This is a genomic window from Pantoea sp. LS15 (assembly GCF_012241585.1).
GTDB lineage: Bacteria > Pseudomonadota > Gammaproteobacteria > Enterobacterales > Enterobacteriaceae > Enterobacter.
Window position 1 is genome coordinate 116154 of record NZ_JAAVXA010000008.1, and the last position, 113799, is coordinate 229952.

Below are 113799 nucleotides of genomic sequence, written 5' to 3' on the forward strand. Positions count from 1 at the left end.
AAAAGACTCTCATGGCTCAAGGCACGCTTTATATTGTTTCTGCCCCTAGTGGCGCGGGTAAATCCAGCCTTATTCAGGCACTGTTAAAAACCCAACCGTTGTACGACACACAGGTTTCTGTTTCTCACACCACGCGAGCGCCGCGTCCGGGTGAAGTGCACGGTGAACACTATTTCTTTGTGAATCACGACGAATTCAGAGCGATGATTGGCAGAGACGCGTTTCTTGAACACGCAGAAGTGTTCGGTAACTACTATGGCACCTCGCGTGAAACCATTGAGCAGGTTCTGGCAACAGGCGTAAATGTGTTCCTGGATATCGACTGGCAGGGCGCACAACAGATTCGCAAGAAGATGCCGGACTCACGCAGCATCTTTATTTTACCGCCATCGAAAGATGAGCTGGATCGCCGCCTGCGCGGTCGTGGCCAGGACAGCGAAGAAGTGATCGCCAAGCGTATGGAACAGGCAGTTGCAGAAATGAGCCATTACGCGGAATATGATTACCTTATTGTGAATGATGATTTTGATGCCGCGCTAAGCGATCTCAAAACCATTCTTCGCGCAGAACGTCTGCGTATGAGCCGCCAGAAGCAGCGACATGACGCATTAATCACCAAACTGTTGGCAGACTGAACCCACTTTCAGTATCATGCCCAGTCATTTCTTCACCTGTGGAGCATTTTAAGTATGGCACGCGTAACTGTTCAGGACGCTGTAGAGAAAATTGGTAACCGTTTTGACCTGGTGCTGGTCGCCGCGCGTCGCGCTCGTCAGATGCAGGTAGGCGGTAAAGATCCGCTGGTACCGGAAGAAAACGATAAAACTACCGTTATCGCACTTCGCGAAATCGAAGAAGGTCTGATTAACAACCAGATCCTCGACGTGCGTGAGCGCCAGGAGCAGCAAGAGCAGGAAGCCGCAGAACTGCAGGCCGTAACCGCTATTGCTGAAGGTCGTCGTTAATTAAACCTGCGGGTCGCCCTTGTATCTGTTTGAAAGCCTGAATCAACTGATTCAAACCTACCTGCCTGAAGACCAGATTAAGCGTCTTCAGCAGGCGTATCTCGTTGCACGTGACGCTCACGAGGGCCAGACACGTTCAAGCGGTGAACCCTATATCACGCACCCGGTAGCGGTAGCCTGTATTCTGGCCGAGATGAAACTCGACTATGAAACACTGATGGCCGCTCTGCTGCACGACGTGATTGAAGATACCCCTGCCACTTACCAGGACATGGAACAGCTGTTTGGCAAAAGCGTTGCCGAACTGGTGGAAGGGGTCTCTAAGCTTGATAAGCTGAATTTCCGCGACAAGAAAGAGGCGCAAGCCGAAAACTTCCGCAAGATGATTATGGCGATGGTGCAGGATATCCGCGTCATTCTCATCAAACTCGCTGACCGTACCCACAATATGCGCACGCTGGGCTCACTTCGCCCGGATAAACGTCGCCGCATTGCCCGTGAAACCCTCGAAATCTACAGTCCACTGGCGCACCGTTTAGGTATCCATCACATTAAAACCGAGCTGGAAGAGCTGGGTTTTGAAGCGTTGTACCCGAACCGCTATCGTGTGATTAAAGAGGTGGTGAAAGCCGCACGCGGTAACCGTAAAGAGATGATTCAAAAGATCCTCTCGGAAATTGAAGGACGTTTACAGGAAGCGGGAATTCCGTGCCGCGTCAGCGGTCGTGAAAAACATCTGTACTCCATCTACTGCAAAATGGTGCTCAAAGAGCAGCGTTTTCACTCGATTATGGATATCTACGCGTTCCGCGTGATCGTCCACGACTCTGATACCTGCTATCGCGTGCTGGGGCAGATGCACAGCCTCTACAAACCGCGTCCGGGGCGCATGAAAGATTACATCGCCATTCCAAAAGCGAACGGCTATCAATCTTTGCATACCTCGATGATCGGTCCACACGGTGTACCTGTCGAAGTGCAGATCCGCACCGAAGATATGGACCAGATGGCAGAAATGGGTGTGGCCGCACACTGGGCGTATAAAGAGCACGGCGGTGAAAGCAGCACGACCGCTCAAATCCGCGCCCAGCGCTGGATGCAGAGCCTGCTGGAACTTCAGCAGAGTGCGGGCAGCTCGTTTGAATTTATCGAGAGCGTTAAATCCGATCTCTTCCCGGATGAGATTTACGTTTTCACCCCAGAAGGTCGCATTGTCGAACTGCCTGCTGGGGCAACACCGGTCGACTTCGCTTACGCAGTGCATACCGATATCGGGCACGCCTGCGTGGGTGCACGCGTCGACAGACAGCCTTACCCGCTGTCTCAGCCGCTCTCCAGTGGCCAGACGGTGGAAATTATTACCGCGCCGGGTGCACGTCCGAACGCGGCCTGGCTGAACTTTGTCGTGAGTTCTAAAGCACGCGCCAAAATTCGTCAGTTACTGAAAAACCTCAAGCGCGATGATTCCGTCAGTCTGGGACGTCGTCTGCTCAACCACGCATTGGGTGGCAGTCGTAAGCTGGCTGAGATCCCGCAAGAGAACATTCAGCGTGAGCTGGAGCGCATGAAACTCGCCTCGCTTGATGACCTGCTGGCAGAGATCGGCCTCGGTAACGCCATGAGTGTAGTGGTAGCGAAAAACCTGCAACAGGGGGATGCCTCAGTTGCGCAGCCTGCCACGCAAAGCCACGGTCATTTGCCTATCAAAGGCGCAGACGGCGTGCTTATCACTTTCGCAAAATGTTGCCGTCCAATCCCTGGCGACCCGATTATTGCGCACGTCAGCCCAGGTAAAGGGCTGGTGATCCACCATGAATCCTGTCGAAACATCCGCGGCTATCAAAAAGAAGCGGAGAAGTTTATGGCGGTCGAGTGGGATAAAGAGACCGCGCAGGAATTTATCACCGAAATTAAGGTGGATATGTTCAACCACCAGGGTGCCCTGGCGAACCTGACGGCAGCGATTAACACGGCCTCTTCCAACATTCAGAGCCTGAACACGGAAGAAAAAGATGGCCGCGTCTACAGCGCCTTTATTCGTCTGACCGCCCGCGATCGCGTGCATCTGGCGAATATTATGCGCAAGATCCGCGTCATGCCGGACGTGATTAAAGTCACCCGAAACAGAAACTAGTTTTATGAATGCACAACGTTATGCACGTATCTGCGAGATGCTCGCCAGGCGTCAGCCAGACCTGACGGTCTGCATGGAGCAGGTCCATAAACCCCATAACGTTTCTGCCATTGTCCGTACTGCAGACGCCGTCGGCGTGCATGAAGTGCACGCTGTCTGGCCGGGCTCCCGCATGCGAACCATGGTATCTGCCGCTGCAGGCAGTAACAGCTGGGTTTCTGTCAAACACCACCAGACCATAGGCGAAGCCGTAACCCACCTGAAAGGGCGCGGTATGCAGGTACTTGCCACTAACCTGTCCGCTAAGGCCGTAGATTTCCGCGAGATCGACTACACCCGTCCGACCTGTATTTTGATGGGTCAGGAGAAAACCGGGATCACTCAGGAAGCCCTGGATCTGGCGGATCAGGACATTATCATTCCGATGACCGGTATGGTTCAGTCCCTCAATGTTTCAGTGGCCTCCGCGCTTATTCTTTATGAAGCGCAGCGCCAGCGTCAGAATGCCGGGATGTACAAACGCAGCAACAGTATGCTGCCGGAAGATGAACAGCAGCGCCTGCTGTTCGAAGGTGGTTATCCGGTGCTGGCTCGCGTTGCGAAGCAGAAAAAATTGCCTTACCCCCACGTCAACGCGCAGGGCGAAATTGAAGCCGATGCCGAGTGGTGGGCCACCATGCAGTACGCCGGTTAACCGATGAAAGGCCGCCTGCTGGATGCTATCCCGCTCAATAGCCTGACGGGCGTGGGCGCGGCGCAAAGCAGTAAACTGGCTAAAATAGGCCTGCACACGGTGCAGGATCTCCTGCTCCACCTCCCTCTGCGTTACGAAGACCGCACCCAGTTGTACAAAATTGGTGATCTGCTCCCTGCCATTTATGCCACCGTTGAAGGTGAAGTCCTGAACTGCAATATCACCTTTGGTGGACGCCGGATGATGACCTGTCAGATCAGCGACGGCACCGGCATTCTCACCATGCGCTTTTTCAACTTCAGCGCGGCAATGAAAAACAGCCTGGCGACAGGTCGCAGAGTGCTGGCCTATGGCGAAGCCAAACGCGGAAAATACGGCGCAGAGATGATCCACCCGGAATACCGCGTACAGGGCGATCTCAGCACACCGGAGATGCAGGAAACACTTACCCCGGTTTACCCGACCACCGAAGGCATCAAGCAGGCGACGCTGCGTAAACTCACCGATCAGGCTCTGGAACTGCTGGATACCTGCGCCATTACCGAGCTTCTGCCGCCAGAACTGGCGCAGGGTATGATGAGCCTGTCCGAAGCACTGCGAACCCTTCACCGTCCACCGCCATCGCTACAGCTCAGCGATTTAGAAAGTGGCAAACACCCCGCCCAACGGCGTCTTATCCTTGAGGAATTACTGGCACATAACCTGAGCATGCTGGCGCTTCGCGCGGGTGCGCAACGTTTCCATGCCCAGCCCTTAAGCCTGCGTGATGAGCTCAAAGATAAGCTGCTGGCCTCGCTGCCGTTTAAACCCACCGGTGCGCAGGCGCGCGTCACCGCCGAGATCGAACGGGATATGGCGCTTGATGTGCCGATGATGCGCCTGGTGCAGGGTGATGTAGGTTCCGGTAAAACACTGGTTGCCGCCCTGGCAGCCCTGCGTGCCATTGCCCACGGCAAACAGGTGGCGCTGATGGCACCGACGGAACTGCTGGCCGAACAGCACGCCAACAATTTCCGCGCCTGGTTTGCGCCGCTGGGCATTGAGGTGGGCTGGCTTGCCGGGAAGCAAAAAGGCAAAGCCCGCCTTGCACAACAGGATGCAATTGCCAGCGGTCAGGTACAAATGATTGTTGGCACACATGCCATCTTCCAGGAACAGGTACAGTTTAACGGCCTGGCGCTGGTGATTATCGACGAGCAGCACCGCTTTGGTGTGCATCAGCGTCTGGCGCTGTGGGAAAAAGGGCTGCAACAGGGCTTCCACCCGCATCAGCTGATCATGACCGCGACACCGATCCCCCGCACCCTGGCGATGACCGCCTACGCCGATCTGGATACCTCCACCATCGACGAGTTGCCGCCGGGTCGTACGCCAGTCACAACGGTCGCCATTCCTGACACGCGTCGCAGCGATATTATTGACCGCGTACGCAACGCCTGCACTCACGAAGGGCGTCAGGCGTACTGGGTCTGCACGTTGATTGAAGAGTCTGAACTGCTGGAAGCGCAGGCTGCAGAAGCGACGTGGGAAGAGCTGAAACTGGCACTGCCAGAGTTAAACGTTGGTCTGGTTCACGGACGGATGAAACCCGCGGAGAAACAGGCGGTGATGCAGTCGTTCAAACAGGGGGAGCTGCATTTACTGGTTGCTACGACGGTCATTGAAGTAGGCGTCGATGTGCCAAACTCCAGCCTGATGATCATCGAAAACCCGGAGCGTCTGGGGCTTGCCCAACTCCACCAGTTGCGCGGACGTGTTGGTCGTGGTGCGGTGGCGTCCCACTGCGTACTGCTCTACAAAGCACCGCTCTCGAAAACTGCACAGATGCGTTTGCAGGTGCTGCGCGACAGCAACGACGGTTTTGTAATTGCGCAAAAAGACCTTGAGATACGTGGCCCGGGGGAACTTTTGGGCACACGGCAGACAGGGAATGCTGAATTCAAAGTGGCGGATTTGTTGCGCGATCAGGCTATGATCCCCGAAGTTCAACGCCTGGCCCGCCATATTCATGAACGCTACCCCGAACAGGCGGCAGCGTTAATAGAGCGCTGGATGCCGGAAACCGAACGTTATTCCAACGCCTGACCTTAGGCAAACATCGGCAGCATCAGGTACAGCTTAATCACCAGCGCGTTGACGATATCAATAAAGAACGCACCGACCATTGGTACCACCAGAAACGCCATATGCGATGGGCCAAACCGTTCAGTGATCGCCTGCATGTTGGCAATAGCCGTTGGGGTTGCCCCCAGACCAAACCCGCAGTGACCCGCTGCCAGCACCGCCGCATCGTAGTTTTTGCCCATCATGCGCCAGGTGACAAACATCGCATACAACGCCATAAACAGTGCCTGCACTGCCAGAATGGCTACCATCGGCAGCGCCAGCGAGGCCAGTTCCCACAGTTTGAGGCTCATCAGCGCCATCGCGAGGAACAGCGACAGACAGACGTTGCCCAGCACTGAAACTGCACGTTCGAACACACGATAAAACCCCATCAGCGCCAGACCGTTGCTCAGGATCACCCCGATAAACAGCACACAGACAAACGTCGGCAGTTCAAACGCGGAACCTGCCAGCCATTGCGCAACCACCTTGCCCACCGTCAGGCAGATGGCAATCATCGCGATGGTCTCAATCAGCACCAGTGAAGTAATGCTGCGCCCGACATCCGGTTTTTCGAACGCAGTAGGCACCAACTCATCGTCCGGTCTGCCGTCTGGTGTGGTGGAATGCTTTACCAGATAACGCGCCACCGGGCCGCCAATCAGGCCACCCAGCACCAGGCCAAAGGTCGCACAGGCCATCGCCACTTCAGTGGCATTTTCAAAGCCATAGCGCTCGATAAACAGCTTGCTCCACGCCGCACCGGTACCGTGCCCCCCGGACAACGTAATTGACCCGGCCAGCAACCCCATCAGCGGATCCAGGCCCAGCAGTGTTGCCATCCCGATGCCGATGGCGTTTTGCATCAGCAACAACCCCACCACCACTATCAGAAATACGCCGAGCACTTTACCGCCCGCCCGCAGGCTCGCGAGGTTGGCATTCAGGCCGATGGTGGCAAAAAAAGCCAGCATCAGAGGTTCTTTCAGAGACATATCAAAATCAATTTCCCAGCCCATGCTTTTTTTCAGCACCAGCAGGGCCAGCGCCACCAGCAGGCCACCGGCGACAGGTTCGGGAATGGTGTATTTCTTCAGAAGGGAAACACTGTGTACCAGCTTACGGCCAAGCAGTAAGACCAGCGTTGCGGCAACAAGGGTCGACAACGTATCGAGATGAATCATAGAAGGCTCCTGTATTGCGCGTGTTCCATACACACGCGGCGTTATCCTGGGCCGGTTTGCGCTCTTCATGAGCCACCGGCGCAAAAAGTGTAATTTTTTTTCCCGATACGTTGTAGAAAACCTGCTCAAAGCGGCAGATTTTCTTCCTTTTTTTTGTTGGCAATCGTTTGCTTTTACCAGACGGTCAGATAAAATGCCCGCTTTTCCACCGTGGGATTGCCGCCGATGTCCGTTAACACCATAGAGTCGCCTGATGCGCAACCGATTGCGCAGAAGCAAAATAGCGAACTGATTTACCGCCTTGAAGACCGCCCGCCTCTTCCTCAGACGCTTTTCGCCGCCTGCCAGCATCTTCTGGCCATGTTTGTGGCGGTGATCACCCCGGCGTTACTGATCTGCCAGGCGCTCGGTTTACCGGCTCAGGACACTCAGCACATCATCAGCATGTCTCTCTTTGCCTCTGGCGTGGCCTCGATTATTCAAATTAAAGCGTGGGGTCCGGTGGGGTCGGGTTTATTGTCGATTCAGGGCACCAGTTTTAACTTCGTGGCGCCACTGATCATGGGTGGTACAGCACTGAAAACCGGTGGCGCGGATGTCCCGACCATGATGGCGGCGCTATTCGGCACGCTGATGCTGGCAAGCTGCACGGAAATGGTCATCTCCCGCGTACTGCACCTGGCGCGCCGCGTCATCACCCCGCTGGTATCCGGCGTGGTGGTGATGATTATCGGCCTGTCTCTGATTCAGGTTGGCCTGACTTCCATCGGCGGCGGTTATGGCGCAATGGCCGACCACACCTTCGGCGCACCGAAAAACCTGCTGCTGGCGGGTGTCGTGCTGGCGATCATTATTCTGCTTAACCGTCAGCGCAACCCGTATCTGCGCGTCGCATCGCTGGTGATTGCCATGGCGGCGGGTTATCTGCTGGCATGGGCGCTGGGCATGCTGCCAGAGAACACCGCGCCAACCAACAGCGCGCTGATCACCGTTCCAACACCACTCTACTACGGCCTGGGCATTGACTGGGGTCTGCTCCTGCCGCTGATGCTGGTCTTTATGATCACCTCTCTGGAGACCATCGGCGATATCACTGCCACTTCAGACGTCTCCGAGCAGCCGGTTTCCGGCCCGCTGTACATGAAGCGCCTTAAAGGCGGCGTGCTGGCGAACGGCCTGAACTCGTTTGTTTCTGCGGTATTCAATACCTTCCCGAACTCCTGCTTCGGCCAGAACAACGGCGTGATCCAGTTGACTGGCGTTGCCAGCCGCTACGTCGGTTTTGTGGTGGCGCTGATGCTGATTGTTCTCGGTCTGTTCCCGGCGGTAAGCGGCTTTGTGCAGCACATTCCGGAGCCGGTACTGGGCGGCGCAACACTGGTGATGTTTGGCACAATTGCCGCTTCCGGCGTACGCATCGTTTCCCGCGAGCCGTTGAACCGCCGCGCGATTATGATTATCGCTCTGTCGCTGGCCGTGGGTCTGGGTGTGTCTCAGCAGCCGCTGATCCTGCAGTTTGCCCCGGACTGGGTGAAAAACCTGCTCTCTTCCGGCATTGCCGCGGGCGGTATCACCGCTATCGTGCTGAACCTCGTATTCCCGCCTGAGAAAAATTGATCTCTCTCACGGCAGGCAGTCAATGCCTGCCGTGACATCTAATTACACCATTCCCGCCTTGAGGATTGCGCATAAATCGTGCATAACTCCTTTATGTGCGTTTTGCGGGATGGAAGACCATGAAATTTATTGGAAAGCTACTCGTCTATCTTCTGGTAGCCGTGCTGATTGTGGTGCTGGCGCTCTATATCCTGCTCCAGACCCGCTGGGGAGCGAGTCAGGTCAGCAACTGGGTGACGGTAAATACCGACTACGAGCTCAGTTTCGACAAGATGAATCACCGCTTTTCGTCGCCTTCCCACATCATTCTGGAAAACGTCACCTTTGGCCGGGATGGCAAGCCCGCCACGCTGGTTGCGAAAAAAGTCGATATTGGCCTCAGTAGCCGACAGTTCACCGATCCGCTGCATATGGATACCATCTCCCTGTTCGATGGCACGCTGAATCTTTCTCCTCAGACTGCGCCGCTGCCTTTCCAGTCAGACCGTCTGCAACTGAACAACATGGCCTTTAACAGCCCCAATACGGAGTGGGATTTAAGTGCCCAGAAAGTCACGGGGGGTGTTAGCCCCTGGCAACCAGAAGCAGGCAACGTGCTGGGTAAGAATGCGCAAATCCAGATGAGCGCAGGCTCGCTCACCCTGAACGGCATGCCGGCCACCAATGTGTTGATCGAGGGTCAGTTGAACGGCAAGGAAGTGGTGTTGAACACCATCGGTGCCGATATTGCACGCGGTTCACTCACCGGCTCCGCCCTGCGTAACGCTGACGGAAGCTGGATCATCGACACCCTGCGTCTGAACGAGATCCGCCTGCAGAGCGATAAAACGCTGATGGATTTCTTCGCACCGCTGACCACCATCCCCTCTCTGCAGATTGGCCGCCTGGATGTAACCGATGCCCGCCTGCAGGGCCCGGACTGGGCAGTCACTGACCTTGATTTAAGCCTGCGCAACCTGACACTGAGTAAAGGCGACTGGCAGAGCCAGGAAGGGCGTTTATCCATGAACGCCAGCGAATTCATCTACGGTTCGCTGCATCTGTTTGACCCAATCCTGAATGCGGAATTCTCTCCGCAGGGCGTGGCATTGCGCCAGCTCACCTCCCGCTGGGAAGGCGGCATGGTGCGCACCTCTGGCAACTGGCAGCGCGACGGCAAAGCGCTGGTGCTGGACGATGTCGCCATCGCCGGGCTGGAGTATACCCTGCCGCAGAACTGGAAAACGCTGTGGATGGAGCCTCTGCCGGAATGGCTCAACAGCGTGACACTGCAAAAATTCGGTCTGAGCCGCAACCTGGTGATCGACATCGATCCGACCTTCCCGTGGCAGATCACCTCTCTTGATGGCTATGGCGCGAACCTGCAACTGGTGAAAGATCGCCAGTGGGGCGTCTGGGGCGGTAGCGCAACCCTGAACGGCGCGGCGGCAACCTTTAACCGCGTGGATGTACGTCGCCCGTCACTGGCACTGAATGCCAATGCTGCCACGGTGAATATTACTGACCTGAGCGCGTTTACTGAGAAAGGCATTCTGGAAGCCACGGCGACGGTTTCACAACTGCCGCAACGGCAAACCACTATTAGCCTGAACGGGCGCGGTGTGCCGCTGAACGTGATCGAGCACTGGGGTTGGCCAGCGCTGCCGATTGCGGGCGACGGCAACATTCAGCTCACCGCCAGCGGCAGCGTGCAGGACAAGGCCCCGCTGAAGCCAACCGTTAACGGGAAACTGAATGCAGTGAATATGGATAAGCAGCAAGTCGAGCAGACAATGGTCGGTGGAGTGGTGTCGACGATTCAGGCGGCACAATAAATAAGCCGGGTGGCGGCTACGAGGTTTTGTTCCCTCTCCCTGTGGGAGAGGGCCAGGGTGAGGGCATCAGACCGCACAATTCCTGATGAATCAAAGATGAACCACTACCTCATCCCCCTCGGATTTCACCCCCACACCCCACTCGCTGCCTGCGTGTGAGCCGCCCTTCACGCCGCTCACCTTCTGCACGTTGCGCAAACACACCGACCAGTCTTGTGCCTCATCATCACCTGTAATGGTCACCGTATCGCCGTCGTCCAGGTTAAACAACTGGAAGACTATGCCCTCGTTCTACGCATAGTCTGGCTTCTGTTTATTGTATTTTGTGATCGCGGTAAATGTCGGGGAGTACGAAGCGCTAACATGAGGATTTTCTTAGGAATTAACTGAAATGACCCGGTACAGGTCAAAAGAGAGGTGAAAAAAGTGTGTAGGGGTATGTGGTAAATGCCTGAAAGTAGCTATAATGCGCCCCGCCTCCATGTAGCAATCGAGGCGCGGAAGATCGTCATCTCCGGTGAGGTGGCTGGACTTCAAATCCAGTTGGGGACGCCAGCGTTCCCGGGCAGGTTCGACTCCTGTGATCTTCCGCCAAAAGTTCATTTCTTTTTATACAAAGTTTCGAGTGCTGCTAATAGGTCCCGTAATCCAGTATTGAAATCTTTTCTAAAATCCGCGTATTTTTTTGTTTTTAATAATTCAGGTATTTTGCAATCCTTTAAAAGCAAAGGAAGCACATGAATACGATCATGTTGAATTTCATTCCAATATTTTGTTTGCCATTCTCTTTCTACCCATTTTGATGAAACAGCATTTTCTGAAAGGATAACAATTACAAAATCAGCTTCTTCTAATCCGTCAGAGATTCGTTCGGGAATGCTTTCCCCTACTTTTATGTCCCATTCATCCAACCAAGGAACATATCCATTCGCTTCAAGGTCCATACATAACATCTTTGCAAATGGTTTATCCAATGATGAATGAGAGATGAAAACTTTTGCCCCGCTAGGTTTACTCATATATCGCTGCTCCACAATTTGATCCAGAAGAGTAGTTTCAATGTAATGTAATTCTGAAAAATAACTGCACAATTTCTTATAAGATATTTTATTGTATGGGGAGCATAGTTTAGTAAGTTCAGTTTTACGAATTACTAAATCGTGCATTGATGCATATTCTAAATCATCATAAGAGATATTATAATGCTCAGTCGCTAGAGAAAAATGACCAAAATATACTATAGCAACATGGATTACACCTTCTATTGTTTCATCACCATTTTCTTCATCCCATTCATGGTTTTCTGGAAAAAGAGAATCATCATCATCGTAATAACCAATACGTCCTTTAAATTTTCCAGATATTACTTTAACGGTACCATATCGATTCATTTCTTTAGGCATGGCTGAATCCTATATTCATAATATTAACCCTTAGGTTCAATTTTCCTTAATCGCAACGCCTCCCTCACCAGCTCCTTCAACCAGCTGGCGAGACTCACCCCTTCCTCAGCAGCCACAGCATCCAACTGTTCTTTCAATGCCGGATCCATACGCATCTTAAACTGCGGAGACTGCCCGCCACCTTTTGGTTTTTTTTCGCGCGATATGATTGACATGAGGCCACCTAACCCCCTTTTATTTGCAACGCCCCGTTGTGCGGGAACACAACCGGAGCGTCTAACCTCACCAACTATCAAGGAGTTGATTATGGCTGATTCGCATTCTACCCCAGACACCGACCAATCCGGAACCGAGCGTTCGTTAATTGTGGGATATCGCCCGAAGGTTCACGACAAATCCACCCCCAATATTATTCTTTCCGGCAAGTGGCTGCGCGCAGCGGGATTTGAAACCGGACATCAGGTCACGGTGAAAGTCATGAAAGGCTGCATCGTGTTGATGGCGTATAGCGAGAACGAGCAGAAGTTGCTGGACGATTACAAACACGCGCAAGCAAAGTTAACCGAAATACAGGGTGCATTGGCTCATTAGTTTTTCCAGAAACCTGGATAACAAAACAGGCGGGTAAGCCTGGAGGCAACAAAATGAAGACGTTAAATGAAGCGATTGCATCCCGTCCACCGGAAAGCCAGCTGCGAGTTAAAGAGATGGCAGAGGAAATGAGCTATGCAATCGTTCTGCAACTGGATCAGGAAGAGGAAAAGCTGTCGCAAGCAACTTGTAAGTCGGACTTACAAGTTCCACCAGGGGTTAAGAACTCATAATAAGCATCATTATTCATGTTCGGTGACGTCGTCCTCGCTCCCCAAGGGAGAGAGGACGTCCGTGCAGACATTTTTTGAGGGGAGTTCCTGAGCCCCAGCGGGGTAAATATTATTCTCCCAACCGCATATGCAACAACGGAAACGGATTCCCCTGCCCATCCAGTTCAGAGCGCCCGATCTGCTCAAACCCCATATGGTGATAAAATTCCACCCCCTGCGGGTTTTGCTCGTTCACATCCACTTCATTCACGCCAAACTCTGCAATGGCGTGTTGTAGCAGTAATTTCCCGACGCCCTTCCCCCGGCTCGCATCATCAACAAACAACATTTCAATGCGATTTTCATCAACGCCTAAAAAACCGTGAATAACACCTGCGTTATCTTCAGCAATAACAACCTTGAGGTTAGGTAAATACGCATTGAGCAATAACGGGCGCAGCGCCGCAATATCGCTTTCCTGTAAAAAGTGGTGGGTGGCGCGGACGGAAGATTCCCAGATCGCGACCAGACGTTCGAAGTGTGCGGGGAGTGCGGTTTCTATTTTCATGGGGGGATCATTATAGGGCGCGGCGATTAAATCAAGTATCCAGAAGCATGGAGGCAATAAACTGAAGACCTTAAATGAATCGTACCTGTGAAAGTCGAAAGCGTATCAAGGAAATGGCCCATAAGTTTGTTCAGGAGACTGGGCAGCAGATAGAGCATAAAAAGCAAGAGTCCCCAACAGACATTGAGAATAAAGAAACCAGTTAATCCTTCATGGCAGTTGTTCGGGTAAACCGAACAACTGAAGAACGGTAAATATTGTAGCGCCCTGTCCACCCTCACCCTAGCCCTCTCCCGAAGGGAGAGGGAACTGGCCGTGCGGTTTGTCATCCCCCACCCTGATTTCCATCACCGCATATACCCCATCCTTCGGCACCACAACGGTGACGTTTTCCACCGGCACACCCGCTGCAATATGAATATCCTGCAACTGTTGCAGTGTCCTTGGGTAAATATCCTCCCAGCCAATACCCCGCAGCACAAAATCAATCTGCGGGCTGCTGGTCAGCATGTTCGACACAATCACCGCGCCGCCGGGCTTGACCAGCCGCAGCACGCGCTGGAGAAAAATCACCGCATCGGCATCATTGAAGTATTCGAAAATCCCCAGCGCATCGACCAGTTCTGCCTGGTGCTCACCCAGCTCCAGCAGTAAGTCCTCGTTACGCACCAGCGTGTGCAACAAGTTGCGTCTGAGCAGGGTCAGCTGTTCACCCACAACAATACCTTCCTGCGCCGCCATGGTTTCGGCCCAGCTCAGCGCCACAGGGTCTTTGTCCACCAGCGTGAGATAAACCTGCTGACCGTCGAGCCTGGCCTCGCGCAGCGCCTCCAGCACCGGAATAGCGGCCCCACTCGCCAGGCTGACCCAGTTGTTCTCACTTTCGTTATGAATGTACTTTTCCACCAGCGCGGCCAGAACTCTGGCACGGGAGCGCACGCCAACCGCATCGTTAGCGTGGATAAACCACTGGCGGCTGTCGCTGTCCATTTTTGTTCCGTCAGGCAGGCGGTCTTCCAGCGGGTTTTGCACTACAAACAACGCCAGCGCGGAGGGCACCAGCCGGGTTCGCCACGCGGTAAGCGCCGGGCGGTTACGAAAAGCCTGTTCGGAATAACGGTTTTGAGGGACAAGCACGGCCTGCCCGCCTTCTTCGTATTCAATCAACGGAGGCCGGAGCGCTGGCTCGGCTTTCAGCGCCCGGTCAAGCGTAGTGATCTCACGGACAGCATCGTCTTTCATCGGCCACTGGTCGCTGACATCGGGAAATGACGCACTGAAAATCGTCATATTTTCCGGCGCGTCGCCGCGAAAAGGCTGCCAGTTCATCTCGTTGTCTCCCGTTACGCTGATAACAAAAGTCTATCCAGGCAGGCCAGTAATACCCTACGAAGAAAGCACGATCTTCACTGCTTCACCCACACCCGCGGAGCAATCCCAGAACCCAAACGGCACACTTTTCGGTGCTTCATCCCGTCCGGGAAAATTCGTAGTATATTGAGAATATTCCTCCACTCTGGACACGAGCATGGCTTACTCCATCGGCGAATTCGCCAGACTCAGCGGCATCACCGCTACCACGTTGCGTGCGTGGCAGCGTCGCTATGGTTTACTCAAGCCACAGCGCACGGATGGCGGTCACCGCCAGTACAGTGATGAAGACGTCCAGCAGGCGCTAAAAATCCTCGACTGGGTAAAAAAAGGCGTCCCTATTGGCCAGGTCAAACCCCTGCTGGAACGCCCGACACCGGGTAGGACCAATAACTGGCAAACCCTGCAACAGAACATGCTGCAACGCCTGCAGGAAGGCAAAATCGAGTCCCTGCGCCAGATGATTTACGACGCCGGACGCGAATACCCTCGGCCAGAACTGGTCACGAACGTACTACGCCCCTTGCGTAGCCAGGTCTCCGCTAACGTCGCCGCTGCCATGACCCTGCGCGCAATCCTCGATGGCATCATCATCGCCTATACCTCCTTCTGCCTCGAAGGTGATAAAAAAGCGCCGGGCGATAATATTCTGCTCAGTGGCTGGCATCTGAACGACGCATGCGAGATCTGGCTCGAAGCCTTAACGCGCACCGGCCAGGGCCACCGGATCGACATTCTGCCCTCGCCTCCTGCCACGCTGGCACCTGAAATATTCCCGGATCGTAAATGGCTTCTGGTGACCAGCGGGAAACTCACCGCCGCAGGCAAAAAACAGCTTGAACAGTGGCAGCAGCACGTCTCCATTGAGGTTATCACCCTCAAATAAAATCCATTTAAATTCAATATCAACACAAAACACCCCCACCAAAACTTGGACAAATAATCAATATTGTGTAAGTTTTAAGTATTGGATCTGGAGGTGTTCACCATGACAAAAAAACCTGTGCTGGGTATTAGCGGATGTTTGACCGGTTCCGCCGTTCGCTTTGACGGCGGGCATAAACGTATGGGTTTTGTCATGGACGAGCTGGCCCAGTGGGTCAGCTTCAAACCGGTCTGCCCTGAAATGGCGATTGGCCTGCCTACCCCACGTCCTGCCATACGTTTAACGCTGACAGAAAACGGTGAAACGCAACTGCGTTTCAGCAAGCCACCCCATGAGAACATCACGCAAAAAATGGTCGACTTTGCGGCGGATTATCTGCCTAAAATCGGCGATCTGGCGGGGTTCATTGTCTGCGCAAAATCCCCAAGCTGCGGCATGGAACGCGTGCGGCTGTATGACGAAAACGGCAACCGGGGCCGCAAGGAGGGTGTCGGGCTGTTCACCGCCGCGCTCCTTGAAACCTGGCCGTGGCTGCCCGTGGAAGAAGACGGACGCCTGCACGATCCGGTTCTGCGGGAAAACTTTATCGAGCGCGTTTTTGCCCTGCATGAGCTGAACACCCTGCGAGCCAACGGCCTGACGCGCCGCGCGCTGCTGGATTTCCACAGCCGCTATAAGCTCCAGCTGCTGGCGCACCATCAGGCGGGTTATCGCGAAATCGGCCCGTTCGTTGCGTCGCTGCACGAGTGGGAAGACCTGGACGCCTTCTTCGTGGCGTACCGGGAAAAGCTGATGACGATCCTGAAAAAACCCGCCTCGCGGAAGAATCACACCAACGTGTTGATGCATATTCAGGGGTATTTCCGTAACCAGCTGAACACCCGCCAGCGTGGCGAACTGCGCGATGTGATCCTGCACTATCGTAACGGGCAGTTGCCCATCCTTGCGCCGCTGACTCTGCTCAAACACTACATGGCCGAATACCCTGACCAGTATCTGATGACGCAAAACTACTTTGATCCCTATCCTGATGATTTGGGTCTGCGTCTGGCAGTCAAGTGATCACAAAAATGCGAAGGCCCCATTGACCCGTAGAGGCCCAAAGCAGTACCCCGTTTAGACGACATCCTCACTGTCGTCTCTTTTTTGCATTTAACCTCAAAGACTGTGATTATATACAGGCTTATTCTGCAAAAAGGGGCCTACCCGTGATCAACACCCTGCACATTCAAAACTACCGCTCAATTCGCGATACATCACTGGAGCTGGAACAGCTCAACATTGTCTTCGGCCCAAACGGCACCGGGAAATCGAATATTTATAAGGCGATTTACCTGATGCACAGCGCGGCTCAGGGGCAGTTTTCCCAGGCACTGGCGAATGAAGGTGGGATTTTGAAAGTGTTCTGGGCAGGGAAAACCCGCAGCGACCAGTTGCGGCGCATGAACCTGGCGGTAGAAACCGAAACCTACGAATACGAATTGCAGGTGGGTTTTGTCGAAAAGCTGCCTTATCCGTCGCAGTTTCAGCTCGACCCGGTGATCAAAGAAGAGTCCATCTGGCTCAGCGGCCAGCACCGTCGTCCGTCGTCACAGCTGATGAAGCGCAAGAATCAGGCTGTGTTTCTGAACAACGTGCATCACGAAAAAGTGACCCACAGCGGCACGCTGTATGAGAACGAATCGGTGTTCGGGCAGCTCGGCGAACCGCATCTTTACCCGGAAGTGTCACAGATGCGCGAATCTCTGCGTAACTGGCGTTTCTATCACGAGTTTTCCGTCTCATCCGGCTCGGCAATGCGGGCTCCACAGGTCGGTTTCCGCTCCCCGGTGCTCGCCAGCGATGGCTCAAATCTGGCGGCAGCGTTTCAGACCATCGTCGAGATTGGCGACGAGCTGCTGCTGATGCGCATTCTCGACCAGGCATTTCCTGGCTGCGTGTTTTACAGCGACAACACCGGCGGGCGTTTCCGCATGATGATGCAGCGAGAAGGTCTGAGCAGGCCGCTGGAACCGGCGGAGTTTTCCGACGGCACCCTGCGTTTCCTGTGCCTGGCGGTGGCGCTGTTAAGCCCGCGCCCGCCAGCGTTTATCGCGTTGAACGAGCCGGAAAACAGTCTGCACCCGCAGATGCTGCCTGCCCTGGCAAGCTTAATTGCTGAGGCCAGCCGCTATTCACAAATCTGGCTTACCAGCCACTCTCCGGAGCTGGCGAATTTGATTGAGAAGCAGAGGTCGTTTTCGCTGTATCAGCTAAAGATGGTAGAGGGGGAGACGAGGGTGGAGCGGCTGGGGTAGGTTTTATTCTCTCACCTTCCTTACCTTAAATAACCACACATCAGGACGGGTCTTATAGGAAAGAGTACAATGCCATCAATATCTTAATGCGCATTTATTATTCCTGGAGACACATCATGAAAAGCATTCTGACCGCATCCCTGTTCGCCCTTTCTGCCTCTGTCTTTGCAGGAGCGACCCCGCACTGGACATATGAAGGTAAGGCCGGTCCGAATAACTGGGGAGAGCTCAGCGACGAGTTTGTCACCTGCAAGACCGGGAAATTTCAGTCGCCGATTGATATCCGTCAGCCCTTTGATGCCGCACTGCCGCCGCTGGAACTGAATTTCCATACTGCCGCCGAAAAGATGATTAACAATGGTCACACCCTGCAGGTGACCGCCAGCGATGAAGATGAGTTCCGCCTGGATGACCAGACCTTCATCCTGCGCCAGTACCATTTCCACACTCCGAGCGAAAACCGGATCAACGGTAAATCCTTCCCGCTGGAAGCGCATTTTGTTCATGCCAGTAAAGAGGGCGACATCGCGGTGCTCGCCGTTATGTTTGAGGTAGGCCCTGAGAACAGCGCGTTGACTCCACTGCTGGCACACCTTCCGAAGGAAAAGGACCATGAAGTGTCGATTGATAAACGCCTCGATCTTCGTCCGTTGTTCCCGGCTGACCTGCACTACTATCGCTTCAGCGGTTCGCTGACCACCCCACCGTGCACCGAAGGGCTGCGCTGGCTGGTGATGAAAAACACCGTGACCTTGTCAGAAAAGCAGCTGGAGATGTTTAAGCAGGCGCTTGAGCACAGCAACAACCGTCCGCTTCAACCGCTGAACGGCCGTGTGATTGTTCAGTAACACCGTGTGACGCATAAAAATCCCGCCGTGCGGGCGGGATAACCACAGATTACTTTCTGCAGTGATGTATCTTCGGCACGTTCAGTTCGCAATACAATTTTCAATTTATGGTTGCCAGTTAATGCTGGCAGGATAATCTGTAAGTGTTGGTTATCAGATGAGAAAATCAAAATGGATATTGCACTTTTCCCTGGTCAAAATGCCCGAGCTTGGGCTGAAACAATGATTAACCTCGAAGCACGGAGGCTTATCAATACTGCGAATATGGTTGGTGGGCAGCATCTCAGCGACGGACTCGCACGCATTAAATTTATGGACGATATCCGGCAATTTGTAATGCAACAATTTAGCGCAACCCGGGCGGCCAAAACTGAAGAAGAGTGTATGGTGTGCCTGAAAAACATCCGAGCTGAGAACGAAAGTCTTCTTGACCAAAGTAGAATGATTCGCTCTCGTACCGCCCAGCTATTTGCTCAGATTGAACTGGTTAAAGAAAATAACAAGGTCGTCGGTTACGTTATCTCGTCGATTAAGGTTGTGCTTTCAGGGTTACAGATTGTTGCAGGTGTTGGTGCAATGATGACAATGAATCCCGTGGGTGTACTTGCCGGAGCGATTCTGGTTATGGATGGTGCAAATGCCATTTCAAAAGAAATTAACAGAACGCTACAACACCAACCAAACTCCGAAGGTATGCTGGCCGATGGCGTAATGGATATCGCTCAGTTTATGGGGTTTAAACGTGAATCAGCTCTGGGGATATTCAATAGCGTAAGCCTGGCAGCAAGTGTCTATACGGTATTTGGTGCAATACGAAAACCCGAATCATGGCGTCTATTTCGCTATCTCCCGCTGGATTTCTACCGCAAGGTCGATGGAATGAATCGCGCAGTGCTCACCATGAAAATTGTCGGCTGGGGTGTCTCTGCAAAAGTCTCATTTGATTTAATATCTAATGCGTCTGGCCAGAACTAATGTATTTCTTCCTGTAACGCCAGGCTTTATAGGTAATGAGCGGGGGTTGAAAAAACCAGACAATCATCAATACGATGAATAGAGAAATGCCCCCGGAAACAATGTTGTACTGCTCAGCGAAAAAAAGAAGCGCCAGGAAAATCAGAGCCACAGCAGCAGTAATACACAGAACCATGATAAATCGCTTACCTAAGTCAAGCACGACCTCAAGCAGAGATGAACCATAACGGTTAATGTTTCGGTTCAGATACGCTAATTCTTTTACGGTGAAACCTGCTTCAAGTAACTGCGTTTCAATATTGGCCATGCCACTACCTTTTCTTCTGGAAAGTAACGTGGAATATCTTAACCGGAAGAGATGCGTCTTGTAACCAGTCTGATACATCAGCATTAAACAGCAAAAAAATCAGGTTAGGGGGTGTAATGCGCGTTCGTCAGGATCGTTCTTAATCGTGAGGCGTAAAAGGTCTCCCACGCCATTTATTCCATCGAGACAGAATTATTTTTAGCTGAAGATGGCTGAATTCGGAACGTTTTGCGCCATTCTGCCGGGCTGACCCCAAAACGCGCTTTAAACTGCTGGCGATATGTCACCGCCGACACAAATCCCACCTGCTCTGCCACGCGTTCAATCGGTATATTTCCGGCTTCAAGCAGGATCTGGCTGCGCCGCAGGCGTTCGGCGGTAAGCCAGTCGGCGACGCTCATACCCGTGGCTTTAACAAAATGGCGAGTCAGGGTGCGGCGGCTCATGGAAACCACTTCCGCCAGCGCGTCCAGATTATGCGGCTCGTTAATGTGTTGCTGGAGATAATCAATCAGACAGTTAATCCGCGCATCGCGGGTATCTTTTGGTACAGGCTGGGCAATAAACTGCGCCTGCCCACCCTCACGGTGGGGGGGAACAATCATCCGCCGGGCAATCTGGTTCGCGACCACGCTGCCAAAGCGCTGGCGGATAATATACAAACAGCAATCCAGCGCAGCGGCGGTGCCCGCTGAGGTGATGATGTTGTCGTCATCGACGTAGAGGGCGTTGATATCCAGCTGGACGTTCGGGAAAAGCGACTGGAACTGGTGCTCAAACTCCCAGTGCGTGGCTGCGCGTTTGCCATCGAGAATACCCGCGTAGCCCAGCACAAACGAACCCAGGCACAGCCCGACCATTTCCGCACCGTTGTCTCTTGCCTGCACCAGGCTATCGAGCAGCATCTGCGGCGGGCGTTCCAGAACGTGCTGCCAGTAAGGCACCACCACGATATCAGCCTGCGCAATTGCGGAATAATCCTGCGTGGCATTAAGCGCAAAGCCGTCTCTGGAGGTCAGTAATCCCGGTTTTTCGGCACAGATCGTGACATTAAAGCGCTTTTCCCCAGATACCGTATCACCAAACAGAATACAGGGAACGGAGTAGTGGAACGGGCTAAACCCGTCCACTGCAACAATCGCGACGTTTACTGGTGGCATTTGTCTCTCCTTTCCCCTTTGAACACTCAGAATATAACGCTTTCGCCATCCTGTGGAATGCTCAGCACATCACTGAACTGGTTGGCTTCGGCGTACTCACGCAGTGCGTGGCGGGTTAACAGGCAGTGGTTGATCGCCTCCATATGGACCGCCACAATCTGTGCCTGCGGCAGCAGGAAATGGACGTTCAGAACATCCTGCTCGCCCATAATAATCGGCCCGAAACCCAGCACATGTGCGTAACCAGCATTAAGTACCACCACATCCGGCTGGTGTTTTTGCAGATCGGCCGCCACCTCTTCGCGCCAGATGGTATCTCCTGCAATGTACAGTGTCTTCTCATCAGGATGACGCAACACCACACCGCAGGCTTCCCCCAGACGCTCCGCCAGCTCTGGCACCGCATAAGCACGATCGGTACCGTGCTGGCCGCCGTGGGTTTTCGCGATGCGGATATCGCCAAAACGAGTCTCATCTGTCATCACCGTCAGGTTGCTAAACCCCTGGCTGCGCAGCAGTGCAGCGTCACTGTCGTTTTGCACGTAGACAGGTTTGTCTTTGGCGATCAGCTCAATGGCCGTTTGATCCCAGTGATCGTTATGGGTGTGGGTGACAATCACCGCATCGGCATCCAGCAATGTTTTTACGTCAACGGGCAGTTCAACCATCGGGTTGCGAATATCTGCGCGCGCCGTGCCAGGAAAACCCGGATACGCGCCTTTTGGAGCCAGCATCGGGTCGATTAAAAAACGTTTTCCGGCGTAGGTTATCAGCTGAGTGGCATTGCGAATTTGGGTGATGTTCATGGGTTATCCTCCGGTTAGTGTGAGAAAGAGAATAGCCAGAGGGGCAGTTTTGCGATGTGGGTTAAAGGGCGATGATCGATGGAATCGGGCCAATGTGAAAAGGCGGGTTTCCCCGCCAGCATGCTTACCAGCCAGGCACTGCGCCGCCGTTAAAGATAGCCTCTGCCGCTTTCGCCACCTCAGGTGACTGATACGACTGAATAAACTCCTTCACGTTCTCTGCGTCTTTGTTGTCTTCACGCGTCACCACAATGTTCACGTACGGCGAATCTTTGTCTTCGATAAATACCCCGTCATGCACCGGCGACAACCCGGTTTGCTGGAGATAGGTGGTGCTGATGATGGCGACATCGACTTTCGGGTCATCCAGCACGCGCGGCAGTTGCGCCCCTTCCAGCTCCATAATTTTCAGGTTTTTAGGATTTGCCGTGATATCCAGCGCCGTCGGCAGCAGGCCAGTGTCTGGCTTGAGGGTAATCAGCTTCTCTTTTTGCAGCAGCAACAGCGCGCGGCCGAGGTTGGTTGGGTCGTTCGGAATAGCAATGGTTGCGCCATCTTTCAGGTCAGACACGGATTTGATCTTGCGGGAATACCCGGCCATCGGGAAGACGAAGGTATTGGCAACGGCGACCAGTTTGTAGCCGTGTGCTTTGTTATCTTCTGCGAGGAACGGGCGATGCTGGAAGACGTTGGCATCCAGTTCCCCCTGGTTGGTGGCATCGTTTGGCAACAGCGAGCCGCTAAAGCCCACCAGCTCGACATCCAGGCCATATTTCTCTTTCGCCACCTTTTTGGCGACTTCCGCCACGTCCTGTTCAGCGCCATTGATGACGCCCACTTTAATGTGTTTGGCATCGCTGCCACTTTGATCGCACCCTGCCAGCAGCAGGCCAGCAAGTACCAGAGCACCCAATCGACGTTTCACAAGACAGTTCCTTTTGCTGAATGTTTTAGTGACTATATCGACAACGAGGCGGTGAAATAAAAACCGAAAAAGAATCAATAAGAAGGATAAGTTATATGCGGTCTATTGCCGGGCTTACCCTGCCTACAGATTCAGGACTTAAAGCGCTTTTGCCAGGTAATGTCGCTGCATGCCCGGATAAGGATAATCCTGCAAAGACATCTGAAGCTGGTACCCCTGTTTTTCATAGAACGGGCGCGCCTGGAAGCTGGCGGTATCGACCAGCGCGTGCTTGCAGCCCTGGCGTCTGGCTTCGTCTTCAGCCGTTTTGATAATCCGACCGCCGACGCCGGAACCGCGCACGCTATCGCTGACCCACAGAAAATCAATATTCAGCCAGTCGCCTTTACGCACCCCAATTAGCCCACCGAGCATGATGCCTTTTTCGTCCCGCACGTAAACGCCAATATCCCCACTGAAGCTCGCCAGATCTAAAAACTGCCCGTTATAGGCTCTCAGCCCCGTCAGTAACTCTTCTTTTTCTTCAGGCGTAACTTTTTTAGTGATGCTCAAATGCATATTGCTCTCCTTATTTTCAGCGCAATCTGAATATCTCACAGCTTAACCTTCATAAAAACTCCTTATTTCCTCCATTGTTTAATCCAGGAAACATTCATTCAATATGTAAATAAAAAAAGCCTTTCCAATACGCACCCGAAACGTATACTGAGAACGATCATTCTCACTTTTACACGGTAGCCGACGATGAGTACGAAACTGGAAGAAAGACAAAAACAACGTCAGGACGAGATCATCATCGCCGCGCGCCGCTGCTTTCGCGCCAGCGGATTTCACGCTGCCAGCATGTCGCAGATTGCCAGCGAAGCGAAGCTTAGCGTCGGGCAAATTTACCGTTATTTCAGCAACAAAGACGCGATTATCGAAGAGATGATCCGCCGAATCATCGACTCGCGCATTGAGGAGATGCAGGGGAAAACCCTGGTGGAAGGGATGCCGCAGGCGCTCGCCTGGCGACAGACCCTCAACGAAGATGACGATGCTCTGATGCTGGAAATGTCCGCTGAGGCCACGCGCAATCCGCAGGTGGCGACGATGCTGATAGAAGCCGAATCGCGCATGTTCGCCAACGCCTGCGAGCACCTGAAAAAGCAGTTTCCCCACCTGAGCGACAAGCATATTCGCTGCTGCGTGGAGATTACCGCTGTGATGATCGAAGGAACTATTTATCGTCGACTCACGCCATTAAAAGTACCGTCAGAACAATTAGAACCCCTTTATCAGGATATTTTAAATATGCTTTTCTCTGCGAAGTAATCGCATATGAATAATTAGCGGGAATAAATAATCCCCCTTTTTTACATTTCTGGCTCAACCAGAGATACGGTATCGCTGTGCCTTTAAATAGCCCTCCTCCCTGTTAAGCGATTAACGGGCAGGTATCGTTCACCCTGGAAAAAGATTATGAAAACCATAACAACCTCCATCGCGGCATTGCTCCTCCTGACAGGGTGCGATAATGCGCAAATATCTGCTCCCCAACGTCCTCTTCCGGAAGTGGGGATTGTCACCCTCATGAGCCAGCCTGTTTCCGTCGTCAGTGAGTTGACGGGCCGCACCACCGCAGCCATGAGCGCCGAAGTGCGCCCGCAGGTAGGCGGCATTATTCAAAAGCGGCTGTTCACCGAAGGCGATACCGTTAAAGCCGGACAGGCGCTGTATCAAATTGACCCTTCCAGCTATCGCGCGGCGTTTGATGAAGCCGCCGCAGCACTAAAACAGGCCCAGGCGCTGGTAGCGGCCGACTGCCAGAAAGCCCAGCGCTATGCACAGTTGGTGAAAGACGACGGCGTGTCACGTCAGGATGCGGAAGACGCGAAATCTACATGCGCGCAGGACAAGGCCAGCGTCGAGTCAAAGAAGGCCGCGCAGGAGAGCGCTCGTATTAACCTCAACTGGACCACCGTGGCCGCACCGATTACCGGACGCATCGGCATCTCCTCCGTCACCCCCGGCGCCCTGGTGACCGCCCAGCAGGATACCGCGCTGGCGACCATTCGCGGTCTGGACAGCATGTACGTCGATTTGACGCGCTCCAGCGCCGATCTGCTGCGCTTACGTAAACAAACCCTCGCCACCAACAGCGACACGCTGAGCGTGTCGTTAATCCTGGAAGACGGCAGTACCTACAGCGAAAAAGGTCACCTGGCGCTGACAGAAGTCGCGGTGGATGAATCTACTGGCTCGGTTACGCTGCGCGCCGTCTTCCCTAACCCGCAGCATCAGCTGCTGCCGGGGATGTTCGTGCGCGCCAGAGTGGATGAAGGCATCATGAACGAGGCGATCCTCGCGCCACAGCAGGGCATTACCCGCGATGCCAAAGGCAATGCCACCGCGCTGGTCGTTGATGCCAGCAACAAAGTGGAACAGCGTCAGCTGGAAACGGGCGAGACATACGGTGACAAATGGCTGGTGCTGAGCGGCCTGAAAGCAGGCGATAAGCTGATTGTTGAGGGCACCGACAAAGTCACCACCGGCCAGGAAGTGAAAGCCGAAGAGATGAAAACAAACGGAGGAAACGCCTGATGTTTTCCCGTTTCTTTGTGCGTCGCCCGGTATTTGCCTGGGTGATCGCTATTCTGATTATGCTCGCGGGTATGCTGGCGATCCGCACACTGCCGGTTGCGCAGTACCCGGACGTCGCCCCGCCATCGATCAAGATTTCCGCCACCTACACGGGTGCGTCGGCGCAGACGCTGGAAAACAGCGTCACCCAGGTCATTGAGCAACAGCTGACCGGGTTGGATAACCTGCTCTACTTCACCTCCACCAGCAGTTCGGACGGCTCGGTCAGCATTAACGTGACCTTCGAACAGGGAACCGACCCGGACACCGCGCAGGTTCAGGTGCAGAACAAAGTCCAGCAGGCAGAATCACGCCTACCAACCGAAGTACAGCAGTCGGGGATCACGGTCGAAAAATCGCAGAGTAACTTCCTGCTGATCGCGGGCGTGTACGATAAGACCGACAAATCCAGCAGTTCCGATATTGCCGACTGGATGGTCAGTAACGTGCAAGATCCGCTGGCACGTGTTGAAGGCGTGGGTAGCTTGCAGGTGTTTGGTGCTGAATACGCTATGCGCATCTGGCTCGACCCGGCGAAGCTGGCCTCTTACGCGCTGATGCCGTCCGACGTTCAAAGCGCGATTGAAGCGCAGAACGTGCAGGTTTCTGCTGGTAAAATCGGTGCGCTGCCGTCATCAAACGCACAACAGCTGACCGCCACCGTGCGCGCCCAGTCGCGCCTGCAAACGGTCGATCAGTTCAAAAATATCATCATCAAAAGCAAGACCAACGGCTCAGTCGTCCACATCAGCGATGTCGCGCGTGTAGAGATGGGCAGTGAAGATTACACCGCGACCGCGAAGCTGAACGGCCACCCGGCTGCGGGTATGGCTGTGATGCTTTCCCCGGGTGCTAACGCGCTGGATACCGCCACGGCGGTGAAGAACAAAATCGCTGAATTTAAACGTGCGATGCCGGAAGGCTACGACGTTGCCTACCCGAAAGACAGCACCGAGTTCATCAAGATCTCGGTTGAGGATGTGATCCAGACGCTGTTCGAAGCCATTATCCTCGTGGTGGTGGTGATGTACCTGTTCCTGCAAAACATCCGCGCCACGCTTATCCCGGCGCTGGCCGTGCCGGTGGTGCTGCTGGGTACGTTTGGTGTCCTGGCGCTGTTCGGGTATTCCATCAACACCCTGACACTGTTTGCGATGGTGCTGGCGATAGGGCTGCTGGTAGATGACGCCATCGTGGTGGTGGAAAACGTCGAGCGTATTATGCGCGACGAAGGGCTGCCCGCCCGCGAAGCGACCGAAAAATCGATGGGTGAAATCTCCGGCGCGCTGGTCGCCATTGCTCTGGTGCTTTCCGCGGTGTTCCTGCCGATGGCGTTTTTCGGCGGCTCCACCGGAGTTATCTATCGTCAGTTCTCGGTAACCATTATTTCGGCGATGACCCTCTCGGTCGTGGTGGCGCTGACCCTGACTCCGGCGCTTTGCGGCTCGGTACTGAGCCACACCCCACCGCACAAAAAAGGCTTCTTCGGTGCATTTAACCGCTTCTACAGCAAAACCGAACACGGCTATCAGAACAAGGTACTGCGCGCACTGCGCCGCTCCGGCGGGATGCTGGTCATCTACGCCCTGCTCTGCGGCGCAATGGGGCTGGCGATGTTGAAACTGCCGGGCAGCTTCCTTCCAACGGAAGACCAGGGCGAAATCATGGTGCAGTACACCCTGCCAGCAGGGGCGACAGCAGTGCGTACCGCAGAGGTGAGCCGCCAGGTGCGCGAGTGGTTCCTCACCAAAGAGAAAGCCAATACCGACGTTATCTTTACCGTTGAGGGCTTTAGCTTCAGCGGCAGCGGCCAGAATGCCGGGATGGCGTTTGTCTCGCTGAAAAACTGGTCTGAGCGTAAAGGCACTGAGAACACCGCCCAGGCCATTGCCCTGCGTGCCACGCAGGAGCTGAGCACCATTAGTGATGCCACCATTTTTGCCATGACGCCACCTTCGGTCGACGGTCTGGGGCAAAGCAACGGTTTTACCTTCGAGCTGATGGCCGCCGGTAATACCGACCGTGAAACCCTGCTGAAAATGCGTAACCAGCTGATTGGCGAGGCGAATCAGGATAGCGACCTGCACACCGTACGTGCCAACGATCTGCCGCAGATGCCACAGTTGCAGGTGGATATTGATAACAACAAAGCCGTGTCTCTGGGGCTCTCCCTCAGCGATGTGACCGATACGCTCTCAAGCGCCTGGGGCGGAACCTACGTGAACGACTTTATCGATCGTGGTCGCGTGAAAAAGGTCTACATCCAGGGTGACAGCGATTACCGCGCCGTGCCGTCCGATCTGAACAAATGGTATGTACGCGGCAGCGACAGCACCATGACGCCGTTCTCTGCGTTCGCTACCACCCGCTGGGAATACGGCCCGGAAAGTCTGGTGCGTTACAACGGATCGGCAGCGTATGAGATTCAGGGCGAAAACGCCAGCGGCGCGAGCTCCGGTACGGCGATGAGCAAAATGGAGCAGCTGGCAAACAGCCTACCATCCGGCACCACATGGGCGTGGAGTGGTTTGTCGTTGCAGGAAAAACTGGCGAGCGGTCAGGCGATGAGCCTGTATGCCCTCTCCATTCTGGTGGTGTTCCTGTGCCTTGCCGCGCTGTATGAAAGCTGGTCGGTACCGATTTCGGTCATCATGGTGATCCCGCTTGGTGTACTGGGGGCAGCAGTGGCCGCCACCCTGCGCGGCCTGAACAACGACGTTTACTTCCAGGTGGCGCTGTTGACCACCATTGGCCTGTCGTCGAAAAACGCCATTCTGATTGTTGAATTCGCCGAGGCAAAAGTGGCTGAGGGGTATTCCCTGACCCGGGCCGCTATCCGCGCCGCTCAGACGCGTCTGCGCCCTATCATCATGACCTCGCTGGCGTTTATTGCGGGTGTGACACCGCTGGCCGTGGCAACAGGTGCAGGGGCCAACAGCCGCGTGGCGATCGGTACGGGCATCATCGGCGGTACGCTCGCCGCAACACTGCTGGCTATCTTCTTCGTCCCCCTATTCTTTGTACTGGTGAAACGTCTGTTCTCCGGTAAGCGCGCAAACCGGAGGTCATAATGTTTCGCGTCTCTGTTTTAGTGTTAGCTCTGTTGAGTGCGGGCTGTGTCTCGCTCGATCCAACCTATCAACGGCCTGATGCCCCCGTCCCGGCGACATTGCCGGGCGCGCACGGCGAAGCGACGACCGTGGTCAGCCAGTGGCAGCAGGTGATGAACGATGAGCGTCTGAAAAGCGTGGTGACAATGGCGCTCAACAGTAACCGCGATGTGCAAAAAGCGATTGCCGATATCGACGCCGCCCGCGCCCAGTACGGTGAAACCCGCTCGTCATTGTTCCCGACGGTGGACGCAGAACTGAGTCATACCCGCAGCCGCACGCTGGCAAGCAGTGTGACCACCAGCGATGAGGCAAATGGCGCTGTCTCCAGCTTCGAGCTGGATCTGTTCGGCCGTAACCAGAGCCTGTCCCGGGCGGCACGTGAAACCTGGCTTGCCAGCGAATTCACCGCCCAGAACACCCGCCTGACGATGGTCAGCGAGCTGACGACGGCCTGGGTTACTCTCGCCGCCGATAACAGTAACCTGGCGCTGGCGAAATCGACGATGGAGAGCGCCGTAAACTCGCTCAACATCGTGAAGCGTCAACAACAAGTTGGCGTCGCGGCGGCAACGGACGTCAGCTCAGCGATGGCGGTTTACCAGCAGGCGCGGGCCAGCGTGGCGAGTTATCAAACCCTGGTTATGCAGGACAAAAACGCCCTGAATCTGCTGGCGGGCGCGACCGTACCGGATAACCTGCTGCCCGGTACGCTGGAGAGTCTGAGCGATAACGCCATCACCCTGATCCCGGCAGGCGTCAGCTCCAGCACGCTGCTGCGCCGCCCGGATATTCAGGAAGCCGAACATAACCTGCTGAGTGCCAACGCCAATATCGGCGCCGCACGCGCCAACTTCTTCCCGACGATTTCGCTCACCGCCAGCGCAGGGGTGGGCAGCGATTCGCTGTCGTCCCTGTTCAGCCACGGTATGAAGGTCTGGTCGTTCGCACCATCCATCACCCTGCCGCTGTTTAGCGGCGGCAACAACATGGCGCAGCTGCGCTACGCTGAGGCAGAGAAAAAAGGGTTAATTGCCACCTACGAGAAAACCATCCAGAGCGCGTTCAAAGATGTAGCCGATGCGCTAGCGCGTCGCGAAACGCTGAGCGAACAGCTTGATGCCCAGCGTGAATACGTGGCCGCCGAGCAGAAAACGCTGGATGTGGCAACGCGCAGCTATCAGGCCGGCGCGGGAGATTATCTGACGGTACTGACCGCGCAGCGGTCGCTGTGGTCGGCGCAGGAATCGTTGATTGCGCTGCAGCAAACCGACCTGGAAAACCGCATCACACTGTGGCAGTCGCTGGGCGGCGGGATTCACTAACTTCATCGGTGGGCGATTCTCATGCGCAGAAAAGAGAAAATCATACTTTTGTCTGGAATCGCTACACTGAATGTAACGATATATTTCATGGGAAGCATGTGACGTTAACTGGAGGTTTCAATGAAAGCTGCGCACCTGGTCTGCCTGCTGGTTTGTCTGCTCTTCGCCGCGTTTGTCCATGCTCAGGAAAAGGAGGATCCGGCGAAAGAGGCGCAAATAAAGCAGCAGGTCCTTAAAGATATTAAGAAAACCTGTACGCCACAGAAAAAGCAGAGCGATAAAGCCTGGCAGGAGATGATTTTGTCGTCCGAGGCCAATCAACTGCTGATCAAAAACGCCATTACTGCCGTGAAGCGCGACAATCTGGACGCTTACTGGGCGGCGGTTGGTCAGGTGGATTGTATGGAAGATTATTAAGCACGCCGCTACGTTTCCCATGACGAGTCTGGTTTAGGGCTCCTGGCTGCACGCCACAGGCAATCGTCCCATGTTATGCTGGGAAAAAACCAACATAACAGGGGAGAACATGGGTTCCACACGCAAAGGGATGCTGAACGTCCTGATCGCCGCCGTTTTATGGGGAAGCTCAGGGGTTTGCGCGCAGTACATCATGGAGAAAAGCCATATTTCTTCGCCTTACCTGACTATGGTTCGCCTGCTGTTTACCGGTGTTATTCTGCTCACGCTTTCCTTCGTGCACGTCGACAAGATTTTCTCGGTCATCAAAAATCGCAAAGATGCCCTCAGCCTGCTGATTTTCTCGCTGGTTGGCGCGCTCACCGTGCAACTCACTTTCCTGCTGACGATTGAAAAATCTAACGCCGCCACCGCGACAGTGTTGCAGTTCCTCTCACCGACCATCATCGTGGCGTGGTTTGCGCTGGCGCGGAAAAAACGTCCTGGTGTGTTTGTGTTATCCGCGATAATGACGTCGCTTATCGGCACGTTCCTGCTGGTGACGCATGGCGATCCAACCTCACTCTCTATTTCGCCTGCGGCTCTGTTCTTCGGTATCGCCTCGGCGTTTGCAGCCGCGTTTTATACCACTTACCCATCAACGCTGATCGCCCGCTACGGCACGCTGCCGATTGTCGGCTGGAGTATGTTAATTGCCGGGTTAATGCTGACGCCGTTCTACGCCGGGCGCGGAACAACGTTTGTCATTGATGGCAGCCTGCTGCTGGCGTTCTTCTACCTGGTGGTGATCGGTACGGCGCTGACGTTCAGCCTGTACCTGAAAGGTGCACAGATGATTGGCGGGCCGAAGGCGAGCATTCTGAGCTGTGCCGAGCCGCTGAGCAGCGCGCTATTGTCGGTTATCCTGCTGGGTGTGGCGTTCACTCTGCCGGACTGGCTGGGCACGCTGCTGATTGTGTCGTCGGTGGTACTGATTTCGATGGATTCGAGAAGACGGGTTCAGACATCGGCGTAGCCAGATTCCCTCTCCCACGGGAGAGGGAGAAAACCACTACTTCGCTTTAACCTTACCCGCCACCAGCAGCGCCGTCAGCAGCATCAGCGTACCGGAAATCACCAGCGGTGACGTCAACCCCAGATGGTCGAGCGCAACACCGCCGATGGCTGCACCGCAGGTGTTCGCCAGCTGGATCACCGCCACCTGAATCGAACCGGCTTTTTCCGCCTGATCGGCCAGTGAGCGGGTGATCCACGTTGACCAGCCCACCGGCACCAGCGCAAAGGCAAAGCCCCAGATAATGGCAATCGCTGACGCCACCCATTTATCGCCACCCCACAGCACCAGCACTGTGGCACTGACAGCCAGCACCAGCGGTGCACCCGCCAGCGCCACTTTCAGGGAGCGTTTCAGGAACTGGGACGAAAGTGAGGTGCCCACAAAGCTGGCGATACCGAAGCTCAGGAGCACCAGCGTCAGGCCATCCACGTCAAATCCCGCCATGGTCATAAACACCGGACGGATGTATGTGAAGAAGGCAAACTGCCCGGCGAAAGACATAAAGATAGCAGTCATCCCCGCCAGCACACCCGGGCGCTTCAGCAGGCTGAACATGTTCTGTTTGTGATGCGACGCTTCACCCGGCAGGGACGGCAGTGCTTTCCACACCCAGATAATGCACAGAAAACCCATTACCGCCGCCGCGTTAAAGACGTTTCGCCAGCCGATAATCCCACCAAGGAAACTGCCCAGCGGCGCGGCGATCACCAGAGCAATAGAAACGGCACCAAAGATAACGGACAACGCTTTTGGCACCGTGCGCGCAGGTACAAGCCGCATGGTCAGTGAGGCGGACATTGCCCAGAAGCCGCCCAAGCCTAAGCCCAGACAGGCACGACCGAGCAGCAGCAACGTGAAGCTTTCAGCAAACGAGACCAGCAGGCAGGAGAGTGTCAGTAGCACGCTAAACAGAATAACCACTTTGCGGCGGTCAATGGTGCCAATCACCTGTGTGATAAACAGGCTGGCGAACATCGCCACAAAGGCGGTTACGGTAACAGACTGTCCCGCCACACCTTCGGAAATGCCCAGATCCTGCGCCATGGGCGTCAGCAGGCTGACCGGTAAAAACTCAACGGTAATCAAGCAGGCGACGCAGAATGCCACGGAGAAAACCGCCGACCAGTTCGGGCGTGAAACCTCTTTGGTCTGCGGTCTGGTCGTGGGCTGGATATGTTCGGTCATGGGCGTCACCTGGAGATAAAAACGTGCGGAAAAGTCGCGCAGTTTATCATCAAAAGTGTGACGAATTTAACGATTTGACAACTTTTCTTTCATCGCTGCATTCGCCAGGCCAACGATCCACTCCTGATGCCCGTTAATCATCGGGTTTGGCACGATACGCGCCAATTCCTGCGCCGGAACGCCTTTCTGCGACTCCTGAGTCAGAATGCGTACGCGGTTGGCGGGCAGGTCTTCAAACAGCCACGCGTGGATCACGTCCAGGCGTGAGTTCGCCTTCCCTTCCACCCAGCCGTGCCAGGCGATACGCGCGGCTTCACCGTCAACCGGTGGAACATATTCCGTCACCTGCGCCTCAACCGGGAAGCCAAAAGTGGTGAAGCGGAAGCGGGCGTTAGCACTCAGTTCAGGGCCGCTGCCGTCGTGGAAACGAATATCTTCGGCGTTGCTGTAATAACCCGGCCACAGGGTCGTGTCGTTGAGTTGCGCCCAAATCTCTTTGGCGCTCAGCCCGGCGACGATGATTTCGTTAGATGCAAAGTTATCGGTGGTGCCTGGCAGGTAGTCGTTCGGCCAGATAATCGCGGATTGTTTCATGGTTCACCTCGTCATGTTGTTGATGAGGTGATGTTGCGCTCACGAGTGGTATAAATCTAATGATGATACTTTATACTCTTCATCACGATTCGTGATATCAGTGCAGGTAAAACACGCCCTCTTGCGGCAAGAAGAGCTGATTGTAGCGTAGCTGGAAGGCATTAAGTTCCTGCAGATCGGGCTCGATCTCGCGCATAAAGCCGAGCGCGAGTCGGACTTGCGCATCGGTGATTGGCGCACCCAGGCGGGCTTTACGCAGCATGCGGTGCCAGGTGTGCAGGTTCTCTTCGCTACCATCGACGATGCAGACCTGCCAGATCAGCAACACTTGTGCCGCGTTTTGCAGGTGCGCCTCGTCCGGACGCTCAAGATAACGGATAAACTCATTCCCCGGCGTTTTGCCAAACTGGTCGATCATCGACTCAACGGGCATCGGGGTGATCCCCAGACGTTCGCTTAAGCGTTTGATGGCGCGTCGGGAATCCGAGGTCAGGATCCGAAATCCGACCACAAACACCACAGCAAGCGTTGCCAGCATTATCCAGACCATGCGTTCTCCTTAGAATAGCCGCTCATCATAGCGGGAAACGCAGGGCGTCAAAAGCGGGCAGAACCATAATAGTGAACTGAAAAGCGCTGGAAAAAGGGCAGGAAAGCCACTTTGGTTTTTATTGGGGCAATTGTATATCCACGGTGTATGGTCAATGCCTGGCGGTAACGAATAATCACTTCAGGGAAAGAGCGAACATGTCCATAACAATCAGTGTCCTGCTGGAGAATAACCGGTATCAATCACATCCATGCAATTTTCGGCGGTTTCCATCTTCGCTGTGCGTCACCGCATAAGCTCTGGGCAGTCAGGCAGTTTCTGCGCGGCCTACAGCTCGACAAAATAATGGGCTGCCATTGTACGGGTAAATGGGGCAATTTGTGGTTGCCCGGCACAGTCACCCCGTCAACAGGGGATATTTTTGTTTTGGGGTAGGTCTTAACCCAGTTAATAAAAAAGCCCGGCGGTCAGCCGGGCAAAGAAGTCACCTGCACACTCAGGCTGCTTTCAATTTTTGCTTCTGCGCACGATTCTCTCGGCGGATCTTACGTTCTTCCAGCACCGCGACCATCGCCATCAGGACGATACAGCCGATGGCTGCGGCATCCAGCGCGGCGAAGGTACCTGCCCAGCCGGTGAGGCCGAAAACTGGCGTGCCGTCGGCGATCATCCCCAGACCGAGCTTGGCGAAGCTGTCGCCGATCAGGTAGGCGAAGGTGCCCTTAATCCCATCGGCGGCACCGATCGCTTTTTTCGGTACAAAACCAACCGCCGCCACGCCGATCAGCAGCTGTGGACCAAACACCAGGAAGCCGAGCGCGAACAGGGATGCCAGATAAACGTACTGGTTGCTGGCATGCTGGTACACACCGAGGGTGGCGATAATCAGCGCCAGCGCAATGCAGGCCACCAGCGCACGACGTCCATTGGCAAGGTCAGAAAGCCAGCCCCACAGCAGCGTGCCAACCAGCGCGCCCACTTCGAACAGGGTAAAGCCCTGGATCGCGACTTCTTTAGAGAGCTTCAGCTCCTGGAAGGCATACACGGTTGACCACTGGTCGATACCGATACGCACCACGTACAGGAAGATGTTCGAGAAACATAACAGCCAGATCACTTTGTTTTTCAGCACGTACTCAACAAAGATCTGCCATTTGGTCATCTCGTTTTCTTCGGTTTCTTTGTCCTCTTCGCTGATCTCCTCGCCAAACAGCTCTTCAGCTTTGCCGAGGCCATAAGATTCCGGGGAATCACTACCAAAGCGCAGGCCGATAAAGCCGACAATCAGGGCGATAATCGACGGGAAGATAAACATGCCGATCACATGGCCGTCGAACAGATAGTTGGCACCGAACAGAGCCACGCCCGCCGCACCGGCACCACCGAGGTTGTGGGAGATGTTCCACATGCCAAGATACGACCCACGCTTACGGCGCGGCGTCCATTTGGTGATGGTGGAATAGCTGCACGACCCGCCGGTACTCTGGAAGAAACCGCTCAGGGCGTAGAAGGCAATCATCAGGAACAGGCTAACCGAGCCCGCGCCCATGCTGGCGCTAAAGCCGAGCATACAGATGGCAGAGAGGATCAGCATAAACGGCAGGAACTGCTTGGTATTTTTGCCGTCAGCGTAATAGGAAACCAGCGTTTTACCCACGCCGTAGGTGATGGAGAAGCCCAGGCCAATCATCCCCAACTGCGTCATGCTCAACCCATAGGTCGAGATCATGTCATTCTGCGCGATGTTAAAGTTTTTGCGGATCAAGTACATGGTCAGGTAGCCGATAAAGACTACCAGATAGGACTGCATGAACGGCTTGAACCACATTTTGCGCCGCACATCGAGCGGCAGATCCAGGGTCGGCTTGCGCACCTGGTTTAAGAAGGCCAGCATGGTTGGTTTACTCCTGAGCTGATTTTTACCGCATTGTAAAAATCAGCCGGGAGAGATGCCTGAGACAGCGTCCAGGTGAAACCGGGAATATTTCCTAGTTTTGCCCCTTTCGGGACGAAAAGGTGAGGCGTATCACGCTTCGCGCGGTGCCTGGGCGTGCAAAAACGGTAACAGCAGCAGAGCAGAAATCCCCGCCGCAATGGCAATCACCGCGAAGAAACCGCTCCAGTGCCAGATGTCGATGACCCGCGCCAGCGGCCAGCCGGAGAGCGATGCGCCGAGGTAGGCAAACAGCCCGACAAAGCCCGTTGCCGCGCCAGCCGCCTCTTTGTGCGAGCACTCTGCCGCCGCCATGCCGATCAGCATCTGTGGACCAAACACAAAGAAACCGGTGGTGAAGAAGCACGCCGCCTGCATGACGTAGCTGGCAAACGGCATCAGCCACAGTGAGCCTACCGAGAGCAAAATCCCGGCAGCAAAAATGAGGTTCATCGGGCCACGGTTGCCGTTGAACAGCTTGTCCGAACCCCAGCCCGCCACCAGCGCGCCGATAAACCCGCCCAGTTCAAACATGGTCACCGCCGAGTTGGCCGTCACCAGATCCACGCCGAGCGTCTCAGACATGTACAAATTACCCCAGTCATTGATCGCCGCGCGCACTACGTAGACCAGCACATAACAGAGCGACAGCAACCAGATATAGGGGTTCTTCAGCACGTATTTGGTGAGGATTTCTTTGCGGGTTAACCCTGCCCCTTCCTGCTGCTGGGCAATCTCCATTTCATCATGACGCCAGTCACCCACCGCAGGAAGACCTACGGTCTGCGGCCTGTCACGCAAACGCCAGCAGAGGAACAACCCGGCGATAATCGCTAACCCGCCCGCAATCATCATGCCTGCACGCCAGCCGTAATGCAGCGCTGCTGCGCCGACGACGATGGGGATCAGCGCGCCACCCACGTTATGCGCGGTGTTCCAGACTGCCCACCAGCCGCCACGCTCGTTGCGCGAGTACCAGGTAGTGAGCAGACGGGCACAAACCGGGGCTCCCCAGCCCTGGAAGAAGGCGTTCAGCGCCCACAGCAGCGCAAAGGCCCACAGTGAGGTGGAAAAACCAAACAGGATATTCACCACTCCCGTGGCAATCAGCCCAAAGCCCATAAAATAACGGGCGTTGGAGCGGTCACTGACGATGCCGGAGAAGAACTTCGACAGGCCATAGGTGATGTAAAACAGCGTCGCCAGCAGGCCGATGTCGGTGCGGGTCATCACGCCGCTGGCGAGGATCTCCGGCGCGGCGGCGTTGAAGCTTTTGCGGGTGAAGTAGAACAGCGCATAGCCGAGCCAGATGGTGATCAGGATATGGCGACGCCAGTAACGGTAACGGGCGTCAATTTCATTTTTATCGCTGATTGGGGCGGCAATAGCAGGGGTCTTAAACATGGTAACTCCTCAGCGGCAAACTGACGCTGACGCGCGTCCCGTGGGTGCAGGAGATGTTCAGCGTGCCGCCCAGCGCCTTCACGCGCTCGCGCATACCTGCCAGGCCAAATCCCTGCTGACCGGAGCCCGGCGGCAGGCCGCAGCCGTCATCTTCAATCACCAGCATCAGACGCTCGTCCTGCTGCCAGGCCTGCAACGTTACCGCGCTGGCATTGGCGTGCTTCACGATATTATTCAGCCCTTCCTGACACACCCGAAACAGTGTCACCCGCTGGCCTTCACTCAACAGCGACTCTTCAATCCGCCAGTCGAGATGGCTGACAATCCCGCGGCTTTCCAGCTCCATCTCGCGCATCAGGGAACGCACGGCCTGCTCAAGGGAAAGATCGTCCAGCTGGCGTGGACGTAACCTTCCGAGCAAACGCCTTACCGAGTCATACACACCCAGCGAGAGCTGTTCGATATGCGCTCCGCCCTGCTTCACACCGGCGTTTTCCGCCGCCAGACGCTGAACGATGCCCGCCTGCGTGCGGATGGCGGTAATGGTCTGGCCGATGTCATCGTGCAGCTCACGCGCCACCTCCTGTCGTACGCTCTCTTCGGTTTCCAGCAGGCGTTCCGCCAGACGACGGTTACGCGCCAGCTCGGTTTGCAACGACTGGTTCAGCTCACGCAGCCGTTGAATACCCGCCCCGAGCAGCAACCCGGTCAGGCTCTGGGCCAGCAGCGAGAGCAGTAAGTCTACCGGATGATCGTGCCAGGTCTGGCTGGCAATTAGCGCTATGGCGTTCATCAGGGTGGCGATAAGCGCCCCTTGCCAGCCGTAATGCCAGGCAAGCGCAATAATCGGCAGGGCCAGACAAAACGGCGTAAAGCGCGAGAGCTCAGCGGGCAGACCAAGCTGCAGCCACAGGCTTACCACAAACAGCAGCAGATACCAGATGAGGTGCCGTGCGCGCCAGTTCACGGGCTGCGAGACCAGTGCCGGACCGAGCGGCTGCCAGACGGTGCTGGTGAGGTAATGCCAGATCACCAGGCAGGTTGGCGCGAGCGTCAGGCCGCCGGTAAGGGTCAGTAGCAGCGCGTTGAGCATCTCTTTTTCGCCCACCCAGGGCAGAGACTGAAGCAGCGCGGCGGCAATCAGCGCCGCCCCCTGACGCAACAGCGTGCGCCAGTCGCGCTGGTGACGGTATCGGGAAATCAGCGCAACCGGGAAAAGCGTGAGCAGGCTTCCGGTCATCAATAAGGGCAGATGCGCGAGGGCGACTTCCTGCGCCAGCCAGACCAGCATCAGCCACTCTGCGCCCAGCAAAACAGGCCAGTAGCCACGCGGGCATTGCAGCATTAACCCCAGACGCAGGCCGAACGGGAACAGCAGTACTGCCAGTTCCGGGCGCTCCACCAGATGCAGGCTGATGCTCCACAGGCAAAACCAGGCTGCAGAGAAGATAAAAAAGCTGGCGACGACGGCGATCAGCCGCGAAAGCACGGGACTCATTGCCAGCTATCAAACATGCGGCGCGCCAGCTCGACATCGTTGCTGACGTTGAGTTTTTCCATCAGATTGGCGCGGTGAACGTGAACCGTTTTCGGCGACAGATCCAGCTCAGCGGCAATCTCTTTCACCGACATCCCCTGAGCGAGCTTCTCCGCCACCTGACGCTCGCGTTTGGTCAGCGGATCCTGGCGTCCGGCAGCCAGCTTGATGGCGATATCCGGTGTCAGATAGCAACCGCCGGTAGAGACGGTGCGCACGGCGGCGATCAGTTCGTCCGGGCTACAGCGTTTAGAGAGAAACCCACGCGCGCCCGCGTTAAGCGCCTGCTCCACCAGCGCCGGGCTGTCATGGACCGAAAGCATAATGATCGCCATTCCCTTCGGTAACTGAGTCAGCAGTTCCAGCCCGGAGAGATCAGGCATTGAGATGTCACAAATACAGACCTGCACCCCACGTCCGGGTAAACCCGCCAGCGCCTCGCGCCCGGAGCCAAACTCTGCGACGACCTCAAAATCAGGTTCAAGGTTCAAAAGCTGAGCAAATCCGGAGCGGACGATAAGGTGGTCGTCGATAAGAGCGATGGTCGTCATGGCGCGTTCCTGGCGAGCAGATAAAAAAACGCGCTTACCTTAACGATAAGCGCGTGGGTGTTCAAGCAATGAGCGATTTATTCGAAGAACACCGCAATTTTGTTAAACATGGTGGGATCGGACTGGTTGCGCGCCACTCTGGTGACATCTTCCAGCTTATCGATCTGCGCCATCATCTGTTCCAGACGCTGATCGTCGTTGACCAGCAGCCAGATGCGGCTGTGCTCGCTGCCCTGAATCGGCAGACAGAGAATGCCTTCGACGTTAAATGCACGGCGGGCGAATAGCCCACATACGTGCGTCATGACGCCAGGGTGGTTGCGGACGGTGAGTTCCAGAATGACGTTATCATGTTGTTTCTGCATGGCTTATTCCCCCACCATCTCAGTATTTGCCGCACCCGGCGGCACCATCGGATACACTTTTTGTTCAGGGTCGATACGCACGTGGATCAGCGCCGGGCCAGGGCGTGAAATCGCCGCTTGCAACGCCGCGTGGGCATCCTCTTCAGCGTTCAAATCGCAGGTATGCAGGCCAAATCCGGCGGCAATCTGCATAAAGTTGATCATACCGGGATAGGTCGCGGCAAACACGCCCTGCTTATAGAACAGGCTCTGCTGCTGATGCACCAGCCCCAGCGCTTCGTTGTTCATCAGGATGATTTTGACGTCTAACTGGTTTTCGGCCGCGGTCGCCATTTCCTGAATGTTCATCATCAGGCTGCCATCACCGGAGAAACAGATAACCTTGCGGTCCGGATTCGCCAGCGCCGCGCCCACAGCGGCAGGCAGGCCAAAGCCCATGGTACCCAGGCCGCCGGAAGTCAGCCACTGACGCGGACGGTTCAGCGGATAAGCCTGTGCGGTCCACATCTGATGCTGGCCTACGTCGGTGGTGATGATCGCGCTGTCGTCCACGCAGGCGGCAACGGCGTTAATCAGTCCGTAGTGGCTGAGCGGGTCGCCTTCCGTTGGGATGGCACCAGGGAATTCCTGTTGCAGGTCAGCCACCAGCTGACGCCACTCTTCACGCCCGGTCGCCTCCGTTTGCGGGATCAGCTGCGCCAGTACCTCAGCCACATCCCCCTGAATCGCGACGTGCGGCTGTTTGATTTTCCCAAGCTCGGCGCGATCGATATCCACGTGAATGATTTTGGCATTCGGACAGAACTGCTCGGTTTTACCAATCGCCCGGTCATCAAAACGTGCGCCGAGAACAATCAGCAAATCAGCCTCTTGCAGAATGTAGTTGGTGCTGCGCGCACCGTGCATCCCCAGCATCCCCAGTGACAGTGGATGCGCTTTCGGCAGCATGCCAAGCGCCATCAGCGTCATGGTGGTGGGCAGGTTGGCTTTCTCTGCCAGCTCACGCACCGCATCAGAGGCATTAATCGCCCCGCCGCCCAGGTAAAGCACCGGACGTTTGGCGGCGTTAATCATGGCTGCAGCATCACGTACGCTCTCTTCGCTAAATTCTGGTGCGGGGGCACGCTCGCCCGGCTCAGGCAGAACATCGATCTCGATCTCTGCGGTCTGGACATCCTTAGGAATGTCTATCCACACCGGGCCTGGACGGCCGGACTGTGCAATGCGAAACGCATCGCTGATAACTTGCGGAAGCTCGGCAATATCGCGAACTAAATAGTTATGTTTGGTGATGGGGATAGAGATGCCGTAGGTATCCACTTCCTGGAACGCATCAGTACCAATCATTGATGATGGCACCTGGCCGGTAATGCAGATCAGCGGGATGGAGTCGAGACGCGCATCGGCAATGGCGGTCACCAGGTTGGTCGCCCCGGGACCGCTACAGGCCATACAGACCGCCGGTTTGCCCTGCGTACGCGCCATGCCCTGGGCGATAAATCCCGCCCCCTGCTCGTGACGCGCCAGTACGTGGCGGATCTGTGTGCTTTGGCTTAACGCATCATACAGCGGCAGTACCGTCCCGCCAGGGATACCCGCAACCGTGGTGATGCCCTGTCGTTCCAGTAAATGAACGATTAACTGCGCGCCAGTAAAACGCGTCTTCGTGGATGTTGTGCCCGAACTTGCCATGCTCCAGTCCTTTTCTTCTGGGCCGACTTTCCGGGGAGGCTCTTAAACGAAAAACCCCGCCCGGTTTGCGCCGGCGGGGTTTTGGATTCGTGTGTTGATCCAGTCCCTACGGCGCATTGCCGACGACCACCACCACACGCACGACGACCACTGCGGCTGGTTGCGCAGTTTTTAGTAGGGTCGAAGTGAAGATGGATGAAGTCATTGGGGACCTGTGTTTGGAATCATTGATGGAATTTATACAAACACAGGTTTTCTGGCGTGACAATGGAAATATTTTCATCTGCGCAAAAATGCGTCAGGGATCACGTTTCGTTTGTTGGATGATGGCACTCAAAAAGCCGGTTTTAACTCACTCAATAAACAGAGCTGGTGATACCCCAAATCTGGCCGCCAGCTTTTTAATATGGTTCAGAGTAAGCTGTCTTTGACCATTCAGAACCCGTGAAACCATTGATTTACTGCCAATTTCATCCTGAAAATCCGATATCGTCAGGTTGTATTGATCCATTAAGGTTCTTAAAACCGCAATACCGACAGGAACAGACTCCATCTCCTTGCGTAATGCGACTATCTCAGGCCGATTGGCTTCGTAACGGCTAATCCTGGCGCACACAATATCCAACAAGGGGCTATCGGGCTCGTTCATGAGCAGATACTCAACCAGCTCAAGCGCATCTTTATAATCTTTCTCGCTCGGATGTTCACCCAGTAAAGGAACTGCCGTAACAAGGGCATGCGTAGCTTTCATTGCATCAGCGACGATCATCATTTCTTCCCCTTAGTGCGATGTTTCTCCGTAAAACGGTCATATTCCTTATGAGTAAAAACATGGCGCACATAAAACTTTTGGCTTTCAAAGAAAATGAGAGCCACTACTCTGAGATTGTTGTTTGCAATATCAATAACATAATGCTTATCCAGATACTTAAAGTTATCCAGCGTCGGAAACAGTTTTTTCAGCGCAGCAGGCGTCGGACAATGGCTCTTTTCGATGGTGCGGCCCAAAAAGAGAAGTTCTTCTTTGTGCTGCGGAAACTGAGTTACCGCATCCAAAATAGCTTTCATAGAGATTAAATGCATACTGCATGCCTGCCGCGTCCGTTGCCATTATGGCAACGATGACATTCATTGCCAATAAGTCAACAGGCATTTTTGGTGCGTAGCCCAGAAAACAAAAAACCCCGCCTAAGCGAGGTTTTTATCAGGGTTTTGCGGTTGGTCGCCGCAGAACACACTGTGTTACGTCAACGCAAAAAGTATACGCGATCGCAGGAGAACGCGCAATTCCGGCACGGATTTTGACGTTTTGAGTATGGATCGTCTTCCTAATTTTGTCCATAAATACTGTTCATACATACAGTATTTGTCTATACTGAGGGTGTTCGCAGTGCGCGAGGGGGCCGCTGTTTTACCGGCGCAATAAAGTCCTGGCTGAAACGGGTGGTGCCGTCAGTGCCTTAACCCCCGAAGTGAGCACACTGTGTTACGTCAATCCAGATGCTGGCAACAGGCGGCGGAAAGGTACGCCAGCATCGTGCTCCTTTTTACCAAAAGGAGACGCGTATGAGCGTAGTGGATATGGTGATACTTATCCTCAAACTCATTGTTGCTGTACTGCAACTGCTTGATGCTGTCCTGAAATACCTTCGGTGATTCAGGTTCAAGTCGCACCTGAGAGGGGCGGGCAACCGCCCCTCTTTAATAACGAGGGAATGCTATGTCGCGTCTGTTAATTGAGCCTGTCACACCGGATGAGCCGGGGTATATCGCCCTGAAGGCGGAAAGTATCGCATTGAATTTCAACATGCTGCGCAGGCTGGAAGAGAACTGGCAGCGGGGTGAGAACCGCTTTAACGCGCCGGGTGAAAAGCTACTGGGGGCGTTTCTCAACGGCAAACTGGTAGGCGTGTGCGGCCTCAACCGCGATCCCTTCAGCCAGCAGCCGCGTGCCGGGCGCATTCGCCACCTCTATGTCAGCGAGAAATGCCGTGGGATGGGCATTGGCAAACAGCTTTTGACCGTGGTGATGGCCGATGCCAGCATCTGGTTTGATTTTCTCAATACCCATGCGCCTGATACTGCGTACGGGTTCTATCGCCAGGCAGGTTTTACGCTGGTCTCGGACGAACCGCGGGTGACGCACCGCCTTTTTTGTGCGGTGTAACTGGCTGGCAGCATCAGGGTGTGAATGTTACAGTTGAGTGACAATTCATTAGCCGATACACCATGACCATCACCGTTTTCTGCATTTTGCTCTTCGCCGCACTGCTGCATGCCAGCTGGAACGCCATCGTCAAAGCCGGAACGGACAAGCTCTATTCCGCGATTAGCGTCAGCGGCTCCGCTGCGCTGATTGCCCTGGTACTGCTCCCCTTTTCTCCACAGCCATCCGCAGCAAGTTGGCCTTTTTTGATTGTCTCCTGTGCCTTACAGGTGGTGTATACCGTACTGGTGGCGAAGACGTATCAGGTCTCAGACATGAGCCAGACCTATCCATTAATGCGCGGGACAGCCCCGTTGCTGGTGGCGCTGATCAGCGTGCTGGTGCTCGGGGATAGCCTCTCATGGCTCGCATGGTCCGGCATCGGCGTGATTTGCCTGTCAATTCTTGCCATGGCGATGAATGGCCGTATGCGGTCGCGCAAAGGGATTTGGCTGGCGCTACTCAACGCATGTTTTATCGCCGGGTATACGCTGGTGGACGGAACGGGTGTACGTTTATCCGACACTGCACTGGGTTATACGCTCTGGACCTTCTTTATGAACGGCTTCTGTCTGCTGTGCTGGGCGATGGTAGCGCGACGACGCGAAGCCTCTCGTTACCTGGGTCTGCACTGGAAAAAAGGGCTGCTTGGCGGCGTCGGGACGATGGGATCGTATGGCCTGGCATTATGGGCGATGACTCAGGCTCCGCTGGCGGTTGTGGCCGCGCTACGTGAAACCTCAATTCTCTTCGGTGCGTTAATTGCTTTTGTGCTTTTGAAAGAGAAGGTTGCTGGTCTGCGCATCGCTGCTGCGCTGGGTATTGCCGGTGGGGCTATCCTGCTACGCCTGGCGTAATCCACTGGCAACATTAGTTGCCGATCTTGTTTACAAATCCTGCCTTTACCGGTTTTTTCATTCACCACAACAATGCTTAAATTGTCATCTCTCTGTGGTAGATTCCTCGCGCATTTATGGTAATGCGCAGTCACTTATTCTTCATTTTTCTCTTTTGGCAAAAGTATTCAGCGACATGAAAAAACAAAGGAACGTTAACTTATTGTTGATGCTGGTGTTACTGGTGGCCGTCGGTCAGATGGCACAAACCATCTACATTCCGGCGATTGCCGACATGGCAAAGGAACTTAACGTCCGTGAGGGCGCAGTACAAAGCGTGATGGCGGCCTACCTGCTGACCTATGGCGTTTCGCAGTTGTTCTATGGGCCGCTCTCCGACCGTATCGGCCGCCGCCCGGTGATTTTAGTCGGTATGTCTATTTTCATGGTCGCCACGGTGATCGCGATGACCACCCACAACCTGACCGTGTTGATTGCCGCCAGCGCCCTGCAGGGTGTCGGCACCGGCGTTGGCGGGGTGATGGCGCGTACCTTACCGCGGGATATGTATCAGGGCACTCAGCTTCGCCATGCTAACAGTTTGTTGAACATGGGGATTCTGGTCAGCCCGCTGCTGGCCCCGCTGATTGGTGGACTGCTGGATACCATGTGGTCCTGGCGTGCCTGTTACGCTTTCCTGCTGGTGCTGTGCATGATCGTCACTTTTAGCATGGCGCGCTGGATGCCGGAAACGCGCCCGCAAGACGCACCGCGTACGAAGCTTATCGCCAGCTATAAAACGCTGTTCGGCAACGGGGCGTTCACCTGTTACCTGTTGATGCTGATCGGTGGCCTGGCGGGTATTGCGGTGTTCGAAGCCTGCTCCGGTGTACTCCTGGGCGCAGGGCTTGGCCTGAGCAGCATGGTGGTCAGTATTCTGTTTATTCTGCCTATTCCTGCGGCGTTCTTCGGTGCCTGGTTTGCCGGACGTCCCAACAAACGTTTCTCGACGTTAATGTGGCAATCGGTCATTAGCTGCCTGCTGGCAGGCGTAATGATGTGGATCCCGGGGCTGTTCGGCGTGATGACCGTCTGGACGTTGCTGATCCCGGCGGCACTGTTCTTCTTCGGTGCGGGGATGCTGTTCCCGCTCGCCACCAGCGGCGCGATGGAGCCGTTCCCGTTCCTGGCAGGCACTGCGGGGGCGCTGGTGGGCGGTTTGCAGAATATCGGTTCCGGTGCGCTGGCCTGGCTCTCCGCTATGATGCCGCAGACCGGTCAGGCTAGTTTGGGTTTGCTGATGACGCTGATGGGACTGCTGATTTTACTGTGCTGGCTGCCGCTGGCGTCGCGTGTCCCGCATCACGAGCAACCGGTTTAACCGCATGATGGCCCGGCTTTTCGCCGGGCTTTTCACAGACAGGGGTGATCATCGCCTGCAGCAGCGGTTCTGGTGCGGGTCGCCAGGCCCCCTCTTCCCCGTCGTAAAACTGGAAATCCGCGTTGATCGCATAGGGGATTTTCGCCTTTTGCAGCTCACAGGCCATAAAGGTAGCAAAGGCCATTTGCGAAGCGGTTGGGGTGAAGTGGCTTGATTCCCCCACACCCCAACCCCCGACCCAGCTAACGTGTCCGGTTTTTTGTTGCCAGTGCAGCGCGGTAGTGATGCGATTATGAATCGCGGCTTTCTCCGCCGCCGTCCCGGACGTCCACGGATATTTACCGCTATTTTTCAGCGGCCCCCACGGGAAAATGTGCCACTCCGCCAGAAGGTAGTTTTGGCTGTGCGCAGGGAGCTTCAGGCTGGATAAATCTTCCGGTGCGGCACGCAGGCGGGGAGCGATAAAAATCATGCGATTAGCATCAATTGCATGAATGTCTTTGATTGTCTTCTCATACACACGGTTGAGCGATGCCGTATTGTGATTGAGCTTGTCCGCAGGTTCGTAGATCAGGTCAAAACCCAGCAGTGGCGAGCTTTGGCCGAAATAGTGCGCGACAGCAATCCACCAGTTGATCACCTCTTTCTCGTTATCCGCTTTCGGGTCATTTTTATATTCATCAGCCTGATAAGAGATAATCGGGATCACACCGTATTGCTCGCAGGCTTCCACCAGCTTGCGCAGATGAATCAACCGCGCTTCCGTCGGCTCATCGGCTACTCGGATGCGCACGTGGGTAATGCCCTTTGCGCGAAAATCGCGCACCACCAGCGGGTCGAATTCGCGGATCCCGCGTTCGGTACGCGCCCAGTCGACATCGAGACCCACACCCAGCAGCTGCGCATAGCGGGCAGCTGTCATCGGCGGCTCAGCAGCAATGGCCAAGCCGGAAGCGATCAGTAACGCAGAGGCAATAAAAGGCTTTAACACGGTTTACCCTGGATAAATCGAAAGCATTACCTGTATTTAGCACGCTTTTTCACATTTGGTGTAGAGCCAAAGCGTAATAATTCTTCAGCTTGCCAGTTCTCTCAGCCAGCCAATAAAGGCGTCTATTTTCGGCCACTGGCGACCAGAAAGCGTCGAGATATAGTAGTGCTGATGACATTTCAGTGTCTTTTCACCAAACGGGGCGATCAGCTCGCCCCGTTCGAGCCGTTTTTGCACCAGCCGCTTTCTGCCCATCGCGACGCCTACGTGGTTGATGGCCGCAATAATCGCTAAATCAGAACGATCGAAACCAATTCCAGATGATGGTGGCATATTCACTGCAAAATGCTGCGCCCAGCTCAACCATTCATCCGTACCGGAATCGTTGCTCCAGGCCTGACGGTCATGCAGCAGCGTGCAGTGACTGAGGTTATCGGCGTTTTTCAGCAGTTCATGCTCGCGGGCATACTGCGGTGAGCAGACAGGCAAAATCTCCTCATCCATCAAAAAGTGATGAGAAAGGTGATTTGGCGGCGTATCGTCAAAATACAGCGCAAGATCGACACCCGTTCGCTGCATGTTGACGTAATCATTGCCGGTCAGAATAGTGAGAGAAATAGACGGGTAGCGGCGGGTAAAATCCCCCAGCATGGGGACCAGCCAGCACTGGGCAATCGACGGTCGGGAATAAACCGTCAGCGTGCCGGACAGCGCCTGGTTTTTGATGTCCAGGATCTCCTGGTTCAGGGTGTCGAGTGAGGATTTGAGCGTCCAGTAAACGCGTTTTCCCTCCTGCGTCAGCTCCACTTTACGGTGCGAGCGGACAAACAGCTGAATACCCAACTCCTCTTCCAGCAGGTTGATGCGGTGACTCACTGCGCTGGGGCTGAGCGACAACTCTTCCGCAGCCAGCGCGAAGGACTCGTGCCGGGCAGCCACCTCAAAGGTGTACATTTTCGACAGCTGCCAGCCGTTTAACAGCCGATTTCGGGCTTCATTCACATCGTTCATCACAATTCCCACGCCTTATTTTCATGTTCAGCATACCGTTCAAAGGTGAATTTATGTGAACCTAATATGAATTTAGTGCGCTTTTTAGAGTTTAGTCACTCAGTTGATCCAATCTGGCTCATCTGAAAGCCAATTTATATCGTTTGTCAGCCCATGCCGTTTTTTCGTCCAATACCCGCAGATTACTTAAGGGTGAGGTGAGATATGGAATCTCAGGTCTGGGTTGTGGCCACGCTGCTCGTCAGCATCGTGTTGATTGTTTTAACCATCGTAAAACTGAAGTTTCACCCGTTCCTCGCACTGCTGCTGGCGAGCTTTTTCGTCGGTGCAATGATGGGGATGAGCCCGCTGGATATGGTGAACGCCATTGAGAACGGGATTGGCGGTACGCTGGGCTTCCTGGCGGCGGTCATCGGCCTTGGCACTATTCTTGGCAAAATGATGGAAGTCTCCGGGGCGGCAGAGCGCATCGGGATCACACTGCAGCGCTGCCGCTGGCTGTCAGCTGACGTGATTATGGTGCTCGTGGGGATGATTTGCGGGATCACGCTGTTTGTGGAAGTGGGCGTGGTGCTGCTGATACCGCTGGCATTTTCCATTGCCAAAAAGACCCACACCTCACTGCTCAAACTTGCCATTCCGCTCTGTACCGCATTGATGGCGGTGCACTGCGTGGTACCTCCCCATCCTGCGGCGCTGTTTGTCACCAATAAATTAGGTGCGGACGTCGGAACGGTTATCGTCTACGGTCTGCTGGTGGGCCTGATGGCCTCGCTGATAGGCGGCCCGCTGTTCCTGAAACTGCTCGGCAACCGTCTGCCGTTTAAACCGGTTCCGGCTGAATTTTCAGACCTGAAAGTTCGGGAGGAACACACGCTGCCATCGCTGGGTGCAACGCTGTTCACGGTACTGCTGCCGATTGCCCTGATGCTGGTGAAAACCATCGCTGAGTTAAATATGGCGAAAGAAGGTACGCTGTATACGCTGCTGGAGTTTATCGGTAACCCGATCACCGCGATGTTTATCGCCGTGTTTGTTGCCTATTACCTGCTGGGGATCCGCCAGCATATGAGCATGGGCGCAATGCTGACCCATACTGAGCACGGCTTTGGCTCTATCGCGAACATTTTGCTGATAATCGGCGCGGGCGGCGCGTTTAACGCCATCCTGAAAACCAGCGGGCTGGCGGACTCGCTGGCGCATATTCTCTCGAACCTGCACATGCACCCTATCCTGCTCGCCTGGCTGGTGGCGCTGGTACTGCATGCCGCCGTGGGTTCGGCCACGGTGGCGATGATGGGCGCCACGGCGATAGTCGCGCCGATGCTGCCGCTCTACCCGAACGTGAGCCCGGAGATCATCACCATTGCCATCGGTTCCGGCGCAATTGGCTGCACGATCGTGACCGATTCTCTGTTCTGGCTGGTGAAGCAGTACTGCGGCGCGACCCTGAATGAGACCTTCAAATACTATACGACGGCGACGTTTATCGCCTCGGTGCTTGCACTTGCCGGCACATTCCTGCTTTCTTTCATTATCTGAGCGCGAAGAGACGTATTATGGAAAACGCAACTATCACTACTTTAACCGCACAGTTTCCTCTGGTTGAGGATCTGATCGCCCTGAAAGAAACCACCTGGCTTAACCCGCGTACCACCACGCTGGCAGAAGGATTGCCTTACGTCGGGCTAACCAAAGCCGACGTGGACGACGCGCATGCTCGTCTCAACCGTTTCGCGCCGTATCTGGCGAAAGCATTCCCGGAAACGGCGGCGACCAATGGCATCATCGAATCTGAACTGGTTGCTATTCCGGCGATGCAAAAACGGCTGGAGAAGGAATTTGCTACAAACATTCCTGGCACCCTGCTGCTGAAAAAAGACAGCCATCTGCCGATCTCTGGCTCCATCAAAGCGCGCGGCGGCATCTATGAAGTACTGACCCATGCCGAAAAACTGGCGCTGGAAGCCGGATTGCTGAGCATTGAAGACGACTACAGCATCCTGCTGGAGCCGCGCTTTAAGGACTTCTTCAGTCAGTACAGTATCGCCGTGGGGTCGACCGGCAACCTGGGGATGTCCATCGGCATTATGAGTGCTCGCATCGGCTTTAAGGTGACGGTGCATATGTCTGCTGACGCCCGCGAGTGGAAGAAAGCCAAACTGCGCAGCCACGGCGTGATCGTCGTAGAGTATGAGCAGGATTATGGCGTGGCGGTGGAACAGGGGCGCAAAGCGGCAGAAAGCGATCCGAACTGCTTCTTCATTGACGATGAAAACTCCCGCACCCTGTTCCTGGGCTATGCGGTGGCAGGCGAGCGCCTGAAGGCACAGTTTGCCGCCCAGGGACGTGTAGTGGATGCAGAACATCCGCTGTATGTTTACCTGCCATGCGGCGTCGGCGGTGGTCCTGGCGGCGTGGCGTTTGGTCTGAAACTGGCCTTTGGCGATAACGTTCACTGCTTCTTCGCGGAGCCAACGCACTCGCCGTGCATGCTGCTGGGCGTCTACACCGGCCTGCACGATGAAATCGCGGTGCAGGATCTGGGCATCGATAACGTGACGGCCGCAGACGGTCTGGCCGTAGGACGGGCCTCCGGCTTCGTGGGCCGCGCGATGGAGCGTCTGCTTGATGGGTTCTATACGCTTTCCGATCAGAGCATGTACGACATGCTCGGCTGGCTGGCGCAGGAGGAAGGGATCCGCCTGGAACCGTCGGCACTGGCAGGCATGGCCGGGCCGGTCCGCGTTGATGCCTGTGAGAACGTCACCCACCTGGTCTGGGCAACCGGCGGCGGAATGGTACCGGAAGACGAGATGGCAAAATATCTGGCTAAAGGGAAAAAATAACCTGTAGGTGGGTTACCGCAAACAGCAGTGACAGGGACAGTACAGCCAGGGCGATCAGGAATTTATCCCGCACCGCCTTCGGCTGTACAAAATCGTCCTGCGACACATCCATCAGGTTACGGCTGCGGGTATAGCGCCATAAAATGAGTGCCACCAGCGCCAGCACAACCAGTGAGATCCAGAATGGCACCCCTGTACGGTGCCAGTTGTGCTTAATCGCCAGGGCAATCAGCGCGCCGTACCCCAGCAGCGTGCGCAGCCAGGCGAGTGATGTCCGCTCCGGCTGCAGGCCGGGGTCGGCTTCGCGTCGCGCTTTGCGGCTATCCACCATAGAACACCAGCACCATAATCACCCCCGCCACCGTCAGCAGGATCGTACTGATGATGAGTAACCCGCGCGTATAGGGCAGATCCTGCTTCAGACGCATCGCCTTCTCATTGCGCAACCAGCGCAGATAGCCGTAAATCGCCAATACACCCGCGAACAGGCACAGCAGCAACGCCAGCACCTCGCGAATCAGCGGTGTGGCAAAATCAGGTGCGAGTTGATCAAGACCCACCCCTGCGGCAAGAAAGCCCAGCGCTGTGCGGATCCACGCCAGAAATGTGCGTTCATTAGCCAGAGAGAAGCGATAATCCGGCGCTTCACCGAGGCGGGAAATTTTCATGAAGGTTCCTTGTCGTGCCAGAGACAGGCTTCAGCATAGCGTAAATCGACAAGGACAAGGAGACCGGCATCGGGCGATGCCGGTCGGAAAGGTTAATGCAGCTCTGGCCAGTAACCCTTGTTGGCCTCGATGAGGTCATCCAGGATGGCTTTCGCAACAGACGCGCTTGGCACGGTTTTCGACAGGGTAATCGCCTGCCACAGTTTCTGGTATGAGCGTTGTTCCCAGGCATCCACCACCAGTTTCTCCACCGCCACCTGCTGGCTCATCAATCCTTTCTGGAAATGCGGAATATCGCCCACGGTCAGTGGTTCCGGCCCGTTGTGGCCCACCAGACACGGAATTTCTACCATCGCGTCGGCATCAAAGTTATGGATAGCCCCATTATTCGGCACAATCAGCAACATGCGCTCCTGGGTGTTGAAGGCAATTGCGGTGGCCAGATCGACGATGTACGACGCATGTTCGTCAATTTCCAGCTCGCCGGCGGCGGATTTACCGGCTTCGATAATCGCCCGACAAGAGCTGAACACGTGTTTCTCGCGGTGATCCATAACTTCATTGGCGCGGGTCCGTTCCGGGTTGGAGTGCGCGACCACATAGTCCGGGAACAGGTAATACTTCAGATAGGTGTTTGGCATAGTGTCCGGATCCAGCGCCTGCACGTCTTTTGCTTTGGCAAAGGTATCGTTCCAGCTCGCTTCGGTATGCGCATCTTCTGAAGGTGGTACATAGCCATTTTTCGCCACATATTCGCGTAGTTTCGGCATCAGATCGTTGCCGTTAAGATCTTCAATCGACGTCCACCAGCCGAAGTGGTTCAGCCCGTAGTAGCGAACTCGCATCTCTTTGCGGTCCTTCAGGCCAACAATCTGTGCCATGCGCCCTTCAATGCCGATCGGCATATCGCAGATGTTGAGGATTTTGGCGTTCGGACGCAGACGGCGGGTGGCTTCCGCCACAATCGCCGCCGGGTTGGAGTAGTTCAGCATCCAGGCGTTCGGGGAGTACTGCTCCATATAATCCACCAGTTCCAGCACACCGCCGATAGAGCGCATGCCGTAAGAGATCCCACCCGGGCCGCAGGTTTCCTGACCCAGCACGCCATGACGCAATGGGATTTTCTCGTCTTTTTCACGCATTGGGTATTTGCCCACGCGGATATGCGCCATCACGAAATCGACATCGGTAAAGGCGGCTTTTGGATCGGTGGTGTAGCTGAATTCAATTTCCGGAGCCTGTTCCTTGAGGATAATTTTGCACGCCTCGGCGATGGTTTCCTGGCGTGCACCGTCGTTGTCATAGAACTTCAGCGCGCGCAGCGGGAAACGGTCACGGTTGGCTAACAGCATCAGGACGATACCAGGCGTGAAAGTGCTACCGCCGCCTGCAATGACAACTGAGAATTTTTTCATGATATAGCCTCTGTCAGGGTGGTTTGTTCATTCGTTAAAGGGGTTTTCATCAGTGATTCCAGCTGGTCACGCACCTGAGGAACATGCAGACCGACAATCACCTGAATACCGTTACCGCGCCGGACGACACCGTGTGCGCCCAGGGCTTTAAAGACGTCGTCGCTTTGGGTTTGCGCCATATCGACCAGCGCGATACGTAAGCGGGTGGCGCAGTTGTTGATGCTTTCGATATTGGCCGCGCCACCGAGTGCCTGTAAGAACCCGGCGGCTTGTCCAGCCTGCTGGCTGGCCGCCGCCGGGGCGGTGGTTTGCTCGCGTGCGGCCTTATAGTCAGCCTTGTTGTAGAGTTTGATTTCGCTCTCTTCCCGGCCAGGTGTTTTGAGGTTCAGACGCTCAATCAGCGTTTTGAAGACCACGAAGTAGATGCCGGTGAAGCAGACGCCGATACCGATTTGGGTGAACATCATTGAGGCGTGGTTATGGAACATTGGGATCCAGTTTTGCGGCAGGAACTGGTCCAGCATGCCGCCGCCCATATTGCCTACCACGCCAAAGATGTACATCACCGTCGCCATCGTCGCGGCCAGTACGGCGTGGACGGCAAACAGTAGCGGCGAAATAAACAGGAAGGTGAATTCGAGTGGCTCGGTAATCCCCACCAGTACGGCGGTGAGCGTAGCCGGGATCAGCAACCCAGCCACCTTGACGCGGTTTTCCGGCGACGCGGTGTACCACAGCGCCAGCGCAATCCCGACAGAGCCAAACACTTTGGAGTTACCGTGCAGCGCGAATCCGCCTTCCGGGAACAGGGTTTTCAGCGGCAGTGTACTCTGGCTAAATTCCTGCAGATGCTGCGCCCAGTAGACCTGAATCCCCCCTTCCACTGCCGCAGGGCCGAAGATAAACGGACCATAGACAAAGTGATGCAATCCGGTTGGGATCAGAATGCGTTCCAGGAAGGTATAAACCCAGACCCCCAATGCACCGGCAGAACGTAAGAAGGCCTGCAGAGATTCAATGCCCATTTGCACTTTCGGCCAGCCCAGTAGCGTCAGCCAGGCGCAGGGGATCATAACGAAGAATGCGAGGATAACGACGAACGACGTACCCTGGAAAATCCCCAGAAAAACCGGCAGCGGCTTGTCGAAATAGCGGTTATGGATCGCGGTGACGATGCCCGAAATCACAATCGCCCCAATAATGCTGGTATCCAGCGTTTTGATGCCCGCAATCATCGCCAGCCCGCTTCCGGCCGTCGGTTCGGCGGAGAAATCGACGCCAAAGAAATGACCCCAGGTCATCCCCATCGCATTGATGAAGTAGTTCCAGGTCAGGAAGCTAATCAGCACCGCCAGACAGGCACGGCCCTGCGCCTGCTTCGCCAGACCAATCGGCAGGCCGACGGCAAAAATCAGCGGCATATTGCGAAACACCGCCCAGCCACCCTCTTCAATGATGTGAACGACCTGCGCGAAAAGATTATCCGGAGCGGTTAAAGCCTCACCCACAAACAGCGGGTTGCGAAGCATGATGGCGATTCCCACCACGATCCCGGCGAACGGAAACAGCAACACCGGGGTAAACATGGCACCGCCAAAACGTTGTATTTGACTGAGCATTTTTAAATCCTCACGTAACAACCTGTAGGGGGTAGAGGCCTTTATGGTTTTTTGCTGGCCTGAGGTGAGCATAAGAACTTACTGATGCGCGAACATGGCGTGCCGCTGCGATTCGTGATCGCATTCATGGTTTTATTTTGACCAGTCAGGTCTACTTTTCGTTATAAATATGGACATGTCAGGACACAATCCACCTCCAGACAAAGGCAGAGAGGTCTACTGGTGATCTACAAATCTATTGCCGACAGATTGCGGCTGCGGCTGAATTCATCGGACTACAACATCGGCAGCCCGCTTCCTGGTGAAAAGTCGTTGGCGCAGGAATTCGGCGTGGCGCGGATGACCATTCGAAAGGCACTGGACTTGCTGGTCAGTTGGGGACTGGTGGAGCGGCGGCACGGCAGCGGGACGTTTGTATCGCGAAAAGATGTCCATCATGAAACCACTAATCTGACCGGGCTGGTGGAGGTGCTGCGTCAGCAGGGGAAAGAGGTGCAGAGCAAGGTGTTGCAGTTCGAAGTCATGCCCGCACCGCCCGCCATCGCCAGCCAGTTGCGGATACAGGTGGATGAACGGATCTACTTTTCGCGTCGCGTGCGTTTCGTGGATGGGAAACCCCTGATGCTGGAGGACAGCTTTATGCCCGTGAAGCTGTTTCGCAATCTGTCGCTGGCGCATCTTGAAGGGTCGAAGTTTGATTACATCGAGAAGGAGTGTGGGATCACTATCAGCGGTAATTACGAGAGCCTGACGCCAGTGCTGGCAGATAAACAGCTGGCCGGTTACCTGAACCTGCCGGAACAAACGCCGCTGCTGCGAATTACGTCTCTCTCTTACAGCGACAGCGGCGAGTTCCTCAATTATTCCGTGATGTTCCGTAATACCAGCGATTACCAGGTGGACTACCATCTGCGGCGCATCCACCCGGACGAATTGCTAGCTCATCCCCCAGAACAGCACCGCCAGTAGCTGCGGGGTGATGATGCGCAGGAACATGACCAGCGGGTAGACTGTCGCATAGGACAATGCTGCCGCACCGCTGGTGGCGTGCAGGTTATTGGCAAAAGCCAGCGCGGGTGGGTCCGTCATGGAACCAGCAAGCATGCCGCACAGCGTCAGATAGTTCATTTTTGCGAACATCCGCGCCAGAATGCCCACCGTCAGGAGCGGGATCGCCGTGATAAATATCCCGTAGCCGACCCAACTCATCCCTTCGCCCTTGACCAGAGTATCAACAAAATCCCCGCCGGATTTCAGGCCGACAACAGCCAGAAACAGCACGATGCCCAGCTCGCGCAACGCCAGGTTGGCGCTCGGTGGCATAAACCAGTAGAGCTTACCGATGCAGCCAATACGCCCAAGGATGAGCGCCATAATCAGCGGCCCACCCGCCAGTCCCAGCTTGAGCGCAACCGGGAAACCCGGCACGTACAGCGGAATGGAGCCCAGCAGCACGCCAAGCCCGATACCGATAAACACAGGCAACATCTGCACCTGCTGCAGTTTTTGCTGAGCATTACCCACCATATCCGCCACAGCATCAATCGAGGAAGGCCGCCCGACAAGGTTGAGGATATCCCCGAACTGCAGGCTCGCCTCCGGGCTGGCAACCAGCTCAACACCCGCACGGTTGAGACGGGAGATCACCACGTCATAGCGCTCTTTTACCTGCAGATCGCGTATTTTCTTGCCCAGAACGTGCTCGTTAGTCACCACTACGCGCTCCACGCGCATATCGGTGCCACGGGTTGAGAGCGACGTATCCACTTCCTGACCAATCACCAGCCGCGCGTTGTTTAAATCCCCGGGCTGGCCGACCAGATGCAGCAAATCGCCTTGCTGAATGACGGTACCGGGCGCGGGCACCATCAGCATATCGTCACGCTTAAGGCGGGAGCAGATAATATTGGCGCTATTCAGGATCGGTACATCCTGAATCGCCATATTGTTCAGATTGGGGTTATCAACCCGAATATTGATGGTTTTGATCGGCATATGGCCGTTAGTGAGGGTGGTTTCGTGGTCCTTCGCCTCTTTGTCAACGTTAATCCGGAACAGGACGCGTACCAGCCACATGGAGAGCAGAATGCCGCAAATCCCAAACGGATAGGCCATGGCATAGCTCATCCCCATCTGGTCGACAATGCCGGGTTCGATACCCAAATCGCGCAGAATTTGCTGCCCCGCACCGAGTGCCGGTGTGTTGGTCACCGCCCCGGAGAAAATACCCAACACCACAGGAAGCGGGATATCAAAGACTTTATGCAGAATAGCGGTAACCAGCCCACCCATCACCACAATGCCAAGAGCAAACAGGTTGAGCCGTAATCCGGAGACCCGAAGAGAGGCGAAAAAGCCCGGCCCCACCTGAATACCGATGGTATAAACGAAGAGGATCAGACCGAATTCCTGAATAAAGTGGAGCATTTCGGCACTGAGGACCAGCCCGAGTTTGTCGGCAAAGTGCCCGACAAAAATTCCGCCAAACAGAACCCCGCCAATCCCAAACCCGACGCCACGGATTTTGATATTACCTATCCACAGTCCAACTACAGCGACCAGGGCCAACACGCTAACCGTTAACGCGATATCACTCATGATCCACTTCCTGTGCATAACCTTAGTTATGACGAGGATTCTCTCAGAGCCAGAGGCGGTTGTATGGGCGATGGCGCACAAAAAAGCCCTGCCGTGGCAGGGCTTTGTGCTGTCTGTGAGTATTGTCGGGTGGCGGCTACGCCTTACCCGACCTACAGGATCGGCGGGCTTGTTAACTGTTTAACGCAGGCCGCTCGCTAATGGCGATACGCTGTGGCGCGATGGCTTCCGGCACATTACGGGTCAGGTCGATATGCAACAGCCCGTTGGTAAACGTGGCGCCAGAAACTTCCATATGATCGGCCAGGGTAAAGCTCAGGCTAAACGGCTGAGTGACCAACCCCTGATGTAACCATTTGGTCTCGGTTTCTGGTTTTTCCGGCGTACCCTTCACGGTCAGACGCGTGCCTTCAAGCTGGATATCCAGATCGTCCTGACGGAAACCGGCCAGCGCCAGGGTGATGCGATAGTGGTTATCATCGCTTTTTTCGATGTTGTACGGCGGAAATGTCTGTTGCTCGGTGGTGCTTTGCAGGGCGTTAGCCAGTTTGTCAAAACCAATCCACTGACGCAGCAGGGGGGATAAATCGTAGTTACGCATACTAAATCTCCTTCTGAGAAGCGAGTTCGGCACAGTTTAATTTTGTGCGCAGTTATTCCTGCAAATCCCGATGGATTCGCATATGCTCCCATTACGGCAAGCAATTCTGGATGGGCCGCTTAGGCGACCCGCATAATTAGTTAATTTCGATACGACGCGGCTTTTTCTCTTCCGGGATCACGCGTTCCAGTTCGATAAACAGCAGGCCGTTAACCAGGTTCGCGCCTTTAACGTGAATGTTCTCAGCTAACTGGAACTTACGTTCAAAGTTGCGCTCGGCAATGCCCTGGTAAAGGTAGGTACGTTCTTTCTGCTCGGCCGTATGGGAGCCTTTCACCACCAGCAGGTTGTCCTGGGCGGTGATCTCCAGTTCGTTTTCTGCAAAACCGGCGACAGCAATCGCGATGCGGTAGTGGTTTTCGTCAACCAGCTCAACATTGTATGGAGGGTAGCCGTTGCTCTGGCTTTGATTATTTTCTAAATGGTTAAACAGGCGGTCAAAACCAATTGCAGAACGGTATAGCGGAGAAAGATCGAAGTTACGCATAAATAAAACTCCTGAAATCAGCGAGAAAATGTAGCCTTCCACCATGGACAGGCCTTAGTACCCCGAACACCCATCAGGCGTGTTCGTTTTCGTGGTTACATTCTTAAAATGGGTCTGGAACCGGGCTTTTCAAGCACGACAGCTGCACTTTTTTTTGCACTTTCGTGCATCTCGCTTAGACTGGGACAACAGCACAAAGGGTTAAATTGCGATGGCTGCCACAGTGCGGGGTTATCGGGCTATCCATTTTGGTTAAGGCTCGCTATAAACCTGAGTTGCAGGTCTTTGCAGTGCCATTAATGATGACTGAGTGATGATGAAAAATGTTCTGATAAAGCTGACGACGTTCAGCGGGGTAGTTTTACTTTGCGGGTGTTCGAGCGTGATGTCTCACACCGGCGGTAAAGAAGGAACATATCCGGGGACGCGTGCCAGCGCGGCGATGATCTCCGATGACGATACAAACTGGGGCACCAAATCCCTGGTTATCCTGGATATGCCGTTTACGGCTGTGGCGGATACGCTTTTGCTGCCGTGGGATATGTTTCGTAAGGACAATTCCGTGCGCTCACGGGTAGAAAAAAGCGAGCAGGAGAATCTGGCGACAAACTCCGTCATTCCGCCCGCTGAATTGCCTCCACGCTAGTGTTGCGCGGTTTCTGTTAACCAAAGCTGACGGAAACCGCCTGTCTCTTCCATCCACGCAATAAAACGTCCGTCCGGGGAAAATACGACAGCATCTGCTGAAGGTGGGTTGCCGTGATCGGACGTCAAAAACGTCACCGCACCAGTCTGCGCATCGCAACAGGCGATCCGATTTTCAAGCACGAATCCCAGCATGTTCCCGGAAGGGTGCCAGTTAAACGCTGACTGGATACCACTCGCCGAATGGGTTAACTGGCGCGTCTCGCCACCCTCAGGTGAGATCAGCCACAACTGCACAATACCGTTATCATCGCGCATCAGAAACGCGACCTGAGTCCCTTGCGGATTACAGCGCACCCAGTGACGCGGCACGTTCACAAGCCCTGGATACGCCCTTTGATGCGTAAAGGTCAGACGACGCTGCTTAACCCCTGCTGGCGGGGCAGGCAGGGTTTCTGTCGTACCCTGCAGAGGCTCATCGCCCGAACGCTTCCAGCCCTGTTCGTCTTCAGGCAACTCAACAATAAACAGTTCTGGCACTTTCTCGCCCTGCACTGACAGGGTATCGCCAATAAACGCCAGCCGGTCATTACCCACCCAGCCCTCTTCATAGGCGCGGTTGATGTCATCGCTGCCAGGCTGAGGTGTTGGCGTCGTGCGGGTCACCAGCACGCACCAGTATGCACCGGCATATTCTCGCGGATGGTTCCCCTGTGGGTTCACCGGGCCAAATGGTGCAGCAACACCCACGTTACGTAAATCGAGTTTCGGATCGCGTTCGTGCAGGACGTGGTCGTTATAGGTAAAGCTAACGAGCTGCCCGTTCGGGCTGAAGACGTGTACGTGGCTGCCGCCGCGCAACGCGCCTGCGGTGTAAGGCGCGGTGATATCCATCGCATCCAGGTTGCTCGCCTGACCATGATGCGCAATCACTCCCTGGCGATGGTGAAAATCATAGTGCCAGTCTGCATCCGGGTTTTTCGGGCCATGGATAAACACATACTTATCTTCAGCGGGATGAACGGTCACCACGCCGACATGCGCGCCGTCAGTAGCACGATAAATCACCTCAACCTCACCCGTACTGACATTGACTCGCTCAATGGTTTCACCAGTGAACGATGCGCCCGACGGGCGTACATCAAAGACGAGCCACTGACTGTCCGGCGTCCAGGTATTGATATTGGTCAGCTGGTGATGGCAGGAAGCGAAGGTGATTTGTTTCATGGAGATACCCTGATGCGCAGTTGTCGCATCAGGGTATCGCAAGCAGGTTTTTAGTTCAGCACAAACTTCTCAATGGCATACGCCACGCCGTCTTCCAGGTTGGATTTAGTGACAAAATTGGCCACTTCTTTTACCGATGGGATCGCGTTGTCCATTGCCACCCCCATACCTGCGTATTCAAGCATCGCGATGTCGTTTTCCTGATCGCCCAGGGCCATAATCTCCTCAGGTTTGATTCCCAGTGCATCGGCCAGTGATTTAACACCGGTACCTTTATTCACGCGTTTATCGAGAATTTCGAGGAAGTACGGCGCACTTTTTAGCACGGTGTATTTCTCTTTCACTTCCGCCGGGATGCGCGCAATCGCTTTGTCCAGGATCTCAGGCTCGTCAATCATCATCACTTTCAGGAATTGTGTCGCCGGGTCCATTTTCTCGGCTTCACAGAACACCAGCGGAATGGTCGCAACGAAGGACTCATGTACGGTGTAGTAGCTGATATCGCGGTTGGCGGTATAGAGCGTATTGCGATCGAGCGCGTGGAAGTGAGAACCCACTTCACGGGACAGTTTTTCCAGGAACAGGTAATCATCATAGCTCAGCGCGGTTTGCGCAACCGCGCTGCCATCCGCAGCTTTTTGCACCAGCGCACCGTTATAAGTAATGCAGTAATCACCCGGCTGATTCATGTGCAGCTCTTTCAGGTAGCTGTGCACACCGGCATACGGACGACCTGTGGTCAGTACCACATTCACGCCCTTTGCGCGTGCCGCGGCAATTGCGTTTTTAACGGCTGGAGAGATGGTGTGGTCTGGCAGCAGCAGTGTGCCGTCCATATCGATTGCAATGAGTTTGATAGCCATGAGGTCCCCGGAATAAATGAGTGCAACCCATGCTAACGCGATTAAGCACACAAAAATAGAGCTAGATTGCGCAACCAGATCACCCCTTTTCAGGCTTATCCCGGGGAACGACAATTTACTCGCGGGTGAGGACTATTTTGCCAAACGCACCGCGATCGAGGTGTTCAAGTGCCTGTTCAAGCTCATCAAAACGGTAGCGATGCTCAATTACAGGTTTTAATCCGGTTACATCGACAGCATGAACAAAATCCTCCAGCGCCCGACGGTGCCCAACGCCAATCCCCTGAATAACCGGAGATTTCAGCAACAGCTCGCCAGCTGGGAGTGAAATTTCGGTCCCGGCCAGAACACCGATAACCGAGATACGTCCATGAACGGCAACGGCGCGCATGGAATGCTTCAGGTTTTCACCCCCTACGGTTTCGATAATATGGTCGATACCGCGATCCTGAGTCAGCGCCAGAATGGCTTCAGCCCAGTCACCTTTCAGCCTGTTGATCCCCTGGTCAGCCCCGAGTTTTTTGGCCAGTGTCAGTTTTTCATCACTACCGGAGGTGACAAAAACCTCTGCTCCGTGTGCTTTTGCAATTTGCAGGGCGAATATCGCTACGCCGCCCGTCCCCTGTACCAGCACCGATTGCCCGGCGCGTAACAGGCCGCGCTCCACCAGCGCAAACCATGCGGTAAGCCCTGCGCAGGGTAAGGTGCTGGCCTCTGCGTCATCCAGTGTTTCCGGAGCGGCCACCAGCCAGTCTGCATTCACAATCACATATTCAGCCAGCATCCCCTGGAAGTATCCACCGGACGTTTTATAGGGCAAATTGCGCGCATCCGCCTGCGGCTTGCCGTCGATCCACTCAGGGAAGAAGGTTGAGATGACACGAGCGCCGGGTTTGAAACGTGTTACCCCTTCACCAATGCTGTCCACCACACCCGCCATGTCAGACGCCGGCGTAAACGGGAAGGAACGTGAAATCGGCATGTTGCCTTCAATCACCATTTTATCGCGGTAGTTGAGCGCAACGGCATTCACCCGCACACGCACTTCACCCGGACCAGGCTGTGGAACAGGTTCCTGAATGAGTCTGAGGTTCTCGCGCCCGAGGGCGTTCATCGACCAGCGTTGCATTGTCTCTGTCATTGTATTTCTCCAGCCATCAAATGAGTTTCAGGACTCACAGTCTAGCGTTGACTCATCATCACCAGTGGCGATAAGTTTTCTCTTTATTGTCGCCATAATGGATACAATCCATGACCGATACACTGAAGGATATTCCTGTTTTTGTGGCCGCCGTTGAGGCGGGGAGTTTTGCTCAGGCCGCAACTCGCCTGCATTTATCGCGCTCGGCAGTTGGGAAAAGCATCGCTCGCCTCGAAGAGCGACTGGGCGTTCGTCTTTTCCAGCGCACCACCCGTAGCCAGAGCCTGACCGATAACGGCGCGCTTTTTTATGAGCGCTGTCTGCGCGCTCTGGAGGAAATTCGTGGTGCAGAATCACTGCTTGAAACAGGGAAACAGCAGGTCAGTGGCCGCCTGCGTGTTGCCATGCCGGTGCTGTTTGGTCGCCAGTGCGTCGCCCCGCTGTTGATTGAACTGGCGCAAGAACACCCCGGACTTGAACTGGAAATGTCATTCAGTGACCGCGTGGTGGATCTTGTCGAGGAAGGGTTTGATATGGCGGTGCGTAACGGCGTGCTTCAGGACAGTAGCGTTCTGGTTGCCAGAAGGCTGGGGGAACATCGCATGGTGCTGTGCGCCGCGCCGGATTATCTGCGGAAGAAAAACATGCCAGAAACCGTGGATGAGTTACACCAGCATACGGCCATTAACTATCTGCGGACAGGCAGAGTGCTCCCCTGGCAACTCATGGACACCGACGGAACGCCACGCACATTTATTCCCCGGTCATCACTCAATATGGATGATTTGCAGGCGATCTGTGACGCTGCGCTGGCCGGACACGGCATTGCATGGCTGCCCTGCTGGATGGTCGTCAAAGATATTCACCAGGGTAAGCTCGTCCCGCTCCTGAAGCAGGCACCGGATGTGCATTTCGACGTTCATGCGGTCTGGCAGCAGACACCGCATCTGCCGTTGAGGGTAAGAATTGCCATCGACATGCTGGTCAGTCGTTTACCGTCAGTGATGTCGCTGGATATGCCCACACCTACAAAAAAGCCGCGCTAAAAGCGCGGCCTGTGTTTTGCAGTGTTACGGCATTAAATATCGATATTAGCCGCTTTCAGGGCGTTCTCTTCGATGAAGGCACGACGTGGTTCAACCGCATCACCCATCAGGGTAGTGAACAGCTGGTCAGCAGCAATCGCGTCTTTAACGGTCACGCGCAGCATGCGGCGGCTTTCCGGATCCATAGTGGTTTCCCACAGCTGATCCGGGTTCATTTCACCCAGACCTTTATAACGCTGGATAGACAGACCACGACGGGACTCTTTCACCAGCCAATCCAGCGCCTGTTCGAAGCTGGCTACCGGCTGACGACGGTCGCCACGTTCGATAAACGCATCGTCCTCGATCAGACCGCGCAGCTTCTCGCCGAGCGTGCAGATGCGGCGGTATTCCGGGCCGGTAACAAATTCGTGCTCCAGCGGATAGTCGGTGTCGACACCATGGGTACGCACGCGAACAATCGGCTCGAACTGTTGAGCAGCGTTCTGCTGAACATCGAATTTCCACTGGCTACCGTGCTGCTCTTTCTCATTCAGCTCGCTCACCAGAGCGTTCACCCAGCGGGTCACGGTTTGTTCATCGCTCAGGTCAGCTTCGGTCAGCGTTGGCTGATAAACCAGCTCCTTCAGCAGCGCTTTCGGATAACGACGCTCCATACGCCCGATCATTTTCTGCGTGGCGTTGAACTCAGACACCAGGCGTTCCAGCGGCTCACCTGCAAGTGCTGGTGCGCTGGAGTTCGCGTGCAGAGTCGCACCATCAAGGGCGATGGCGATTTGATACTGATCCATCGCGTCATCATCTTTGATGTACTGTTCCTGTTTGCCTTTCTTCACTTTGTACAGCGGTGGCTGTGCAATGTAGACGTGGCCACGTTCAACAATTTCCGGCATCTGACGATAGAAGAAGGTCAACAGCAGCGTACGGATGTGCGAGCCGTCGACGTCCGCATCGGTCATGATGATGATGCTGTGATAGCGCAGTTTATCCGGGTTGTACTCGTCACGACCGATACCACAGCCCAGCGCGGTGATAAGCGTCGCTACTTCCTGAGAAGAGAGCATTTTGTCGAAACGCGCTTTCTCAACGTTGAGGATTTTACCCTTCAACGGCAGGATAGCCTGGTTCTTACGGTTACGGCCCTGCTTCGCAGAACCGCCCGCGGAGTCCCCTTCCACAAGGTACAGTTCAGACAGCGCCGGGTCACGTTCCTGACAGTCAGCCAGTTTGCCTGGCAGGCCTGCTAAGTCCAGCGCGCCTTTACGACGGGTCATTTCACGGGCTTTACGCGCCGCTTCACGGGCACGCGCCGCATCAATAATTTTGCCGACAACGATTTTCGCGTCAGACGGGTTTTCCTGCAGGTAGTCGCTCAGCAGTTCGTTCATCTGCTGTTCAACCGCCGATTTCACCTCAGAAGAGACCAGTTTGTCTTTGGTCTGTGAGGAGAACTTCGGATCCGGCACCTTCACGGAAACCACAGCAATCAGGCCTTCACGGGCATCGTCACCGGTGGCGCTGACTTTCGCTTTTTTGCTGTAGCCTTCTTTGTCCATGTAGGCGTTCAGGGTACGGGTCATCGCCGCACGGAAGCCTGCAAGGTGAGTACCACCGTCACGCTGTGGAATGTTGTTGGTGAAGCAGTAGATGTTTTCCTGGAAACCATCGTTCCACTGCAACGCCACTTCTACGCCGATACCGTCTTTTTCGGTGGAGAAATAGAAGATATTCGGGTGAATTGGCGTTTTGTTCTTGTTCAGGTACTCAACGAACGCCTTGATACCACCTTCATAATGGAAGTGGTCTTCTTTGTTGTCGCGTTTATCACGCAGACGAATAGAGACGCCAGAGTTCAGGAACGACAGTTCACGCAGGCGTTTCGCCAGAATGTCGTACTCGAATTCGGTGACGTTAGTGAAGGTTTCCAGGCTCGGCCAGAAACGCACCATGGTACCGGTTTTGTCGGTATCGCCAGTGACAGCCAGCGGTGCCTGCGGCACGCCGTGGGTATACAGCTGGCGGTGAATTTTACCTTCGCGCTGAATAACCAGTTCCAGTTTCTGTGACAGGGCGTTAACCACGGAGACACCTACGCCGTGCAGACCGCCGGAAACTTTATAGGAGTTATCATCGAACTTACCGCCTGCGTGCAGCACAGTCATGATAACTTCCGCAGCGGACACGCCTTCCTCCGGGTGGATACCGGTTGGGATGCCACGACCATCATCGGTGACGGATACGGAGTTATCCGCATGGATGGTGACCACGATGTCTTTACAGTGACCCGCGAGCGCTTCGTCGATAGCGTTATCTACCACCTCGAATACCATGTGGTGCAGACCGGTGCCGTCATCCGTGTCGCCGATATACATACCCGGGCGCTTACGCACCGCATCCAGCCCTTTCAGGACTTTGATACTGGAGGAGTCATAAGAATTCGACATCAACGTTTCTCGCTCATTTCAACTTGGGTTAATCCGTTATTTTACCCTTTTCCACGGTAAACATCTTCGAATTTTCGTCCGACATGTCCATAACGTGTTCAGCGCTAATGGCGCTGACGAAAACCTGCGACTGCGTGGCTTTTAAGCGGCTGGCAAGCAACCCACGCCGCGCATCGTCAAGTTCCGAGGCAAAATCATCTATCAGGTACAGGCAGCGTCGCCCGCTTTCGCGGGTGAGAAACTCCCCCTGCGCCAGGCGTAGCGCGCACATCAGGAGCTTGAGCTGCCCGCGCGACAGCGTGTCTTCCACCGGCGCACCGTCGGCACGAATGCGGAAATCCGCCTTGTGCGGACCATGCGCGGTGTAGGTCAACATGCGGTCACGCTCGAAGTTTCTCTCTAACACCTCGGCATAATCCGTCTCTTTCTCCCAGCCGCGCTGGAAGGAGAAGGTAAGGGAGAACTCAGGTAAAAACTGTTTGCAGGTATCCGCCATGTCTTCGGCGATACCTGCGCTGTATTCGGCACGCCAGCGGCTGATTTGTTCCGCGAGAGGGATGAGTTCCATGTCCCACGGACGCAGCTGGGCGTAACGGGTAACCTGTCGCAGTGCAGCGTTACGCTGCTTAAGCAGGCGCTTCAGGTTGCTCCAGGCGTTAAAGAAACCGGCTTCGTTGTGAAAGCATCCCCAGTCAAGGAACGCTCTTCTGTATTTGGGGCCGCCGTTGAGTAAAGTAAACCCCTCAGGCGTAATCAGCTGCATTGGCATCAGCAGCGCCAGCTCCGCCACCTTGTGGCCGTCGGTACCGTCGATGCGCACCTTGCTGTCGCCCTGCTTGTCTTTGGTCAGGCCGATTGCGGTTTCCCGCTCTTCCCCCTGTAAACGTCCGTGCAGAACAAAAGACTCCTGCTCGTGACGAATAACGCGACCTATCTGTAAACTGCGAAACGCCCGGCCATGGCCGAGCGTATAGATGGCTTCCAGCACGCTGGTTTTGCCGCTGCCATTCGCGCCAACCAGGAAGTTAAAGCCAGGGGATAAAGCGAGATCCGCGCTTTCAATATTGCGAAAGTCGCGGATCAACAGACGGGTGAGCGACATTACAGTCTCATTGGCATGACAACATAGGCAGCCGACTGTGATGCGGCATCTTCAATCTGTACGCTTGAAACGGAGTCGGTCAGCAGAATGCGCACGTTCTCGCATTTCAGCGCATTCAGCACATCCAGCACGTAGCTGACGTTAAAGCCGATTTCCATCTCAGCCCCGGCGTAGGTGACGTCCAGAATCTCTTCTGCTTCTTCCTGTTCCGGGTTGTTAGCGGTGATTTTGATCTGGTTTTCGCTCACATACAGGCGCACACCGCGGAATTTCTCGTTAGAGAGAATGGCGGCACGAGCAAACGCCTGCTTGAGGCTATCGCAACCCGCTTCCAGCGTTTTGTCCGGGTTCTTCGGCAATACGCGGCGATAATCCGGGAAACGACCGTCAACCAGCTTCGAGGTGAAGACAAAATCGCCTACATGAGCGCGAATGTTGTTGCTGCCAATCTGCACGCGCAGCGGGGTATCGCCGCCGTCGAGCATACGCATCAGCTCAATCACGCCTTTACGCGGCACGATCACCGAATGGTTTGGCAGCGAGTCGCCAATTGGCATGGAACAGACCGCCAGACGGTGACCGTCGGTGGCTACGGTACGCAGCTCTTCGCCTTCGGTTTCGAACAGCATGCCGTTTAAGTAGTATCGAACGTCCTGATGCGCCATGGAGAACTGCGTGGCTTCAATCAGACGCTTCATCGTCGCCTGTGGCAGCGTAAATTCAACTTCGCTCTGCCAGTCGTCCAGGTTCGGGAAGTCCGCAGCAGGCAGAGTGGATAGCGAGAAACGGCTGCGACCAGAGCGCACCAGCATGCGGTCGCCCTCCAGCTGTACGGCGATTTCAGCCCCTTCCGGCAGCCCACGGCAGATATCAAAGAATTTACGTGCCGGAACCGTGGTCGCGCCCGCGTCGTGCGGCTGAGTCAGCGTAACGCGCGCGATCATTTCCATTTCCAGGTCTGTGCCAGTCAGCGACAGTGTACCGTCCGCAACCTGAAGCAGCAGGTTTCCGAGAATAGGCAGCGTTGGGCGGCCACCTAATGGGCCACTCACCTGTTGCAGCGGTTTTAATAAATGTTCACGTTCAACAGTAAATTTCATAGCGTCACGATGATAATGTTCTGATTAAATTGGAAAAATCTTCTTTTATGTCGTGGCTTTCTTCACGTAACTGCTCAATCTTGCGACAAGCGTGCAGCACGGTCGTATGGTCACGGCCACCAAACGCATCCCCGATTTCCGGCAGACTGTGGTTGGTTAACTCCTTTGCCAGCGCCATCGCCATCTGACGCGGACGCGCCACCGAGCGGGAACGACGTTTAGACAGTAAATCTGCCACTTTGATCTTGTAGTACTCAGCCACCGTCTTTTGAATATTGTCGATGGTGACTAATTTTTCCTGCAATGCCAGCAAATCGCGCAGCGCTTCACGCACAAAATCGATCGTGATCGCACGGCCGGTAAAGTTGGCATTGGCAATAACACGGTTCAGTGCCCCTTCCAGCTCACGCACGTTGGATCGCAGACGCTTGGCAATGAAAAACGCAACTTCACCCGGCAAGCGAATGTCGTTTTCATCGGCTTTCTTCATCAGGATCGCAACGCGGGTTTCCAGCTCCGGTGGCTCGATCGCCACAGTCAGACCCCAGCCGAAGCGGGATTTCAGACGATCTTCAACACCGTTGATCTCTTTTGGATAACGATCCGAGGTCAGAATGATCTGCTGATTACCTTCCAGCAGGGCATTGAAGGTATGGAAAAACTCTTCCTGCGATCGTTCTTTATTGGCAAAGAACTGAATGTCATCGATGAGCAGCGCGTCAACGGAACGATAGTAGCGTTTAAACTCTTCGATCGCGTTGTTTTGCAGGGCTTTTACCATGTCCTGAACGAAGCGCTCGGAGTGCATATACACCACTTTGGCATTCGGCTTGCGCGCCATAATGCCGTTACCCACTGCATGCAGAAGGTGCGTTTTACCTAAACCTGTGCCGCCATAAAGGAACAGCGGGTTGTAGGCACCACCGGGGTTATCCGCAACCTGACGAGCCGCCGCGCGCGCCAGCTGGTTCGACTTACCTTCAACGAAGTTATCGAATGTGTGTTTAACGTTAACGTTAGAACGGTAGGTTGGCTCTGCCGGAGCAGGAACGTTGTCCCAGCCCTGACGAGCGGGTGCAACGCGAGGTGCCGGAGCAGGAGCAGCCTGAGCAGGCGCTGCTACGTTCACGGTTTCACGAACGGTTTGGGTGACCGGCTTTGTACCCACTTCAAAGCGCAGTTGTGGGGCATCTGACCCGCAGAAATCGTTCAGCAGTCCATTGATGTTATTGAGGTACTTGTCCCTTACCCAATCGAGCACAAAACGGTTTGGCGCATACAAAGCCAGCGTGTTATCGCTCAGTTCCGCCTGCAACGGGCGGATCCACATACTGAATTCTGTGGCTGGTAACTCATCCTGCAATCGGGCAAGACACTGCTGCCAAAGCGAAAGTGACACGGCGGACTCCACTCGAACAATAAAAGAAAACTATTGAATATTCATGATTGTTGGCGCACATCGACATGACCCTGTGCATAGGGGGATGTGCGAATTGCTATCTGCAATTTAATCCTGACCAGGATCCTGGGATCCCGATCGGGACCGCGGATCATAGCCTAAACTGAGCCAGAGATCTTCTGTTTCTCACAGATTCTTCCCGATTTATCCACAGGAAGATCCGAAACCGGGTAAGTGTAAACGATCCTGGCGCAAGTGCCCCACGATTTAGCCCGCATATTGGAAAAATTAATGAGCACAGACAATTTATTGCTTAAATGATCTAACGAAGATCCGGGACGATCCTTGCGCTTTGTCGACGAGCCCGTATAATCCTCGACCCGGCGCGTGATGCTCATCTTCCTGCGTCGTCCGTTGCTCATTTTCCACGCGAAAACGTGCGGAAATACGCGGGAAATAAGGAAAGAGAATTGACTCCGGAGTGTACAATTATTACAATCCGGCCTCTTTAATCACCCACGCTGAGGCGTTAGTCGTTCGAAATTCGTTCGGGTATACGCAAAAGTCAGTGAATTTATTCAAGTTTAGGTAGAAATCGCCATGAAACGCACTTTTCAACCGTCTGTACTGAAGCGCAACCGTTCTCACGGCTTCCGTGCTCGTATGGCTACTAAAAATGGTCGTCAGGTTCTGGCACGTCGTCGTGCTAAAGGCCGCGCTCGTCTGACCGTTTCCAAGTAATAAAGCTAACCCCTGAGTGGTTAAGCTAGCATTTCCCAGGGAGTTACGTTTGTTAACTCCCGCTCATTTCACTTTCGTCTTCCAGCAGCCACAACGGGCTGGCACGCCGCAAATCACCATCCTCGGCCGCCAAAATTCGCTGGGGCATCCCCGCATCGGTCTCACAGTCGCCAAGAAAAATGTTAAGCGAGCGCATGAACGCAATCGGATTAAACGTCTGACGCGTGAAAGCTTCCGTTTACGTCAGCACGAACTGCCTTCGATGGATTTCGTGGTGGTGGCTAAAAAGGGGGTTGCCGACCTCGATAACCGTGCTCTCTCGGAAGCGTTGGAAAAATTATGGCGCCGCCACTGTCGCCTGGCTCACGGGTCCTGATAGCCCTCATTCGGGTCTATCAACGCCTGATTAGTCCGCTACTCGGGCCACATTGCCGTTTCACACCAACGTGCTCAAGCTACGGAATTGAGGCATTGCGCAGGTTTGGAGTGATAAAAGGCAGTTGGTTGACGGTGAAACGCGTATTAAAATGCCACCCTTTACACCCCGGTGGAGACGACCCCGTCCCTCCAGGACCCTTTGATACCAGAGAACACTAACGATGGATTCGCAACGCAATCTTCTTATCATCGCTTTGTTGTTCGTGTCTTTCATGATCTGGCAGGCATGGGAGCAGGATAAAAATCCTCAACCCCAGCAGCAGACCACGCAGACCACGACCACCGCAGCGGGTAGCGCCGCCGACCAGGGCGTACCGGCCAGTGGCCAGGGGAAACAGATTACGGTTAAGACCGATGTGCTTGAGCTGACTATTAACACCCGTGGTGGTGATGTTGAGCAGGCGCTGCTGTTGACCTACCCGAAAGAGCTGAAGTCTAACGAACCGTTCCAGTTACTGGAAACCACGCCTGAGTTTATCTACCAGGCGCAGAGCGGCCTGACCGGTCGTGATGGCCCGGATAACCCGGCTAACGGTGCGCGTCCACTGTATAACGTCGAGAACAACACCTTTGTGCTGGCTGATGGTCAGAACGAACTCGTTATCCCGATGACTTACACCGACGCCGCAGGCAACACCTTCACTAAAACCTTCACCCTGAAACGCGGTGAGTATGCGGTGAACGTGGGCTACACCGTACAGAACGCCAGTGCGAAACCACTGGAACTGTCGACCTTTGGCCAGCTGAAGCAGTCCATCAATCTGCCGTCTCACCGTGACACCGGAAGCAGTAACTTTGCGCTGCATACCTTCCGTGGCGCGGCGTACTCCACGCCTGACGCGAAGTATGAGAAATACAAATTCGACACCATTGCCGATAACGAAAACCTGAACGTCAGCGCTAAAGGCGGTTGGGTGGCAATGCTGCAGCAGTATTTCGCCACTGCATGGGTGCCTAATAACGACGGTACCAACAACTTCTACACCGCGAACCTGGGTAACGGTCTTGCAGCTATCGGCTACAAATCTCAGCCTGTTCTGGTTCAGCCGGGTCAAACCGGTAAAATGGCAAGCACCCTGTGGGTCGGCCCGGAAATCCAGGACAAAATGGCTGCCGTTGCGCCACACCTGGATCTGACCGTAGATTACGGTTGGTTGTGGTTCATCTCTCAGCCGCTGTTTAAGCTGCTGAAGTTCATCCACAGCTTCCTGGGTAACTGGGGCTTCTCCATCATCGTTATCACCTTCATCGTTCGTGGCATCATGTACCCGCTGACTAAAGCGCAGTACACCTCCATGGCGAAGATGCGCATGCTGCAGCCGAAGATTCAGGCCATGCGTGAGCGTCTGGGCGATGACAAGCAGCGTCAGAGCCAGGAGATGATGGCCCTGTATAAAGCAGAGAAAGTAAACCCACTGGGTGGTTGCTTCCCACTGCTGATTCAGATGCCAATCTTCCTTGCGCTGTACTACATGCTGATGGGTTCCGTTGAGCTGCGCCATGCGCCGTTCGCGCTGTGGATCCATGACCTGTCTGCACAGGACCCGTACTACATCCTGCCGATCCTGATGGGCGTGACGATGTTCTTCATCCAGAAGATGTCTCCGACCACGGTGACCGACCCGATGCAGCAGAAGATCATGACCTTTATGCCGGTCATCTTCACCGTGTTCTTCCTGTGGTTCCCGTCAGGTCTGGTGCTGTACTATATCGTCAGCAACCTGGTGACCATCATCCAGCAGCAGCTGATTTACCGTGGTCTGGAAAAACGTGGCCTGCATAGCCGCGAAAAGAAAAAGTCCTGATTCGGTAAGTTAACGCTAAAATAAGGGCGGTCGATTGACCGCCTTTTTTATTTGTATTGAACGAGACCAACCATGAGCCATAACGACACTATCGTCGCCCAGGCAACCCCACCGGGACGCGGTGGTGTAGGCATTCTGCGTATCTCCGGCCTGAAGGCGCGCGAGGTCGCCGAAGCGGTACTGGGTAAACTGCCAAAGCCACGCTACGCTGATTACCTGCCGTTTAAAGATACTGACGGCACCCCGCTGGACCAGGGCATTGCGCTGTGGTTCCCGGGCCCAAACTCCTTTACCGGTGAAGATGTGCTGGAGCTGCAGGGCCATGGCGGCCCGGTTATCCTCGACCTGCTATTAAAACGCATTCTGACCTTGCCAGGCCTGCGCATTGCGAAGCCAGGTGAGTTCTCGGAACGTGCTTTCCTGAACGATAAGCTCGACCTGGCGCAAGCCGAGGCGATTGCTGACCTGATCGACGCCAGTTCTGAACAGGCAGCCCGCTCCGCCCTGAACTCGCTGCAGGGGGCATTCTCCGCGCGCGTGAATCATCTTGTGGAAGCACTTACTCACCTCAGGATCTACGTGGAAGCGGCTATCGATTTCCCGGATGAGGAGATCGACTTCCTCTCTGACGGTAAAATTGAAGCCCAGCTCAACCAGGTGATGAACGATCTCGACGCGGTGCGTGCCGAAGCGCGTCAGGGCAGCCTGCTGCGAGAAGGGATGAAGGTGGTGATCGCCGGTCGTCCTAACGCCGGGAAATCGAGCCTTTTGAACGCCCTGGCGGGCCGTGAAGCGGCGATCGTGACCGACATTGCCGGCACCACCCGCGACGTACTGCGCGAGCATATCCATATCGATGGGATGCCGCTGCATATCATCGACACCGCCGGTCTGCGCGACGCCAGCGACGAGGTTGAGCGTATCGGTATCGAACGCGCCTGGCAGGAGATCGAGCAAGCAGACCGCGTGCTGTTTATGGTGGATGGCACCACGACCGACGCTGTGGACCCGGCAGAGATCTGGCCAGACTTTATCGCCCGTTTGCCAGCCAAACTGCCTATCACCGTGGTGCGAAATAAAGCAGACGTGACTGGCGAAACGCTGGGCATCAGCGATGTGAATGGTCACTCACTAATCCGTCTGTCGGCGCGTACCGGTGAAGGCGTTGACGACCTGCGTAACCATCTCAAGCAGAGCATGGGCTTTGACACCAGCATGGAAGGTGGCTTCCTGGCGCGTCGTCGTCACCTGCAGGCGCTGGAAGAGGCGGCACGCCATCTCGACCAGGGTAAAGCGCAGCTGATCGGTGCGTGGGCGGGTGAACTGCTGGCGGAAGAGCTGCGTCTGGCGCAGCTGAATCTGAGCGAGATCACCGGGGAGTTTACGTCGGACGATCTGCTGGGAAGGATCTTCTCAAGCTTCTGTATTGGCAAATAATTTCCGCTAACCAATGGTGTTTTCCTGTCAGGAAATCACCATTATCCAAATGGCAACTCGCTTAATCCCTTTTCACCCCCTATTCTGCTTGCCTGCATTTATGGGGGGTTTATGGCTCGTTTTCTGTTTTGTAGTTTTGCGCTGGTTCTGCTTTATCCGTCTGGCATTGATATGTATCTGGTGGGATTACCGCACATCGCCCACGATCTGGGTGCCAGTGAAGCTCAGCTGCACATCGCGTTTTCGGCCTACCTCGCGGGAATGGCATCGTCGATGGTGTTTGCCGGGAAGGTCGCAGATAAGGCAGGTCGTCAGCCCGTCGCCATAACGGGTGCCATCATCTTTGCCCTGGCCTCTCTTCTCTGCTCACAGGCGCAGAACAGTACCTTGTTCCTGGCTGGACGGTTTATCCAGGGCATTGGAGCCGGTGGCTGTTATGTCGTTGCCTTTGCGATTTTGCGCGATACCTTAAGTGCCCAGCGTCGCGCCAAAGTGCTTTCGATGCTGAACGGTATTACCTGTATCATCCCGGTGCTGGCACCGGTCGTGGGATATCTGATCATGCTGAAATTCCCGTGGCAGAGCCTGTTCTGGACCATGGCGGCCATGGGCGCGCTGGTATTTATCCTGTCCATCGCTGTGCTGAAAGAGACCCACCCTGGCTCGCAGAATACCGGTCATACCCCAACGATTCATCCAGCCGAGAAGCTGCTTAATCGCTTTTTCCTCAGTCGTCTGGCCGTAACCACATTAAGCGTGGCGGTGATCCTGACCTATGTAAACGTTTCCCCGGTTTTACTGATGGAAACCATGGGCTTTGATCGGGGTGAGTATTCAACGGTGATGGCATTAACCGCGATGGTCAGTATGGCCGTCTCGTTCTCCACCCCCTTTGCGCTAAATGTTTTCAGCCAGCGCACGTTGATGCTGACCTCACAGGTGTTATTTCTCGCAGCAGGTGTGATCCTGGCGACCACCAGCTCACATGTGGTGATGTTGGTAGGCATTACCCTCATTTGCGCCGGGTTCTCGGTTGGCTTTGGCGTGGCGATGAGCCAGGCGCTCGGCCCGTTCTCACTTCGGGCAGGCGTGGCAAGCTCCGCGCTGGGTATTGCTCAGGTTTGTGGCTCGTCCCTGTGGATTTGGCTGGCAGCGGTAATCGGGCTTAACGCGCTCAATATGCTGATCGGGATTCTGATTGGCTGTAGCATGGTCTGTATTACCTTACTTATGGTCATCCAGCCCGCGGCAAATTATGAAGAAGCCCATCAGCAGTCTCGATCTTAACCTGTTGCTGTGCCTGCAGCTTTTGCTGCAGGAGCGTAGCGTCACCAAAGCGGCGAAGCGAATGAACGTGACGCCGTCCGCGGTGAGTAAATCACTGGCCAAGCTGCGAGACTGGTTCGACGACCCGCTGTTTGTCAAAACACCGTTAGGGTTACTGCCGACTCCACTGACGGTAAGCCTTGAGCAGGATCTGGCTGACTGGATGCAAATCGGCAACCAGATCCTCGATAAATTCCACCATGACGCGCCAGGCGGGCTGACGTTCGTGCTGGCCGCCGAAACGCCGTTGATGCTGATCCGCTTTAATGCCCTGCTGGAGCAGGTGAACCAGCGCTATCCGCAGGCTACGGTGAAGATGCGTCACTGGGATTACGACTCTCTGGACGCCATTACGCGTGGGGAAGTGGATCTTGGCTTCACCGGTCGTGAAACTCATCCACGTTCCCGCGAACTGCTGAAGTTGTTGCCGTGGTTTATCGACTACGAAATCCTGTTTAGTGACCGTCCGTGTGTTTATCTGCGCGAGGATCACCCGGCACTACAGGAAGAGTGGAACCTGGAGACCTTCCTGCGCTATCCACATATCAGTATCTTCTGGGAACGCAGCGACACCTGGGCGCTTGATGAGGTGCTAAAGGAGATGGGACGTGAGCGCAATATCGCCATGTGCCTGCCGGGTTTCGAACAGGCGATGTTTATGGCGGCGCAGCCCGGCCATAATTATATCGCTACGGCTCCCCACTACTGCCACCACTACAATGAACTCCACCAGCGGAAGCTGATCGCGCTTCCCATTCCTATTGACGAAGCGCAAGCTGAAAAACTGACCGTCCCCTTCACGCTGATTTGGCATAAACGAAACAGCCATAATCCGAAAATTCTCTGGTTAAGAGAGACTATCAAGGCGTTGTACGGTGGCAGCGATCCAATTTTTACCTAAGAAAATGTAAAGTTCGGTCCTCAGGCTTCTCTTACTCCCATTTACTGATTAAAACAGGAGTGAAGTTAAGCGATAATCATGTAACCGTTTAACCGATTACGACCATTATCAAGGAGCGAAAAATGGCAACGCACTTTGCAAGAGGGATACTTACAGAAGGACGCCTCGTATCGGCCAGAATTTCTTCAGCCTGTCACAATGAAGCACGCAAACTACCGGAACACCGCAGGACGCGTTTTTTAGCGTCCAGAGCGCTTCTCGCAGAGCTGTTGTTTATGTTGTACGGCACCAGTGAACTGCCGGATATCATCATCCAACCTGAAGGCCGTCCGGTTTTTGCTAACCCGGATCTCCCCCGTTTTTCCATTGCCTATACGGGCAATATCATTGGGGTAGCACTCACCACCGAAGGGGATTGTGGGCTGGATATGGAACTACAGCGCGCAACCCGGGGCATTCACGGCGCGAACCCACACGATGATTACCCACTCTCCAGCAATGAAAAGCTGTGGGTGCGTAACCAGAACGATCCCATCGAGGCCAGAGCCCAGCTCATCACCCTGCGCCAGAGCATTCGAAAGCTCTGTGGATGCGCCTCAGACGACGCCAGTATGCTGCAGCTGCTGCCAGGTTCCGGACGACTTCGTGCCACCCAAGCCACGCTGGTAGAAGCGCTCAGTGACGCAGAGGATGTCCTAATTTGGTCCATTGCGGTTACCCCCGCTATCGAACGCATGAAAATCTGGGAATTTGACAGTCAACAGGGATGGCGTAGCCTTCCTGATGTGCCCGAGCGCGCCAACGAGCCCGCCGCACGCCTGATGCGTTTAACCAGTTTACCGGCAGAAAAAGCATACACCCTTAGCTGATCCATTCAGGGTCATCATGATGAAACAGGAGTAATCATGTCTGATACGTTGAAAGTAGTTACGTTACTGGGAAGCCTGCGCAAAGGTTCATTTAACGGGATGGTTGCCCGCACGTTGCCACAGCTGGCACCGGCAGGTATGGAGATTAGTGCCCTGCCATCTATTGGTGACATTCCGCTCTATGATGCAGATGTCCAGCAGGAAGAAGGATTCCCACACAGCGTTGAGGCACTGGCGGCGCAAATCCGTCAGGCCGATGGTGTGGTTATTGTCACACCAGAGTATAACTACTCCGTTCCTGGCGGTCTGAAAAATGCCATTGACTGGTTATCCCGCATCCCTGAGCAGCCTCTTTCAGGTAAACCCGTGCTGATCCAGACCAGTTCTATGGGAGCCATTGGCGGTGCGCGCTGTCAGTATCACCTGCGCCAGATTCTGGTGTTCCTGGATGCGATGGTAATGAACAAGCCGGAGTTTATGGGCGGTGTGATTCAGAACAAGGTCGACCCGCAGACGGGTGAGGTGGTGGATCAGAGCACGCGTGACCATCTGTCTGGTCAGCTGACTGCGTTTGGCGATTATATTAAGCGGGTGAAGGCGTAAGCTTATTGCTGCCTGATGCCCTCACCCTGGCCCTCTCCCACGGGAGAGGGTGCAAACATGTTTATTTCGCGTCAATAAACACAATCTTCAGCACAAACAGCAGCGCGACAACGATGACGCACGGGCTGAGATCACGGAAGCGACCGGTACCAATTTTCATTACGCAGTAAGAGATAAAGCCCAGCGCGATACCTTCGGTAATCGAGAAGCTGAACGGCATCATCACGGCGGTAATAAACGCCGGCACCGCTTCGGTTAAATCATCCCACTTCACGCGTGACAGGCTGGAGGTCATCAGCACACCTACGTAGATCAGCGCACCGGCTGCTGCATACGGAGGTACCATTCCCGCCAGCGGCGAAAGGAAGATCACCAGCAGGAACAGGATACCTACCACGACCGCCGTCAGACCAGTACGGCCGCCCACTGAAACACCGGAAGAGGATTCAATATAAGCAGTAACAGAAGAGGTACCGATAAAGGAGCCAGCAACAGACGAGATGCTGTCAACAAACAGTGCCTGCTTCATGCGCGGGAATTTCCCTTTCTCATCGGCCAGACCTGCTTTGTCGGTCACGCCAATCAGGGTACCGGAGGAGTCGAACAGGTTTACCAGCATAAAGGAGAAAATCACGCCCGCCAGGCCCAGGTTCAGGGAACCCGCCAGATCAACGTGACCAATAACGGTGGAAACACTCGGTGGCGCAGAAACGATACCGTTGTAGTGAACGTCACCCAGCAGCCAGCCCAGCAGCGTGGTCACCACGATGGATACCAGCACCGCAGCATGAATATTGCGGGAAGCCAGGATCGCGATAATGAAAAAGCCCAACACGCCCAGCAGCACGTTGTGAGAGGTCAGGTGACCGATGCTCACCAGCGTATCCGGGTTAGCCACGATAACGCCGGCGTTTTTCAGCCCCATCATACCGATGAACAGACCGATACCACTGGTAATGCCCACGCGCAGGCTCACAGGAATGTTGGCAATCATCCAGTAACGTACGCGGAAAATAGTCAGCAACAGCAGACCAATAGCGCCCCAGAAGATAGCGCCCATGCCAACTTGCCACGGCAGGCCCATCGCCTGAACGACCACGAACGCAAAGAATGCGTTCAGACCCATCGCCGGTGCCAGTGCAACCGGCAGGTTAGCGAACACGCCCATCAGGATGCTGCCAAGAGCCGCGATCAGACAGGTAGTCACGAAGACGGCGCTGGTATCCATGCCAGCAACGCCCAGAATTTGTGGGTTAACAAAAACGATATAGACCATCGTCAGGAAGGTGGTGAAACCGGCGATCACTTCGGTGCGTGCCGTTGTGCCGTGCTCGCGCAGTTTAAACACGCGCTCAAGCAGACCCTGACCAGATGCCTGGGTAGTGTGTTGTTGACTCATCATCAATTTCCGAACAAGGAGGGAAAATTCGTCGCTATCCTATACCAAAATGCGACAATAAGGGCGGTTGTAGGGTACTTTTTTTCATTGAATTTGCTTATACGGCAACGATTGCGTGTCGTAAAACCACACCACGTAAACGTTAAACTTGTTAAAAGGGAAAGACATGTCCGGAATTGAGGCGGTATTTTTCGACTGCGACGGTACGCTTGTCGACAGTGAGGTCATTTGTTCCCGTGCGTATGTCGCCATGTTCCAGGAATTTGGTATTACGCTCGATCTCGAAGAGGTGTTCAAACGCTTTAAGGGCGTGAAACTGTACGAGATCATCGACATCATTAACGACGAGCACGGTGTGGATCTGCCGAAAGGAGATCTCGAGCCGGTTTACCGCGCTGAGGTTGCACGCCTGTTCGATTCCGAGCTGGAGGTCATCGCCGGGGCGAATGCGCTTCTGGATGCGATGACGGTGCCAATCTGCGTGGTATCCAATGGTCCGGTCAGCAAAATGCAGCACTCACTGGGGAAACTGGAGATGTTGCATCATTTCCCGGAAAAACTGTTCAGCGGTTACGATATTCAACGCTGGAAGCCCGATCCGGCGCTGATGTTCCATGCGGCAAACGCAATGAACGTTAATGTAGAAAATTGCATTCTGGTGGATGACTCGTCGGCGGGCGCGCAGTCAGGGATTGATGCGGGAATGGAGGTATTTTATTACTGTGCCGATCCGCACAACAAACCGATCGATCATCCAAAAGTGACGACCTTTACCGATCTGGCGCAGTTGCCAGCATTGTGGAAGGCGCGCGGGTGGGATATTACGCGTTAAGTTAACGTAGGGCGGGTAAAGCGCTAGCGCCACCCGCCACAAACATCACTCTTTCGGATCTTTACCCGCCAGCAGCTTGTCCAGCTCGTCGCCGCCCACGTGACGGAAGTCCTGACCTTTCACGAAGTAGAAAATGTATTCGCAAATGTTCTGGCAGCGGTCACCGATACGCTCAATGGAGCGCGCGCAGAACAGGGCAGTCAGTACGCTTGGGATCGTACGTGAATCTTCCATCATGTAGGTCATCAGCTGACGCACGATGCCTTCGTATTCCTGGTCGACTTTCTTGTCTTCACGGTAAATACGTACCGCTTCGTCCAGATCCATACGCGCAAAGGCATCCAGCACGTCATGCAGCATCTGCACGGTGTGGCGACCCAGCGACTCCAGGCTCACCAGCAGTGGCTGGTGCTGCTGAGAGAACTTCTCCAGCGCGGTGCGGCAGATTTTATCCGCAACGTCACCAATACGTTCCAGCTCGGCGATGGTTTTGATAATCGCCATCACCAGGCGCAGATCGCTCGCTGTTGGCTGACGCTTGGCGATAATACGAACGCAGGCCTCGTCGATAGCGACTTCCATCATGTTGACGTTTTTGTCACCTTCAATGACGCGCTTCGCCAGCTCGCTGTCCTGGTTGTGCATTGCCGTGATCGCATCGGAAAGCTGCTGCTCAACCATGCCACCCATGGTCATGACCTGCGTGCGAATGCTTTCCAGCTCTGCGTTGAACTGGCCTGAAATGTGTTTATTAAGATTAAGGTTGTCCATGGTTCACTCCAAATCAACCGTAGCGGCCAGTAATATAATCTTCAGTTTGCTTTTTAGCGGGTCTGGTGAACAGCGCATCCGTATCGCTGAACTCAATCAACTCGCCCAGGTACATAAACGCCGTGTAATCGGAACAACGCGCAGCCTGCTGCATGTTGTGGGTCACGATAACCACGGTGTAATCCTGCTTCAGCTCGGTGATCAACTCTTCAATACGACCCGTTGAGATCGGGTCCAGCGCTGAACACGGCTCATCCAACAGCAACACTTCCGGGCGAATGGCGATACCACGCGCAATGCACAGACGCTGCTGCTGACCACCGGAAAGAGAGTACCCGCTCTGGTGCAACTTATCTTTGGTTTCGTTCCATAATGCGGCCTTGGTCAAAGCCCATTGCACGCGCTCGTCCATATCGGCACGTGAGAGCTTTTCAAACAGGCGGACACCAAACGCAATGTTGTCATAAATGGACATCGGGAACGGCGTGGGTTTCTGGAACACCATCCCCACTTTTGCGCGCAGCAGGGCAATATCCTGAGCCTGGGTCAGAATGTTTTCGCCGTCCAGGATAATTTCACCTTCAGCGCGCTGCTCCGGATAGAGCGAATACATTTTATTAAAGGTACGCAGCAGCGTGGATTTACCGCAGCCAGACGGACCGATGAATGCCGTAACCTGGTTCTTCGCGATATCCAGGTTGATATTCTTCAGGGCATGGAATTTGCCGTAGTAGAAGTTCAAATCACGAACCTGAATCTTACCCGGGGCAGTATCAACCATACTCATTGACTCATTTCCTCATTCGGCGCCGCGAGCTGCCGCGCCGTAAAAAATTAACCGTGTTTCTTCTTCGCGAAAATGACGCGCGCCAGAATGTTCAGCAACAGTACGCAAAGGGTAATGATCAGCACCCCGGCCCAGGCCAGTTGCTGCCATTCCGCGAATGGGCTCATCGCAAATTTAAAGATCGTCACCGGCAGGTTAGCGATCGGCTGCATCATGTCCGTGCTCCAGAACTGGTTGGAGAGGGAGGTAAACAGCAGCGGAGCCGTTTCACCCGCGATACGCGCAACCGCCAGCAAAATACCGGTCATGATCCCGGAGACTGACGCTTTCAGCGTAATCGCAGAGATCATTTTCCATTTCGGCGTTCCCAGTGCATAAGCCGCTTCACGCAGGCTGTCCGGCACCAGTTTCAGCATGTTCTCGGTAGTACGAATGACAATAGGCACCTGCAACAGCGCCAGCGCAATCACACCCGCCCAGCCGGAGAAGTGTTCCATCTGCGCCACCACGACGGTGTAAACAAACAGACCCACCACGATAGACGGGGCTGAAAGCAGGATGTCATTGATGAAACGAATGACTTCTGCCAGCCAGGATTTACGTCCGTACTCCGCAAGATAGATGCCTGCCATGATACCCAGCGGCGTACCAAATACTGTTGCCCACAGGATCAGCAATCCGCTACCTGCCAGGGCATTCGCCAGACCACCACCCGCCGTATTTGGCGGTGGCGTCATTTCGGTAAACAGCGCCAGCGACATCCCGTCAATCCCGCGCACGACCGTCGAGAAGAGGATCCAGACCAGCCAGAACAGGCCAAATGCCATGGTTCCCATTGAGAGTGTCAGCGCGATACGGTTTTTAAAACGGCGTCGGGCCTGCATTTTGCGGCGGGATTCCGCCAGTTCAGCGGTAGCTTGCATTTCGAGAGTTGCCATTAGCGTGCCCCCTCATTTTTAGCGAGGCGCATAATCATCAGCTTGGAGATCGCCAGAACAATAAAGGTGATCACGAACAGAATCAGACCCAACTCCATCAACGCCGCGACGTGCAGACCGGATTCCGCCTCAGCAAATTCATTCGCCAGTGCAGAGGTAATACTGTTACCCGGCATGAAGAGTGATGCGCTGTCGAGCTGGTAGGTGTTACCGATGATAAAGGTCACCGCCATGGTTTCACCCAGCGCACGTCCCAGACCCAGCATCACGCCACCAATCACCCCATTTTTGGTGAACGGAAGGACAATGCGCCAGATAACTTCCCAGGTGGTACAGCCAATACCGTAGGCCGACTCTTTCATCATCACCGGCGTTTGTTCGAAGACATCGCGCATGACCGCCGCAATGTACGGAATAATCATAATGGCGAGGATCACACCTGCAGCCAGAATACCGATACCGAAAGCCGGGCCAGAGAACAAGGCACCCACAAACGGGATGGCAGAAAGTACATTACCCACGGGTTCCTGGAAGTACGTTGCGAACAGCGGCGCAAAGATAAACAGGCCCCACATGCCGTAAACGATACTCGGAATGGCCGCCAACAGTTCGATGGCAATACCCAGTGGGCGACGCAGCCAGCCCGGTGCCAGTTCCGTCAGAAACAGGGCAATACCAAAACTGACGGGAACCGCGATCAGCAGGGCGATGAACGAGGTCACCAGCGTGCCGTAAATCGGCACCAGCGCACCGTATATATCGTTCGGCGCGTCCCACTCTTTGGTCCACAGGAAGGAGAAACCGAATTTCTGGATGCTCGGCCAGGAGGAGAAAATCAGAGACACGATAATGCCGCCCAGCAGCAATAGCACAATCAGCGCAGCCAGTTTTACCAGCGCGCTGAAAATCATGTCACCTTTTTTACCCGGAGGGTTAAATGCAGGCTTGGTTGCAGCCATAAATCACTCTTCTGTTAAACGCGTTTACGAAATCGGCGGGTAAGCGCAAGCGCCACCCGCCATTTTCGTCAGAATGCTAAATTAATACAATGCTTTACCGCTGCTGTCTTTTACGTTGGTTTTCCATGCAGCACGAATCTGCTCAACCACGTTTTCTGGCAGGGTAGCGTAATCCAGGGCATTAGCCTGTTTGCCGCCGTTTTTGTACGCCCAGTCGAAGAACTTCAGCACTTCGGCGCCCTGCTCAGGTTTCTTCTGCTCTTTGTGAACCAGGATGAAGGTGGTAGAGGTGATTGGCCATGCACCTTCGCCTTTCTGGTTAGTCAGGTCCTGAGCGAAAGATTTGCTCCAGTCAGCGCCTTTTGCAGCGTTGGCAAAGTTCTCTTCGGTCGGGCTGACAGGTTTGCCATCAGCAGAAACCAGTTTGGTGTAGGACAGGTTGTTCTGTTTAGCGTAGGCGTATTCTACGTAACCGATAGAGCCTGGCAGACGCTGTACGAACGCGGCGATGCCATCGTTGCCTTTACCACCCAGACCGGTTGGCCAGTTAACGGTAGAGCCAGAACCGACTTTAGATTTCCACTCTTCGTTCACTTTCGCCAGATAGCTGGTGAACACGAAAGAGGTACCAGAACCATCAGCGCGGCGAACCACAGCGATGTTCTGAGAAGGCAGTTTCAGGCCTGGGTTGAGTTTGGCAATCGCCTCGTCATCCCATTTTTTGATTTTCCCCAGGTAGATGTCACCCAGGGTTTTGCCGTCCAGCACCAGTTCACCAGACTTCACGCCCGGCAAGTTGATGGCCAGAACCACACCGCCGATCACGGTCGGGAACTGGAACAGACCTTCCTGTGCCAGTTTGTCATCAGACAGCGGAGCGTCTGATGCACCGAAATCAACGGTATTAGCGGTAATTTGTTTAACGCCACCGGAGGAGCCGATACCCTGATAGTTAACCTTGTTACCGGTTTCTTTCTGGTAGGTATCCGCCCATTTGGCATACACCGGCGCAGGGAAGGTTGCACCAGCGCCAGTCAGGCTTGCTTCTGCAAATACAGAGAACGCGCTCAGAGATAAGGTCGCGGCGACAACAGTTGCGACAGTGGTACGCATAACTTTCATAATGTCTCCTGCAAGATTTTCGTAAATCGTTGTTTAGTGGCTACGATGAGCAAAATAGGACAAACAGGTGACAGATAAATGTACGAATTATGACAGTTTTATGACAATGAAAATTTCACTTAAAAACCAGCAAAAGAAAGCTTAATTTTCATCGTGTTAGCCACTTTTATGACAAGGCGTTTTCAGAAATATTTTCTTTATGTGACACTGAAAAAAGTAGCTGAAGATGACAGATTGTCATAAATAAAAACGCAAAAGAGTTGATTAAAAACAAACCAGGCGGGATAGAAAAGCTCCACCCGAAGGTGGAGCCTGAAGGGATTATTCTACGGTGACAGACTTCGCCAGGTTACGTGGCTGGTCAACGTCGGTGCCTTTGATCAGCGCAACGTGATAAGCCAGCAACTGCAACGGAACGGTGTAGAAGATCGGTGCAATCACCTCTTCCACATGCGGCATCTCGATGATGTGCATGTTGTCATTGCTGACAAAACCGGCATCTTTGTCGGCGAAGACGTACAGAACACCACCGCGGGCGCGCACTTCTTCGATGTTGGATTTCAGTTTTTCCAGCAGTTCGTTGTTAGGTGCCACAACGATGACCGGCATATCGGCGTCAATCAGCGCCAGTGGGCCGTGTTTCAGCTCGCCTGCCGCATAGGCTTCCGCGTGAATGTAGGAGATCTCTTTCAGCTTCAGCGCGCCTTCCAGCGCAATCGGATACTGATCACCACGACCCAGGAACAGCGCGTGGTGTTTGTCAGAGAAATCTTCTGCCAGTGCTTCAATGCGTTTGTCCTGGGACAGCATCTGCTCAATGCGGCTCGGCAGTGCCTGCAGGCCATGAACGATGTCATGCTCAACAGACGCATCTTCACCTTTCAGACGTGCCAGTTTCGCCACCAGCATTAACAGAACGGTCAGCTGAGTGGTAAACGCTTTAGTGGAAGCCACGCCAATTTCGGTACCCGCTTTGGTCATCAGCGCCAGATCGGATTCACGCACCAGCGATGAGCCAGGGACGTTACAGATGGCCAGAGAGCCAAGGTAGCCCAGCTCTTTAGACAGACGCAGCGCCGCCAGCGTATCCGCCGTTTCACCAGACTGGGAAAGGGTGATCATCAGGCTGTTACGACGTACAGCGGATTTGCGGTAGCGGAATTCAGACGCGATTTCCACATCACACGGCACGCCCGCCAGGGATTCAAACCAGTAACGAGAAACCATACCGGAGTTGTAGGAGGTACCGCAGGCCACGATCTGAATGTGCTCAACCTTGCTGAGCAGTTCGTTCGCGTTTGCACCCAACTCGCTCAGATCCACCTCACCGTGGCTGATGCGCCCGGTAAGAGTGTTTTTGATGGCGTTTGGCTGCTCGTAAATCTCTTTCTGCATGTAGTGACGGTAAGCGCCTTTGTCGCCCGCGTCGTACTGCAGGTTAGATTCGATCTCCTGGCGTTTCACCTGCTCGCCTTTGGTATCGAATACGGTCACGCTGCGGCGAGTCACTTCCGCAATATCACCCTCTTCCAGGAAGATAAAGCGACGGGTAACTGGCAGGAGCGCAAGCTGGTCAGAGGCGATAAAGTTTTCACCCATGCCCAGACCGATAACCATCGGGCTACCGGAACGTGCGGCCAGCAGCGTGGATGGATCGCGTGAGTCCATGATCACCGTGCCGTACGCACCGCGCAGCTGAGGGATAGCACGCAGTACTGCGTCACGCAGTGTACCGCCCTGCTCCAGCTCCCAGTGCACCAGGTGAGCAATCACTTCGGTGTCGGTTTCAGAGACGAAGGCATAGCCGCGCGCTTTCAGTTCTTCGCGCAGCGGTTCGTGGTTTTCGATAATGCCGTTGTGCACGACCACGATGTGTTCAGACACATGCGGGTGAGCGTTGCCTTCAGACGGTTCGCCGTGTGTCGCCCAGCGGGTGTGAGCAATACCGGTACCACCATGCAGCGGGTGTTCTTCCGCGGCCTGGGCCAGCATCTGCACTTTACCGAGACGACGCAGACGGGTCATATGACCTTCTGCATCGACCACGGCCAGACCAGCAGAGTCATAGCCACGGTATTCCAGACGACGTAAACCTTCGAGAAGGATTTCAGCAATATCACGCTGCGCAACTGCGCCAACAATTCCACACATAGTTTTAGATTCCGAATTTAGGCATAACGCCTGCGTTGTCGCTGACCTGTATTTGCCCTTTCCGGGCGCCCCGAGCCTTGTAGAGAGTGGGGTTCTTTTTATGGGTACTGCTTGTGGGGGGAGGATTATGTTATCCCCTCACCCCGGCCCTCTCCCCAAAGGGGCGAGGGTAAATCCGTTACTTTTTCTTCACCGGGCGTTTCCAGCCCTGCTTGTGCACCTGTGGCACACGGCTTAATACCAGCTCGTTATCGGCGATATCGCGCGTAACGGTTGTCCCGGCGGCAATCGTTACCCCGTTACCCACGGTAACCGGTGCCACCAGCTGTGTATCGGAACCGACAAACACATCATCACCGATAATGGTTTTAAACTTGTTGGCACCGTCATAGTTGCAGGTGATTGTGCCTGCACCAATATTGACGTTATCGCCAATTTCCGCATCGCCAAGATAGGTCAAATGACCGGCTTTAGAGCCTTTACCCAGACGCGCTTTTTTCATCTCAACGAAGTTGCCCACGTGAGCCCCTTCCATCAGCTCAGCGCCCGGGCGCAGACGCGCAAACGGCCCAATGGTGCATGCCGCTTCCAGATGCGCATCTTCCACCACGCTGTAAGGGCTGATTTCGCAATCGTCACCGATGACGCTGTTTTTGATCACGCAGCCAGCGCCAATTTTGACGCGATTGCCCAGAGTGACTTTGCCTTCAAAGATAACGTTAGTATCAATTTCAACGTCACGACCGTGAGATAGAGTGCCACGTAGATCGAAACGCGCCGGGTCACGCAGCATCACGCCTGCCAGCAGCAGTTTTTCGGCCTGTTCAGACTGATATACGCGCTCCAGACGGGAAAGCTGAAGGCGGTTATTCACCCCTTCGGTTTCGCTAATGCGTGCCGGATGTACCGCCGCAATCTCACGTCCTTCCTGATATGCCATCGCAATGATGTCGGTGATGTAGTATTCACCCTGCGCATTGTTGTTGTTGAGCTTCGACAGCCAGCGCTTCATATCCGCGCCATTGGCAATCAGGATACCGGTGTTGATCTCCTGAATCTGGCGTTGTTTGTCGCTGGCATCTTTGTGTTCAACAATCCCCGTTACGTTGCCGTTTGCACGGGTGATGCGGCCATAACCGGTTGGATCATCCAGCACAACGGTTAACAAACCGATGCCGCCCTGCGGTTTGGCTTCACGCAGGCGAGTTAGTGTTTCAACGGAGATCAGCGGAACATCGCCGTAGAGCATCAGAATGTCTTCGTCATCGGCAAAAAACGGTGCAGCCTGCTGCATTGCATGGCCAGTACCCAACTGTTCTGCCTGAAGCACCCAGTTGAGCTTGTCATCACTCAGCGTCTTTTTAAGCAGATCGCCGCCGTGGCCGTAGACCAGGTGAACCTGACGGGCACCCAGTTCATTTGCTGCATCAATGACATGCTGCACCATTGGCTTTCCTGCCAGCGTGTGAAGCACTTTAGGCAGATCGGAATACATGCGGGTACCTTTGCCAGCGGCAAGGATCACCACGCTCATCGCACTGTTTGACATACGCATCCTGACAGTAGTTTGAGTGAGAAGTAAAAACGTTTGGTGCTTAAAATTCTACATCTTTTTCATCATGAATTAAGGCCGAAAAAAAAAGCCAGCCTGGATCCCAGACTGGCTTTTGTGCTTTTCAAGCCGGTGTTACATCGCTTTTTTGGTCAACTCGATAACGCGCAGTTTCGCGATCGCTTTGGCCAGCTCCGCAGACGCCTGAGCGTAATCCACGTCACCATGAGAGCTGCTAATGTGCTCTTCAGCCTTACGCTTCGATTCCAGGGCTCGCGCTTCGTCGAGATCCTGGCCACGAATAGCGGTATCGGCCAGAACGGTCACACTGCCAGGCTGCACTTCAAGAATGCCGCCGGACAGATAGATAAACTCTTCGTGACCGAACTGTTTAACGATGCGGATCATACCAGGCTTAATGGCGGTGAGCAGCGGTGCGTGACCCGGGAAAATACCCAGCTCACCTTCACTACCCGTTACCTGGATTTTCTCGACCAGACCAGAGAACATTTGTTGCTCTGCGCTGACGACGTCCAGGTGGTAAGTCATTGCCATATCACCCTCCGATTAAGGCGTTAAAGTTTTTTGGCTTTTTCCACTGCTTCTTCGATGGAACCAACCATGTAGAACGCCTGCTCTGGCAGGTGATCGTATTCGCCTTCCATGATGCCTTTAAAGCCACGGATGGTGTCTTTCAGGGAAACGTATTTACCCGGAGAACCGGTAAATACTTCCGCAACGAAGAATGGCTGGGACAGGAAGCGCTGGATCTTACGCGCACGTGCTACCACCAGTTTGTCTTCTTCAGACAGTTCATCCATACCCAGGATGGCGATGATGTCTTTCAGTTCCTGGTAACGTTGCAGCAGGGACTGTACGCCACGCGCGGTGTCGTAGTGTTCCTGACCAACAACCAGTGGATCCAGCTGACGGCTGGTGGAGTCCAGCGGGTCAACGGCTGGGTAGATACCCAGAGACGCGATCTGACGGCTCAGTACCACGGTTGCATCAAGGTGCGCAAAGGTGGTTGCTGGTGATGGGTCAGTCAAGTCATCCGCAGGTACGTATACCGCCTGAACGGAGGTGATAGAACCGGTTTTGGTAGAGGTGATACGTTCCTGAAGAACACCCATCTCTTCCGCCAGAGTCGGCTGATAACCTACCGCTGAAGGCATACGACCCAGAAGTGCAGATACTTCTGTACCGGCCAGGGTGTAACGGTAGATGTTATCGACGAACAGCAGAACGTCACGGCCTTCGTCACGGAACTTCTCAGCCATAGTCAGACCAGTCAGCGCAACGCGCAGACGGTTTCCTGGTGGCTCGTTCATCTGGCCGTAAACCAGGGATACTTTGTCCAGAACGTTGGAGTCGGTCATTTCGTGGTAGAAGTCGTTACCCTCACGAGTACGTTCACCTACGCCCGCAAATACGGAGTAACCGGAGTGCTCGATCGCGATGTTACGGATCAGCTCCATCATGTTTACGGTTTTACCTACACCCGCACCACCGAACAGACCAACTTTACCGCCCTTCGCAAACGGACACATCAGGTCGATAACTTTGATGCCGGTTTCCAGCAGTTCCTGAGAGCTGGACAGCTCTTCGTAGGAAGGTGCCGCGCGGTGGATAGCCCAACGCTCTTCTTCACCGATGTCGCCTTTCATGTCGATTGGTTGACCCAATACGTTCATGATACGACCCAGAGTTGCTTTACCTACCGGGACTTCGATCGGGTGCTCAAGGTCTTTAACTTCCAGACCACGACGCAGACCGTCGGAAGAACCCATCGCGATGGTACGCACGATACCGCCGCCGAGCTGCTGCTGAACTTCCAGCACCAGGCTCTCGTTACCATTCTGTACCTCAAGCGCGTCGTACACGCGTGGTACGGCGTCCTGAGGGAACTCGACGTCCACCACGGCGCCGATTACCTGGACAATCTTTCCAGTAGCCATCTTGAATCCTCTACGTAATTCGTAAACCTGGTTAAACCGCGGCGGCCCCCGAGACGATCTCGGTGAGTTCCTGAGTAATGCTGGCCTGACGAGCTTTGTTGTAAACCAACTGCAGCTCTTTAATCAGGCTGCCGCCATTATCGGTCGCGGCTTTCATCGCCACCATTCGTGCGGCCTGCTCGCTGGCCAGGTTTTCTACAACGCCCTGATAAACCTGAGATTCAACGTAACGACGCAGCAGGGTATCCAGCAGCGGTTTCGGATCGGGTTCATACAGGTAATCCCAGGCTTTGTGCTTCAGCTCATCATCTTCTGATGCCGGTAAAGGCAGCATCTGAGTGAGCGTTGGAACCTGAGACATGGTGTTAATGAATTTGTTGCTGACAACGTACAGTCTGTCCAGACGGCCTTCATCATAAGCCTGCAACATCACTTTAACCGGGCCGATCAGTTCTGACAGGGACGGGTTATCACCCATACCGGTCACCTGAGCGACAATGTTGCCACCAACGGAGTTAAAGAAAGAGACGCCTTTAGAGCCGATCATTGCGATATCGCACTGAACGCCTTTTTCAGACCATGCTTTCATATCCGCCAGCAGTTTTTTGAACAGGTTAATGTTCAAGCCGCCACACAGACCACGGTCGGTCGACACCACCAGGTAGCCCACGCGCTTAACGTCGCGTTCTTCCAGGTAAGGGTGCTTATATTCCAGATTACCGTTTGCAAGGTGACCAATCACTTTGCGCATGGTTTCTGCATAAGGACGGCTGGCCGCCATGCGATCCTGCGATTTACGCATTTTGGAAGCGGCGACCATCTCCATCGCTTTAGTGATCTTTTGCGTGTTCTGGACGCTTGCGATCTTACTACGTATCTCTTTTGCGCCGGCCATGAGCTTCTCCTCAATGCCAGGCGGCTTGTCCTGAGACAAGCCGCCGGACGATTACCAGGATTGGGTTGCTTTGAAGGAATCGAGGATAGCTTTCAGCTTGCCTTCGATTTCGTCGTTATAGCCACCGGTCTGGTTGATCTCTTGCATCAGCGGAGCGTGATCACGGTCGACGTAAGCCAGCAGAGCGGCTTCGAAGCTACCGATTTTCGCCAGTTCCACATCTTCGAGGTAACCGCGTTCAGCCGCGAACAGTACCAGGCCCTGCTGAGCAACAGACATTGGTGCGTACTGTTTCTGCTTCAGCAGCTCGGTCACTTTCTGACCGTGGCTCAGCTGTTTACGGGTTGCTTCGTCCAGATCGGATGCGAACTGAGAGAACGCAGCCAGTTCACGATACTGTGCCAGCGCGGTACGGATACCACCGGACAGTTTCTTGATGATCTTGGTCTGAGCAGCACCACCAACACGGGATACGGAGATACCCGGGTTAACCGCCGGACGAATACCGGAGTTAAACAGGTTGGTTTCCAGGAAGATCTGACCATCGGTAATGGAAATTACGTTGGTCGGAACGAACGCAGAAACGTCACCCGCCTGGGTTTCAATGATCGGCAGTGCGGTCAGAGAGCCCGTTTTACCCTTCACTTCACCTTTGGTGAAGTTCTCGACGTATTCCGCGTTAACGCGGGAAGCACGCTCCAGCAGACGAGAGTGGAGGTAGAATACGTCGCCAGGGAACGCTTCACGTCCAGGTGGACGACGGAGCAACAGGGAAACCTGACGATAAGCAACAGCCTGTTTAGACAGGTCATCGTATACGATCAGTGCATCTTCACCGCGGTCACGGAAGTATTCGCCCATTGCGCAACCCGCGTATGGCGCCAGGTATTGCAGTGCAGCAGATTCGGAAGCAGTTGCAACAACAACAATGGTGTTAGCCAGTGCGCCGTGCTCTTCCAGTTTACGAACCACGTTAGAAATGGTGGACGCTTTCTGGCCGATAGCCACGTACACACATTTGATGCCGGAATCACGCTGGTTGATGATGGCGTCGATAGCCATCGCGGTTTTACCGGTCTGACGGTCACCGATGATCAGTTCACGCTGACCACGACCGATTGGGATCATGGCATCAACGGACTTATAACCTGTCTGAACAGGCTGATCTACGGACTGACGATCGATAACGCCTGGTGCGATAACTTCGATTGGGGAGAAGCCATCGTGCTCAACCGGACCTTTACCGTCGATTGGCGCACCCAGGGTGTTAACAACGCGACCCAGCAGGCCACGGCCAACCGGCACTTCCAGAATACGGCCAGTACACTTAACCTTCATGCCTTCGGCGAGGTCAGCGTATGGACCCATCACAACTGCACCTACGGAGTCGCGCTCCAGGTTCAGTGCGATAGCGTAACGGTTACCCGGGAGGGAAATCATCTCACCCTGCATACAATCGGCCAGGCCGTGAATGCGGATAACACCGTCACTTACAGAAACAATAGTACCTTCATTGTGAGCTTCGCTCACAACATTGAACTGAGCAATGCGCTGCTTGATCAGTTCGCTGATTTCGGTGGAATTCAGTTGCATGCTCCAGTCCCCTTAAGACTGCAAGACGTCTGCAAGGCGCTCAAGACGGCCGCGTACGCTGCCATCAATGACCATATCACCCGAACGGATGATTACGCCTGCCATTACAGACTTATCGATTTTGCAATTCAGCTTAACTTTGCGTGACAGACGTTTTTCCATCGCGGCGGTAATTTTCGCAAGCTGTTCATTACTCAGTTCAGTTGCAGAAGTGACTTCAACTTCTGCAGTAGCTTCACTAAGGGCACGTAAGTGCTCAAACTGCTCGAGAACATCCGGGAGCACACGGAGACGACCATTTTCTGCCATAACCTTAATCAGGTTCTGGCCGTTGGCATCCAGTTGCTCTCCGCACACGGCGATAAACGACGCGGCGAGAGTTTCAGGTGCTAACGCACCGGAAAGCAACTCGGCCATTTGTTCGTTTTTCGTCACCTCAGCGGCAAACGCCAGCATATTCTGCCAGCGATCGACATTTTGGTGTTCGATAGCAAAGTCAAAAGCTGCTTTGGCGTAGGGGCGAGCTACCGTAACAAATTCAGACATCAGCCCCTCCCTCCTTACAGTTCAGCGACAAGTTTGTCCACGATGTCGCTGTTAGCAGCTTCATCCACGGAACGTTCGATGATCTTCTCGGCGCCAGCAACAGCCAGAATCGCAACCTGCTTACGCAGTTCTTCACGAGCACGTTTACGCTCAGCTTCAATTTCAGCCTGAGCCTGTGTCACGATCTTAGTACGTTCCTGTTCTGCTTCAGCTTTGGCTTCGTCCAGGATCTGCGAACGGCGTTTGTTAGCCTGTTCGATGATGACCTGAGCTTCCGCTTTCGCTTTTTTCAGCTGGTCTGTCGCGTTGGCCTGTGCAAGGTCCAAATCTTTCTTAGCGCGTTCTGCAGAAGCCAGACCGTCAGCAATTTCTTTCTGACGTTTTTCGATGGCAGCCATTAAAGGCGGCCATACATACTTCATGCAGAACCAGACAAAGAGAATAAACGCGATGGCCTGGCCGAGGATTGTTGCGTTCATGTTCACAGCACAATACCTCTTTAATTTCTGTGGCTTAGGGTTTTAAAACAACTACTACGCGACAGCAAACATCACGTACAGACCCAGACCTACAGCGATCATTGGGATAGCATCCACCAGACCCATAACGATAAAGAACTGAGTACGCAGCAGAGGAATCAGATCAGGTTGACGCGCTGCGCCTTCCAGGAATTTGCCCCCGAGGATGCCGATACCGATCGCAGCACCGATAGCCGCCAGACCCATCATCACAGCGGCAGCCATGTACAGCAGATCCATATTCAGGTTTTCCATGACAGTCTCCAGTTTGTTTCAATTAAAACGTAGTAGTGTTGGTAAAAAATCAGTGCTCTTCAGACGCCATCGACAGATAGACAATCGTCAGAACCATGAAGATAAAGGCTTGCAGCGTAATGATCAGGATGTGGAAAATGGCCCAAGGCACATTAAGAATCCACTGTGACCACCACGGCAGAAGACCCGCGATCAGAATGAAAATCAGCTCACCCGCATACATGTTGCCGAACAGTCGCAGACCCAGTGAAACAGGTTTGGACAGCAGGCTAACGCCTTCCAGGATCAGGTTGACCGGAATAAACGCCCAGTGGTTGAACGGCTGCAAGGTAAGCTCTTTCACAAAGCCGCTTACGCCTTTCATTTTGATGCTGTAGAAAAGAATCAGGATAAACACGCCCAGCGCCATCGACAGGGTGATGTTCACGTCAGCAGACGGTACAACACGCAGTGCAGGCAGGCCGAAGATGTGCTCGCCGATAAACGGCAGCAGATCGATTGGCAGCAGGTCCATCAGGTTCATCAGGAAGACCCAAACGAACACGGTCAGGGCCAGCGGAGCAATCAGCTTGCTCTTGCCATGGTACATGTCTTTAACGCTGCCATGGACGAAGCCGATGATCATTTCGATGAACGTCTGGAATTTCCCTGGAACACCGCTGGTCGCTCTTTTAGCAACACCGCGGAACATGGCCAGGAACAGAAGACCCAAAACCACCGAGAAGAACATGGAGTCGATGTTGATCGTCCAGAAGGTGGCCGGGGGGTTATGTGGATCCACCAGCGAGAATGTACGCAGGTCCAGCTGAAGGTTATTCAGATGGTGACCTATGTAATCCTGCGGCGTCATATTTTCTGAAGCCATGATGCCTTTTACCCTTTGTTATTGATTACAGCTGGAGCCAGAACTTGTACCACCAGCACCAAAACCCACGTAGCTATCAGCGGCATGAAGACCACTTTCAAAACCGCCAGCGCCATCACCAGTAGAGCAAAGGTCAGCAACACCTTACACACTTCGCCGAGAGCGAAGGACCAGGCCACGCGGCCTTTGGCGGGTGTATGCGCCTGATGACGCCAGGCAAAAATCATAAACAACACGTTTGGCAGCACAACCGCCAAACCCCCGCACACGGCGGAGATGCCCCAGAAGGGGTCTTTGAGGCTAAACAGCAGTCCACTTGCTATCACAGCCAGAAACTGAACGAACAGAAGCTTACGAGCAACGTTTCTACTCAAGAGCGACACAGACATCACGTTTTTACTCCTGCTCCCTTCGAGGTATGCCGCGTGTCGTATAAAACGTCCTTTAAGGCTCAGAGTCAAGCATCAAAAAGCGGTCAAATTATACGGTGCGCACCCGTGATTTCAAACATTAAGTAGCGAAAAGGTGAATAAATGTTTAAATATTTTTCCCCACCGCTATTTTTTAACTTTCTCAGAAAGCATCGACCTTCGACCAAAAGTGCAAACAGCGCGAAAACGTTGTCAATAAAGCGTGCACAAGATCACAAAACACACATTTGCGATAAGGTTGTATTAATCAAAGACGCAAATCGCTTAAATTTATCTTTATGAAATCAAACACAAAATGTCGTAACTATTTTCAAAACAGCCCAGTACACAATAAAAACCTTTCATTGACATTCTTAATAAATAATTAACATTGCGTTCTGGTTACGGCTCCCCACTTTTAGCAGACTTATATTTTCACAGATGACTATCTTCTCGGTGAATAACATTCGCTACGTTAACAGGAAGATAAACCTTAGTGAGAAAGCGGTTAAAAGGTCACCGATAAAACCCTGGTAGTTGTGCTGTTTTTTAACATGGTAAGAACAGCACAAATTCCACATTTTTTATTAATCTTTTAAAAATTGTTTGGTTTAATTATCACCAGGTGACGTTCTCCATCGAGCTGAGGAACATTTAATTTCTCGATGGATTCAACAGCAAAGCCGTCCGGAAGCTGTTCAATCTCATCACCAGGTAACAGACCTTTCAGCGCATAAAAACGGCCATTCTCTGCCGGCAAGTGCTTACACCAGCTCACCATATCATTGAGCGAAGCAAACGCGCGGCTGATAACACCATCAAACGGTGGCTCCGCCGGGAACTCCTCTACCCTACTCTGTACGGGCGTGATGTTCTCAAGCTTCAGCTCATGCTGTACCTGACGTAAAAAACGTACGCGCTTGCCAAGGCTGTCCAGCAGCGTGAACTGGCTCTCAGGACGGACAATCGACAGCGGAACCCCAGGCAGGCCAGGGCCTGTGCCCACATCGATAAAGCGTTCACCTTTCAGATACGGCGCAACCACAATGCTATCGAGAATATGGCGAATCAGCATCTCGTTGGGGTCGCGAACAGAGGTCAGGTTGTACGCTTTGTTCCATTTGTTCAGCATATCGACATAGGCCACCAGCTGATTTTTCTGGTGATCGGTGAGCGAAAAACCTGCCTGATCCAGCAGACGAGAGAGTTTGTTGAGCACAGTGAATACCTGTTGAGAGACTTAAGTGGCGGGTGGCGCTTCGCTTACCCGCCCTACGGAGTTCTGTAGGCCCGGTAAGCGCAGCGCCACCGGGCGAATTAAACATGTTACGCGCTACGGCGCAGCATACCTTGCTTTTTGAGCCATACCAGCAGGATCGAAATCGCCGCAGGTGTCACACCGGAGATACGGGACGCCTGACCAATTGACACGGGTTTATGATCGTTCAGCTTGGCGATCACTTCGTTGGAAAGGCCAGTAACCTGACGATAGTCCAGCATTTCTGGCAGCAGCGTGTTTTCATTGCGCTGCTGTTTCTCAATCTCATCCTGCTGACGTGCGATATAACCTTCGTATTTAACCTGGATCTCAACCTGCTCTGCCGCTTCAGCGTCTTCCAGGCCAGGTGCGAACGCGGTCAGTTTCACCAGATTTTCGTAGGTAACTTCAGGGCGGCGCAGCAAATCTTCACCGCTGGCTTCGCGCGACAGTGGTGCAGTCAAGTGAGCATTCACTTCAGCTGCAGTTTCCGCCTGCGGATTCACCCAGGTGGTTTTCAGGCGCTGACGTTCCTGTTCAATACGCTCCAGCTTCTCGTTGAAACGCGCCCAGCGCTCGTCATCCACCAGACCCAGCTCACGGCCCATTTCGGTCAGACGCAGGTCGGCGTTATCTTCGCGCAGCATCAGACGATATTCCGCACGAGAGGTAAACATACGGTACGGTTCTTTTGTGCCCAAAGTGCAGAGATCATCAACCAGCACACCCAGATACGCCTGAGAACGGCCTGGTGCCCAGCCTTCTTTCTCAGCAGAGAAGCGCGCAGCGTTCAGACCGGCAAGCAGACCCTGTGCAGCCGCTTCTTCGTAGCCGGTGGTGCCGTTAATCTGCCCCGCGAAGAACAGACCGTGGATGAATTTGCTCTCCAGGGTTGGTTTGAGATCACGCGGGTCGAAGAAATCGTACTCAATAGCGTAGCCAGGGCGAACAATTTTCGCATTCTCCATCCCCTGCATTGAGCGAACAATTTGCATCTGCACATCGAACGGCAGGCTGGTGGAGATGCCGTTCGGATAAATTTCGTTCGAGGTCAGCCCTTCCGGTTCCAGGAAGATCTGGTGCTGATTACGATCGGCAAAGCGCATCACTTTGTCTTCGATCGACGGACAGTAGCGTGGGCCGATGCCTTCAATCACGCCAGCGTACATTGGGCTGCGATCGAGGTTATTACGGATCACGTCATGGGTTTTCTCGTTGGTATGCGTGATGTAGCACGGTACCTGCTGCGGATGTTGCGCCGCATTGCCCATGAACGAAAATACGGGCATTGGATTATCACCATGCTGTTGCGCCAGCACACTGAAATCAATGGTGCGCGCATCAATACGTGGTGGTGTTCCCGTTTTCAGGCGGCTGACGCGTAGCGGCAGTTCACGCAGACGGCGAGACAGTGGAATAGACGGCGGATCGCCAGCACGGCCACCGCTGTAGTTATCCAGACCGATGTGAATTTTACCGTCCAGGAATGTGCCCACGGTCAGCACCACGGCTTTCGCGCGGAACTTGAGGCCCATCTGGGTTACGGCACCCACGACACGATCGTTCTCAACGATAAGATCTTCAACCGCCTGCTGGAAGATCATCAGGTTTGGCTGATTCTCCAGTGCAGTACGTACCGCCTGACGGTAAAGCACGCGGTCAGCCTGGGCACGGGTCGCTCGTACCGCAGGACCTTTACTTGCGTTTAGTATCCTAAACTGAATGCCAGCGTGATCGATCGCTTTCGCCATCAGGCCGCCAAGTGCATCCACTTCTTTTACCAGGTGTCCTTTCCCAATGCCGCCAATCGCCGGGTTACAGGACATTTGTCCAAGCGTGTCGATATTGTGTGTCAAAAGCAGGGTCTGCTGACCCATTCGCGCTGCGGCCATTGCGGCCTCAGTGCCTGCATGACCCCCGCCAATGATAATGACGTCAAAAGGATCCTGATAAAACATGGTGGTCTGCCTCGCGTAAAGCGGTATGAAAATGGATTGAAGCCCGGGCCGTGGATTCTACTCAACTTTAGTCTTTCGAGAAAGCATTGGGATCCTGGGCTATTAAAAAGAAGATCTTTTTATTTAGAGATCTGTTCTATTGTGATCTCTTATTAGGATCGCGGACCTTTGTGGATAAGTCCGATCCCGCAAATAAGATCATGCAGTTAGGGAGGATCGTTTGCTGTGAATGATCGGTGATCCTGGACCGTATAAGCTGGGATCAGATCGCCATTTTATGCACAGGTCAAAAACTAAACCAGAGTTGTTATTTGGATAACTACGGCTTAATACGAGCTTTTAACCAGAGTTATCCACATCTGTTCGCGCGATCTTTAATCGTTTTAGAGTAAATTTTTCCATTCCGCCAGCCAGATCTCGGCTGGATCTTCCGGAATATCATGATCGAGGATGTTGATCTTCAGTGTTTCACCCAACTGTTTTGCGCCACAGGCTGTCACAGCGGCTTCAACTTTCTCTATTGCGCCACAGAAGGTGTCATATTCACGACTGCCGATACCGACCGCACCAAAACGGATACTGGACAGGTCAGGTTGCTGTTCCTGCAGTTCGTCATATAAAGGTTGCAGGTTATCCGGTAGATCGCCTGCGCCATGTGTGGAGGTGATCAGCAGCCAGATCCCATCAGTCGGAAGATCTTCAAGCAACGGTCCATGCAGTGTTTCTGTGGAAAAACCTGCTTCTTCCAGCTTCTCAGCCAGATGTTCCGCAACGTATTCCGCACCGCCCAGGGTGCTGCCACTGATAAGAGTAATGTCAGCCATTGATCGCTCGCTCAGATAAAGAGGCGGCCATTGTACGCTGTGAACGAGCTGGGATCTACCTGTGGAAAATGTGGGAATGAATTTGCCCGATCACGGGCGGATGGTACGCATGATCGGGTTTTGCAGGGAGATCAGGGTCTCGGTGGACTGAATTTCATCGATTGTTTGGATCTTGTTGATAAGTACCTGCTGAAGGGCGTCGATGGATCGACACATGACTTTTATAAAGATGCTGTAGTGCCCGGTGGTGTAATACGCCTCTGTGACTTCATCGAGTGCGTTCAGCTTCGCCAGGGCAGAAGGGTAGTCTTTGGCGCTTTTAAGAATAATGCCGATAAAGCAGCAAACGTCATAACCCAGTTGCTTAGGGCTGACGTCAATACGTGCGCCGGTAATGATCCCCGCCTGTTTCATCTTCTCTACGCGAACATGGATTGTTCCCGGGCTGACACCAAACTGTTTTGCCAGTTCGGCGTAGGCGGTACGGGCATTAGCCATTAAGGCCTCCAGGATGCCGCGGTCGAGATTGTCGATCTGATAATTTTCCATAGCTTTTTCTTATGAAGATTAATGAATCACTCTATTCTAGCGGTTTATTTTATCGAATCAAAAGTGAAGGTGGCTTTTTGTTGATGGGTTATTGAATCAGGTGCCGTTTCTGTTGCTTAATCAATAGCAACAGGACGCAGGAGTATAAATAATGAAAACCGCTTATATCGCAAAACAACGCCAGATCAGTTTCGTTAAATCCCATTTTTCACGCCAGCTGGAAGATAAACTTGGACTGATTGAAGTCCAGGCTCCCATTCTGAGCCGTGTAGGTGACGGGACGCAGGATAACTTGTCTGGAAGCGAAAAAGCGGTGCAGGTGAAAGTGAAAACACTGCCAGATGCCCAGTTCGAAGTGGTTCATTCCCTGGCGAAGTGGAAGCGTCAAACTCTGGGGCAACACGACTTCAGCGCGGGCGAAGGGCTCTACACGCACATGAAAGCCCTTCGCCCCGATGAAGACCGCCTCACCCCAATTCACTCTGTCTATGTTGACCAGTGGGACTGGGAGCGCGTAATGGGTGATGGCGAGCGCCACGTCGGTACGCTGAAATCCACCGTTGAAGCGATCTACGCCGGGATCAAAGCAACCGAAGCGGCCGTGAGCAAAGAGTTTGGTCTGGCACCGTTCCTGCCGGATACGATCCATTTTGTGCACAGCCAGGAGTTGCTGAGCCGTTTCCCGGATCTGGATGCTAAAGGCCGTGAACGCGCAATCGCCAAAGAATTAGGTGCCGTGTTCCTGATGGGGATCGGCGGCAAACTGTCTGACGGCAAACGCCACGACGTTCGTGCGCCGGATTATGATGACTGGAGCACCCGCGGTGAGAGTGAATACGCGGGTCTTAACGGCGATATCCTGGTCTGGAACCCGGTGCTGGAAGATGCGTTTGAGCTCTCTTCTATGGGGATCCGCGTGGATGCCGATGCACTCAAACGTCAGCTGGCGGTTACTGGTGACGAAGATCGTCTTAAATTAGAGTGGCACCAGTCGCTGCTACGCGGAGAAATGCCGCAGACCATTGGTGGCGGTATCGGCCAGTCCCGTCTGACCATGTTGCTGCTGCAACTGCCACATATCGGTCAGGTTCAGTGTGGCGTCTGGCCGCAGCAGGTACGCGAAAGCGTCGGCTCCCTTCTGTAATTAACGCCGCCAGCGCCTGAGCAGGCGGCTACGCAACCCGGTATCGAAGCGCCAGATATGATCGAAGATGCGCATGATGCCGGGTTTTCCATGAGCGGACATCGCCACCGCATGGAAACGGTGCTGATGCACCCGCTGTAACTCTTTCACTTTATTGACTACATCATCCGGCAGCCGCTGGGCAATAAAATCGGAAATCACCACCGCGTCAGCGTCGTACCAGTCGCCTCCCTGCATACGCTCCACAATGCTACGAAAACAGCTGGCTAAATCCGTGCCGCCGCGAAAACGCTGGCTTAAAAAACGGATCGCCTGTTCGATACCTTGCTGGTTCGTTAGCTCATAACCCACCACCTCGCTGGAGAAGAGCATGATGAAGCAGCGACGACGATCGGCGAGCGCCACGCGCATCAGAGCCAGACAGAACGCCTTCGCACATTGCTCATTAAACCCGCCCATCGATCCGGACGTATCCACACAAACAATAAAAGGTCCGCGCGGCTGCTCATCAAAATCCTGGTGGACAACTGGCCGCTGGCTGAGCTTCTCGCGCCAGGCTTCGCCGTGTAGCCGGTAGGTAAGAAGCTGCTTTTCCACCAGCCGACGGTAAAACTCATACTCCAGTTCAGTCATTCCCAGCGTACTGAGTTCGGTGGGCAGCAGGCGCAAAATATCATCGCTTTGCTGAAGCCCGTCGACCTGCTCGGGAACGGTTGCCGGTTCGCGTACCAGGGTGCGGAAAGTTTCCATCGGGGCATCTTTCTTTGGAACTGACTTTGCCTCCCTTGAACGACCCAGCTGTTCTGCAAGTTTCATCAGTTCGGGCTGCTGGGCCAGAAAATCGCCGTACTTGACGATCAGCTGATAATCCCCGCGCCGAAGCTGACCGGCGCTCATGTCCCAGAGACGCCCGGCGGCATTTTCATTTTCCACCAGCACCTGCTCGAGCTGACCGCTTAAGGTCATGCGTTCCTGAACTTCACTGAGCAGTTGTTCACGCTCCTCATCCAGTAGTTGCTGGTTCAATGTCGTGGCCTGAACGACAAGGCTGAGGCGCCAGCGCTGTAAAAAGAGAGTGTGCAACGCGGGGGTGAAGGTGGCGTTATCCGTGACCAGCGCCCGGGCCTGGCTGGCAAACGGGGAGTGGACGTTGTCGAGCAATGTCAGGGTTTGCGGAAGCTGAACGATAAACTGTGGCGTTGAGAGCCGCTGGCACTGCTGATAACAGGCCACCTCTTCCGTTAGCTCAGGAGGTACCTCGGTCTCTTTGAACCGCTGACGCAAGTTTTCTCGCCAGCGTGGGAGATCGTCCGTCATCGCTTTTTTAAGCTTCGGAAATTTTTCAAAGAATGCGGCCAGTTGCGGCGACGCCAGAAGGGTGATGACCACTTCTTCGATCAACCCTTCTTCGCTGACGGCCAGCATGACGTTAAGCGTATCCAGCGTTAGCATTGACGCGCCTGTTTAATCTGTGTACTCACATCCTGCAGGCTGGCTTCAATGCGACCTAACCAGTCGCTATGTATAAAGAGGCATTTTTGCTGCTCGCTAAAGCGGGTGTGTTGCTGGTGCCATTCTGTATCCAGCGCTTCCAGTTGCAGCTTAATCTCTTCAGGAACGCTGTCAGAGGCGGTGCCTGGCAGTGCAAGACGCGATCCCTGCAGGCTCACATCGCGGATCACCAGATGCTGGCTACTGTCCACTTCCATATTTAGCGGCTGCGCGAAACCGATGCCGTTGAGTTTTCCACGGATCTCTCCACCTTTATCCAGCCATTGCGAGAGCGGCTCGCGCTCAATCGTAACGTGCACGACCTGCATATCATGGAGTTTAAGCGGTTGCTGGAGCAGCAGGGTAAGCGTCGGGCTGGTCAGCTCGGCGGGTAATTCGTAGTGAGGTTTGCGGGCGAACATTCCACCCAGCCGGTTCACTTTCAGCGCCGTTTTATCACTTTGTTGCTGCTGTAACTGGATGCGTCGTTGGGCAATCGCTCCAAGCTGGTTCAGCATCGCCTGCTGTCCCCAGGCGTGTCCGGTCATCAATATTTCAAGCTGTTGCTGCATCAGGTTCATGCCTTCTGCGTCGTGCCAGAGGCAATCTTTCAGCAGGATCAGATCGATTGGCGCAACGGCATCACGGCCGCTGAACAGGGCGCTGGCCTGTAGCAGGCGGATCGCTTTTTTCCAGCGACGATCGGAGACATAGGGCGCTGAAGGCAGTAAATCGAGCTGCTGGCGCAGCATGAAGATCAGCTCGAAGACGGCATCTGGCAGTTTGATTTTGCCGATCTCCTGCTGCCACTGCTGATATTCCTCATCAGTAACCTGAAGCGAAGCGGAGACCGGGTTTTCATTCTCATCCTGCTGGCTCACCAGCATAGAGCGGAAGTTGGATTTATCCTGCACTTTGTCCAGCCACAGGCGGATCAGCATGCGGTCATACAGCGCTTCCAGACTGCTGTCGGCCTCGGGGAGTTCGTTGGAGGCGGCCACCAGCAGGCGCATCGGGATTTTCTCTTCGCTGGCGCCGTTGCGGAACCGACGTTCGTTAATCGCCGTCAGCAGGGTATTCAGAATCGCCGGGCCGGCTTTCCAGATCTCATCAAGAAAGACAATTTCAGCCTCAGGCAGATAACCCGCCGTCAAACGCTCATAGCGCCCCTCATCTTTCAGCGCCTGAATGGAAAGCGGGCCGAAAACTTCTTCAGGGGTGGAAAAGCGGGTCATCAGGTATTCGAAGGCGCGGGCGTTCTGAAAAGCAAATTTCAGCCGGCGGGCAATCAGGCTTTTGGCGATCCCCGGTGGACCCAGCAGAAATACGCTTTCACCGCTCAACGCCGCCAGTAAACAGAGGCGGATGGCGTGGCTACGCTCGAAAAGGCCTTTCTCCAGCGCGCTGCTGAGGCGGGAAATTCTTTCTGCTAATAAATGTGAGTGAGCCATAATAGTTTTTGCATCCTTTCGCCGTCGTGGCGGCCAATTGAAGCGAGTATAGACGTTTCAGCCAGGGCTGGTAATAGACTGAAGTGCGGCGCAATTTTCTTTGCGCTACATTAATGCGGTTGCATTTAGGGGTACGATTTTGCAACGAATCAGGCATACTGTGCGCTTTTTGTGGACCAAGGGACCAGGAACACATTTGTTATTTAAACGAAAAGACTAGTCTATGAGCACTGATAATAAGCAATCATTACCCGCAATTACGCTTGCGGCGATCGGGGTTGTCTACGGTGATATCGGCACCAGCCCGCTTTATACGCTTCGTGAATGTCTGTCCGGCCAGTTTGGCTTTGGTGTTGAACGCGATGCCGTATTTGGCTTCCTGTCCCTCATCTTCTGGCTGCTGATCCTGGTGGTTTCTGTTAAATACCTCTCCTTTGTCATGCGTGCAGATAACGCAGGTGAAGGTGGGATCCTGACCCTGATGTCCCTTGCCGGGCGTAATACGTCAGCCAGAATGACGTCGGTGCTGGTCATCATCGGCCTGATTGGCGGCAGTTTCTTCTATGGGGAAGTTGTCATCACGCCTGCTATCTCAGTGCTTTCGGCGATAGAAGGGCTTGAGATTATCGCGCCGCAACTTGATACGTGGGTTGTCCCGCTGGCGATAATTGTTCTGACGCTACTGTTTGTGATCCAGAAGCACGGTACCGGGCTGGTGGGGAAACTGTTCGCGCCAATTATGCTGGCCTGGTTCCTGATCCTGGCGGCGCTTGGCTTGCGCGGTATCATTGATAACCCGGATGTGCTGCAGGCGCTGAACCCTTACTGGGCTGTCCATTTCTTCCTCGAATACAAAGTGGTTTCCTTCGTGGCGCTCGGCGCCGTTGTGCTCTCTATCACCGGTGTTGAGGCGCTGTATGCGGATATGGGTCACTTTGGCAAACTGCCTATTCGCGTGGCGTGGTTTATCGTGGTACTGCCATCTCTGGCACTGAACTACTTCGGCCAGGGTGCGCTGCTGCTGAAAAACCCGGAGGCGATTAAGAACCCGTTCTTCCTGCTGGCTCCAGAGTGGGCGCTGGTGCCGATGCTGATCCTTGCCACGCTGGCGACGGTTATTGCTTCTCAGGCGGTGATTTCCGGGGTGTTCTCTTTGACGCGCCAGGCTGTGCGTTTGGGGTATCTCTCACCAATGCGCATCATCCATACCTCAGAGATGGAGTCGGGCCAGATCTACATCCCGTTCGTTAACTGGCTCCTCTATTTCGCTGTGGTGATTGTGATCGTCAGCTTTGAGCACTCCAGCAATCTCGCTGCAGCATACGGTATTGCGGTAACGGGTACGATGGTGCTGACATCACTTCTTTCTACCACGGTGGCATACCGAAACTGGCACTGGAACAAATTCCTCGTGGCGATGATTCTGGCGGGCTTCCTGTGTATTGACGTACCGCTGTTCTCTGCCAACCTCGACAAGATTGTCTCCGGTGGCTGGCTACCGCTGACGCTGGGTCTGGTGATGTTTATTGTCATGACCACATGGAAAAGCGAGCGCTTCCGTCTGCTGCGTCGTATGCATGAGCACGGTAATTCTCTGGAGGCGATGATTGCTTCGCTGGAGAAATCCCCGCCAGTGCGTGTACCGGGAACGGCGGTGTACATGTCTCGTGCCTTGAACGTGATCCCGTTTGCGTTGATGCATAATCTTAAGCACAACAAGGTATTGCACGAGCGTGTGATTCTACTGACGTTGCGCACCGAAGATGCGCCGTATGTTCACAATGTACGTCGTGTTCAGATTGAGCAACTCTCGCCAACCTTCTGGCGCGTGGTGGCAAGCTACGGCTGGCGTGAAACGCCGAACGTGGAAGAGGTCTTCCACCGCTGCGGTCTTGAAGGGCTGAGCTGCCGGATGATGGAGACATCATTCTTCATGTCACACGAGTCACTGATTATTGGCAAGCGTCCGTGGTATTTGCGCCTGCGCGGCAAGTTGTACCTTATCCTGCAACGTAACGCCCTGCGTGCGCCAGACCAGTTTGAGATCCCGCCTAACCGTGTGATTGAGCTGGGTACACAGGTCGAGATTTAAGCCTGCATTAAATGCCGGGTGGCGCTGCGCTTACCCGGCTTACAAAACCCCCTGCCTACCCTCCATAATTGTCTCTACATTTCACTTAGCGAAACGTTTCGACGTCGATCACAAATCTGTTACGTCACGGTGGTTTTCTGAACACTGTTGAGACTAAACTGATTTTAGCGAAACGTTTCGCTAGTGGAGCAAGAAAATGAAGAAAGGCACTGTACTCAACTCAGAAATCTCGTCGGTTATTTCCCGTCTTGGGCATACCGATACGCTGGTGGTTTGCGATGCAGGCTTACCGGTTCCGCGCAGCACAACCCGTATTGATATGGCGTTAACGCAGGGCGTGCCCTCGTTTATGCAGGTACTGGATGTGGTGACTGCGGAGATGCAGGTTGAGGCGGCCATTCTCGCGACGGAGATCAAACAACATAATCCGCAACTCCACGAAACGTTGCTCAGCCACATTGAGCAACTGCAACAACACCAGGGAAACACTATAGAAATTCGTTACACAACGCACGAACAGTTCAAACAACAAACCGCAGACAGTCAGGCGGTGATTCGCAGCGGGGAGTGTTCCCCGTATGCGAATATCATTCTCTGTGCTGGCGTCACGTTCTGAGGCCATCATGGACGCATTACTGCAACTCAAAGGGATCGATAAGTCGTTCCCGGGCGTAAAAGCCCTCTCCGGTGCGGCGCTGAACGTCTACCCCGGGCGCGTGATGGCGCTGGTGGGCGAAAACGGCGCTGGCAAATCCACCATGATGAAAGTGCTGACGGGTATCTATCAACGCGATGCCGGTTCGCTCGTCTGGCTGGGAAAAGAGACCACCTTCAATGGCCCAAAATCCTCTCAGGAAGCGGGTATCGGTATTATCCACCAGGAGCTGAACCTGATCCCGCAACTGACCATTGCGGAGAACATCTTCCTGGGCCGCGAGTTTGTAAATCGATTCGGCAAAATCGACTGGAAAACCATGTATGCCGAAGCGGATAAACTGCTGGCGAAGCTGAACCTGCGCTTTAAGAGCGACCGACTGGTAGGTGAACTCTCCATTGGCGATCAGCAGATGGTGGAAATCGCCAAGGTGCTGAGTTTTGAGTCGAAGGTCATCATTATGGATGAACCGACTGACGCCCTGACCGATACTGAAACCGAATCCCTGTTCCGCGTTATCCGCGAGCTAAAATCGCAGGGGCGCGGGATTGTCTATATCTCTCACCGCATGAAAGAGATCTTCGAGATTTGCGATGACGTGACCGTCTTTCGCGACGGGCAGTTTATTGCCGAGCGCGAAGTAGCCACGCTGACCGAAGATACCCTTATCGAAATGATGGTGGGGCGTAAGCTTGAAGATCAATACCCGCATCTGGATAAAGCGCCGGGTGACATCCGCCTGAAGGTAGACAATCTCTGCGGTCCAGGTGTGAACGATGTGACCTTTACCCTGCGTCAGGGGGAAATCCTCGGTGTGGCGGGCCTGATGGGCGCTGGGCGTACTGAGCTGATGAAAGTGCTCTACGGCGCACTGCCGCGCACCAGCGGTTATGTCACTCTTGATGGCCACGAAGTTGTCACTCGCTCTCCGCAAGATGGTCTGGCGAATGGCATTGTCTATATTTCTGAAGACCGTAAGCGCGATGGCTTAGTGCTGGGCATGTCGGTAAAAGAGAACATGTCGCTTACTGCACTGCGCTATTTCAGTCACAGCGGCGGTAGGCTGAAACACAAAGATGAACAGCAGGCGGTGAGCGATTTTATCCGTCTGTTTAACGTCAAAACACCGTCGATGGAGCAGGCAATTGGCCTGTTGTCCGGCGGTAATCAGCAGAAGGTGGCCATTGCGCGTGGTCTGATGACGCGCCCGAAAGTGCTGATCCTCGATGAACCAACCCGCGGTGTGGACGTCGGCGCGAAGAAAGAGATCTATCAGCTAATTAACCAGTTCAAGGCCGACGGTCTGAGCATCATTCTGGTCTCTTCCGAGATGCCAGAAGTATTAGGCATGAGCGATCGCATTATCGTCATGCATGAAGGGCATCTCGGCGGTGAATTCACTCGCGAGCAGGCCACCCAGGAAGTTCTGATGGCTGCCGCTGTGGGCAAGCTTAATCGCGTGAATCAGGAGTAAGAAGATGACTACCCAGGCTGTTTCTGGTCGCCGTTATTTCACAAAGGCATGGCTGATGGAACAAAAATCGCTGATTGCCCTGCTGGTGCTGATCGCGATTGTGTCGACCATGAGTCCAAACTTTTTCACCGTTAATAACCTGTTCAACATTCTGCAGCAGACTTCTGTCAACGCCATTATGGCGGTCGGGATGACGCTGGTGATTTTGACCTCAGGGATCGATCTGTCCGTTGGTTCCTTACTGGCGCTCACCGGTGCGATCGCCGCTTCCCTTGTCGGTGTTGAAGTTAACGCATTAGTGGCCGTGGCAGCTGCGCTGGCCGCTGGGGCGGCAATCGGTGCCGTGACCGGCGTGATTGTGGCGAAAGGCCGTGTTCAGGCGTTCATCGCGACGCTGGTGATGATGCTGCTGCTGCGCGGTGTGACCATGGTTTACACCAACGGCAGCCCGGTGAACACCGGCTTTACCGATAACGCTGATCTGTTTGGCTGGTTCGGTATCGGTCGCCCGCTGGGTATCCCGACGCCGGTCTGGATCATGGCTATCGTCTTCCTGGCGGCGTGGTACATGCTGCATCACACCCGTCTGGGTCGTTATATCTATGCGCTGGGCGGTAACGAAGCGGCAACGCGTTTGTCCGGGATTAGCGTCAATAAAGTTAAAATTATCGTTTATTCCCTGTGCGGCTTGCTGGCTTCTCTGGCAGGCATCATCGAAGTGGCGCGTCTTTCCTCCGCGCAGCCAACGGCGGGCACGGGTTATGAGCTGGATGCCATTGCGGCAGTGGTTCTGGGCGGTACGAGTCTTGCGGGTGGTAAAGGTCGCATTGTTGGGACATTGATCGGCGCACTGATTCTCGGTTTCCTGAATAATGGTTTGAATTTGTTAGGTGTTTCCTCCTATTACCAGATGATCGTTAAGGCAGTGGTGATTTTGCTGGCGGTACTGGTAGACAACAAAAAACAGTAACTGACGACACTACAGGACATCTTAGATATGAACATGAAAAAACTGGCTACCCTGGTTTCTGCTGTCGCGCTGAGCGCAACCGTAAGTGCTAACGCTATGGCGAAAGACACCATCGCGCTGGTTATCTCCACGCTGAACAACCCGTTCTTCGTCTCTCTGAAGGATGGCGCGCAGAAAGAAGCGGACAAACTGGGCTACAACCTGGTGGTGCTGGATTCCCAGAACAACCCGGCGAAAGAGCTGGCTAACGTTCAGGACTTAACCGTTCGTGGTACCAAAATTCTGCTGATCAACCCAACTGATTCTGATGCCGTAGGTAACGCCGTTAAAATGGCAAACCAGGCGAAGATCCCGGTAATCACCCTGGACCGTCAGGCCTCTAAAGGTGACGTGGTCAGCCACATTGCGTCTGATAACGTGCTGGGCGGTAAAATCGCGGGTGATTACATCGCGAAGAAAGCAGGTGAAGGTGCGAAAGTTATCGAATTGCAGGGTATCGCGGGTACCTCTGCTGCCCGTGAACGTGGCGAAGGCTTCCAGCAGGCCGTTGCTGCACACAAATTTAACGTCCTGGCCAGCCAGCCTGCCGACTTCGACCGTACTAAAGGTCTGAACGTGATGCAGAACCTGCTGACCGCACATCCTGACGTGCAGGCGGTATTCGCGCAGAACGACGAAATGGCACTGGGTGCGCTGCGTGCCCTGCAGACCGCAGGTAAATCTGATGTGATGGTTGTCGGATTTGACGGCACGCCGGATGGTGAAAAAGCAGTAAACGATGGCAAACTGGCTGCGACCATCGCTCAGCTGCCGGAGCAGATTGGCGCGACTGGCGTTGAAACTGCCGACAAAGTGCTGAAGGGCGAAAAAGTTCAGGCCAAATACCCTGTTGACCTGAAACTGGTCATCAAGCAGTAAAAGGCGAATCAGGCAGCCGCTGGCTGCCTGAGGGACACCAATAAAGAAAAGTGTGGCATACGCCACCGGGTAACACCGGTGGCGCTCTCAGATGGACAACCCAACCATGAAAACCGCAGGCAACCTCGTCGTCCTTGGCAGTATCAATGCCGATCACATTCTTAACCTTGAATCATTCCCAACACCGGGCGAAACCGTCACGGGTAACCAGTATCAGGTGGCATTTGGCGGTAAAGGTGCAAACCAGGCCGTCGCCGCCGGTCGCAGTGGGGCGAATATTGCGTTTATCGCCTGCACGGGTGATGACGATACCGGTGAGCGCGTACGCAAACAGCTGGCGAGCGACAACATTGATATCGCACCGGTCAGCGTGGTTGCAGGGGAATCTACTGGCGTGGCGCTGATTTTCGTCAACGCAGAAGGTGAGAATGTCATCGGTATTCATGCTGGCGCCAACGCTGCGCTGACAACGGAGCGCGTAGAAGCGCAACGTGAGATCATTGCGAATGCCGAAGCGTTGCTGATGCAACTGGAGTCACCGGTTGAAAGCGTGCTGGCCGCCGCCAAAATTGCGCATGAAAATCATACCACTGTCGTACTAAATCCAGCTCCTGCCCGTGTATTATCAGACGAGCTGCTGGCGCTGGTGGACATCATTACGCCAAACGAAACCGAAGCGGAAAAGCTGACGGGCATTCGTGTCGAAAATGATGACGATGCCGCGCGAGCTGCACGTGCATTGCATGATAAAGGCATAGGTACCGTGATTATCACCCTTGGTAGCCGTGGGGTGTGGGCAAGCGTCAATGGCGAAGGCCGTCGAGTGCCGGGCTTTAAGGTGAAAGCGATTGACACCATCGCCGCGGGAGACACCTTTAATGGTGCGCTGGTGACCGCGCTACTGGAAGGCAAGCGAATGGATGATGCGATCCGTTTTGCACATGCTGCTGCCGCGATTGCCGTGACGCGCAAAGGGGCCCAACCCTCCGTTCCGTGGCGTAAAGAGATCGATGAATTCTTAAGTCAGCAGGGGTAACGCTTGGCAACAATGAAAGATGTCGCCCGCATGGCGGGCGTTTCTACCTCGACGGTCTCTCACGTTATAAACAACGATCGCTTTGTCAGCGAGGCGATTCGGGAGAAAGTCGAAGCTGCGGTTAAAGAACTCAACTATGCGCCATCTGCGCTGGCGCGTAGTCTTAAGCTCAACCAGACGCGCACTATTGGTATGCTGATTACGGCCAGTACCAACCCTTTCTATTCTGAGCTTGTGCGAGGTGTAGAGCGTAGTTGCTTCGAGCGTGGCTACAGCCTGGTGCTGTGCAATACCGAAGGTGACGAGCAGAGAATGAACCGCAACCTGGAGACGCTGATGCAAAAACGCGTCGACGGGCTACTGCTACTCTGTACAGAAACACACCAGCCCTCGAAAGAGATTATCCAGCGTTATCCCTCTATTCCTACAGTAATGATGGACTGGGCACCGTTCGACGGTACCAGCGATCTGATTCAGGATAACTCCCTGCTGGGGGGCGACATGGCCACCCAGTATCTGATCGATAAAGGTTATACCCGCATTGCCTGTATTACCGGTCCACTGGATAAAACACCGGCGCGCCTGCGTCTGGAGGGGTATCTCTCTGCGATGGCCCGGGCGGGTCTTTCTGTTCCCGAAGGCTACCGTATAACTGGTGATTTTGAGTTTCACGGTGGTTTTGACGCGATGCAGACCTTACTGGCGCAGCCGCAGCGTCCGCAGGCCGTCTTTATTGGCAACGATGCCATGGCATTTGGCGCCTATCAGGCGTTATATCAGGCAGGTTTGCGCGTTCCGGATGATATGGCGGTAATTGGCTACGATGATATTGAACTGGCCAGCTACATGACCCCACCGCTGACCACGATCCATCAGCCGAAGGATGAACTGGGTGAGCTGGCCATTGATGTACTGATCCATCGAATGGCGCAGCCCACGCTGCAACAACAACGTCTGCAGCTTACTCCTGTTCTGATGGAACGGGGTTCGGTTTAGACTTTGCTTTGTGGCGTTCTTTGATCAGGTTACGTCCGTCTTTCGGTTTTAACAGCATAAAGACCAACGCTGAAACGACGGTAAGAACGCCCATTGTGATAAACGTATAGTGGAACTGCTCGACGGTATTCGCGCTGTCAAAACCTTCATAAAACCGCAGTACCGCCGCACTTACGGCCACCCCAAGACTGATCGACAGCTGTTGTGTCACCGCCAGCACGCTGTTACCGCTACTGGCATTCTCATCTGTCAGGTCTGCCAGCGTGATGGTATTCATCGACGTAAACTGCGTTGACATCGCCATGCCCAGTACAAATAACGGCAGTATCAACATCCATACGGGAAGGGCGGCGGATTGCAGAGAGAACTGCGCAATCATCAGACCGATAAAGACCGTTACGCCAACCAGCGTCTTACGATAGCCAAACCAGCGCAGCACTTGTGTAACCGTTGATTTTGCCAGAATCGAGCCCATTGCCGTGGGCGCCATCATGCAGCCAGCAATCAGTGCCGGGTAACCGAAACCTACCTGCAGCATCAATGGCATCAGAAACGGTACGCAACCTGTCCCCAGACGTGACGCAATGTTGCCTGCGATCCCTACGGAAAAGGTTCGGGTGTTAAAGAGTCCGAGTGAGATTAACGGTGTCGGGTGACGGCGCGCGTGACGTATATAAAGAAGGAACAACAGAATACCGCCGAGGATGACGGCTAGCGCCAGCCACGTTTCGACGATTTTCTCACCAAACAGCTCCATCCCGCTGGAGAACAGCACCAGGCTCAGGCCAAACAGGAAAAAGCCGCCCATATCGAAGCTGCGCCTTGGCGTGGTGAAGTTCGGCATATATTTGCGGGCATACAGCAGCCCCGCAACGCCAATAGGAATATTAATCAGGAAGATCCAGTGCCAGCTTGCCCAGGTGACAAACACGCCGCCGAGTACCGGGCCAAGTATCGGACCAACCAGACCTGGCATGGTGACGAAGTTGAGCACGGGAAGCAGTTCGCTTCGAGGATAGGCTCGCAGCAAGGCAAGGCGTGCCACGGGCATCATCATCGCTCCGCCAATACCTTGTAATACGCGGAAGATAACCAGTTCTGTTAAGGATGAGGAGAGCGCACAGGCCAGCGAACCGAGCGTAAAGAGTGTCACGGCCAACATGAAAACTCTGCGGGTGCCGAAGCGGTCGGCCAGCCAGCCGCTGACAGGGATTAACATTGCGACCGTCAGGGTGTAGCTGATGATGGCGGACTGCATTGCCAGCGGGGAGCGGTTGAGGCTTTGCGCAATAGCGGGAAGCGCAGTGTTGAGGATGGTGGCATCCAGTGCCTGCATAAAGAACGCCATGGCTGCAATCCACGGCAATCCGGCCATGCTGCGCGCTTTTTTCTTTGTCATTTATTTACCTGCTGGTGGGTTGGCGCGGCCAGCAATGCCTGGCACGCACTCAGGGCTCGCTGCCCATCGCTTTCCTGAATGGCATCCACTATCGCCTGATGCAAATCCAGTTTAACCACTTCGTCTTGTGTAATAGAGGTAAAGTAAGTGTGATACACCGAATGAAATAAAGAGGCAAAAGAGGTGAGGAACGGATTGGCGCTCATCATATAGATATGTTCATGCCAGGCCATATCGACCTCAACCCAGCGCTCCCGGTTGAAGTGCTTTTTCAGGAACACCATCTCTTCCATTAACGCATTGAGTTGTGCTTTCTGTTCTGCCGTTCCAAGCGTGGCAGCAAGCAGGCACGCCTGTGGTTCAAGACTGCTGCGCATCACCAGAAAGTGATCGACAACCTGATGAAAGTTATCTTCCGTCATCCACCAGGAGAGCAGCTCCTGATCGAGAAAGTTCCAGTTACTCTGTGGCATGACACGTGTACCAATGCGGGGACGTGGAAGCACCATACCTTTTGCCGTCAGGGTTTTCACCGCTTCACGAACTGCTGTACGACTCACTCCAAACTGCTCACCCAGCTCCATCTCACCCGGCAGGATACTACCCGGGGTATATTTACCCGCTAAAATCCGCTGAGCCAGCTTCTCTGCCAGCACATACGACAGGTTTTTTTGGGCGGCCAGCTGTTGTGCGCTTAATGGCATCGCTTTTATTCCTTAAATATCCATGCTGATAATTATGCCACCTCGAGTGTGATTGTGGTTGCAGATACATCAAATAGAACAATTTGTAGCTTGATTTCACCTCTGTTGGTGAAAAAAAACGCGGATGAAAACTTTTTTTAAATTTCCTCTTGTCACTTAGGAATAACTCCCTATAATGCGCCTCCACTGACACGGAACAACGGCACACACGCCGCCGGGTCAGCAGAGAAAAGCAAAATAAACGCTTGACTCTGTAGCGGGAAAGTGTAATATGCACACCCCGCGCCGCAGCGAAAACGAAGCGGCACTGCTCTT

Annotated in this window: 110 protein-coding genes, 1 tRNA gene, 3 pseudogenes and 1 other annotated feature; of the genes and pseudogenes, 50 read left to right on the plus strand and 64 right to left on the minus strand. The window is 54.3% G+C overall.

Going from position 1 to position 113799, the window contains the following annotated elements:
* Nucleotides 1–11 precede the first annotated feature (11 nt).
* Genes gmk through recG form a run of 5 tightly spaced genes read left to right on the plus strand, consistent with a single transcriptional unit; the run spans nucleotide 12 to nucleotide 5878 of the window.
* Nucleotides 12–635 (plus strand): guanylate kinase, encoded by a 624-nt coding sequence (gene gmk, locus HED65_RS13715; protein ID WP_028017843.1) that lies wholly within the window; start codon nucleotides 12–14, stop codon nucleotides 633–635.
* A gap of 54 nt (nucleotides 636–689) precedes the next feature.
* Nucleotides 690–965, plus strand: a complete 276-nt coding sequence (rpoZ, locus tag HED65_RS13720) for a DNA-directed RNA polymerase subunit omega (protein WP_000135058.1) — start codon at nucleotides 690–692, stop codon at nucleotides 963–965.
* A gap of 19 nt (nucleotides 966–984) precedes the next feature.
* Complete coding sequence (gene spoT / locus HED65_RS13725; protein ID WP_028017842.1) at nucleotides 985–3099, plus strand: bifunctional GTP diphosphokinase/guanosine-3',5'-bis pyrophosphate 3'-pyrophosphohydrolase; 2115 nt, start codon at nucleotides 985–987, stop codon at nucleotides 3097–3099.
* 4 nt (nucleotides 3100–3103) lie between these two features.
* A complete protein-coding gene (gene trmH / locus HED65_RS13730) occupies nucleotides 3104–3793 on the plus strand; it encodes a tRNA (guanosine(18)-2'-O)-methyltransferase TrmH (protein ID WP_114978987.1) in 690 nt (229 codons plus the stop codon).
* Nucleotides 3794–3796: 3 nt separating this feature from the next.
* Entirely contained in the window at nucleotides 3797–5878 is a 2082-nt protein-coding gene (recG, locus tag HED65_RS13735; protein WP_114978988.1) for an ATP-dependent DNA helicase RecG, read from the plus strand.
* A gap of 2 nt (nucleotides 5879–5880) precedes the next feature.
* Here the strand turns inward: recG and gltS are convergent, their stop codons facing one another.
* Entirely contained in the window at nucleotides 5881–7083 is a 1203-nt protein-coding gene (gltS, locus tag HED65_RS13740) for a sodium/glutamate symporter (RefSeq protein WP_114978989.1), read from the minus strand.
* 225 nt (nucleotides 7084–7308) lie between these two features.
* Between gltS and HED65_RS13745 the strand changes: the two genes are divergently transcribed.
* Together HED65_RS13745 and HED65_RS13750 are read left to right on the plus strand one after the other, a co-directional pair.
* Nucleotides 7309–8700, plus strand: coding sequence for a nucleobase:cation symporter-2 family protein (locus HED65_RS13745; RefSeq protein WP_114978990.1), 1392 nt, complete (start codon nucleotides 7309–7311; stop codon nucleotides 8698–8700).
* Between the two features lie 119 nt (nucleotides 8701–8819).
* Nucleotides 8820–10514 (plus strand): AsmA family protein, encoded by a 1695-nt coding sequence (locus HED65_RS13750; RefSeq protein WP_114978991.1) that lies wholly within the window; start codon nucleotides 8820–8822, stop codon nucleotides 10512–10514.
* A gap of 90 nt (nucleotides 10515–10604) precedes the next feature.
* Here the strand turns inward: HED65_RS13750 and HED65_RS13755 are convergent.
* Nucleotides 10605–10832: pseudogene (locus HED65_RS13755) on the minus strand (hypothetical protein); the annotation flags it as partial.
* Between the two features lie 181 nt (nucleotides 10833–11013).
* Here HED65_RS13755 and HED65_RS13760 point away from each other — a divergent pair.
* Nucleotides 11014–11108: transfer RNA gene (locus HED65_RS13760), tRNA-Sec, on the plus strand.
* A gap of 5 nt (nucleotides 11109–11113) precedes the next feature.
* On the opposite strand, the gene HED65_RS13765 is transcribed toward HED65_RS13760, so the two are convergent.
* Both HED65_RS13765 and HED65_RS13770 read right to left on the minus strand, forming a co-directional pair.
* Entirely contained in the window at nucleotides 11114–11917 is an 804-nt protein-coding gene (locus tag HED65_RS13765; protein WP_114978992.1) for a toll/interleukin-1 receptor domain-containing protein, read from the minus strand.
* Nucleotides 11918–11940: 23 nt separating this feature from the next.
* Nucleotides 11941–12132, minus strand: a complete 192-nt coding sequence (locus HED65_RS13770) for a hypothetical protein (RefSeq protein ID WP_114978993.1) — start codon at nucleotides 12130–12132, stop codon at nucleotides 11941–11943.
* A gap of 91 nt (nucleotides 12133–12223) precedes the next feature.
* Between HED65_RS13770 and HED65_RS13775 the strand changes: the two genes are divergently transcribed.
* Both HED65_RS13775 and HED65_RS13780 read left to right on the plus strand, forming a co-directional pair.
* A complete protein-coding gene (locus tag HED65_RS13775; RefSeq protein ID WP_114978994.1) occupies nucleotides 12224–12508 on the plus strand; it encodes a SymE family type I addiction module toxin in 285 nt (94 codons plus the stop codon).
* Between the two features lie 53 nt (nucleotides 12509–12561).
* Nucleotides 12562–12741 (plus strand): hypothetical protein, encoded by a 180-nt coding sequence (locus tag HED65_RS13780; protein WP_114978995.1) that lies wholly within the window; start codon nucleotides 12562–12564, stop codon nucleotides 12739–12741.
* Between the two features lie 109 nt (nucleotides 12742–12850).
* On the opposite strand, the gene HED65_RS13785 is transcribed toward HED65_RS13780, so the two are convergent.
* Together HED65_RS13785 and HED65_RS13790 are read right to left on the minus strand one after the other, a co-directional pair.
* Nucleotides 12851–13288: an acetyltransferase gene (locus tag HED65_RS13785; protein WP_114978996.1), complete on the minus strand. Its 438-nt coding sequence runs from the start codon at nucleotides 13286–13288 to the stop codon at nucleotides 12851–12853.
* Between the two features lie 282 nt (nucleotides 13289–13570).
* Nucleotides 13571–14617, minus strand: coding sequence for a class I SAM-dependent methyltransferase (locus HED65_RS13790; RefSeq protein ID WP_114978997.1), 1047 nt, complete (start codon nucleotides 14615–14617; stop codon nucleotides 13571–13573).
* A gap of 199 nt (nucleotides 14618–14816) precedes the next feature.
* On the opposite strand from HED65_RS13790, the gene HED65_RS13795 reads away from it, so the two are divergent.
* The 5 genes from HED65_RS13795 (at nucleotide 14817) to HED65_RS13815 (ending at nucleotide 19665) form a co-directional block, all read left to right on the plus strand.
* Nucleotides 14817–15545, plus strand: a complete 729-nt coding sequence (locus tag HED65_RS13795) for a MerR family transcriptional regulator (protein ID WP_114978998.1) — start codon at nucleotides 14817–14819, stop codon at nucleotides 15543–15545.
* A gap of 102 nt (nucleotides 15546–15647) precedes the next feature.
* Nucleotides 15648–16607: a YbgA family protein gene (locus tag HED65_RS13800; RefSeq protein ID WP_114978999.1), complete on the plus strand. Its 960-nt coding sequence runs from the start codon at nucleotides 15648–15650 to the stop codon at nucleotides 16605–16607.
* 146 nt (nucleotides 16608–16753) lie between these two features.
* The gene (locus HED65_RS13805; protein WP_114979000.1) at nucleotides 16754–17842 is read left to right on the plus strand and encodes an AAA family ATPase; all 1089 of its coding nucleotides are present in this window, start codon (nucleotides 16754–16756) and stop codon (nucleotides 17840–17842) included.
* 116 nt (nucleotides 17843–17958) lie between these two features.
* The gene (locus HED65_RS13810) at nucleotides 17959–18690 is read left to right on the plus strand and encodes a carbonic anhydrase (RefSeq protein ID WP_114979001.1); all 732 of its coding nucleotides are present in this window, start codon (nucleotides 17959–17961) and stop codon (nucleotides 18688–18690) included.
* 171 nt (nucleotides 18691–18861) lie between these two features.
* Nucleotides 18862–19665, plus strand: a complete 804-nt coding sequence (locus tag HED65_RS13815) for a DUF4225 domain-containing protein (RefSeq protein WP_114979002.1) — start codon at nucleotides 18862–18864, stop codon at nucleotides 19663–19665.
* On the opposite strand, the gene HED65_RS13820 is transcribed toward HED65_RS13815, so the two are convergent.
* The 5 genes from HED65_RS13820 to HED65_RS13840 form a co-directional block, all read right to left on the minus strand.
* Nucleotides 19643–19972, minus strand: a complete 330-nt coding sequence (locus tag HED65_RS13820) for a hypothetical protein (RefSeq protein ID WP_114979003.1) — start codon at nucleotides 19970–19972, stop codon at nucleotides 19643–19645. The two genes, HED65_RS13815 and HED65_RS13820, sit on opposite strands and share 23 nt — an antisense overlap.
* 173 nt (nucleotides 19973–20145) lie before the next feature.
* Nucleotides 20146–21132, minus strand: a complete 987-nt coding sequence (locus HED65_RS13825) for a GlxA family transcriptional regulator (RefSeq protein ID WP_114979004.1) — start codon at nucleotides 21130–21132, stop codon at nucleotides 20146–20148.
* A gap of 26 nt (nucleotides 21133–21158) precedes the next feature.
* Nucleotides 21159–21938 carry an MBL fold metallo-hydrolase gene (locus HED65_RS13830; RefSeq protein ID WP_114979005.1) on the minus strand — a complete coding sequence of 260 codons (780 nt, stop codon included), beginning with the start codon at nucleotides 21936–21938 and terminating at the stop codon, nucleotides 21159–21161.
* A gap of 124 nt (nucleotides 21939–22062) precedes the next feature.
* Nucleotides 22063–22863 carry a lipoprotein NlpA gene (gene nlpA / locus HED65_RS13835; RefSeq protein ID WP_114979006.1) on the minus strand — a complete coding sequence of 267 codons (801 nt, stop codon included), beginning with the start codon at nucleotides 22861–22863 and terminating at the stop codon, nucleotides 22063–22065.
* Nucleotides 22864–23001: 138 nt separating this feature from the next.
* The gene (locus HED65_RS13840) at nucleotides 23002–23421 is read right to left on the minus strand and encodes a GNAT family N-acetyltransferase (protein WP_114979007.1); all 420 of its coding nucleotides are present in this window, start codon (nucleotides 23419–23421) and stop codon (nucleotides 23002–23004) included.
* A gap of 186 nt (nucleotides 23422–23607) precedes the next feature.
* Between HED65_RS13840 and HED65_RS13845 the strand changes: the two genes are divergently transcribed.
* The 6 genes from HED65_RS13845 to HED65_RS13870 all read left to right on the plus strand — a co-directional run bounded on the left by HED65_RS13845 (nucleotide 23608) and on the right by HED65_RS13870 (nucleotide 31352).
* Complete coding sequence (locus HED65_RS13845; protein ID WP_114979008.1) at nucleotides 23608–24177, plus strand: TetR/AcrR family transcriptional regulator; 570 nt, start codon at nucleotides 23608–23610, stop codon at nucleotides 24175–24177.
* Nucleotides 24178–24324: 147 nt separating this feature from the next.
* Nucleotides 24325–25446: an efflux RND transporter periplasmic adaptor subunit gene (locus HED65_RS13850; protein WP_114979009.1), complete on the plus strand. Its 1122-nt coding sequence runs from the start codon at nucleotides 24325–24327 to the stop codon at nucleotides 25444–25446.
* The gene (locus HED65_RS13855; RefSeq protein WP_114979010.1) at nucleotides 25446–28556 is read left to right on the plus strand and encodes an efflux RND transporter permease subunit; all 3111 of its coding nucleotides are present in this window, start codon (nucleotides 25446–25448) and stop codon (nucleotides 28554–28556) included. The genes HED65_RS13850 and HED65_RS13855 overlap by 1 nt, the downstream gene beginning before the upstream one ends.
* The gene (locus HED65_RS13860; protein ID WP_114979011.1) at nucleotides 28556–29920 is read left to right on the plus strand and encodes an efflux transporter outer membrane subunit; all 1365 of its coding nucleotides are present in this window, start codon (nucleotides 28556–28558) and stop codon (nucleotides 29918–29920) included. Before HED65_RS13855 ends, HED65_RS13860 begins: the two co-directional genes overlap by 1 nt.
* 120 nt (nucleotides 29921–30040) lie before the next feature.
* Complete coding sequence (locus tag HED65_RS13865) at nucleotides 30041–30337, plus strand: YicS family protein (protein WP_114979012.1); 297 nt, start codon at nucleotides 30041–30043, stop codon at nucleotides 30335–30337.
* Nucleotides 30338–30446: 109 nt separating this feature from the next.
* Nucleotides 30447–31352 carry a DMT family transporter gene (locus HED65_RS13870; protein WP_114979013.1) on the plus strand — a complete coding sequence of 302 codons (906 nt, stop codon included), beginning with the start codon at nucleotides 30447–30449 and terminating at the stop codon, nucleotides 31350–31352.
* Between the two features lie 36 nt (nucleotides 31353–31388).
* On the opposite strand, the gene nepI is transcribed toward HED65_RS13870, so the two are convergent.
* The 3 genes from nepI to HED65_RS13885 all read right to left on the minus strand — a co-directional run bounded on the left by nepI (nucleotide 31389) and on the right by HED65_RS13885 (nucleotide 33723).
* The gene (nepI, locus tag HED65_RS13875; RefSeq protein WP_114979014.1) at nucleotides 31389–32579 is read right to left on the minus strand and encodes a purine ribonucleoside efflux pump NepI; all 1191 of its coding nucleotides are present in this window, start codon (nucleotides 32577–32579) and stop codon (nucleotides 31389–31391) included.
* A 66-nt stretch (nucleotides 32580–32645) separates the two neighbouring features.
* A complete protein-coding gene (locus HED65_RS13880; RefSeq protein ID WP_114979015.1) occupies nucleotides 32646–33173 on the minus strand; it encodes an SRPBCC family protein in 528 nt (175 codons plus the stop codon).
* Nucleotides 33174–33270: 97 nt separating this feature from the next.
* Nucleotides 33271–33723 carry a DUF1198 domain-containing protein gene (locus HED65_RS13885; protein WP_114979016.1) on the minus strand — a complete coding sequence of 151 codons (453 nt, stop codon included), beginning with the start codon at nucleotides 33721–33723 and terminating at the stop codon, nucleotides 33271–33273.
* A 219-nt stretch (nucleotides 33724–33942) separates the two neighbouring features.
* Between HED65_RS13885 and HED65_RS22700 the strand changes: the two are divergent.
* Nucleotides 33943–34158 (plus strand): annotated as a pseudogene (locus tag HED65_RS22700) (MBL fold metallo-hydrolase); the annotation flags it as partial.
* A gap of 61 nt (nucleotides 34159–34219) precedes the next feature.
* Here HED65_RS22700 and uhpT read toward each other — a convergent pair.
* The 9 genes from uhpT to HED65_RS13930 form a co-directional block, all read right to left on the minus strand.
* Nucleotides 34220–35617 carry a hexose-6-phosphate:phosphate antiporter UhpT gene (gene uhpT / locus HED65_RS13890; protein ID WP_114979017.1) on the minus strand — a complete coding sequence of 466 codons (1398 nt, stop codon included), beginning with the start codon at nucleotides 35615–35617 and terminating at the stop codon, nucleotides 34220–34222.
* 132 nt (nucleotides 35618–35749) lie between these two features.
* Entirely contained in the window at nucleotides 35750–37060 is a 1311-nt protein-coding gene (locus HED65_RS13895; protein ID WP_114979018.1) for an MFS transporter, read from the minus strand.
* Nucleotides 37053–38558 carry a signal transduction histidine-protein kinase/phosphatase UhpB gene (gene uhpB / locus HED65_RS13900; protein WP_114979019.1) on the minus strand — a complete coding sequence of 502 codons (1506 nt, stop codon included), beginning with the start codon at nucleotides 38556–38558 and terminating at the stop codon, nucleotides 37053–37055. Before uhpB ends, HED65_RS13895 begins: the two co-directional genes overlap by 8 nt.
* Nucleotides 38555–39148, minus strand: a complete 594-nt coding sequence (gene uhpA / locus HED65_RS13905) for a response regulator transcription factor UhpA (protein WP_114979020.1) — start codon at nucleotides 39146–39148, stop codon at nucleotides 38555–38557. The genes uhpB and uhpA overlap by 4 nt, the downstream gene beginning before the upstream one ends.
* 77 nt (nucleotides 39149–39225) lie before the next feature.
* Nucleotides 39226–39513, minus strand: a complete 288-nt coding sequence (gene ilvN, locus HED65_RS13910; RefSeq protein WP_033144334.1) for an acetolactate synthase small subunit — start codon at nucleotides 39511–39513, stop codon at nucleotides 39226–39228.
* A gap of 3 nt (nucleotides 39514–39516) precedes the next feature.
* Nucleotides 39517–41205 carry an acetolactate synthase large subunit gene (gene ilvB, locus HED65_RS13915; protein WP_114979021.1) on the minus strand — a complete coding sequence of 563 codons (1689 nt, stop codon included), beginning with the start codon at nucleotides 41203–41205 and terminating at the stop codon, nucleotides 39517–39519.
* Between the two features lie 106 nt (nucleotides 41206–41311).
* Nucleotides 41312–41410, minus strand: coding sequence for an ilvB operon leader peptide IvbL (gene ivbL, locus HED65_RS13920; protein WP_057979964.1), 99 nt, complete (start codon nucleotides 41408–41410; stop codon nucleotides 41312–41314).
* 147 nt (nucleotides 41411–41557) lie between these two features.
* Nucleotides 41558–41974: a helix-turn-helix domain-containing protein gene (locus tag HED65_RS13925; RefSeq protein WP_114979058.1), complete on the minus strand. Its 417-nt coding sequence runs from the start codon at nucleotides 41972–41974 to the stop codon at nucleotides 41558–41560.
* On the minus strand, nucleotides 41974–42288 hold the full coding sequence (locus HED65_RS13930) for a type II toxin-antitoxin system HigB family toxin (RefSeq protein ID WP_032662028.1): 315 nt from the start codon (nucleotides 42286–42288) through the stop codon (nucleotides 41974–41976). Before HED65_RS13930 ends, HED65_RS13925 begins: the two co-directional genes overlap by 1 nt.
* Nucleotides 42289–42771: 483 nt before the next feature.
* On the opposite strand from HED65_RS13930, the gene tisB reads away from it, so the two are divergent.
* The 4 genes from tisB (at nucleotide 42772) to emrD (ending at nucleotide 45628) form a co-directional block, all read left to right on the plus strand.
* Nucleotides 42772–42861: a type I toxin-antitoxin system toxin TisB gene (gene tisB / locus HED65_RS13935; RefSeq protein WP_020684667.1), complete on the plus strand. Its 90-nt coding sequence runs from the start codon at nucleotides 42772–42774 to the stop codon at nucleotides 42859–42861.
* 64 nt (nucleotides 42862–42925) lie between these two features.
* Nucleotides 42926–43372 carry a GNAT family N-acetyltransferase gene (locus HED65_RS13940; protein WP_114979022.1) on the plus strand — a complete coding sequence of 149 codons (447 nt, stop codon included), beginning with the start codon at nucleotides 42926–42928 and terminating at the stop codon, nucleotides 43370–43372.
* 62 nt (nucleotides 43373–43434) lie between these two features.
* The gene (locus HED65_RS13945) at nucleotides 43435–44268 is read left to right on the plus strand and encodes an EamA family transporter (RefSeq protein WP_114979023.1); all 834 of its coding nucleotides are present in this window, start codon (nucleotides 43435–43437) and stop codon (nucleotides 44266–44268) included.
* Between the two features lie 175 nt (nucleotides 44269–44443).
* Nucleotides 44444–45628: a multidrug efflux MFS transporter EmrD gene (gene emrD, locus HED65_RS13950; RefSeq protein ID WP_114979059.1), complete on the plus strand. Its 1185-nt coding sequence runs from the start codon at nucleotides 44444–44446 to the stop codon at nucleotides 45626–45628.
* On the opposite strand, the gene HED65_RS13955 is transcribed toward emrD, so the two are convergent.
* Together HED65_RS13955 and dsdC are read right to left on the minus strand one after the other, a co-directional pair.
* Nucleotides 45531–46619: a cellulase family glycosylhydrolase gene (locus HED65_RS13955; protein WP_114979024.1), complete on the minus strand. Its 1089-nt coding sequence runs from the start codon at nucleotides 46617–46619 to the stop codon at nucleotides 45531–45533. The two genes, emrD and HED65_RS13955, sit on opposite strands and share 98 nt — an antisense overlap.
* A gap of 84 nt (nucleotides 46620–46703) precedes the next feature.
* The gene (dsdC, locus tag HED65_RS13960; RefSeq protein ID WP_114979025.1) at nucleotides 46704–47630 is read right to left on the minus strand and encodes a DNA-binding transcriptional regulator DsdC; all 927 of its coding nucleotides are present in this window, start codon (nucleotides 47628–47630) and stop codon (nucleotides 46704–46706) included.
* A gap of 204 nt (nucleotides 47631–47834) precedes the next feature.
* On the opposite strand from dsdC, the gene dsdX reads away from it, so the two are divergent.
* Nucleotides 47835–49172, plus strand: coding sequence for a D-serine transporter DsdX (dsdX, locus tag HED65_RS13965; protein WP_114979026.1), 1338 nt, complete (start codon nucleotides 47835–47837; stop codon nucleotides 49170–49172).
* A 17-nt stretch (nucleotides 49173–49189) separates the two neighbouring features.
* Complete coding sequence (dsdA, locus tag HED65_RS13970) at nucleotides 49190–50479, plus strand: D-serine ammonia-lyase (RefSeq protein WP_114979027.1); 1290 nt, start codon at nucleotides 49190–49192, stop codon at nucleotides 50477–50479.
* Here dsdA and HED65_RS13975 read toward each other — a convergent pair.
* The 4 genes from HED65_RS13975 to HED65_RS13990 form a co-directional block, all read right to left on the minus strand.
* Entirely contained in the window at nucleotides 50463–50810 is a 348-nt protein-coding gene (locus tag HED65_RS13975) for a DUF202 domain-containing protein (protein ID WP_114979028.1), read from the minus strand. The two genes, dsdA and HED65_RS13975, sit on opposite strands and share 17 nt — an antisense overlap.
* Nucleotides 50800–51147, minus strand: coding sequence for a YidH family protein (locus HED65_RS13980; RefSeq protein WP_028017795.1), 348 nt, complete (start codon nucleotides 51145–51147; stop codon nucleotides 50800–50802). The genes HED65_RS13975 and HED65_RS13980 overlap by 11 nt, the downstream gene beginning before the upstream one ends.
* A gap of 92 nt (nucleotides 51148–51239) precedes the next feature.
* Nucleotides 51240–52562: a 6-phospho-alpha-glucosidase gene (locus HED65_RS13985; RefSeq protein WP_114979029.1), complete on the minus strand. Its 1323-nt coding sequence runs from the start codon at nucleotides 52560–52562 to the stop codon at nucleotides 51240–51242.
* Entirely contained in the window at nucleotides 52559–54181 is a 1623-nt protein-coding gene (locus HED65_RS13990; protein WP_114979030.1) for an alpha-glucoside-specific PTS transporter subunit IIBC, read from the minus strand. Before HED65_RS13990 ends, HED65_RS13985 begins: the two co-directional genes overlap by 4 nt.
* A gap of 222 nt (nucleotides 54182–54403) precedes the next feature.
* On the opposite strand from HED65_RS13990, the gene HED65_RS13995 reads away from it, so the two are divergent.
* The gene (locus HED65_RS13995) at nucleotides 54404–55150 is read left to right on the plus strand and encodes a GntR family transcriptional regulator (protein ID WP_114979031.1); all 747 of its coding nucleotides are present in this window, start codon (nucleotides 54404–54406) and stop codon (nucleotides 55148–55150) included.
* On the opposite strand, the gene HED65_RS14000 is transcribed toward HED65_RS13995, so the two are convergent.
* The 3 genes from HED65_RS14000 to ibpA all read right to left on the minus strand — a co-directional run bounded on the left by HED65_RS14000 (nucleotide 55118) and on the right by ibpA (nucleotide 57927).
* On the minus strand, nucleotides 55118–56779 hold the full coding sequence (locus HED65_RS14000; protein ID WP_028017791.1) for a putative transporter: 1662 nt from the start codon (nucleotides 56777–56779) through the stop codon (nucleotides 55118–55120). The genes HED65_RS13995 and HED65_RS14000 overlap by 33 nt on opposite strands.
* Before the next feature lie 172 nt (nucleotides 56780–56951).
* Nucleotides 56952–57380: a small heat shock chaperone IbpB gene (gene ibpB / locus HED65_RS14005; RefSeq protein WP_028017790.1), complete on the minus strand. Its 429-nt coding sequence runs from the start codon at nucleotides 57378–57380 to the stop codon at nucleotides 56952–56954.
* Nucleotides 57381–57516: 136 nt separating this feature from the next.
* Entirely contained in the window at nucleotides 57517–57927 is a 411-nt protein-coding gene (ibpA, locus tag HED65_RS14010) for a small heat shock chaperone IbpA (RefSeq protein WP_008500162.1), read from the minus strand.
* Nucleotides 57921–57993 (minus strand) — a sequence feature (ROSE (Repression Of Heat Shock gene Expression) occurs in the 5'-region of heat shock genes and acts as an RNA thermometer to modulate expression.). It overlaps the preceding gene by 7 nt.
* Nucleotides 57994–58240: 247 nt before the next feature.
* Between ibpA and HED65_RS14015 the strand changes: the two genes are divergently transcribed.
* On the plus strand, nucleotides 58241–58573 hold the full coding sequence (locus HED65_RS14015; protein WP_114979032.1) for a YceK/YidQ family lipoprotein: 333 nt from the start codon (nucleotides 58241–58243) through the stop codon (nucleotides 58571–58573).
* Here HED65_RS14015 and HED65_RS14020 read toward each other — a convergent pair.
* From HED65_RS14020 to HED65_RS14030, 3 genes are all read right to left on the minus strand, one after another.
* Entirely contained in the window at nucleotides 58570–59799 is a 1230-nt protein-coding gene (locus HED65_RS14020) for a YidR family protein (RefSeq protein ID WP_114979033.1), read from the minus strand. The genes HED65_RS14015 and HED65_RS14020 overlap by 4 nt on opposite strands.
* A 50-nt stretch (nucleotides 59800–59849) precedes the next feature.
* Nucleotides 59850–60662, minus strand: coding sequence for a sugar-phosphatase (gene yidA / locus HED65_RS14025; RefSeq protein WP_114979034.1), 813 nt, complete (start codon nucleotides 60660–60662; stop codon nucleotides 59850–59852).
* 115 nt (nucleotides 60663–60777) lie between these two features.
* Complete coding sequence (locus HED65_RS14030) at nucleotides 60778–61803, minus strand: zinc-dependent alcohol dehydrogenase family protein (RefSeq protein ID WP_114979035.1); 1026 nt, start codon at nucleotides 61801–61803, stop codon at nucleotides 60778–60780.
* 110 nt (nucleotides 61804–61913) lie between these two features.
* Here HED65_RS14030 and HED65_RS14035 point away from each other — a divergent pair, with 110 nt between their 5' ends.
* Nucleotides 61914–62849, plus strand: coding sequence for a LysR family transcriptional regulator (locus HED65_RS14035; protein ID WP_114979036.1), 936 nt, complete (start codon nucleotides 61914–61916; stop codon nucleotides 62847–62849).
* Nucleotides 62850–62881: 32 nt separating this feature from the next.
* Here HED65_RS14035 and gyrB read toward each other — a convergent pair whose 3' ends face one another.
* The 4 genes from gyrB to dnaA are packed head-to-tail and all read right to left on the minus strand — an operon-like array spanning nucleotide 62882 to nucleotide 68894.
* Nucleotides 62882–65293, minus strand: coding sequence for a DNA topoisomerase (ATP-hydrolyzing) subunit B (gene gyrB, locus HED65_RS14040; RefSeq protein WP_114979037.1), 2412 nt, complete (start codon nucleotides 65291–65293; stop codon nucleotides 62882–62884).
* Between the two features lie 28 nt (nucleotides 65294–65321).
* Nucleotides 65322–66395 carry a DNA replication/repair protein RecF gene (gene recF / locus HED65_RS14045; protein ID WP_013094779.1) on the minus strand — a complete coding sequence of 358 codons (1074 nt, stop codon included), beginning with the start codon at nucleotides 66393–66395 and terminating at the stop codon, nucleotides 65322–65324.
* Nucleotides 66395–67495, minus strand: coding sequence for a DNA polymerase III subunit beta (gene dnaN, locus HED65_RS14050; protein WP_008500170.1), 1101 nt, complete (start codon nucleotides 67493–67495; stop codon nucleotides 66395–66397). The genes recF and dnaN overlap by 1 nt, the downstream gene beginning before the upstream one ends.
* A 4-nt stretch (nucleotides 67496–67499) precedes the next feature.
* The gene (dnaA, locus tag HED65_RS14055) at nucleotides 67500–68894 is read right to left on the minus strand and encodes a chromosomal replication initiator protein DnaA (protein WP_010426558.1); all 1395 of its coding nucleotides are present in this window, start codon (nucleotides 68892–68894) and stop codon (nucleotides 67500–67502) included.
* A gap of 321 nt (nucleotides 68895–69215) precedes the next feature.
* Here dnaA and HED65_RS23030 point away from each other — a divergent pair.
* The 10 genes and pseudogenes from HED65_RS23030 to HED65_RS14100 all read left to right on the plus strand — a co-directional run.
* Nucleotides 69216–69266, plus strand: a pseudogene (locus HED65_RS23030) (hypothetical protein); the annotation flags it as partial.
* Between the two features lie 228 nt (nucleotides 69267–69494).
* Nucleotides 69495–69635 carry a 50S ribosomal protein L34 gene (gene rpmH / locus HED65_RS14060; protein ID WP_000831330.1) on the plus strand — a complete coding sequence of 47 codons (141 nt, stop codon included), beginning with the start codon at nucleotides 69495–69497 and terminating at the stop codon, nucleotides 69633–69635.
* A 16-nt stretch (nucleotides 69636–69651) separates the two neighbouring features.
* A complete protein-coding gene (rnpA, locus tag HED65_RS14065) occupies nucleotides 69652–70011 on the plus strand; it encodes a ribonuclease P protein component (RefSeq protein WP_024907873.1) in 360 nt (119 codons plus the stop codon).
* Nucleotides 69975–70232 carry a membrane protein insertion efficiency factor YidD gene (gene yidD / locus HED65_RS14070; protein ID WP_001307474.1) on the plus strand — a complete coding sequence of 86 codons (258 nt, stop codon included), beginning with the start codon at nucleotides 69975–69977 and terminating at the stop codon, nucleotides 70230–70232. Before rnpA ends, yidD begins: the two co-directional genes overlap by 37 nt.
* A 2-nt stretch (nucleotides 70233–70234) precedes the next feature.
* Nucleotides 70235–71878 carry a membrane protein insertase YidC gene (yidC, locus tag HED65_RS14075; protein WP_114979038.1) on the plus strand — a complete coding sequence of 548 codons (1644 nt, stop codon included), beginning with the start codon at nucleotides 70235–70237 and terminating at the stop codon, nucleotides 71876–71878.
* Between the two features lie 72 nt (nucleotides 71879–71950).
* Entirely contained in the window at nucleotides 71951–73315 is a 1365-nt protein-coding gene (gene mnmE, locus HED65_RS14080; protein ID WP_114979039.1) for a tRNA uridine-5-carboxymethylaminomethyl(34) synthesis GTPase MnmE, read from the plus strand.
* A 111-nt stretch (nucleotides 73316–73426) separates the two neighbouring features.
* Nucleotides 73427–74602, plus strand: coding sequence for an MFS transporter (locus tag HED65_RS14085; RefSeq protein ID WP_114979040.1), 1176 nt, complete (start codon nucleotides 73427–73429; stop codon nucleotides 74600–74602).
* A complete protein-coding gene (gene yidZ / locus HED65_RS14090) occupies nucleotides 74571–75542 on the plus strand; it encodes an HTH-type transcriptional regulator YidZ (protein ID WP_028017775.1) in 972 nt (323 codons plus the stop codon). Before HED65_RS14085 ends, yidZ begins: the two co-directional genes overlap by 32 nt.
* 122 nt (nucleotides 75543–75664) lie before the next feature.
* Nucleotides 75665–76411, plus strand: a complete 747-nt coding sequence (locus HED65_RS14095; protein WP_114979041.1) for a 4'-phosphopantetheinyl transferase family protein — start codon at nucleotides 75665–75667, stop codon at nucleotides 76409–76411.
* Nucleotides 76412–76447: 36 nt separating this feature from the next.
* Complete coding sequence (locus HED65_RS14100; RefSeq protein ID WP_114979042.1) at nucleotides 76448–77014, plus strand: NADPH-dependent FMN reductase; 567 nt, start codon at nucleotides 76448–76450, stop codon at nucleotides 77012–77014.
* A 61-nt stretch (nucleotides 77015–77075) separates the two neighbouring features.
* Here the strand turns inward: HED65_RS14100 and adeP are convergent, their stop codons facing one another.
* Nucleotides 77076–78413 (minus strand): adenine permease AdeP, encoded by a 1338-nt coding sequence (adeP, locus tag HED65_RS14105; protein ID WP_028017772.1) that lies wholly within the window; start codon nucleotides 78411–78413, stop codon nucleotides 77076–77078.
* Nucleotides 78414–78579: 166 nt separating this feature from the next.
* On the opposite strand from adeP, the gene yieH reads away from it, so the two are divergent.
* Nucleotides 78580–79245: a 6-phosphogluconate phosphatase gene (gene yieH, locus HED65_RS14110; protein WP_114979043.1), complete on the plus strand. Its 666-nt coding sequence runs from the start codon at nucleotides 78580–78582 to the stop codon at nucleotides 79243–79245.
* Between the two features lie 45 nt (nucleotides 79246–79290).
* On the opposite strand, the gene phoU is transcribed toward yieH, so the two are convergent.
* The 20 genes from phoU to asnC form a co-directional block, all read right to left on the minus strand.
* Nucleotides 79291–80016: a phosphate signaling complex protein PhoU gene (phoU, locus tag HED65_RS14115; RefSeq protein WP_008500182.1), complete on the minus strand. Its 726-nt coding sequence runs from the start codon at nucleotides 80014–80016 to the stop codon at nucleotides 79291–79293.
* 13 nt (nucleotides 80017–80029) lie between these two features.
* Nucleotides 80030–80803, minus strand: coding sequence for a phosphate ABC transporter ATP-binding protein PstB (gene pstB, locus HED65_RS14120; protein WP_049007093.1), 774 nt, complete (start codon nucleotides 80801–80803; stop codon nucleotides 80030–80032).
* A 47-nt stretch (nucleotides 80804–80850) separates the two neighbouring features.
* On the minus strand, nucleotides 80851–81741 hold the full coding sequence (pstA, locus tag HED65_RS14125) for a phosphate ABC transporter permease PstA (protein ID WP_028017769.1): 891 nt from the start codon (nucleotides 81739–81741) through the stop codon (nucleotides 80851–80853).
* Nucleotides 81741–82700: a phosphate ABC transporter permease PstC gene (gene pstC / locus HED65_RS14130; RefSeq protein ID WP_028017768.1), complete on the minus strand. Its 960-nt coding sequence runs from the start codon at nucleotides 82698–82700 to the stop codon at nucleotides 81741–81743. Before pstC ends, pstA begins: the two co-directional genes overlap by 1 nt.
* 81 nt (nucleotides 82701–82781) lie before the next feature.
* Entirely contained in the window at nucleotides 82782–83822 is a 1041-nt protein-coding gene (gene pstS / locus HED65_RS14135) for a phosphate ABC transporter substrate-binding protein PstS (protein WP_028017767.1), read from the minus strand.
* 321 nt (nucleotides 83823–84143) lie between these two features.
* Complete coding sequence (gene glmS / locus HED65_RS14140; protein ID WP_114979044.1) at nucleotides 84144–85973, minus strand: glutamine--fructose-6-phosphate transaminase (isomerizing); 1830 nt, start codon at nucleotides 85971–85973, stop codon at nucleotides 84144–84146.
* Between the two features lie 178 nt (nucleotides 85974–86151).
* Nucleotides 86152–87522, minus strand: a complete 1371-nt coding sequence (glmU, locus tag HED65_RS14145) for a bifunctional UDP-N-acetylglucosamine diphosphorylase/glucosamine-1-phosphate N-acetyltransferase GlmU (protein ID WP_114979045.1) — start codon at nucleotides 87520–87522, stop codon at nucleotides 86152–86154.
* Between the two features lie 138 nt (nucleotides 87523–87660).
* A complete protein-coding gene (locus tag HED65_RS14150) occupies nucleotides 87661–88080 on the minus strand; it encodes a F0F1 ATP synthase subunit epsilon (protein ID WP_006177560.1) in 420 nt (139 codons plus the stop codon).
* Between the two features lie 20 nt (nucleotides 88081–88100).
* Nucleotides 88101–89483, minus strand: a complete 1383-nt coding sequence (gene atpD, locus HED65_RS14155; protein ID WP_003862362.1) for a F0F1 ATP synthase subunit beta — start codon at nucleotides 89481–89483, stop codon at nucleotides 88101–88103.
* Nucleotides 89484–89514: 31 nt separating this feature from the next.
* Nucleotides 89515–90378: a F0F1 ATP synthase subunit gamma gene (gene atpG, locus HED65_RS14160; protein WP_023333921.1), complete on the minus strand. Its 864-nt coding sequence runs from the start codon at nucleotides 90376–90378 to the stop codon at nucleotides 89515–89517.
* 51 nt (nucleotides 90379–90429) lie between these two features.
* Entirely contained in the window at nucleotides 90430–91971 is a 1542-nt protein-coding gene (gene atpA, locus HED65_RS14165; protein ID WP_028017764.1) for a F0F1 ATP synthase subunit alpha, read from the minus strand.
* Between the two features lie 12 nt (nucleotides 91972–91983).
* Complete coding sequence (gene atpH / locus HED65_RS14170) at nucleotides 91984–92517, minus strand: F0F1 ATP synthase subunit delta (protein ID WP_028017763.1); 534 nt, start codon at nucleotides 92515–92517, stop codon at nucleotides 91984–91986.
* Nucleotides 92518–92531: 14 nt separating this feature from the next.
* Complete coding sequence (gene atpF, locus HED65_RS14175) at nucleotides 92532–93002, minus strand: F0F1 ATP synthase subunit B (RefSeq protein WP_003862370.1); 471 nt, start codon at nucleotides 93000–93002, stop codon at nucleotides 92532–92534.
* A gap of 48 nt (nucleotides 93003–93050) precedes the next feature.
* Nucleotides 93051–93290 carry a F0F1 ATP synthase subunit C gene (gene atpE, locus HED65_RS14180; protein WP_000429386.1) on the minus strand — a complete coding sequence of 80 codons (240 nt, stop codon included), beginning with the start codon at nucleotides 93288–93290 and terminating at the stop codon, nucleotides 93051–93053.
* Between the two features lie 49 nt (nucleotides 93291–93339).
* Complete coding sequence (atpB, locus tag HED65_RS14185) at nucleotides 93340–94155, minus strand: F0F1 ATP synthase subunit A (protein ID WP_023309789.1); 816 nt, start codon at nucleotides 94153–94155, stop codon at nucleotides 93340–93342.
* Between the two features lie 8 nt (nucleotides 94156–94163).
* A complete protein-coding gene (atpI, locus tag HED65_RS14190; protein WP_023333920.1) occupies nucleotides 94164–94544 on the minus strand; it encodes a F0F1 ATP synthase subunit I in 381 nt (126 codons plus the stop codon).
* A gap of 616 nt (nucleotides 94545–95160) precedes the next feature.
* Complete coding sequence (gene rsmG / locus HED65_RS14195) at nucleotides 95161–95784, minus strand: 16S rRNA (guanine(527)-N(7))-methyltransferase RsmG (protein ID WP_114979046.1); 624 nt, start codon at nucleotides 95782–95784, stop codon at nucleotides 95161–95163.
* A 107-nt stretch (nucleotides 95785–95891) separates the two neighbouring features.
* Nucleotides 95892–97781, minus strand: a complete 1890-nt coding sequence (gene mnmG / locus HED65_RS14200; RefSeq protein WP_014072433.1) for a tRNA uridine-5-carboxymethylaminomethyl(34) synthesis enzyme MnmG — start codon at nucleotides 97779–97781, stop codon at nucleotides 95892–95894.
* 383 nt (nucleotides 97782–98164) lie between these two features.
* Nucleotides 98165–98605, minus strand: a complete 441-nt coding sequence (mioC, locus tag HED65_RS14205; RefSeq protein WP_114979047.1) for an FMN-binding protein MioC — start codon at nucleotides 98603–98605, stop codon at nucleotides 98165–98167.
* Between the two features lie 90 nt (nucleotides 98606–98695).
* On the minus strand, nucleotides 98696–99154 hold the full coding sequence (gene asnC / locus HED65_RS14210; protein WP_008500198.1) for a transcriptional regulator AsnC: 459 nt from the start codon (nucleotides 99152–99154) through the stop codon (nucleotides 98696–98698).
* Nucleotides 99155–99305: 151 nt separating this feature from the next.
* Here asnC and asnA point away from each other — a divergent pair, with 151 nt between their 5' ends.
* A complete protein-coding gene (asnA, locus tag HED65_RS14215; protein WP_049006047.1) occupies nucleotides 99306–100298 on the plus strand; it encodes an aspartate--ammonia ligase in 993 nt (330 codons plus the stop codon).
* Here asnA and viaA read toward each other — a convergent pair whose 3' ends face one another.
* Together viaA and ravA are read right to left on the minus strand one after the other, a co-directional pair.
* Nucleotides 100299–101750 carry an ATPase RavA stimulator ViaA gene (viaA, locus tag HED65_RS14220; protein WP_114979048.1) on the minus strand — a complete coding sequence of 484 codons (1452 nt, stop codon included), beginning with the start codon at nucleotides 101748–101750 and terminating at the stop codon, nucleotides 100299–100301.
* Nucleotides 101744–103240 carry an ATPase RavA gene (ravA, locus tag HED65_RS14225; protein WP_114979049.1) on the minus strand — a complete coding sequence of 499 codons (1497 nt, stop codon included), beginning with the start codon at nucleotides 103238–103240 and terminating at the stop codon, nucleotides 101744–101746. Before ravA ends, viaA begins: the two co-directional genes overlap by 7 nt.
* 223 nt (nucleotides 103241–103463) lie before the next feature.
* Here ravA and kup point away from each other — a divergent pair, with 223 nt between their 5' ends.
* The 7 genes from kup (at nucleotide 103464) to rbsR (ending at nucleotide 111381) form a co-directional block, all read left to right on the plus strand.
* A complete protein-coding gene (gene kup, locus HED65_RS14230; protein ID WP_114979050.1) occupies nucleotides 103464–105332 on the plus strand; it encodes a low affinity potassium transporter Kup in 1869 nt (622 codons plus the stop codon).
* Between the two features lie 196 nt (nucleotides 105333–105528).
* Nucleotides 105529–105948, plus strand: coding sequence for a D-ribose pyranase (gene rbsD, locus HED65_RS14235; protein WP_114979051.1), 420 nt, complete (start codon nucleotides 105529–105531; stop codon nucleotides 105946–105948).
* A 7-nt stretch (nucleotides 105949–105955) separates the two neighbouring features.
* Nucleotides 105956–107461, plus strand: coding sequence for a ribose ABC transporter ATP-binding protein RbsA (gene rbsA, locus HED65_RS14240; protein WP_114979052.1), 1506 nt, complete (start codon nucleotides 105956–105958; stop codon nucleotides 107459–107461).
* A 4-nt stretch (nucleotides 107462–107465) separates the two neighbouring features.
* A complete protein-coding gene (gene rbsC, locus HED65_RS14245) occupies nucleotides 107466–108431 on the plus strand; it encodes a ribose ABC transporter permease (protein WP_028017754.1) in 966 nt (321 codons plus the stop codon).
* Between the two features lie 27 nt (nucleotides 108432–108458).
* Nucleotides 108459–109349 carry a ribose ABC transporter substrate-binding protein RbsB gene (gene rbsB, locus HED65_RS14250; RefSeq protein ID WP_028017753.1) on the plus strand — a complete coding sequence of 297 codons (891 nt, stop codon included), beginning with the start codon at nucleotides 108459–108461 and terminating at the stop codon, nucleotides 109347–109349.
* 106 nt (nucleotides 109350–109455) lie between these two features.
* On the plus strand, nucleotides 109456–110385 hold the full coding sequence (gene rbsK, locus HED65_RS14255) for a ribokinase (protein ID WP_028017752.1): 930 nt from the start codon (nucleotides 109456–109458) through the stop codon (nucleotides 110383–110385).
* Between the two features lie 3 nt (nucleotides 110386–110388).
* Nucleotides 110389–111381: a ribose operon transcriptional repressor RbsR gene (gene rbsR / locus HED65_RS14260; protein ID WP_114979053.1), complete on the plus strand. Its 993-nt coding sequence runs from the start codon at nucleotides 110389–110391 to the stop codon at nucleotides 111379–111381.
* On the opposite strand, the gene mdtD is transcribed toward rbsR, so the two are convergent.
* Nucleotides 111347–112780, minus strand: a complete 1434-nt coding sequence (gene mdtD / locus HED65_RS14265) for a multidrug transporter subunit MdtD (protein ID WP_114979054.1) — start codon at nucleotides 112778–112780, stop codon at nucleotides 111347–111349. The two genes, rbsR and mdtD, sit on opposite strands and share 35 nt — an antisense overlap.
* On the minus strand, nucleotides 112777–113484 hold the full coding sequence (locus tag HED65_RS14270) for a FadR/GntR family transcriptional regulator (protein ID WP_114979055.1): 708 nt from the start codon (nucleotides 113482–113484) through the stop codon (nucleotides 112777–112779). Before HED65_RS14270 ends, mdtD begins: the two co-directional genes overlap by 4 nt.
* Between the last annotated feature and the right edge of the window lie 315 nt (nucleotides 113485–113799).

Excerpts from the sequence above, each read along its gene's own strand:
- mdtD (WP_114979054.1), bottom strand. The coding sequence starts at position 112,780 with ATGACAAAGAAAAAAGCGCGCAGCATGGCCGGATTGCCGTGGATTGCA.
- ravA (WP_114979049.1), bottom strand. The coding sequence starts at position 103,240 with ATGGCTCACTCACATTTATTAGCAGAAAGAATTTCCCGCCTCAGCAGC.
- rpmH (WP_000831330.1), top strand. The coding sequence starts at position 69,495 with ATGAAACGCACTTTTCAACCGTCTGTACTGAAGCGCAACCGTTCTCAC.
- HED65_RS13885 (WP_114979016.1), bottom strand. The coding sequence starts at position 33,723 with ATGGTCTGGATAATGCTGGCAACGCTTGCTGTGGTGTTTGTGGTCGGA.
- HED65_RS13825 (WP_114979004.1), bottom strand. The coding sequence starts at position 21,132 with ATGCCACCAGTAAACGTCGCGATTGTTGCAGTGGACGGGTTTAGCCCG.
- ibpA (WP_008500162.1), bottom strand. The coding sequence starts at position 57,927 with ATGCGTAACTTCGATCTTTCTCCGCTATACCGTTCTGCAATTGGTTTT.
- glmS (WP_114979044.1), bottom strand. The coding sequence starts at position 85,973 with ATGTGTGGAATTGTTGGCGCAGTTGCGCAGCGTGATATTGCTGAAATC.
- gyrB (WP_114979037.1), bottom strand. The coding sequence starts at position 65,293 with ATGTCGAATTCTTATGACTCCTCCAGTATCAAAGTCCTGAAAGGGCTG.
- HED65_RS13800 (WP_114978999.1), top strand. The coding sequence starts at position 15,648 with ATGACAAAAAAACCTGTGCTGGGTATTAGCGGATGTTTGACCGGTTCC.
- HED65_RS13880 (WP_114979015.1), bottom strand. The coding sequence starts at position 33,173 with ATGAAACAATCCGCGATTATCTGGCCGAACGACTACCTGCCAGGCACC.
- atpH (WP_028017763.1), bottom strand. The coding sequence starts at position 92,517 with ATGTCTGAATTTGTTACGGTAGCTCGCCCCTACGCCAAAGCAGCTTTT.
- HED65_RS14270 (WP_114979055.1), bottom strand. The coding sequence starts at position 113,484 with ATGCCATTAAGCGCACAACAGCTGGCCGCCCAAAAAAACCTGTCGTAT.
- HED65_RS13840 (WP_114979007.1), bottom strand. The coding sequence starts at position 23,421 with ATGCATTTGAGCATCACTAAAAAAGTTACGCCTGAAGAAAAAGAAGAG.
- dnaN (WP_008500170.1), bottom strand. The coding sequence starts at position 67,495 with ATGAAATTTACTGTTGAACGTGAACATTTATTAAAACCGCTGCAACAG.
- rbsK (WP_028017752.1), top strand. The coding sequence starts at position 109,456 with ATGAAAACCGCAGGCAACCTCGTCGTCCTTGGCAGTATCAATGCCGAT.
- HED65_RS14035 (WP_114979036.1), top strand. The coding sequence starts at position 61,914 with ATGACCGATACACTGAAGGATATTCCTGTTTTTGTGGCCGCCGTTGAG.
- HED65_RS13940 (WP_114979022.1), top strand. The coding sequence starts at position 42,926 with ATGTCGCGTCTGTTAATTGAGCCTGTCACACCGGATGAGCCGGGGTAT.
- HED65_RS13770 (WP_114978993.1), bottom strand. The coding sequence starts at position 12,132 with ATGTCAATCATATCGCGCGAAAAAAAACCAAAAGGTGGCGGGCAGTCT.
- atpA (WP_028017764.1), bottom strand. The coding sequence starts at position 91,971 with ATGCAACTGAATTCCACCGAAATCAGCGAACTGATCAAGCAGCGCATT.
- mnmG (WP_014072433.1), bottom strand. The coding sequence starts at position 97,781 with ATGTTTTATCAGGATCCTTTTGACGTCATTATCATTGGCGGGGGTCAT.
- ilvN (WP_033144334.1), bottom strand. The coding sequence starts at position 39,513 with ATGCAGAAACAACATGATAACGTCATTCTGGAACTCACCGTCCGCAAC.
- pstS (WP_028017767.1), bottom strand. The coding sequence starts at position 83,822 with ATGAAAGTTATGCGTACCACTGTCGCAACTGTTGTCGCCGCGACCTTA.
- rbsD (WP_114979051.1), top strand. The coding sequence starts at position 105,529 with ATGAAGAAAGGCACTGTACTCAACTCAGAAATCTCGTCGGTTATTTCC.
- gmk (WP_028017843.1), top strand. The coding sequence starts at position 12 with ATGGCTCAAGGCACGCTTTATATTGTTTCTGCCCCTAGTGGCGCGGGT.
- HED65_RS14085 (WP_114979040.1), top strand. The coding sequence starts at position 73,427 with ATGGCTCGTTTTCTGTTTTGTAGTTTTGCGCTGGTTCTGCTTTATCCG.
- HED65_RS13765 (WP_114978992.1), bottom strand. The coding sequence starts at position 11,917 with ATGCCTAAAGAAATGAATCGATATGGTACCGTTAAAGTAATATCTGGA.
- ilvB (WP_114979021.1), bottom strand. The coding sequence starts at position 41,205 with ATGGCAAGTTCGGGCACAACATCCACGAAGACGCGTTTTACTGGCGCG.
- HED65_RS13830 (WP_114979005.1), bottom strand. The coding sequence starts at position 21,938 with ATGAACATCACCCAAATTCGCAATGCCACTCAGCTGATAACCTACGCC.
- HED65_RS13745 (WP_114978990.1), top strand. The coding sequence starts at position 7,309 with ATGTCCGTTAACACCATAGAGTCGCCTGATGCGCAACCGATTGCGCAG.
- asnA (WP_049006047.1), top strand. The coding sequence starts at position 99,306 with ATGAAAACCGCTTATATCGCAAAACAACGCCAGATCAGTTTCGTTAAA.
- HED65_RS13785 (WP_114978996.1), bottom strand. The coding sequence starts at position 13,288 with ATGAAAATAGAAACCGCACTCCCCGCACACTTCGAACGTCTGGTCGCG.
- ivbL (WP_057979964.1), bottom strand. The coding sequence starts at position 41,410 with ATGACTTCATCCATCTTCACTTCGACCCTACTAAAAACTGCGCAACCA.
- HED65_RS13860 (WP_114979011.1), top strand. The coding sequence starts at position 28,556 with ATGTTTCGCGTCTCTGTTTTAGTGTTAGCTCTGTTGAGTGCGGGCTGT.
- HED65_RS13975 (WP_114979028.1), bottom strand. The coding sequence starts at position 50,810 with ATGGTGGATAGCCGCAAAGCGCGACGCGAAGCCGACCCCGGCCTGCAG.
- yieH (WP_114979043.1), top strand. The coding sequence starts at position 78,580 with ATGTCCGGAATTGAGGCGGTATTTTTCGACTGCGACGGTACGCTTGTC.
- HED65_RS13810 (WP_114979001.1), top strand. The coding sequence starts at position 17,959 with ATGAAAAGCATTCTGACCGCATCCCTGTTCGCCCTTTCTGCCTCTGTC.
- HED65_RS13930 (WP_032662028.1), bottom strand. The coding sequence starts at position 42,288 with ATGCATTTAATCTCTATGAAAGCTATTTTGGATGCGGTAACTCAGTTT.
- dsdC (WP_114979025.1), bottom strand. The coding sequence starts at position 47,630 with ATGAACGATGTGAATGAAGCCCGAAATCGGCTGTTAAACGGCTGGCAG.
- asnC (WP_008500198.1), bottom strand. The coding sequence starts at position 99,154 with ATGGAAAATTATCAGATCGACAATCTCGACCGCGGCATCCTGGAGGCC.
- atpD (WP_003862362.1), bottom strand. The coding sequence starts at position 89,483 with ATGGCTACTGGAAAGATTGTCCAGGTAATCGGCGCCGTGGTGGACGTC.
- yidA (WP_114979034.1), bottom strand. The coding sequence starts at position 60,662 with ATGGCTATCAAACTCATTGCAATCGATATGGACGGCACACTGCTGCTG.
- rpoZ (WP_000135058.1), top strand. The coding sequence starts at position 690 with ATGGCACGCGTAACTGTTCAGGACGCTGTAGAGAAAATTGGTAACCGT.
- atpI (WP_023333920.1), bottom strand. The coding sequence starts at position 94,544 with ATGTCTGTGTCGCTCTTGAGTAGAAACGTTGCTCGTAAGCTTCTGTTC.
- adeP (WP_028017772.1), bottom strand. The coding sequence starts at position 78,413 with ATGAGTCAACAACACACTACCCAGGCATCTGGTCAGGGTCTGCTTGAG.
- HED65_RS13945 (WP_114979023.1), top strand. The coding sequence starts at position 43,435 with ATGACCATCACCGTTTTCTGCATTTTGCTCTTCGCCGCACTGCTGCAT.
- HED65_RS14030 (WP_114979035.1), bottom strand. The coding sequence starts at position 61,803 with ATGACAGAGACAATGCAACGCTGGTCGATGAACGCCCTCGGGCGCGAG.
- HED65_RS13780 (WP_114978995.1), top strand. The coding sequence starts at position 12,562 with ATGAAGACGTTAAATGAAGCGATTGCATCCCGTCCACCGGAAAGCCAG.
- HED65_RS14000 (WP_028017791.1), bottom strand. The coding sequence starts at position 56,779 with ATGAGTGATATCGCGTTAACGGTTAGCGTGTTGGCCCTGGTCGCTGTA.
- HED65_RS13790 (WP_114978997.1), bottom strand. The coding sequence starts at position 14,617 with ATGAACTGGCAGCCTTTTCGCGGCGACGCGCCGGAAAATATGACGATT.
- HED65_RS13855 (WP_114979010.1), top strand. The coding sequence starts at position 25,446 with ATGTTTTCCCGTTTCTTTGTGCGTCGCCCGGTATTTGCCTGGGTGATC.
- HED65_RS14150 (WP_006177560.1), bottom strand. The coding sequence starts at position 88,080 with ATGGCAATGACTTACCACCTGGACGTCGTCAGCGCAGAGCAACAAATG.
- atpE (WP_000429386.1), bottom strand. The coding sequence starts at position 93,290 with ATGGAAAACCTGAATATGGATCTGCTGTACATGGCTGCCGCTGTGATG.
- pstB (WP_049007093.1), bottom strand. The coding sequence starts at position 80,803 with ATGAGTATGGTTGATACTGCCCCGGGTAAGATTCAGGTTCGTGATTTG.
- uhpT (WP_114979017.1), bottom strand. The coding sequence starts at position 35,617 with ATGCTGGCCTTCTTAAACCAGGTGCGCAAGCCGACCCTGGATCTGCCG.
- HED65_RS13820 (WP_114979003.1), bottom strand. The coding sequence starts at position 19,972 with ATGGCCAATATTGAAACGCAGTTACTTGAAGCAGGTTTCACCGTAAAA.
- atpG (WP_023333921.1), bottom strand. The coding sequence starts at position 90,378 with ATGGCCGGCGCAAAAGAGATACGTAGTAAGATCGCAAGCGTCCAGAAC.
- rbsC (WP_028017754.1), top strand. The coding sequence starts at position 107,466 with ATGACTACCCAGGCTGTTTCTGGTCGCCGTTATTTCACAAAGGCATGG.
- pstA (WP_028017769.1), bottom strand. The coding sequence starts at position 81,741 with ATGGCAACTCTCGAAATGCAAGCTACCGCTGAACTGGCGGAATCCCGC.
- HED65_RS13865 (WP_114979012.1), top strand. The coding sequence starts at position 30,041 with ATGAAAGCTGCGCACCTGGTCTGCCTGCTGGTTTGTCTGCTCTTCGCC.
- phoU (WP_008500182.1), bottom strand. The coding sequence starts at position 80,016 with ATGGACAACCTTAATCTTAATAAACACATTTCAGGCCAGTTCAACGCA.
- rbsB (WP_028017753.1), top strand. The coding sequence starts at position 108,459 with ATGAACATGAAAAAACTGGCTACCCTGGTTTCTGCTGTCGCGCTGAGC.
- uhpB (WP_114979019.1), bottom strand. The coding sequence starts at position 38,558 with ATGAGTCCCGTGCTTTCGCGGCTGATCGCCGTCGTCGCCAGCTTTTTT.
- HED65_RS13990 (WP_114979030.1), bottom strand. The coding sequence starts at position 54,181 with ATGCTCAGTCAAATACAACGTTTTGGCGGTGCCATGTTTACCCCGGTG.
- HED65_RS14015 (WP_114979032.1), top strand. The coding sequence starts at position 58,241 with ATGATGAAAAATGTTCTGATAAAGCTGACGACGTTCAGCGGGGTAGTT.
- recF (WP_013094779.1), bottom strand. The coding sequence starts at position 66,395 with ATGTCGCTCACCCGTCTGTTGATCCGCGACTTTCGCAATATTGAAAGC.
- yidC (WP_114979038.1), top strand. The coding sequence starts at position 70,235 with ATGGATTCGCAACGCAATCTTCTTATCATCGCTTTGTTGTTCGTGTCT.
- mioC (WP_114979047.1), bottom strand. The coding sequence starts at position 98,605 with ATGGCTGACATTACTCTTATCAGTGGCAGCACCCTGGGCGGTGCGGAA.
- HED65_RS13775 (WP_114978994.1), top strand. The coding sequence starts at position 12,224 with ATGGCTGATTCGCATTCTACCCCAGACACCGACCAATCCGGAACCGAG.
- uhpA (WP_114979020.1), bottom strand. The coding sequence starts at position 39,148 with ATGACGACCATCGCTCTTATCGACGACCACCTTATCGTCCGCTCCGGA.
- HED65_RS13815 (WP_114979002.1), top strand. The coding sequence starts at position 18,862 with ATGGATATTGCACTTTTCCCTGGTCAAAATGCCCGAGCTTGGGCTGAA.
- HED65_RS13925 (WP_114979058.1), bottom strand. The coding sequence starts at position 41,974 with ATGATCGTCGCTGATGCAATGAAAGCTACGCATGCCCTTGTTACGGCA.
- rbsA (WP_114979052.1), top strand. The coding sequence starts at position 105,956 with ATGGACGCATTACTGCAACTCAAAGGGATCGATAAGTCGTTCCCGGGC.
- HED65_RS13895 (WP_114979018.1), bottom strand. The coding sequence starts at position 37,060 with ATGTTTAAGACCCCTGCTATTGCCGCCCCAATCAGCGATAAAAATGAA.
- mnmE (WP_114979039.1), top strand. The coding sequence starts at position 71,951 with ATGAGCCATAACGACACTATCGTCGCCCAGGCAACCCCACCGGGACGC.
- HED65_RS13850 (WP_114979009.1), top strand. The coding sequence starts at position 24,325 with ATGAAAACCATAACAACCTCCATCGCGGCATTGCTCCTCCTGACAGGG.
- gltS (WP_114978989.1), bottom strand. The coding sequence starts at position 7,083 with ATGATTCATCTCGATACGTTGTCGACCCTTGTTGCCGCAACGCTGGTC.
- ibpB (WP_028017790.1), bottom strand. The coding sequence starts at position 57,380 with ATGCGTAACTACGATTTATCCCCCCTGCTGCGTCAGTGGATTGGTTTT.
- glmU (WP_114979045.1), bottom strand. The coding sequence starts at position 87,522 with ATGTCAAACAGTGCGATGAGCGTGGTGATCCTTGCCGCTGGCAAAGGT.
- HED65_RS14095 (WP_114979041.1), top strand. The coding sequence starts at position 75,665 with ATGGCAACGCACTTTGCAAGAGGGATACTTACAGAAGGACGCCTCGTA.
- HED65_RS13985 (WP_114979029.1), bottom strand. The coding sequence starts at position 52,562 with ATGAAAAAATTCTCAGTTGTCATTGCAGGCGGCGGTAGCACTTTCACG.
- HED65_RS13845 (WP_114979008.1), top strand. The coding sequence starts at position 23,608 with ATGAGTACGAAACTGGAAGAAAGACAAAAACAACGTCAGGACGAGATC.
- viaA (WP_114979048.1), bottom strand. The coding sequence starts at position 101,750 with ATGCTAACGCTGGATACGCTTAACGTCATGCTGGCCGTCAGCGAAGAA.
- pstC (WP_028017768.1), bottom strand. The coding sequence starts at position 82,700 with ATGGCTGCAACCAAGCCTGCATTTAACCCTCCGGGTAAAAAAGGTGAC.
- atpB (WP_023309789.1), bottom strand. The coding sequence starts at position 94,155 with ATGGCTTCAGAAAATATGACGCCGCAGGATTACATAGGTCACCATCTG.
- tisB (WP_020684667.1), top strand. The coding sequence starts at position 42,772 with ATGAGCGTAGTGGATATGGTGATACTTATCCTCAAACTCATTGTTGCT.
- HED65_RS13870 (WP_114979013.1), top strand. The coding sequence starts at position 30,447 with ATGGGTTCCACACGCAAAGGGATGCTGAACGTCCTGATCGCCGCCGTT.
- HED65_RS14020 (WP_114979033.1), bottom strand. The coding sequence starts at position 59,799 with ATGAAACAAATCACCTTCGCTTCCTGCCATCACCAGCTGACCAATATC.
- emrD (WP_114979059.1), top strand. The coding sequence starts at position 44,444 with ATGAAAAAACAAAGGAACGTTAACTTATTGTTGATGCTGGTGTTACTG.
- recG (WP_114978988.1), top strand. The coding sequence starts at position 3,797 with ATGAAAGGCCGCCTGCTGGATGCTATCCCGCTCAATAGCCTGACGGGC.
- HED65_RS13795 (WP_114978998.1), top strand. The coding sequence starts at position 14,817 with ATGGCTTACTCCATCGGCGAATTCGCCAGACTCAGCGGCATCACCGCT.
- trmH (WP_114978987.1), top strand. The coding sequence starts at position 3,104 with ATGAATGCACAACGTTATGCACGTATCTGCGAGATGCTCGCCAGGCGT.
- yidZ (WP_028017775.1), top strand. The coding sequence starts at position 74,571 with ATGAAGAAGCCCATCAGCAGTCTCGATCTTAACCTGTTGCTGTGCCTG.
- kup (WP_114979050.1), top strand. The coding sequence starts at position 103,464 with ATGAGCACTGATAATAAGCAATCATTACCCGCAATTACGCTTGCGGCG.
- HED65_RS13750 (WP_114978991.1), top strand. The coding sequence starts at position 8,820 with ATGAAATTTATTGGAAAGCTACTCGTCTATCTTCTGGTAGCCGTGCTG.
- dsdX (WP_114979026.1), top strand. The coding sequence starts at position 47,835 with ATGGAATCTCAGGTCTGGGTTGTGGCCACGCTGCTCGTCAGCATCGTG.
- nepI (WP_114979014.1), bottom strand. The coding sequence starts at position 32,579 with ATGACCGAACATATCCAGCCCACGACCAGACCGCAGACCAAAGAGGTT.
- dsdA (WP_114979027.1), top strand. The coding sequence starts at position 49,190 with ATGGAAAACGCAACTATCACTACTTTAACCGCACAGTTTCCTCTGGTT.
- HED65_RS14100 (WP_114979042.1), top strand. The coding sequence starts at position 76,448 with ATGTCTGATACGTTGAAAGTAGTTACGTTACTGGGAAGCCTGCGCAAA.
- yidD (WP_001307474.1), top strand. The coding sequence starts at position 69,975 with ATGGCGCCGCCACTGTCGCCTGGCTCACGGGTCCTGATAGCCCTCATT.
- HED65_RS13980 (WP_028017795.1), bottom strand. The coding sequence starts at position 51,147 with ATGAAAATTTCCCGCCTCGGTGAAGCGCCGGATTATCGCTTCTCTCTG.